At 68.9% G+C, this 115,343-nt stretch carries 87 protein-coding genes and 1 pseudogene (2 of these 88 only partly in view); 41 read left to right on the forward strand and 47 right to left on the reverse strand.

Annotated elements, in window-relative coordinates; genetic code table 11:
* On the forward strand, nt 1-278 hold the 3' portion of the coding sequence (locus ACQB60_RS10230) for a GNAT family N-acetyltransferase (RefSeq protein WP_496925529.1). The gene continues 214 nt to the left of window position 1, outside the view; 278 of the gene's 492 nt are visible here — the last part of the coding sequence; its start codon lies beyond the left edge, outside the window; its stop codon occupies nt 276-278.
* A gap of 128 nt (nt 279-406) precedes the next feature.
* Here ACQB60_RS10230 and ACQB60_RS10235 read toward each other — a convergent pair whose 3' ends face one another.
* The gene (locus ACQB60_RS10235) at nt 407-958 is read right to left on the reverse strand and encodes a hypothetical protein (RefSeq protein ID WP_496925530.1); all 552 of its coding nucleotides are present in this window, start codon (nt 956-958) and stop codon (nt 407-409) included.
* Between the two features lie 769 nt (nt 959-1,727).
* Between ACQB60_RS10235 and ACQB60_RS10240 the strand changes: the two genes are divergently transcribed.
* On the forward strand, nt 1,728-3,023 hold the full coding sequence (locus ACQB60_RS10240) for a bifunctional folylpolyglutamate synthase/dihydrofolate synthase (RefSeq protein ID WP_496925531.1): 1,296 nt from the start codon (nt 1,728-1,730) through the stop codon (nt 3,021-3,023).
* 225 nt (nt 3,024-3,248) lie between these two features.
* Here the strand turns inward: ACQB60_RS10240 and ACQB60_RS10245 are convergent, their stop codons facing one another.
* The gene (locus tag ACQB60_RS10245) at nt 3,249-3,410 is read right to left on the reverse strand and encodes a hypothetical protein (RefSeq protein ID WP_496925532.1); all 162 of its coding nucleotides are present in this window, start codon (nt 3,408-3,410) and stop codon (nt 3,249-3,251) included.
* Here ACQB60_RS10245 and ACQB60_RS10250 point away from each other — a divergent pair.
* From ACQB60_RS10250 to ACQB60_RS10305, 12 genes are all read left to right on the forward strand, one after another.
* Nucleotides 3,409-4,287, forward strand: a complete 879-nt coding sequence (locus ACQB60_RS10250; RefSeq protein ID WP_496925533.1) for a hypothetical protein — start codon at nt 3,409-3,411, stop codon at nt 4,285-4,287. The two genes, ACQB60_RS10245 and ACQB60_RS10250, sit on opposite strands and share 2 nt — an antisense overlap.
* 574 nt (nt 4,288-4,861) lie before the next feature.
* Nucleotides 4,862-5,176, forward strand: a complete 315-nt coding sequence (locus ACQB60_RS10255) for a pilin (RefSeq protein ID WP_496925534.1) — start codon at nt 4,862-4,864, stop codon at nt 5,174-5,176.
* 11 nt (nt 5,177-5,187) lie between these two features.
* Nucleotides 5,188-7,380, forward strand: coding sequence for a TrbL/VirB6 family protein (locus tag ACQB60_RS10260; RefSeq protein ID WP_496925535.1), 2,193 nt, complete (start codon nt 5,188-5,190; stop codon nt 7,378-7,380).
* 6 nt (nt 7,381-7,386) lie between these two features.
* Nucleotides 7,387-8,391: a PrgI family protein gene (locus tag ACQB60_RS10265; protein WP_496925536.1), complete on the forward strand. Its 1,005-nt coding sequence runs from the start codon at nt 7,387-7,389 to the stop codon at nt 8,389-8,391.
* Nucleotides 8,388-10,325, forward strand: a complete 1,938-nt coding sequence (locus ACQB60_RS10270; RefSeq protein WP_496925537.1) for a VirB4 family type IV secretion system protein — start codon at nt 8,388-8,390, stop codon at nt 10,323-10,325. Before ACQB60_RS10265 ends, ACQB60_RS10270 begins: the two co-directional genes overlap by 4 nt.
* The gene (locus ACQB60_RS10275; RefSeq protein ID WP_496925538.1) at nt 10,322-12,901 is read left to right on the forward strand and encodes a helicase HerA domain-containing protein; all 2,580 of its coding nucleotides are present in this window, start codon (nt 10,322-10,324) and stop codon (nt 12,899-12,901) included. Before ACQB60_RS10270 ends, ACQB60_RS10275 begins: the two co-directional genes overlap by 4 nt.
* Before the next feature lie 135 nt (nt 12,902-13,036).
* Nucleotides 13,037-14,035 (forward strand): replication-relaxation family protein, encoded by a 999-nt coding sequence (locus ACQB60_RS10280; protein WP_496925539.1) that lies wholly within the window; start codon nt 13,037-13,039, stop codon nt 14,033-14,035.
* A complete protein-coding gene (locus tag ACQB60_RS10285) occupies nt 14,032-14,988 on the forward strand; it encodes a C40 family peptidase (protein ID WP_496925540.1) in 957 nt (318 codons plus the stop codon). Before ACQB60_RS10280 ends, ACQB60_RS10285 begins: the two co-directional genes overlap by 4 nt.
* The gene (locus tag ACQB60_RS10290; RefSeq protein ID WP_496925541.1) at nt 14,985-15,947 is read left to right on the forward strand and encodes an extensin; all 963 of its coding nucleotides are present in this window, start codon (nt 14,985-14,987) and stop codon (nt 15,945-15,947) included. Before ACQB60_RS10285 ends, ACQB60_RS10290 begins: the two co-directional genes overlap by 4 nt.
* Before the next feature lie 377 nt (nt 15,948-16,324).
* The gene (locus ACQB60_RS10295; protein WP_496925542.1) at nt 16,325-17,020 is read left to right on the forward strand and encodes a helix-turn-helix domain-containing protein; all 696 of its coding nucleotides are present in this window, start codon (nt 16,325-16,327) and stop codon (nt 17,018-17,020) included.
* 226 nt (nt 17,021-17,246) lie between these two features.
* On the forward strand, nt 17,247-18,047 hold the full coding sequence (locus ACQB60_RS10300; protein ID WP_496925543.1) for a phosphotransferase: 801 nt from the start codon (nt 17,247-17,249) through the stop codon (nt 18,045-18,047).
* Nucleotides 18,048-18,146: 99 nt separating this feature from the next.
* The gene (locus tag ACQB60_RS10305) at nt 18,147-18,875 is read left to right on the forward strand and encodes a DUF2625 domain-containing protein (RefSeq protein WP_496925544.1); all 729 of its coding nucleotides are present in this window, start codon (nt 18,147-18,149) and stop codon (nt 18,873-18,875) included.
* A 43-nt stretch (nt 18,876-18,918) separates the two neighbouring features.
* Here the strand turns inward: ACQB60_RS10305 and ACQB60_RS10310 are convergent, their stop codons facing one another.
* The 3 genes from ACQB60_RS10310 to ACQB60_RS10320 all read right to left on the reverse strand — a co-directional run bounded on the left by ACQB60_RS10310 (nt 18,919) and on the right by ACQB60_RS10320 (nt 21,240).
* Nucleotides 18,919-19,413 (reverse strand): hypothetical protein, encoded by a 495-nt coding sequence (locus ACQB60_RS10310; protein WP_496925545.1) that lies wholly within the window; start codon nt 19,411-19,413, stop codon nt 18,919-18,921.
* A 172-nt stretch (nt 19,414-19,585) separates the two neighbouring features.
* On the reverse strand, nt 19,586-20,818 hold the full coding sequence (locus tag ACQB60_RS10315; protein ID WP_496925546.1) for an alkene reductase: 1,233 nt from the start codon (nt 20,816-20,818) through the stop codon (nt 19,586-19,588).
* Nucleotides 20,815-21,240, reverse strand: coding sequence for a RidA family protein (locus ACQB60_RS10320; RefSeq protein WP_496925547.1), 426 nt, complete (start codon nt 21,238-21,240; stop codon nt 20,815-20,817). The genes ACQB60_RS10315 and ACQB60_RS10320 overlap by 4 nt, the downstream gene beginning before the upstream one ends.
* Nucleotides 21,241-21,384: 144 nt before the next feature.
* Here ACQB60_RS10320 and ACQB60_RS10325 point away from each other — a divergent pair, with 144 nt between their 5' ends.
* Entirely contained in the window at nt 21,385-21,981 is a 597-nt protein-coding gene (locus ACQB60_RS10325) for a TetR/AcrR family transcriptional regulator (RefSeq protein WP_496925548.1), read from the forward strand.
* Between the two features lie 268 nt (nt 21,982-22,249).
* On the opposite strand, the gene ACQB60_RS10330 is transcribed toward ACQB60_RS10325, so the two are convergent.
* Nucleotides 22,250-22,666 carry a hypothetical protein gene (locus tag ACQB60_RS10330; RefSeq protein ID WP_496925549.1) on the reverse strand — a complete coding sequence of 139 codons (417 nt, stop codon included), beginning with the start codon at nt 22,664-22,666 and terminating at the stop codon, nt 22,250-22,252.
* Nucleotides 22,667-22,898: 232 nt separating this feature from the next.
* Here ACQB60_RS10330 and ACQB60_RS10335 point away from each other — a divergent pair, with 232 nt between their 5' ends.
* A complete protein-coding gene (locus ACQB60_RS10335) occupies nt 22,899-23,807 on the forward strand; it encodes a LysR family transcriptional regulator (protein WP_496925550.1) in 909 nt (302 codons plus the stop codon).
* Between the two features lie 66 nt (nt 23,808-23,873).
* On the opposite strand, the gene ACQB60_RS10340 is transcribed toward ACQB60_RS10335, so the two are convergent.
* Nucleotides 23,874-24,575, reverse strand: coding sequence for a DUF4232 domain-containing protein (locus ACQB60_RS10340; RefSeq protein ID WP_496925551.1), 702 nt, complete (start codon nt 24,573-24,575; stop codon nt 23,874-23,876).
* A 165-nt stretch (nt 24,576-24,740) separates the two neighbouring features.
* Nucleotides 24,741-25,556, reverse strand: a complete 816-nt coding sequence (locus tag ACQB60_RS10345) for an alpha/beta fold hydrolase (protein ID WP_496925552.1) — start codon at nt 25,554-25,556, stop codon at nt 24,741-24,743.
* A 155-nt stretch (nt 25,557-25,711) separates the two neighbouring features.
* Between ACQB60_RS10345 and ACQB60_RS10350 the strand changes: the two genes are divergently transcribed.
* Together ACQB60_RS10350 and ACQB60_RS10355 are read left to right on the forward strand one after the other, a co-directional pair.
* The gene (locus tag ACQB60_RS10350; protein ID WP_496925553.1) at nt 25,712-26,398 is read left to right on the forward strand and encodes a hypothetical protein; all 687 of its coding nucleotides are present in this window, start codon (nt 25,712-25,714) and stop codon (nt 26,396-26,398) included.
* Between the two features lie 74 nt (nt 26,399-26,472).
* The gene (locus tag ACQB60_RS10355) at nt 26,473-27,048 is read left to right on the forward strand and encodes a GNAT family N-acetyltransferase (RefSeq protein ID WP_496925665.1); all 576 of its coding nucleotides are present in this window, start codon (nt 26,473-26,475) and stop codon (nt 27,046-27,048) included.
* On the opposite strand, the gene ACQB60_RS10360 is transcribed toward ACQB60_RS10355, so the two are convergent.
* The gene (locus ACQB60_RS10360; RefSeq protein WP_496925554.1) at nt 27,017-27,376 is read right to left on the reverse strand and encodes a hypothetical protein; all 360 of its coding nucleotides are present in this window, start codon (nt 27,374-27,376) and stop codon (nt 27,017-27,019) included. The genes ACQB60_RS10355 and ACQB60_RS10360 overlap by 32 nt on opposite strands.
* A 262-nt stretch (nt 27,377-27,638) precedes the next feature.
* Here ACQB60_RS10360 and ACQB60_RS10365 point away from each other — a divergent pair, with 262 nt between their 5' ends.
* Nucleotides 27,639-27,968, forward strand: a complete 330-nt coding sequence (locus ACQB60_RS10365; protein WP_496925555.1) for a hypothetical protein — start codon at nt 27,639-27,641, stop codon at nt 27,966-27,968.
* A 60-nt stretch (nt 27,969-28,028) separates the two neighbouring features.
* On the opposite strand, the gene ACQB60_RS10370 is transcribed toward ACQB60_RS10365, so the two are convergent.
* From ACQB60_RS10370 to ACQB60_RS10410, 9 genes are all read right to left on the reverse strand, one after another.
* Nucleotides 28,029-29,879, reverse strand: coding sequence for a vWA domain-containing protein (locus ACQB60_RS10370; RefSeq protein WP_496925556.1), 1,851 nt, complete (start codon nt 29,877-29,879; stop codon nt 28,029-28,031).
* 116 nt (nt 29,880-29,995) lie between these two features.
* The gene (locus ACQB60_RS10375; RefSeq protein WP_496925666.1) at nt 29,996-31,063 is read right to left on the reverse strand and encodes an AAA family ATPase; all 1,068 of its coding nucleotides are present in this window, start codon (nt 31,061-31,063) and stop codon (nt 29,996-29,998) included.
* Between the two features lie 1,099 nt (nt 31,064-32,162).
* Complete coding sequence (locus tag ACQB60_RS10380) at nt 32,163-32,720, reverse strand: hypothetical protein (protein ID WP_496925557.1); 558 nt, start codon at nt 32,718-32,720, stop codon at nt 32,163-32,165.
* A gap of 424 nt (nt 32,721-33,144) precedes the next feature.
* The gene (locus ACQB60_RS10385) at nt 33,145-34,320 is read right to left on the reverse strand and encodes an SGNH/GDSL hydrolase family protein (RefSeq protein ID WP_496925667.1); all 1,176 of its coding nucleotides are present in this window, start codon (nt 34,318-34,320) and stop codon (nt 33,145-33,147) included.
* 233 nt (nt 34,321-34,553) lie between these two features.
* Complete coding sequence (locus ACQB60_RS10390; RefSeq protein ID WP_496925558.1) at nt 34,554-35,372, reverse strand: hypothetical protein; 819 nt, start codon at nt 35,370-35,372, stop codon at nt 34,554-34,556.
* Between the two features lie 140 nt (nt 35,373-35,512).
* Nucleotides 35,513-37,381, reverse strand: coding sequence for a DNA/RNA helicase domain-containing protein (locus ACQB60_RS10395; RefSeq protein WP_496925559.1), 1,869 nt, complete (start codon nt 37,379-37,381; stop codon nt 35,513-35,515).
* Nucleotides 37,382-37,633: 252 nt separating this feature from the next.
* Nucleotides 37,634-38,068, reverse strand: coding sequence for a peptidoglycan-binding domain-containing protein (locus tag ACQB60_RS10400; protein ID WP_496925560.1), 435 nt, complete (start codon nt 38,066-38,068; stop codon nt 37,634-37,636).
* A gap of 213 nt (nt 38,069-38,281) precedes the next feature.
* Nucleotides 38,282-39,010 carry a response regulator gene (locus ACQB60_RS10405; protein ID WP_496925561.1) on the reverse strand — a complete coding sequence of 243 codons (729 nt, stop codon included), beginning with the start codon at nt 39,008-39,010 and terminating at the stop codon, nt 38,282-38,284.
* Nucleotides 39,011-39,042: 32 nt separating this feature from the next.
* Nucleotides 39,043-40,275, reverse strand: coding sequence for a sensor histidine kinase (locus tag ACQB60_RS10410; protein ID WP_496925668.1), 1,233 nt, complete (start codon nt 40,273-40,275; stop codon nt 39,043-39,045).
* A 228-nt stretch (nt 40,276-40,503) separates the two neighbouring features.
* On the opposite strand from ACQB60_RS10410, the gene ACQB60_RS10415 reads away from it, so the two are divergent.
* The 7 genes from ACQB60_RS10415 to ACQB60_RS10445 all read left to right on the forward strand — a co-directional run bounded on the left by ACQB60_RS10415 (nt 40,504) and on the right by ACQB60_RS10445 (nt 44,505).
* Nucleotides 40,504-41,067 (forward strand): hypothetical protein, encoded by a 564-nt coding sequence (locus tag ACQB60_RS10415; RefSeq protein WP_496925562.1) that lies wholly within the window; start codon nt 40,504-40,506, stop codon nt 41,065-41,067.
* A complete protein-coding gene (locus tag ACQB60_RS10420) occupies nt 41,067-41,483 on the forward strand; it encodes a hypothetical protein (RefSeq protein WP_496925563.1) in 417 nt (138 codons plus the stop codon). The genes ACQB60_RS10415 and ACQB60_RS10420 overlap by 1 nt, the downstream gene beginning before the upstream one ends.
* Nucleotides 41,480-42,502: a penicillin-insensitive murein endopeptidase gene (locus ACQB60_RS10425; RefSeq protein ID WP_496925564.1), complete on the forward strand. Its 1,023-nt coding sequence runs from the start codon at nt 41,480-41,482 to the stop codon at nt 42,500-42,502. Before ACQB60_RS10420 ends, ACQB60_RS10425 begins: the two co-directional genes overlap by 4 nt.
* Nucleotides 42,503-42,611: 109 nt before the next feature.
* Nucleotides 42,612-43,004: a hypothetical protein gene (locus ACQB60_RS10430; RefSeq protein ID WP_496925565.1), complete on the forward strand. Its 393-nt coding sequence runs from the start codon at nt 42,612-42,614 to the stop codon at nt 43,002-43,004.
* Nucleotides 43,005-43,061: 57 nt separating this feature from the next.
* On the forward strand, nt 43,062-43,484 hold the full coding sequence (locus ACQB60_RS10435; RefSeq protein ID WP_496925566.1) for a hypothetical protein: 423 nt from the start codon (nt 43,062-43,064) through the stop codon (nt 43,482-43,484).
* 129 nt (nt 43,485-43,613) lie between these two features.
* Nucleotides 43,614-44,039 (forward strand): DUF2690 domain-containing protein, encoded by a 426-nt coding sequence (locus ACQB60_RS10440; RefSeq protein ID WP_496925567.1) that lies wholly within the window; start codon nt 43,614-43,616, stop codon nt 44,037-44,039.
* A 103-nt stretch (nt 44,040-44,142) separates the two neighbouring features.
* Entirely contained in the window at nt 44,143-44,505 is a 363-nt protein-coding gene (locus tag ACQB60_RS10445) for a peptidoglycan-binding domain-containing protein (protein ID WP_496925568.1), read from the forward strand.
* Between the two features lie 6 nt (nt 44,506-44,511).
* Here ACQB60_RS10445 and ACQB60_RS10450 read toward each other — a convergent pair whose 3' ends face one another.
* Together ACQB60_RS10450 and ACQB60_RS10455 are read right to left on the reverse strand one after the other, a co-directional pair.
* On the reverse strand, nt 44,512-45,294 hold the full coding sequence (locus ACQB60_RS10450; RefSeq protein WP_496925569.1) for a phytanoyl-CoA dioxygenase family protein: 783 nt from the start codon (nt 45,292-45,294) through the stop codon (nt 44,512-44,514).
* 113 nt (nt 45,295-45,407) lie between these two features.
* Nucleotides 45,408-46,322 (reverse strand): aminoglycoside phosphotransferase family protein, encoded by a 915-nt coding sequence (locus ACQB60_RS10455; RefSeq protein WP_496925570.1) that lies wholly within the window; start codon nt 46,320-46,322, stop codon nt 45,408-45,410.
* Nucleotides 46,323-46,874: 552 nt separating this feature from the next.
* Between ACQB60_RS10455 and ACQB60_RS10460 the strand changes: the two genes are divergently transcribed.
* Together ACQB60_RS10460 and ACQB60_RS10465 are read left to right on the forward strand one after the other, a co-directional pair.
* Nucleotides 46,875-48,092 carry a low temperature requirement protein A gene (locus tag ACQB60_RS10460; RefSeq protein ID WP_496925571.1) on the forward strand — a complete coding sequence of 406 codons (1,218 nt, stop codon included), beginning with the start codon at nt 46,875-46,877 and terminating at the stop codon, nt 48,090-48,092.
* Nucleotides 48,093-48,329: 237 nt separating this feature from the next.
* Nucleotides 48,330-48,935 (forward strand): hypothetical protein, encoded by a 606-nt coding sequence (locus tag ACQB60_RS10465; RefSeq protein ID WP_496925572.1) that lies wholly within the window; start codon nt 48,330-48,332, stop codon nt 48,933-48,935.
* 35 nt (nt 48,936-48,970) lie between these two features.
* On the opposite strand, the gene ACQB60_RS10470 is transcribed toward ACQB60_RS10465, so the two are convergent.
* The 9 genes from ACQB60_RS10470 to ACQB60_RS10510 form a co-directional block, all read right to left on the reverse strand.
* Nucleotides 48,971-49,909 carry a hypothetical protein gene (locus tag ACQB60_RS10470; protein ID WP_496925573.1) on the reverse strand — a complete coding sequence of 313 codons (939 nt, stop codon included), beginning with the start codon at nt 49,907-49,909 and terminating at the stop codon, nt 48,971-48,973.
* A 102-nt stretch (nt 49,910-50,011) separates the two neighbouring features.
* Nucleotides 50,012-53,077, reverse strand: a complete 3,066-nt coding sequence (locus ACQB60_RS10475) for an AfsR/SARP family transcriptional regulator (protein WP_496925574.1) — start codon at nt 53,075-53,077, stop codon at nt 50,012-50,014.
* Between the two features lie 129 nt (nt 53,078-53,206).
* A complete protein-coding gene (locus ACQB60_RS10480) occupies nt 53,207-53,659 on the reverse strand; it encodes a pilus assembly protein TadG-related protein (protein WP_496925575.1) in 453 nt (150 codons plus the stop codon).
* The gene (locus ACQB60_RS10485) at nt 53,656-54,036 is read right to left on the reverse strand and encodes a TadE/TadG family type IV pilus assembly protein (protein WP_496925576.1); all 381 of its coding nucleotides are present in this window, start codon (nt 54,034-54,036) and stop codon (nt 53,656-53,658) included. The genes ACQB60_RS10480 and ACQB60_RS10485 overlap by 4 nt, the downstream gene beginning before the upstream one ends.
* Nucleotides 54,037-54,095: 59 nt before the next feature.
* Nucleotides 54,096-54,572, reverse strand: a complete 477-nt coding sequence (locus ACQB60_RS10490) for a TadE/TadG family type IV pilus assembly protein (protein ID WP_496925577.1) — start codon at nt 54,570-54,572, stop codon at nt 54,096-54,098.
* Nucleotides 54,573-54,653: 81 nt separating this feature from the next.
* The gene (locus ACQB60_RS10495; RefSeq protein ID WP_496925578.1) at nt 54,654-54,848 is read right to left on the reverse strand and encodes a hypothetical protein; all 195 of its coding nucleotides are present in this window, start codon (nt 54,846-54,848) and stop codon (nt 54,654-54,656) included.
* A 107-nt stretch (nt 54,849-54,955) separates the two neighbouring features.
* Complete coding sequence (locus ACQB60_RS10500; protein WP_496925579.1) at nt 54,956-55,867, reverse strand: type II secretion system F family protein; 912 nt, start codon at nt 55,865-55,867, stop codon at nt 54,956-54,958.
* The gene (locus tag ACQB60_RS10505) at nt 55,864-56,688 is read right to left on the reverse strand and encodes a type II secretion system F family protein (RefSeq protein ID WP_496925580.1); all 825 of its coding nucleotides are present in this window, start codon (nt 56,686-56,688) and stop codon (nt 55,864-55,866) included. Before ACQB60_RS10505 ends, ACQB60_RS10500 begins: the two co-directional genes overlap by 4 nt.
* Before the next feature lie 244 nt (nt 56,689-56,932).
* Nucleotides 56,933-58,288, reverse strand: coding sequence for a TadA family conjugal transfer-associated ATPase (locus ACQB60_RS10510; RefSeq protein WP_496925581.1), 1,356 nt, complete (start codon nt 58,286-58,288; stop codon nt 56,933-56,935).
* 410 nt (nt 58,289-58,698) lie between these two features.
* On the opposite strand from ACQB60_RS10510, the gene ACQB60_RS10515 reads away from it, so the two are divergent.
* The gene (locus ACQB60_RS10515; protein WP_496925582.1) at nt 58,699-58,950 is read left to right on the forward strand and encodes a hypothetical protein; all 252 of its coding nucleotides are present in this window, start codon (nt 58,699-58,701) and stop codon (nt 58,948-58,950) included.
* A 221-nt stretch (nt 58,951-59,171) separates the two neighbouring features.
* Here the strand turns inward: ACQB60_RS10515 and ACQB60_RS10520 are convergent, their stop codons facing one another.
* From ACQB60_RS10520 to ACQB60_RS10550, 7 genes are all read right to left on the reverse strand, one after another.
* The gene (locus ACQB60_RS10520) at nt 59,172-59,738 is read right to left on the reverse strand and encodes an SAF domain-containing protein (RefSeq protein ID WP_496925583.1); all 567 of its coding nucleotides are present in this window, start codon (nt 59,736-59,738) and stop codon (nt 59,172-59,174) included.
* Between the two features lie 251 nt (nt 59,739-59,989).
* Nucleotides 59,990-60,472: a hypothetical protein gene (locus ACQB60_RS10525; RefSeq protein ID WP_496925584.1), complete on the reverse strand. Its 483-nt coding sequence runs from the start codon at nt 60,470-60,472 to the stop codon at nt 59,990-59,992.
* Nucleotides 60,473-60,846: 374 nt separating this feature from the next.
* Nucleotides 60,847-61,191: a hypothetical protein gene (locus tag ACQB60_RS10530; RefSeq protein WP_496925585.1), complete on the reverse strand. Its 345-nt coding sequence runs from the start codon at nt 61,189-61,191 to the stop codon at nt 60,847-60,849.
* Nucleotides 61,192-61,616: 425 nt separating this feature from the next.
* On the reverse strand, nt 61,617-62,099 hold the full coding sequence (locus ACQB60_RS10535) for an ATP-binding protein (protein WP_496925586.1): 483 nt from the start codon (nt 62,097-62,099) through the stop codon (nt 61,617-61,619).
* Nucleotides 62,100-62,425: 326 nt separating this feature from the next.
* Nucleotides 62,426-62,899 carry a DUF6879 family protein gene (locus ACQB60_RS10540; protein WP_496925587.1) on the reverse strand — a complete coding sequence of 158 codons (474 nt, stop codon included), beginning with the start codon at nt 62,897-62,899 and terminating at the stop codon, nt 62,426-62,428.
* Between the two features lie 64 nt (nt 62,900-62,963).
* On the reverse strand, nt 62,964-64,544 hold the full coding sequence (locus ACQB60_RS10545; RefSeq protein ID WP_496925588.1) for a lytic transglycosylase domain-containing protein: 1,581 nt from the start codon (nt 64,542-64,544) through the stop codon (nt 62,964-62,966).
* Between the two features lie 302 nt (nt 64,545-64,846).
* The gene (locus ACQB60_RS10550; protein WP_496925589.1) at nt 64,847-67,876 is read right to left on the reverse strand and encodes an FG-GAP-like repeat-containing protein; all 3,030 of its coding nucleotides are present in this window, start codon (nt 67,874-67,876) and stop codon (nt 64,847-64,849) included.
* Between the two features lie 812 nt (nt 67,877-68,688).
* On the opposite strand from ACQB60_RS10550, the gene ACQB60_RS10555 reads away from it, so the two are divergent.
* Nucleotides 68,689-74,709 carry an RHS repeat domain-containing protein gene (locus ACQB60_RS10555; RefSeq protein WP_496925590.1) on the forward strand — a complete coding sequence of 2,007 codons (6,021 nt, stop codon included), beginning with the start codon at nt 68,689-68,691 and terminating at the stop codon, nt 74,707-74,709.
* Nucleotides 74,710-75,462: 753 nt separating this feature from the next.
* A pseudogene (locus tag ACQB60_RS10560) lies at nt 75,463-76,218 on the forward strand (transposase family protein).
* 167 nt (nt 76,219-76,385) lie between these two features.
* Here the strand turns inward: ACQB60_RS10560 and ACQB60_RS10565 are convergent.
* The 3 genes from ACQB60_RS10565 to ACQB60_RS10575 form a co-directional block, all read right to left on the reverse strand.
* A complete protein-coding gene (locus ACQB60_RS10565; RefSeq protein ID WP_496925591.1) occupies nt 76,386-76,931 on the reverse strand; it encodes a class IV adenylate cyclase in 546 nt (181 codons plus the stop codon).
* 26 nt (nt 76,932-76,957) lie between these two features.
* Nucleotides 76,958-78,061 (reverse strand): radical SAM protein, encoded by a 1,104-nt coding sequence (locus ACQB60_RS10570; RefSeq protein ID WP_496925592.1) that lies wholly within the window; start codon nt 78,059-78,061, stop codon nt 76,958-76,960.
* Nucleotides 78,062-78,368: 307 nt separating this feature from the next.
* The gene (locus ACQB60_RS10575; protein ID WP_496925593.1) at nt 78,369-78,746 is read right to left on the reverse strand and encodes a hypothetical protein; all 378 of its coding nucleotides are present in this window, start codon (nt 78,744-78,746) and stop codon (nt 78,369-78,371) included.
* 264 nt (nt 78,747-79,010) lie between these two features.
* Here ACQB60_RS10575 and ACQB60_RS10580 point away from each other — a divergent pair, with 264 nt between their 5' ends.
* Complete coding sequence (locus ACQB60_RS10580; protein ID WP_496925594.1) at nt 79,011-80,288, forward strand: NsdA family TPR-like regulatory protein; 1,278 nt, start codon at nt 79,011-79,013, stop codon at nt 80,286-80,288.
* Here ACQB60_RS10580 and ACQB60_RS10585 read toward each other — a convergent pair.
* On the reverse strand, nt 80,269-80,928 hold the full coding sequence (locus ACQB60_RS10585; protein ID WP_496925669.1) for an HAD family hydrolase: 660 nt from the start codon (nt 80,926-80,928) through the stop codon (nt 80,269-80,271). The two genes, ACQB60_RS10580 and ACQB60_RS10585, sit on opposite strands and share 20 nt — an antisense overlap.
* 584 nt (nt 80,929-81,512) lie before the next feature.
* Here ACQB60_RS10585 and ACQB60_RS10590 point away from each other — a divergent pair.
* The 7 genes from ACQB60_RS10590 (at nt 81,513) to ACQB60_RS10620 (ending at nt 104,026) form a co-directional block, all read left to right on the forward strand.
* Entirely contained in the window at nt 81,513-83,339 is a 1,827-nt protein-coding gene (locus ACQB60_RS10590) for a GmrSD restriction endonuclease domain-containing protein (RefSeq protein WP_496925595.1), read from the forward strand.
* Complete coding sequence (locus tag ACQB60_RS10595) at nt 83,339-84,376, forward strand: CBS domain-containing protein (RefSeq protein WP_496925596.1); 1,038 nt, start codon at nt 83,339-83,341, stop codon at nt 84,374-84,376. Before ACQB60_RS10590 ends, ACQB60_RS10595 begins: the two co-directional genes overlap by 1 nt.
* 162 nt (nt 84,377-84,538) lie before the next feature.
* Nucleotides 84,539-85,732 carry a serine/threonine-protein kinase gene (locus tag ACQB60_RS10600; RefSeq protein WP_496925597.1) on the forward strand — a complete coding sequence of 398 codons (1,194 nt, stop codon included), beginning with the start codon at nt 84,539-84,541 and terminating at the stop codon, nt 85,730-85,732.
* 387 nt (nt 85,733-86,119) lie between these two features.
* Nucleotides 86,120-89,131 (forward strand): SNF2-related protein, encoded by a 3,012-nt coding sequence (locus ACQB60_RS10605; RefSeq protein ID WP_496925670.1) that lies wholly within the window; start codon nt 86,120-86,122, stop codon nt 89,129-89,131.
* Entirely contained in the window at nt 89,128-94,782 is a 5,655-nt protein-coding gene (locus tag ACQB60_RS10610) for a hypothetical protein (protein WP_496925598.1), read from the forward strand. Before ACQB60_RS10605 ends, ACQB60_RS10610 begins: the two co-directional genes overlap by 4 nt.
* The gene (locus ACQB60_RS10615) at nt 94,779-101,666 is read left to right on the forward strand and encodes a DEAD/DEAH box helicase (protein ID WP_496925599.1); all 6,888 of its coding nucleotides are present in this window, start codon (nt 94,779-94,781) and stop codon (nt 101,664-101,666) included. Before ACQB60_RS10610 ends, ACQB60_RS10615 begins: the two co-directional genes overlap by 4 nt.
* On the forward strand, nt 101,663-104,026 hold the full coding sequence (locus ACQB60_RS10620) for a UvrD-helicase domain-containing protein (protein ID WP_496925600.1): 2,364 nt from the start codon (nt 101,663-101,665) through the stop codon (nt 104,024-104,026). The genes ACQB60_RS10615 and ACQB60_RS10620 overlap by 4 nt, the downstream gene beginning before the upstream one ends.
* 825 nt (nt 104,027-104,851) lie before the next feature.
* Here ACQB60_RS10620 and ACQB60_RS10625 read toward each other — a convergent pair.
* The 6 genes from ACQB60_RS10625 to ACQB60_RS10650 form a co-directional block, all read right to left on the reverse strand.
* Complete coding sequence (locus tag ACQB60_RS10625) at nt 104,852-105,874, reverse strand: TIGR03842 family LLM class F420-dependent oxidoreductase (protein WP_496925601.1); 1,023 nt, start codon at nt 105,872-105,874, stop codon at nt 104,852-104,854.
* A gap of 108 nt (nt 105,875-105,982) precedes the next feature.
* Nucleotides 105,983-107,389: a dihydropyrimidinase gene (gene hydA, locus ACQB60_RS10630; protein WP_496925602.1), complete on the reverse strand. Its 1,407-nt coding sequence runs from the start codon at nt 107,387-107,389 to the stop codon at nt 105,983-105,985.
* A gap of 127 nt (nt 107,390-107,516) precedes the next feature.
* Nucleotides 107,517-108,815: an aspartate aminotransferase family protein gene (locus ACQB60_RS10635; RefSeq protein ID WP_496925603.1), complete on the reverse strand. Its 1,299-nt coding sequence runs from the start codon at nt 108,813-108,815 to the stop codon at nt 107,517-107,519.
* Nucleotides 108,812-109,654 (reverse strand): nitrilase-related carbon-nitrogen hydrolase, encoded by an 843-nt coding sequence (locus ACQB60_RS10640; protein WP_496925604.1) that lies wholly within the window; start codon nt 109,652-109,654, stop codon nt 108,812-108,814. Before ACQB60_RS10640 ends, ACQB60_RS10635 begins: the two co-directional genes overlap by 4 nt.
* A 241-nt stretch (nt 109,655-109,895) precedes the next feature.
* Nucleotides 109,896-111,467: a hypothetical protein gene (locus ACQB60_RS10645; protein ID WP_496925605.1), complete on the reverse strand. Its 1,572-nt coding sequence runs from the start codon at nt 111,465-111,467 to the stop codon at nt 109,896-109,898.
* A gap of 124 nt (nt 111,468-111,591) precedes the next feature.
* Entirely contained in the window at nt 111,592-111,843 is a 252-nt protein-coding gene (locus tag ACQB60_RS10650) for a helix-turn-helix domain-containing protein (protein ID WP_384828570.1), read from the reverse strand.
* Between the two features lie 109 nt (nt 111,844-111,952).
* On the opposite strand from ACQB60_RS10650, the gene map reads away from it, so the two are divergent.
* Nucleotides 111,953-112,720 (forward strand): type I methionyl aminopeptidase, encoded by a 768-nt coding sequence (map, locus tag ACQB60_RS10655; RefSeq protein WP_496925606.1) that lies wholly within the window; start codon nt 111,953-111,955, stop codon nt 112,718-112,720.
* A gap of 548 nt (nt 112,721-113,268) precedes the next feature.
* Here the strand turns inward: map and ACQB60_RS10660 are convergent.
* The gene (locus tag ACQB60_RS10660) at nt 113,269-113,844 is read right to left on the reverse strand and encodes a GrpB family protein (protein ID WP_496925607.1); all 576 of its coding nucleotides are present in this window, start codon (nt 113,842-113,844) and stop codon (nt 113,269-113,271) included.
* A gap of 69 nt (nt 113,845-113,913) precedes the next feature.
* Here ACQB60_RS10660 and ACQB60_RS10665 point away from each other — a divergent pair, with 69 nt between their 5' ends.
* Nucleotides 113,914-115,343, forward strand: the 5' portion of a protein-coding gene (locus ACQB60_RS10665) for a WD40 repeat domain-containing protein (protein WP_496925608.1). It continues 472 nt past the right edge of the window; the window shows 1,430 of its 1,902 coding nt (coding positions 1-1,430); it begins with the start codon at nt 113,914-113,916; its stop codon lies beyond the right edge, outside the window.

Raw genomic sequence — 115,343 nt, forward strand, 5'->3', positions numbered from 1 at the left:
GCTGCGCAGGGCTTCGACTACTGAGGGGCGATCGTGCGACCGCGGAGCTCAAGCGGATGTACGTGCGCCCCACTGGGCGGGGCGCAGGGTTGGGCCGGGGCCTCCTCCTCGCCGTCGAGGAGTCGGCCAAGAGGCTTGGTGCCGCACGGATCGTGTGTGAGACCAACACCCAACTGACCGAGGCTCGGGCTCTGTACACCCGGCACGGTTACGAGGAAACCGAGGCATACGAAGGGCACGGCAGGGCAGATCACTGGTACGCCAAGGTCCTCGATTGAGGGGCCGCTCCTGACGACGACCAGACGCAGGCGCCTCGGCCGTGTGAGCGCCACGTAGCCCGAGTGGGGGCTACGCAGAGCGCACCCCCCCGGGTCCGTCCGGCACGCTGCCGGGCATTGGCCGTGCGCTACGCGCCCACGCCGGAACACCCGGAATCTCCGGAGTCCGAATCTTCGGGGTCCGAATCTCCGGGGTCGGATTCGCCGATCCTCGGAACGGGTTTGAACGGACCAAACTGGGGCGGTTGCTTCTTGCGCAGATGGCGGTGCCAGCGCGCGACGCACCATCGGGCGAACACGAGGGGCAGGAACGAGAGCACTGTGGGGACCAGTGGCGGTAGCCAGGTCCATAGGGACATCGGCCACACCACACCGGCGACGATCGGTGCCACGACGGTCAGGCCCAGCAAGAGGGCGCCCCACACGTCGTCGACCCGCTTCCACCACGTACGGCTCTGCAGGTACGGCTCGAACAGCATCATCACGGCCAGTCCGAGCCCCACGGCCGGTGCGATCAGCCACGGGGACGCGGGCACGCCCCGGTTGCCAAAAAGCTCGCCGATGAAGGTGGCGGGGATGTACGCGAAGAGCAGGAAGGTGACGGTGCAGACGATGCCGCTGCCGACGGCGCCCAGCTCGTCATCCGAGTCCTGCGCCTGCGGCTCCGGGTTCCGCTTCATCGCAGCTGGGGTGCGAGATGCGATCCGTCGGTCGTCGCCCCCTGTAGTGCGGCGGTGGATATCGCCGTCCGTGTGGGTGTGGGTGTGATGCTTTCGTTTCCGCGGTCGGCGGCAGCCGCGGATCCGGCCAATCCCGTGCCGACGATCGCTGCGGCGACAAGTGCGGCAACGGTGGCGCTGAACTTCCGTCGGGGAGTGCTGTTTTGCACGCGCCGTGCTCCTTTGAACAAGCATTTCAGGTATGGCTCACCCTCACACCCCTGTGTGGCAAAGAGAGTTAATCACGCCTTGTGGTCGTCAGAGATTTCCCTGATCAGACCGTCAACGAGCCAGTGGAGAGCCACCTGCGAGCCACTTACGAGCCGTAGTCCTCGTCACCCTGCGACATGCAACCGAGCACCGTAGTCGGCACGACTCGCCGGGAGGCGCCCCAGCCGAACTCCGGGGTGGACACTCTCAGGGCAGACCAAGTCACCAACGCGGCGCAGTGTTTGGGGACCTCGCGGGCGACTGCTCCGGAATGAGAACAACCTGGCGCTGCCCGCCTCGTCCTCAATTCTGAAAGGGCATGACTTTCATGGAATCCGCGTTCACGATAGTGGGCAGCGGGGCGTCGCCAAGTGTCCGGAAAGGGCTGCTGAGAGCAGGGTTCCTCACTCACCGCTTCTGTCCCATCGCCCCCAGTGGCATGATCCGGCGGGTGGATTACCAGTGCTGCATAGACCTGCTCGCAAAGGTGCACGAGAACCTCTATGGGCTCCCTCGGGAGGTGCGACAGGCGAATGTCTCCCGGCTGCTGGAGGCGCTGGGGCGTCCTGAGCGGGGACTGCGCGGGATGCTGGTGGTCGGGACGAACGGCAAGGGGTCGACGTGCGCGTTCGCCGTGTCGGCGGTGGCCGCGACCGGCGCACAGGTGGGCAGTATGCCCAGCCCACATCTGCAGGAGCCCAGGGAGCGGATCCGGATCGACGGGGTTCCCGTCACGCGCGCCGAGTACGCAGCGGCGTTCTCCGATGTATGGCAGGCGATCGAGCGGCACAGTCTGCCCGTCCTGTCCCAAGGGATCTTCGCGACCACCGCGGCCGTGCACTTCCGACGGGCGGGTGTGGCGCTGGCAGTGGCCGAGGCGAGCATCGGTGGGAGCCGGGCGGCGGCTGCGGAACTCGGTCTGGACGTGAAGGTGGTCACCGGCATCGGGCTCGACCACACCCGGCTGCTCGGTAGTTCCCTGGCCCAGATCGCTCAGGCCAAGGTCGCGGCCGCGCAGGACGGGGACCATGTTGTTCTCGGCCGCCTGGTCCCCGAAGCAGCCACCGCCGCGGAGCAGGTCCTCAAGGAGCGGACGGGGCTGTCCGTGTGGCGCATGGGTCACGAGATCCGCTACACCGCTCGTACCATCGACCGCGATCGCGGTCGCGACGGCAACCCTGGCCCGGCGACGCTGGTCGATGTCTCCACTCCCCGCGCCGTGCACCGTGATCTGCCCTGCCCGCTGCCCGGCGCACATCAGCACCACAACCTCGCGGTCGCCATCGCCGCAGTGGACGCGCTGGCCGAACGCGGCCACATCCGCGAGCCGGACGGCGAACAGCTGCGCGCACGACTGGCAGCCACGCGCTGGCCCGGCCGCCTCGAACTCGTCCCCCACGCCCGCCTGGACGACTGGACGGGCCGCGTCCTCCTGGAAGGCGCCACCAATCCGCAAGGTGTCACGACCGTGGCCCCGGAGATCTTGCGCCAGGCCCGTGCCGACGGCCATCCGGGACGGACCGTGCTGGTCTTCGCGGCGATGGGCGACAAGGACGTCTCCGGCATGCTGGCCCCGCTCCCCTCCCACTGGCCCCTGGTCCTCACCCGCACCGACTCACACCAGGCCGCCGACCCCACCACCTTGCGCAGCCGGCTCTTACCCAGCCGCCAGGGCCCGTGCCTGACCGCCGACGACACCCCATCGGCGCTGCGCCGCGCCGCCGAACTCGCCGGGCCCGGCGGCCTGATCGTCGTCTTCGGTTCGCTGCGGCTCGTAGGCGAGTCCCGTACTGCGCTCGCTCTGCAGCCTGCGTGAGGAGGCTCTCTCGACGGATGTCTGTCCCGCAGCGGCTCGCTGACCAGCGGTGGCTCGCTGGTCGGCGCGGGAGCCGCCGCTCCTCGCGCTGAGATCAAGGTGCCGACTGAGCTGTCGAAGTGCCGACCGGGGTGCTCAGTCGCATGGTGGGCACCGGCACGACCGGAGCCCTTCTCGGACTCTCGGTGTGCGATATCGCATCCACCGCTGGGGCTGGAGCGCTGGTCAGCCAGGGTGAGCCAGCAGCGAGCCTTCGTACATGACGAGCCAGGGGACCGGCGGGAGCGCGGCGGTGACGCGCAGGCGGTCCGGGGATGACGCGGCGGGGTGACAGGAGTGGCGGCAGACGTTGTCCGCCGCTTCTCGTCTCGCAAGGAGTCGTGCCATGCGCCCCACTGTTCACCACGTTGACCGTCCCCACTCCCGCCCCCGTTCCCACCGCCTCCTCTGTACGGGCTCCGCCGCGTCCCGTACGCCGCTAGGGGCCCTGGAGGAGCGCTTCCTCGCGCTCGCGGCCGCCGCCGTTCCACTCACGTTGCCCGGCCACCTGGTGTGTGAGGACGCCGAGTTGGAGGTCCTGGCGGTCGATCAGGTCCGCACTCGGCTCGCCCATCCCGCCACCTCGCCGGAGCTTCGTCGGCGGACCTGGCGCGAGGTCGTCCGTCGCGCCCAGGAGCTCGGTGCGCCGTGGGACACGGTGGCTGTCGCGATGACGGTGCCGGTGCTGCGCCGGATGCTCGCCCGGCTGGCCCGCCCCGCGCACTTGGAGCGCGCCGAGGTGGAGCAGGAGGCGCTGGTGGCTGTTGCTGTCGCCCTGCGCACTGTGGATGTCAACTGCGCCGATGCGGGGCGGGAACTGTTCGCTGCGGCGGATCGGGCGGTGCACCGGCTGGCGTATGCGGCGCGTCGTCAGGCCGTACGGGAGGTTGGGCAAGAGGTCGGGCAGGAGGCCGTGCGGCTGGGACGGGTTGTGGTGGGGGCCGGGGTGGTTTCCGGGTGTGGTGGTGCGGGTGGGGGTGAGGGAGAAGGTGCTGAGGGTGGTGCGTCGGGGGATGAGTTCGCGGTGTTGGCGCGTGCTGTTCAGGCGCGGGTCGTGGATGTGGCGGAGGCGCGGTTGATCGCGCGTACGCGGCTTCAGGGTGAGCCGATGCGGTTGTTGGCGGAGGAGCGGGGGGTGAGTGTGCGGCAGCTGTACCGGCACCGTGCTGCTGCGGAGGGGCACTTGGCTGCCTATTTGAGGGAGCGGATGTCCTGCGGGGAGTGACATAGCCTGCAGGACCTGGGCGGACTTCGCTGCCCCGCCGTTCCCATGCCCCGCTGTCCTCCTGTCCTCCTGTCCCGCTGTCCCGCTGTCCCGCTGTCCCGCTGTCCACGGTCGCGCTGCCTGCGAGGAGATCGTTCGGCCGGGGATGTCATTTCCCGGGGACTGAATCTCTATTACGGGTGAGCGGCCACCGTCGGCCGCCGGGTGCACGCCACGCACCCGGCGCAGGTGGTCGCCAAGGAGGGTCCAACTTCCTTTGCTGCCTGGGCCCTCGCGTCCGGCGGGGTGAGCGCACCGTCTCGTGCTGACACCCCGAGGTCCTTGTTTCCGTCGCCGCTCCGTTCGAGGAGGAAGGCCCGGGGGCCAGGGATCGCGCTTGCCCCGCCGTCGCACCAGTTCCGCCCTGTGGGACGTGCCCCGTCATGCGGGCGCCTCTGCGGGCACCTCTCTTTCTCTCTGTCTCCGCTGTCCTGTCGTGCCCTGCCCTTAACCCGTCTCTGCTGGAGGTGCGTTCGCCGTGTTCGTCAGGCTCCGCCGACAGCATCGCCTGCTGGGCTTCCGAGTGAGCCGCTGGATGGCTCGGTTCGGCTTCACCGTCATCTGCGTCCTGTGGGCGCTGCTCGCGGATCCGCCGTGGGTGTGGGCGGTCGCGGACATCCCGACCGTGATCACGAATCTGACGAACTGGATCGTCGGTCTCCTCGCCGGGCTCGCCACGCTCTTCCTGACGTTCGGTGGGCTGCGCTACCTGATGGCCGGTGATGATCCGGGCGAAGTCGAGTCCGCGAAGCGGGCGTTGAAGGCGGCGGCCATCGGTTACGCGTTGGCGCTGATGGCTCCGGTGATCGTCACCGTGCTGGACGGACTCGTCGGCGCAGGGGGCGGGTGATGGTGATGGTGATGGGATCAGCGCGCGTCCGTGCCCGACACGTCCGTGCCCGACTGGCCCTCCCTCTGCTGCTGGGGGTCGTCAGTCTCGGCATCCTCGTATTCGTTTTCGCTCCTGCTTCGGTCGCCTTTGCCGCCCCAACCCAGTCCGCCGATGCCGCCGTTGCCCCGGCCACCCCGCCAGCAGACCCCGAGCCCCAGCCACGCCCACAGCCAGGTCCGCAGGCACCGCCCCCGGACGACGACACCCCGCACCCCGAGCCGACCCCGGGCCCCACCCCGGCACCGGACCGCCCCGGGGACGGCTCGCCGCAGCACCCGCACCCCTCCGAACCGTCGAAGCCGTCGAAGCCGGCCAAGCCCGCGAAGCCCGAGCCGGCCCCGGGCGAGACGCCCCCGGCCTGCGAAGTAGGGGGCTTCCCCTGCGACAAGGGCACCACCTGGGGGTTCGGCTCGCTGCTCGACATCCCCGGGCTGATCGTGAACGCCATCACCGCGTTCCTCGGCACACTCATCGAGCAGGCGATGAAACCGCTGCGGGAGCTCATCGCCGATACCCTGCTGGCCGCCCCGGACGTCACCCGGCACGCCGAGATCAAGCGCATGTGGTCCATGGCCATGACCCTCGCCGCCGGGATCTACGGGCTGTTCGTGACCGCGGGCGGCATCACGGTCATGGGATACGAGACGGTGCAGACCCGTTACGCCGTCAAGCAGATCGCCCCGCGCCTGCTCGTCGGGATCGCCGCGGCTGCCACCTCGCTGACCGTGATGGGCAAGGTGATCTCGCTGGGCAACGCCCTCGCCCACGCCATCATGGGCACCGATCTCTCGGACGCCGGGCAGGGGCTGGTCGAACGCGCCCTGCCCTTCGCCCTGTTCGGCCCGACCGGCATCGCCATCTACCTGCTGCTACTCGCCGTCGTGGAACTCGTACTGATCATCGCGGTGTTGATCGGGTTCATCGTGCGGGTTGCAGTGATGGCGCTGCTCGCTGTCCTGGCTCCGCTGGCGTTGGCCTGTCACGCCCACCCGCTCACCGATCCCGTCGCCCGGCTGTGGTGGCGGGGGCTCGCGGGCTGTCTGGTGATCCAGGTCGCGCAGTCGGCCGCGTTCATCCTGTCGCTGAAGCTGTTGTTCGCGCCCGAGGCCACGGCGCTCGGCATCCCGTACGGGGACAAGCTGGGAACGCTGCTGGCCGGACTGGCGCTGTTCTGGGTGCTGTTCAAGATTCCTGGCTGGACGTTGCAGGTCGTCTTCCGCTCCACGCCCATCCAGCCGCCGCATGCCCCGATGCCCGTGCGGATGCTGCGGCATCTCGCGCTGTACCAGCTCATGCAGCATGTCCTGCCTGCCGGGGCGGGCCGTCCGGGGGGCGGCTTCGGGCGCGGGCCCGGATTCGGGTTCGGGTTCGGGTTGGGTCGTCCGGCAGGGGGTGCGGGTGGTGGGGGCCGCGGAGGTAGTGGGGGCGGGCGTCGTCCCGGGCCGCGTAGAGGCGGTGGCGGTCGTGGTGGCGGGGGACAGTCTGGTCTCGGTGGTCGCGGTAGGCGTCCAGGGGCGGGGGGTGGTCCGCGCGGTCGGCCGCCGGTGGGCACGGGCAGTGGCACGGGCGGCTCTCCCCGAACGGGCCTACTCAGAGGCGGGGTTGGAGGGGGCGAAGCCCGTCCGGGGCCCTCAACTCACCCCTCCCCCGGCACTCCGTCCGCCGCACCTGCCAGAAGCCGTGCGGGTCGTACGGGCGGCATGCGCCCCACCCCGGCGGCAGCCGGTGCCCCGCCGCCTGCACCCACCGCACCCACCGCACCGCCCGCACGCCGGAGCGCTCCCACCGCCGGGGCACCCCGGACCCCGGCACCACCCCGCCGTCCCACGCCGCCCACCGGACAGAGCGGCCAACTACCCCTGCCCCTCCCCGTCTCCGTCCCACGCACCCAGGCCCGGCCTGCCAGCCCCGGGCCCGCCGCGCACAGGTCCCCGGCCCGCACCGAACCCACCCTCGCCCCTGCCCCGCCGTCGTCGCCCCGTGCCCCATCCGCCCCACCACCGCGCTCCCGCGCCCTCCCACCACCCCGCACAGGCCAACCTGCGCCACCACCCTCCCCAGCCACACCCACACACACCCGGATGCGCGTCGCCCCGAAGCCCCGCCCCCGCCCTCGTCCCCTCCCGCTGCGCCTCCCCCTCGAACCACCCCGAACTAGGTAGGCCCCCATGACCGGCCCCGAACCCGACACCGCCTACGCCACGCGCATCCCGGCCGACATCTCCCGTCCCGACCGCCTCCTGGGCCCCTTCACCGCCCGGCAGACCGCCCTTCTCACCATCGCCGCTCTGGTGTTGTACGGAGGGTGGTGGGCCGCCCGCCCCTTCGTGGCGCCGCTCGCCTACGCGGTGTTGGTGACCCCTCTCGCGGGTGCGGTGGCCGCGCTCGCGCTGGGCCGGCGTGAGGGCGTCGACCTGGATCGCTTCCTGCTCGCAGCTCTCATCCATTCCCGCACCCGGGGGCGCCGGGTGCACGCCCCGGAAGGAGTCCCGCCGCTGCCCTCTGTCGTCCCGGCGCACTGGGCGAAGGAGGCGGGGCCGCTCCCGGCGGCGATGCGGCTGCCGTGCACCGGCGTCACCCCTACCGGTGTGCTGGACCTGGGCCGTGCGGGCACGGCCGCTCTGGCCACCTGTTCCACGGTCAACTTCGAGCTGCGTTCGGCGGCCGAGCAGCAGGGGTTGACCGCGGCGTTCGCCCGCTGGCTCAACTCCCTGACCGGGCCGACCCAGTTGCTGGTGCGCTGCCACCGCGTCGATCTCGTTCCCCTCGCCGACAGGCTGCACCACGACGCCGCGGAGCTGCCGCACCCTGCCCTGGAGCAGGCCGCCCACGCGCACGCCGACTTCCTCACCCGCCTCGCGTCCACGGATACGCCGCTGGGTCGGCAGATCGTGCTGGTGGCCCGTGAGTCGAGCCCGTCCCACAGCTCAGGCCGCGTCCGCCGTACGCACCGCATCTCCCCATCCACACCGGGGCGGGCCCCTGCCACGGGGCGTTCCCTCCAGCGCATCCACGAGGCCGTCCGCGCCCTGGCCCCCGCCGAGATCACCGTCACGCCCCTGGACGCCGCGCAGAGCGCCGACCTCCTCACCGCGGCCTGCAACCCCGACACCCCAACCAACCCGCCCCACCCCACAGCGCTCCAGGACGTATCGGAGGGCACGGCCACATGACCCCACCCCTCTTCCGTCGCCCCGCTCCCCCCGCACCGACGCCCATCGACACCGCCCACCTCCTCCAGGTAACCGGTCCCGAGGCCCTCGACATCCACGCCCGCACCCTGGCCATCGGCGCCCACCTCGCCACCACGCTCGTGGTCACCGGCTACCCGGCCGAGGTGACCCCGGGCTGGCTCTCCCCGCTCCTGAACTTCCCCGGCCATCTCGACATCGCCCTGCACATCGAGCCGGTCCCCAACCCGGTGGCCGCCGCCGGGCTGAAGAAGCAGCGCGCCCGCCTTGAGTCCGGCCGCCGCACGGGCTTCGACAAGGGCCACCTCGACGACCCCGAGGTGGAGGCTGCCGCCGCGGACGCCGCCGAACTGGCGTACCGCATCGCTCGCGGTGAGGGAAAGCTGTTCCACACCGCGCTCTATCTGACCGTGCACGCCGGGGACGAGGACGCGCTGGCCGAGCAGGCGGCCGCCGTCCGCGCGATCGCCGAGTCCCTGCTCATGACCGTCGCGCCGACCACCTACCGGGCGCTGCCCGGCTGGCTGGCGACCCTTCCCCTCGGCATCGACACGCTCGCCATCCGCCGCACCTTCGACACCGCAGCGCTCGCCGCCTGCTTCCCCTTCACCAGCCCCGACCTGCCCACACCCGCGCTCACAACCACAGCCGCACCCACAGGCACAGGCAGTACGGCCACAGGCGTGCTCTACGGGCTCAACGCCATCTCCGGCGCCCCCGTCCTCTGGGACCGCTTCGCGCAGGACAACTACAACTCCATCACCCTCGCGCGCTCCGGCGCGGGCAAGTCGTACCTCACCAAACTGGAGCTGCTGCGGCTGCTGTTCACGGGGGCGACGGCCTCGGTGATCGACCCAGAGGACGAGTACGTCCGCCTCGCCGAAACCGTCGGGGGCACCGTCATCGCGCTCGGCGCCGACGACGTACGCCTCAATCCCTTTGACCTCCCGGCGGCCGCGACCACCGCCTCGGGGGACGACGCCCTGACCCGGCGGGTGCTGTTCCTGCACACCTTCCTCGCGGTGCTCCTGGGCAGCGGACTGACGGCGGCCGAGAAGGCCGTGCTGGACCAGGCGATCCTCGCCACCTACGCGCACGCCGGAATCACCGCGGACCCCCGCACCTGGCAGCGCACTCCTCCCACACTCGCCGACCTGGTCACCGTGCTGAGCGGGGAGGACGACAGCCGTACCGGAGCCGAGGACGGCATCCGTACGGGGACCGAGGACACCAGCCGTACGGGGATCGGGGAAGGCAGCAGCCGCACACGGCAGGACATGGCCGACCGCCTGACCCCGTTCACCACGGGCTCCCACGCCCGGCTCTTCAACGGCCCCAGCACCGCCGCCACCACCGGCTACCTGGTCGTCTTCGCCCTGCGCCAACTCCCCGACGAGGTGAAGGCCCCGGCCATGCTGCTGGCCCTGGACGCCATCTGGCGCCAGGTCACCCGTCGCGCGCACGCGGGCAAGCACCTGGTTGTCGTCGACGAGGCGTGGCTGCTGATGCAGGAGGACGCCGGGGCCCGGTTCCTGTTCCGCATGGCCAAGGCCGCCCGCAAGTATTGGACCGGTCTGGCGATGGTCACCCAGGACGCCGATGACGTCCTCGCCTCCCCGCTCGGCCGGGCGATCGTCTCCAACGCGGCCACCCAGACCCTGCTGCGCCAGGCCCCGCAGGCCATCGACACCATCGCCGAGAACTTCCATCTCTGCCACGGCGAACGGGAGTTCCTGCTGTCCGCGGCTCGCGGAGAGGCTCTCCTGCTGACCGGCGACCGCCGCCACAAGGTAGCCCTGACCAGCGTCGCCGCACCCGGCGAACACGAGGTGATCACCACGGACCCGGCCGAACTCGCCTCCCAGCAACCACCGCACCCCTACGCATCGGACGACGAAGAGGGGTGGCAGCTGTGACGGCACCCCCGCCACTCGCCTCAACCTCCGCCGCCCAACACCCAGGCTGGCTACTGGACTTCCTCACTCACCCCGACACCTTCGCCCACACCACCCTCCACCCCCTCCTCACCTGGTGCACCGCCTACGCCCCTATCCTGCTCCCCACCCTCCCCACAGCCATCGCCTGCGCCTACACCGCCCGCCGCCGCCTGCTCCACGTACGCCACCACCGCCTCACCATCGACGCGCACTGCGTGGAGATCCTCGCCCCGCCCACCGTCGACCCCAAGGGCGGTGAGGTCCTCTGGGCCCAACTCGCGGGACTGCTGCGCCCCTGGTGGCGCCGCGCGCTGACCGGCCAGCCCCACCTCGCCTTCGAGTACGCCTGGACCCATACCGGCCTGCGCATCCGCCTCTGGGTGCCCGGACCAGTGCCCCTCGGCCTCGTCCGCCGTGCGGTGGAGGCCGCCTGGCCCGGCGCCCAGACCCGCGTCACCGACCCCACCCCCCTCCTCCGGCCCAAGCACATCCTCAGCGCCGGACGGCTGCGCCCGGCCCGCCCTGACGCCCTGCCTCTGCGCAGCGACCACCCGGCCGACCCCCTGCGGGCCCTGCTGCAGGCCGCGACCGGCATGGCCGAGACGGAGTCGGCCTGCGTGCAGATCCTGGCCCGCCCCGCCACCGGCCGCGCCCTGCGCCGCACCCGCCGCCAGGCCCGTCACCTCAAGGCCGGCCACACTCCCGCCCGCCTGCCCGCCCTCACCGCGCTCCTGCTCCACCGCGCCCAGGCGACCCCCACCGGGAAACAGGATCCCGAACACGCCTTGGCCGTACGGCAGTCGGCGGCCAAGCTCTCCGGCCCGCAGTGGCAGTGCGTCCTCACCTACGCAGCCGCCCTCGCACCCGCACCCGCAGCGGCCGCTGTTCCCAGCACCGCCTCCACTCCCACCCCCAGCACCAGCACCAGCACCAGCACCAGCACCAGCACCGAACGCACCCCCGCCCCCGATCCCGCACAAGGCCGCACCCACACCCTCGCCACTGACACCGTACGAGGCCGCACCCTCCCCTCCGACGTCGTACGAGGCCGCGCCCATGCCCTGGCCTCCGCCTTCGGCCTGTACGCCGACCGCAACCACCTCACCCGCACCCGCCTGTGCCGCCCTCAACCCGCCCTGAACGAGCGCCGGTTCCCCGCACCGCCCGTGCGCCCCGCTCTGCTCTCGGTCCCCGAGCTCGCAGCCCTCGCCCACCTCCCCCACGACCCGGACGCCCCCGGCCTCCGCCGCGCCGGCGCCCGCTCCGTCCAGCCGCCCCCGGCCATCCCCCGGCCCGCACCCGGCAACGCCGTCAAACCCCTCGGCCGCTCCGACGCGGGCGCCCACCGCCCCGTCGGACTCGCTGCGTCCGACGCCCGTCATCACCTGCACGTCATGGGGGCGACCGGCTCCGGCAAGTCCACCCTCATCGCGAACCTCGTCCTCGACGACGTGCACAACCGCCGCGGGGTCATCGTCATCGACCCCAAGGGCGACCTCATCACCGACCTTCTCGACCGGCTCCCCGACACCTGCGCGGACCGTCTCGTCCTGATCGACCCCGACGACCCGCACCCGCCGCCCTGCCTCAACGTCATGGACGGCGCGGACATCGACGTCGTCGTCGACAACCTCACCGGCATCTTCCGCCGCATCTTCATGGCGTTCTGGGGGCCGCGCACCGACGACGTGATGCGTGCGGCCTGCCTGACGCTCCTCAAGCACCGGGAGCGCACGCACCACCTGGTCACCCTCGCCGACGTGCCGCGGCTCCTGGGCGAGTCCTCCTACCGGCTCCGTCTCGTCCCCGCGCTCAAGGACCCGGTCCTGCGCGGGTTCTGGGCCTGGTACGAGTCGATGTCGGAGCCGTCGCGCGCGGCCGTCATCGGCCCCGTCATGAACAAGTTGCGTGCCTTCCTGCTGCGCGACTTCGCGCGCCGTGCGATCGCCGCGGGGCCCTCGACCTTCGACCTCGGCCAGGTTCTGGACGGCGGCATCCTCCTGGCCCGCCTGCCCAAGGGGGCGCTCGGCGAGGAGACCGCCCGGCTGCTCGGCTCCTTCATCGTCGCGGGCGCCTGGCAGGCGACCACCGCCCGCGCCCGCATCTCCGAACACGCCCGTATCGACGCCACGTTGAGCATCGACGAGGCCCACAACTTCCTCACCCTCCCCTACCCCTTGGAGGACATGCTCGCCGAGGCCCGCGGCTACCGCCTCTCGATGCTCCTGGCCCACCAGAACCTCGCCCAGCTCCCCCGCGACCTGCGCGAGGGCATCTCCGGCAACGCCCGCAACAAGATCTTCTTCAACGCCTCCCCCGAAGACGCGACCGCCCTGGAACGCCACACCCTCCCCACCCTCACCGCACACGACCTCGCCCACCTCGGCCCCTACCAGGCAGCCGCTCATCTCCTCGCCCACGGCGCCGCGTCCACCGCTTTCACTCTCGCCACCTGCCCCCTGCCCCCACCGGTCCCCGGCCGCGCCCAGGACCTCCGCCTCCGCTCCACGGCCACAGCGAGCCGCCCCGCACCTCACCCCAGCACCCACCCCTGACGCCGCTGCCGGCCCTGAACGAAGACCTCCGCAACCTCAACCACGACGCGGCAGCCAGGTCGTTTCGGTCAGTTCGGTCGGGTCGGCCAGTCGGTCCCCTCAGCCCACTCGTACGCATCCGGTGGTGACCCCTTCATGTCCCAACTCCCCCGCCCCGCCCACGGACCCGGCTCCCACTACACCGCGCGCGCCGCCACCACCCGCCCCCGTCCGCTCCGGCGCCTGGACGTGGCCGCGCTCGCCCACCGCCTCACCGCCCGCGACCTGTGGCTGACCCGCATGCTCCACGAACACCGCGTCCTGACCACCCACCAGATCGCCCGCCTCGCCTACCCCTCACACCGCTCCACCCAACGCCGGCTGCGCGACCTCCACCAGTACGCCGTCCTCGACTCCTTCCGCCCCCTGACCACCACCGGCTCCACTCCCGAGCACTACACGATCGGCCCCGCGGGTGCCGCCCTCCTAGCCGCCTACGCGGGACTCACCCCCGCCGACCTGGGCTGGCGCCCCACCCACACGGGCCGTATCGCCTACTCGCCCTCACTCGGCCACGACGTGGGCGTCAACGAACTCATCACCCTCCTCGCCGCCCGCACCCGCACCCACCCCGCCGCCCACCTCCCCCTCTGGCTCTCCGAACGCTCCTGCGCTCGGCGCTGGGGCGACTTCATCCGCCCCGACGCCTACGCCCATTACCGCGAGGGCGCCCAACTCCTGCCGTTCTTCCTGGAGTACGAGACGGGAAGCCAGCCCATCACCCGCGTAGAGGCGAAACTCCCCCGCTACGCCGCTTTCATCACCTCCACCGGCACCCGCCCCGCCCTCCTCATCCACACCCGCACCCAGTCCCGCGACCAGACCCTGCGCCGCCGCATCACCACGGCTGTCCGCGAACTGAACCTCCAAGTGGCCACGTCCTCGGCCGACTTCACGACCACCCACCCCTGGGGCCCCTGGTGGACGCCCCTCGATCCCGGCGCCCACCGCACCACCCTGGCCCACCTCGCCACCGCCTGGCCCACGCTCACCCCGGCCGCGGGCCTGGACCCGACCGACGCCGACACCGCCCTCACCCTGCCCGTCCCACCCCTGCCACCGACCGCCACCACGCCGCCCGGCCCCACCTCGTGAGCTCCCTCGCGCTCAAGGCGGGCATAGGCGCGGGCTGCGCGATCCTCGCTCTCCCCTTCCTGGCGGCACTCACGGCAGCAGTCCTCCTCACCAGCCTCCTCCCCACCGGCACGGACGACACCGCAACAGCGGCGTCCCCCAGCGCGAAGGCCCTCGCCGACATCCCCCCGAAGATGCTCGCCCTCTACCGGCGCGCGGCCCCCGAGTGCCCCGGCCTGTCCTGGACGATCCTCGCCGCCATCGGCAAGGTCGAGACCGACCACGCCCGCCACCCCACGATGGTCTCCTCCGCAGGCGCGGTGGGCCCCATGCAGTTCCTCCCGTCCACCTTCAAGGCATACGCACGCCCGGTCCCGCCCGGCGGCAAGGCACCGCCCACCCCCTGGGACCCGGTCGACGCCGTCTTCGCCGCCGCCCGGCTGCTGTGCGCCAACGGCGCCCGTGGTGGCCGCGACCTGAGGCGCGCGATCTTCGCGTACAACCACGCGGACTGGTACGTGAACAAGGTCCTCAAAACCGCAGCCACATACGCCACGGCGGCCACGGCCCCCGCCCCAACAAGTGCGGCAGCCACAGCGGTTGCCTTCGCCCGGGCCCAACTCGGCACCCCCTACGTATGGGGCGGCGACGGCCCCGCCGAGGGCGGCTTCGACTGCTCGGGCCTCACCCGGGCCGCCTACCACGCCGCGCACATCACCATCCCCCGCACGGCCCAGGCCCAGTACGACGCAGGCCCCCACCTCCTCCGCACCACCCCACTCGCTCCCGGCGACCTCCTCTTCTTCGGCACCGCGCCCACCCACATCACCCACGTCGCGATCTACACCGGCCATCACCGCGCGATCGACGCACCCCACCCCGGAGCCGTCGTCCGCGAGGGTCCGGCAGGCACCAGCTCTCCCAACTACCAGGGCGCCACCCGCCCCGCGACTCCCACACGCGGCGCCCGGTGAACCGCCCACAACCGCTCGCCACCTCCAAGGCCGCCGCCACACCCAAGGTGATCGCCGCCCGCGAGGCCATCACCCTCCTCACGGCCATGACCCGGGTGCTGTGCGCGGTCGGCCTCCTCGCCCTGATCTTCACCACGGTCAACGTCACCCGCTTCGCCACCACCCACCAGGTCCCCCTCCCCATCGCGATCCTCCTGGACCCGATGCTCGCCATCGCGCTCGGCGGCGTCCTGTACGTCGACGCCCGCCTCGCCTCCTGGGGCCTGCACCCACCGATCTGGTCGACCGCGCTGCGCTGGTGCGCCGGATCGGTCGCGGCCCTGATGAACACCTGGGAATCGCTCTGGCCCGACGACCGGATCGGCTGGCCGCACCGGGCCGATCCGGCAGCGGTACTGCTCCACCTGACCCCGGCTCTGCTCCTGATCGCCCTCACCGAGACGATCGCCGCCTACCGCCGCACGGTCACAGAACTCCTCAACCAGATCGACGACCCGGATCCCCCGGATCCGACCACCTCGCCCGCGCCGCTCACACCGCTCACACCGCTCGGCGACCGATCGACGGACGACCACAGCAAACCGGGCCCAGCACCGACCGATCCACCCCACACCCCGCCACAACCAGGGGCATCCACCCCTCTACCCGCCTCCACCACCCTCTCCGACCCGCACACCGCCTCCAACGCAGCCCCGTCCGCGGCCCACACGGGCCGCGACACGCCCCCACTCCCGCCCCAGGCACCAGGACGGCCACCGCCCGCCGTCGACGCGACAGACGCCGCCCTATGGGCACGCGCCATCGCCCTCAACGACCACTCGCTCACCACCACCGGGAAACCCGCGACGATCTGGCGCCTGCGCACCGATCTCCACATCGGCCCACGCCGCGCCCGCCAGATCCACGACCACCTCCCCACCCACCGCCCCGACCCACCCCCGCACAACCCGATCGTCTGAGTCGCCCACCGATCGACCACCCCGAACCGACCGCTCAGACCCGCGCTCACCCCCGAGCTGCCCGTGCCGGACGAACCAGATCGACGTACGCCCCCTCGATCGGTCGGCGTGTACGCCGATCACGCCGACCGATCCACTCCGGGAGCACCCCGACAGCTTGACTTCCTCAAGGAGCAGAGCGTCCATGGTCGTGGCCAACCGCCCGAGCGAACCCCAAGCCCCGTGAACTCGCCCGCGCCACGGCCCCGTTCACTCGGGATACACCGCGCCGCGCACGCGCCCGGGAACACCCCGCAGCCCGCATCCAACGGGCTAGCACCCCGGCCGGGGACCTCAACTCACCCACCGCACCGCACCACCCGGAAACGAGGTCCCCCATGTCCAACGCCACAACCCCCACTACCCCCACGACCCCGACCCCTCCCGCCGACACTCCCTCGCCCCTGCGCCCTGTCCCCGAGCCCCAACCGCTCACCGGCCTGACCGGCACCCCCGCCGCCATCTACACCGCACTGCTCACCACGCCCGGCGTCACCGCCGCCGAACTCGCCCTCGCAGCGGGCCTGGGCCGCTCCACCACCGGCAAAGCCCTGGCCGCCCTCGAACAACACGGCCTGGCCATCCGCGAACCCGGCGGCCACAGGGGTGCCATCCGCACCCCCGACCACTGGCACCCCGCCCCCACCAGCCCCAGCCCGACCCCCAGGCCCAGCCCCAGCCCCACCGACAAGACGGGCGGCACCGAGGCCCAACCCTCCACGAACACGGCGCCGGACACCCCCACCGACGAGGCCGACCAGGCCACCACCCCACCGCCGCCCACGGTGATCGCGCTGCCCGTCAGGAAGCACCGCCTCGCCCCCGGAACACTCCGGAAGATGGTCAGCGACTACCTCCGGGCGCATCCCGGCGAGGCACTCACCGCCACGAAGATCAGCCGCGTGATCGAGAAGTCTTCGGGTGCTATCGCCAACGCCCTGGTGGTCCTCGTCAAGCAGGGCATCGCCGAGCAAGTCACCGCCCGGCCCCGCACGTTCCGACTGGCCGGGAGCGGAGTGAACGACAACAAGTAGGGCAACAGCCATCCCCCGGGCCGGGCGCACCGCATCAGCGGCGCGCCCGGCCACCGCCACGACGGTCGAGAGGGATGGCCCTGAGCCGGGGAGGCGTCGCCGCACGCCGGAAAGCATGCCGGGAATCGAGGTGCCGGTGCACGGCAAGACCGGCCACGAGCCCGACGGCCGTGCCACGACCGGGAATTCAGCTGCCCGAGCGGCCCGGCTGCGATAGAACCGGGCCATGGACGAACAGCGTTTGCCCGGCGGCAGGACGGTGGGAGCGGTACGGCGTGGTGACACGGTCCACCGGCCTGCGCAGCCGTGGACGCCGGCGGTCCACGCGGTGCTGCGTCATCTGGAGGCAGCGGGCATGGGCGGTGTGCCCCGGGTCCGGGGCATGGACAAGCGCCAAGAGCACGGGCAAGAGCAAGAGCATGAGGTCTTGACGCACCTCGACGGCGAGACCGTGGGCGAGGAACTCCCCTGGCCTGCCTGGGTGTATGCGCCGACCACGCTGGAGGCCGTGGCGAGGTGGGCCCGGCGGCTGCATGACGCGACGCAGTCCTTTGTCCCGCCGTCGGACGCGCGCTGGCTGGCCGGGCAGAGCTGGCGGCCCGGGCTCGTCATCGGGCACCACGACGCCGCTCCCTGGAACGCGGTGTGGCGTGACGGCAGCCTGGCGGGCTTCTTCGACTGGGACACCGCGGGACCCTCCACCCGTGAGTTCGACCTGGCCTTCATGGCGTTGACGTGGGTTCCGCTGCATGCGCGCAGCTTCGCCGAGCGAACCGGATTCACGGCGTACGAGGACCGTTCCCCGCGCCTGCATCGGTTTCTCGACGCCTACGGATACGAAGGCGACCGCTCGGCGTTCGCAACGGTGGTGGCCACACGGGCCCGTACCAACGCGAGCGTCATCCGCCGCATGGCCGCCGGCGGCGATCCCATCTACACGGCGCTGGAGCCGGTGGCCGTAGAACTGGACCAGGCCGCCCTCGAAGTCGAGGCCCTGCCCGCCTCCTTCTGGCACCCGTCCGGCTGAGAGAGCGCATCTCGATCGCTGAACGCCGAACGCCGAATCGAGGCCCGGCTGCCCCCCCCTGCGGAGTGAGCCTCAGGAGATAGCTGCGACGATGCAGGAATGCGCGAGATCAATGAGCTGACCAACGTCGACGATCCCGCCTGGCCGCTCCTCCTTCAGGAACTGTCCGGCAGCGACGTACCAGTTGAGGTGCTGCCCGCCGACGCCGGGAGAGGCCGCGCCACCCTGCTCCAACTACAGGTCTCCGCCCGATCGAACCTGGGCGGCACGGTGCTGAACTGCGGCGGTCTGCTCGTGGACAACGGGTGGCTCAGGATCTTCGGAAGCCCCGGTGACGCCGCACCGACAGTGCTGCGCAGCCTGGCCGAGGTCAACGCGATGCCCACGGCGTTCGCCCCGGGATGGAATCCAGGGGCGGGGCTCGTGCTCGCACACGATGTGCTGGGCGGGGTCTTCTCCCTCAATGGAGGCGACCCCCGCGAGGCCGGTCGGCCCGGCGAGCCGGGCGAGGTCCTCTACTTCGCACCCGACACCCTTCGCTGGGAGGCCCTGGGCGCCGGCCACTCGGCATGGCTGTCCTGGATTCTCTCCAGAGGACTCGAGGAGTTCTACGGAAACCTGCGCTGGAGCGGCTGGCGCAACGAGGTCTCCGCACTGACAGGCCGGCAGGGGCTCTCCTTCCACCCACCGTTGTGGTCGGCCGAGGCCCGCCAGGATCTGCAGGCGACCAGCCGTCGCGCCGTACCCATGGCAGAACTCCTGAGCCTGAGCCGCGACTCGTGCCTTCAACTCGACGGCGCCGACCCGGGATTCCTCGGAGCCGCGTGAACCGGCTCACTCAAGCGCCGTGGGCGCAACACGGGCGGATCGTTCAAGCAGAGGTCGCCGTCTCGGAGTTGCCTGCGGTCCGTTGCTCCGGCACGAGGCCGGACGACACGGCAAGCACGGCGGCGGCCAGCACGAAGCCGAGGGCGCCGGGGTTGACGTAGCCAGGGATGACATCAGCGGAGTAGGTGCCCTCGCCCGGGACATGGCAGTCAAGCCGCAACGGGATGTAGCTGCCCTCGTAGTGGTCGATGGAGGCGGCTCGCGTTGCCCCTACCGCGTCGTAACACGCATTGCGCTGCTCGGGCCCAACCATCACAGCAAGCTGCACGACGCCCCACGCGTACACGGCGGCTGCCGCACCGGCGGCGAGCGCGGCGAATCCGCGGAGGACGACCCTCATGCCCGAGTGCCTGATGCCCTGCCGGGCCAGGGTCGAGAAGCCGTACACGGCGAGGGTGGGCACGACGACGAGCGCGGCCAGGATGATCAGGATCAGGCCGAGAGGGCTATGCCCTTCGAAGGAATCGGACGCCGTCATCTCCCTGATTCTTCCATCTCCCCGACTCTTCCTAAGAGTTCCGCAGAGTTCCGCACGCAAGGTTCGCTGCCCGGAGCCGGAAGGCAGTGCAGCAGCGTAACCGGGCAATGGTCAGGGGGCGGACTCCCGGCGGAGCCCGCCCCCTGACCATTCGGCCCGGCACCCGGGCGACTTATGCGGCTGTCGGGGCCTTGGGGGCGTCCGTCGCGGCCGGGTAGTCGATGTACCCCTCCGCCCCTCCCCCGTACAAGTTCTCCGTCGGCGGCCCCGCGAGCGGGGTGCCGGTGGCAAGGCGGGCGGGCAGGTCCGGGTTCGTCATGAACAGGCGGCCGATGGCGATCACGTCCGCGTGCCCGTCCCGCACCAGCCGCGCCCCCGCGCCGGGGCTGCTCGGTGCCGGGCCGTTCGTGTTGGCGACGAGCGTTCCCGACCAGCGCGTCCGCAGGTCCGCGATGGCTCCGTAGGCGCCGTTCTCCAGTACGTGCAGATAGGCCAGGCCCAGCGGGTCCAGTGCGTCGACCAGCGCACGGTACGTGGTGCGTGCGTCGGCCTCGGCGAGCTGGTTCTCGGCGTTGTCCGGCGAGATGCGCAGGCCCACGCGGTCCGCGCCGACCTCGGTGACGACCGCCTCGACGACCTCGGTCGCGAACCGCAGTCGGGCGGTGACCGAGCCCCCGTACTCGTCCGTGCGCAGGTTGGTGTTGTCGGCGATGAACTGCTGGATGAGGTAGCCGTTCGCGCCGTGGATCTCCACGCCGTCGAAGCCCGCTTCGATCGCACGCCGGGCTGCGGACGCGAAGTCCCGTACTGTCTGGGCGATTTCACCGACCGTCAGCTCGCGCGGGGTCACGTGGTCGAGCAGCCCGTCCCGGGTGAAGATCTGCTTCCCCTCGATGGCGACGGCCGACGGGGCCACCGGCAGCTCGCCGTCCGGCAGTGTCAGTGGGTGGGTCATCCGGCCCACGTGCCACAGCTGGGCGAAGATGGTGCCGCCCTCGGCGTGCACCGCGTCCGTCACCTCGCGCCAGCCACGCGCCTGCGCGTCGGTCACCAGGCCCGGGATTCCGGGGCCGCCCTTGGCGAGCGCGTTGACGTACACGCCCTCCGTGATCAGCAGCCCGGCTCCGGCGCGCTGCCGGTAGTACGTCGGCGCGTGCGGGCTCGGCACCCCCGTCACGTCGTCGGCCCGGCCACGCGTCATCGGGGCCATCGCCACCCGGTTCGCCAGGTCAAGGCGGCCCGCCCGGTACGGCTCCAGCAACTCCCGCATTCCCACGCCCTCTTCCAGTTCTTCCAGCTCTTGCAGCTCTTGCAGCTCTTGCAGCTCTTGCAGCACTCTCGACGCCTTCGGCGCTTTCGGCATCTCCGCGTCCCGCGTCCCTCCCGTCACGGCCCCGGCGCTCATGCGGCGCTCCGGTCCAGCGCGATGACCTCGACCTCGATCTGCCAGTCGGGCTGGGCAAGTGAGACGACCTCGACGAGGGTGTCTGCGGGGTAGGGCTCGGCCAGGAACTCGCCGCGCAGCGTGATCACGTGCGGAAGGTTCGTCGCCATGTCCCGTACGAAGATGCCGACCTTGACCACGTCCGCGAAGGCCAGGCCGGCCGCCTCCAGCACCCGTCCGACGTTCCTGAACGCCTGCCGCCCCTGCGCCAGGAACCCGCCCTCGACGGTCGTCCCGTCCCCCTCGAAGCCCGCCTGCCCTGACACGTACACGAAGCCTCCGGCCCGGACGGCCTGCGATATCCGGTACGGCGCGTACCAGTCCGGCGTGGTCGCGATCTTCTCGACGCGTGCCACGGTGGTCGCGCTCTCGTTGCTGGACATGCCTCTCCCCTGTCTCGGCGGGGGCCGGCGTCAGCCCCCACACGGTGGCGTTACGAAACGTTCCGTAACGTCACCGGAAGCTAGATCATCCCGAGCACCCTGTCAAAACGAAACGTAACGTCACGCGAACGGTAGGGTGAGGCCATGACCCCCGACCCGAACAGTGAACGGCGCAGCGAGCGCGCCCGCCGGGCGATCCTCGACGCGGCGTTCGACCTGGTGCAACGCAAGGGCTTCGCGAAGGTGACCATCGAGGGCATCGCCGCCCAGGCCGGCGTGGGCAAGCCCACGATCTACCGTTGGTGGGGCTCCAAGGGCGCGGTGGTGCTGGAGGCGATGAACGAGGAACTCGGCGACGACTTCGCCTTCCCCGACACCGGTGACATCGCCGCCGACCTCACGACCCAGATCACCGCGGTGAGCCAGCGGCTGATCACCGGCAGGTTCAGCAAGGCATTCAAGGGCGTCATGGGCGAGGCCCAGAACGACCCCGCGCTGATGAAGGCGTTCCGCGAAACGGTCCTCGAACCCAGCATCGCGGAATGCCGGGCCCGCCTGGATTCCGCCGTCGCCGCCGGGCAGCTCCGCTCCGACGTGCCCACCGACGTGATGGTCGACCTCTTCTACGCACCGATCCACTACCGGCACTTCCTGGGCTTCGGCGACGACGCAGTCAGGCGCAGCGCCGATCTCGTCCAGGACGTCCTGCTCGGCCTGCGGCCCCGGCAGGACGCGAGGTGAACGACCGGCGCCCGTCCGCTCGTTGAGAATGCTGTCGGCCGATCCGGGTCTGGCTGCCGATCCGGGTCTGGCTGCTTCGCCCCGCGGCTGTGCGGCGGGGCGAAGTACCTTCAGGGGCTGGTGCGGGTACGGACCTGCGGGACGGCCAGGCGGCGGCGTCCTCTTCCTTCCCGCCGCCCGCCGTGACACCTCACTCGTCCGCGGCCTCGATCACCTCACGCCCGCTCTTCGCGGTTCCGGCCAGCAGTGATCAACGATCCCTCAGGGCTCAGCCGCGCACGGCGAGTACGCCGAGGACAGCGAGCGTGCCGAGATAGGGAACGGGGACGAGGAACGCCCCCAGCAGCCACGGCCGGATCCGGCGCCTTCTCGCAGCAGGCACCAGCACGTCAATCAAGAGGACCAGCACCAGCCCGAGCCCGCCGAGAGTGACTGCGCCCAGCCTTGCCCATCCCGCCCCTTCGATGACGTCACTGCCGCCGCAGTCGGTCTGCCCGAATCCCGAGCTGTCGAAGGCGCACGAGCGGTACTCGGTGAGCAGCAGCCGCGCCGAGTGCAACGGCACCAGGGCGGGCACTCCCAGGAGCAGGTTCACCCACACAGGCGCCAAGCGCCGCCACCAGGGCCGGAGTTCAGGTTCCGCGCCCTTCTCGTCGCTGAGCGAGACCTGCGCCACTTCCCCCATGGTGTGACCCTAGTACCCCCCGAACGGTGTGTGATCCGCCAGGGCAAGGTCGCGCAAGAAGCAGCGCAGGCGGACGAGTTGGCGGGCTGCGGCGCGCAGCGGGGCGGGCCGCCGGGGAGCGTAGGCAGCGGTCCACAAAGCGGGTACGTGATCCATGCCCAGCAGGATCCAGCGATCCGCTCCAGCCGGTCCAACAGATCGTTTCGCTGTCTGTCATCGATAGAGTCGATGGATGGAGATGCGCCAGCTCCGTCACTTCGTGGCGGTCGTCACCGAGGGCACGTTCACGGCCGCCGCCCGGTCGGAACTCATCGTGCAGTCAGCGCTCAGCACGTCCATCCGTAATCTGGAGCGCGAGTTGGGGGCGGTCTTGTTCGACCGCACCGGCCGTCGCGTGGTGCTCACGGAGGCTGGACGGGCGCTGCTGCCACAGGCCAGGTCACTGCTCGCGGGGGCCGACGCGGCGCGGGAGGCGGTGGCGGCGGTCTCGGGTCTGGCCACCGGGCGCGTGTCCATCGGGACGATCCAGACCCTCACCTGCGTGGACCTGCCCGCGGAGTTGGCGTTGTTCCACCAGCGTTGGCCGGGCATCCAGGTATCGGTGCGCGACGCCCCGGTCGATGATCTCTACGAGAGGTTGCGCGCCGGCGAACTGGACCTCGCCTACCTCGCCCCCGATGCCGCCGCGCTCCCCGACGGCTTGGTGGAATTCGCCTCCTGGCACGAGGAGTTGGTGCTCATCACGGCGCCCGGACACCGTCTCGCACGCGCGGGTCGCACCCTGATCCGGGATCTGGCGCAGGAGTCCTTCATCGACTTCCGCGCGGGGACGGGCCTGGAGACCGCGGTGCGCAGGCTGGCCGCGCACTGTGGGCTGGAGCGTCGCATCACGTGCGATGTGACGCAGATCGGCATGCTCGTGGCCCTGGTCCGGGCCGGCATCGGGGTCGCGTTCGTGCCCCGGCGCATCGGTGAGGACGCGGGACTGCCGTGCGTACGGATCCGTCAGCCCGAGCCCGGACGGACGGTCGTGCTCACGGGGCGCGGACCGAGCCCCCGCAACCCGGCGGCCACAGCCCTGATCCACCACCTCACGCGTTCCCAGAGCGGGAGCCCGCCGGACACTCGCCCCCTGCGCTGAGCACCTGCCGCGAACGGTCGTGCCAAGCGCAAGCGTCGCTGGCAGGGCTGCCCGCGTGCACCGCTCTTACTCGGTGGTGTGGGTGGGGTAGACCTGGACGTCGGTGTAGGCGCCCTTGATGGCGCCTGCGTTCTCGGGCCAGTTGAGGGTGACGGAGTGGGTCTCGTTGGGGGGCGTCACTTCGATGTTGGTGGGGGAGGCGAGGCTGTTGCCGCTGCTGTCGATGTCGTAGGCGAGGTTGAAGACAGCGGCGTCGCCGGGCTTGAGGGTGGTGACGCGGGGCTGGGCTTGGCCTCGCTCGATGGGGCTGGAGGTGTGGTCCTCGTCCTTGATGTCGACGCCCGCGAAGCCGGTGGCCGAGCAGGTGGCCGAACCCCGGTTGATCATGGTGATGTTGATGCGGCCGGAGGTCTCGTCGGGCGCGGCGTCGGCGGCGTCGATGGCCAGGTCGGCGGTCTTGCATAGGGGGAGCTTGCCGCCGCTCTTGCCCGCGCCGCTGGCGGCCGCACCGGCATCGGCGCCCTTGCCGGAACCCGCCTTCCCGTCGTCCGCCTGCGCCCCGCCGGAACCCGAGCCGCCCTCCGGCTTCGCACCGTCCTGCTGCTTCGACCCGCCGTCCGACTGCGCGCCGCCACCGGACGACGAGGACGAGGAAGAGCCCTTGTCGGCGGACGAACCCTGCGCGGTGTCGTCGCCGTTGCAGGCGGTCAGGGAGAGGGTGGCAGCGAGGCCGAGGGCGGCGAGCGCGGCGGTGCGGGTGAGCTTCATGGGTGTTCCCCCCGGAACTGGTGCGGTGCGGTTGGTCGTTGCGGTCGAAAGCATTTGTATCCCGCACCGAGTCACAGGAGATCGCCCGCGACGTCTTCGTTCTGTCACAGGCGAACTGACCTCAGTTCGCTCACCTCACCTCGCCTCACCTCAGCTCAGCTCAGCTCAGCTCTTGATGAACTCCAGGATGTCGGCGTTGATTTCCCCGTGGTGGCTGACATAAAGGCCGTGCCCCGCCGTCGGGTACTCCTTGTACGTGCATCCGGGCAGCAGCTCCGCCGTCTTCCTCCCCGTGACGTCCGCCGGGGCCGAGAAGTCCGCGCCACCGTGCAACACCAGCGCGGGCACTGCGATGGCCCGCACGGCGTCGCGGTTGTCGGTGTGGAAGACGGCGCGCTGGCACTGCAGCGTCGCCCATGCGGAGGCGGACAGGCACTGGTCGAGGGTGAGTTGGGCCTGGCCGGGGGACACCGGGTTGCCGAGGTGGGTGGCGAAGTACGCCTGTATCTGGCGGGACATCCACGTCGGCCGGTCGGCGCGGACATCGGCGGCCATCGCGTCGAAGGCGGCCTCCGGGATGCCCGCCGGGTTGTCGTCGGTCTGCTTGAGGAACGGCAGCACGGCAGCGAGAAGCACCACGCGGGCCACCCGCTCGGCGCCGTGCCGGTGCAGGTAGCGGGCGACTTCCGCGCCGCCGAGAGAGTGGCCGACGAGGGTGACGCCGGTCAGGTCCAGGTGCGTGAGCAGGGCGGCGAGGTCGTCGGCGGTGGAGTCCATGTCGTAGCCGGACGAGGGGCGGTCGGAACGGCCGTGGCCGCGGCGGTCGAAGGCTATGCAGCGGTAGCCGCGCTCGGCGAAATAGGGGATCTGGTACTCCCACATGTCCGCGTTCAGCATGGCGCCGGAGACGAAGACGATGGGCTCGCCCTGGCCATAGTCCTCGTAAGCGAGGCGGGTGCCGTCGTGGGTCTCGAAGAACATCGCGTTTCCTCCCGTTGGCTTGTGCAGATGAAGGTGCCAGGGTCGGAGCAGCGGGGCGATTACCTGCCAGGTAGTCGTGCTGGTTGTTCGGGGGCGCGCCATGGCTCATGTCCGGGTCAGCACGCAGTCGACGGGGCAGCGCGTCGTCCCACTCCATGGTTCCGTACGCCGAAGACAACACCCTGACCATCGACTGTTTCGATCCCTCCGGAGAGGACAGCGACGGGATCTCCGGCGGGACCGGAATCGACGACGTCACCAATGGGCTCATCGCGACGACCGACGACTTTGCGCACATCCACACAGGCATCGCCCGCGGCCACGTCGCGGTCGAGGCGGCCGTCTTCGATGCCCCGCCACCGCTGGTGACGGACGGCTGGGACGAGGTGGTCGACGTCCCGTTCACCTCCACCGACGGCAAGGCGTTCCTCTCCGCCAACGACGAGTCCCTCCCCCTCAACCTCGCCTCGTACGGCCCGGGAACCTACCGACTGCGCCTGCACGCAAAGGGACGCGACACCGGACGCCACACCGGCCCCGGCCACCGTCCACAAGGCCACCACCCGGCCGGCTGGGACCCGGGCCAGGACCCGGGCCCGTGGGACGACGTCGTGGTCACCGACTTCAAGTCCACGACCGGAGAGGCGTATCTCGACACCTGCCTCAACGGACCGGCCGCCGACGAGGAGAACTACACCCACAAGGGCCCCGGCAAGTACCGCGTACGCGTGCACGCCCGTCACCGGAGCGCCCATCCCGACGGAGTCCAGAACAATGACGCGGATCCCTTCGAGAGCTACCTGATCCAGATCTGGCCTGCACGCGGCAGGCCCAAGCGCTAGGTGTCAGGTGCCAGGTGTATCGAAAGTGCCTGGTGAGGATGACGGAGCGCCTATGCGTGATCCAGACTGATGTGATGGTCACGCTTGAGACTCCCCGTTTGATCCTGCGTCGCTGGCGCGAGGAAGACATCGCGCCCATGGCTGCCGTCAATGCCGACCCCGAGGTCATGCGGTGGATCCGTGACGGCAGTGTCCGTGACGAAGAGCAGACCCGTGCCGGGATCCAGGCGTGGGAGAGCGAATGGGAGTCAGAGGGCTTCGGTCTGTTCGCCGTGGAGATCCGGTCCACCGGCGAGCTGGCCGGGTTCACCGGCCTTGCGGTGCCCCACTTCCTGCCGGAGGTGCTCCCGGCGGTCGAGGTCGGCTGGCGGCTGGGCCGTTCCCACTGGGGGCAGGGCTTGGCCACCGAGGCCGCTGCGGCCGCCGTGCGGTTCGGGTTCGATGAGCGGGGGCTGGAGCGGATCGTCAGCATCGCTCAAGTGGGCAATGACGCCTCCGAGCGGATCATGACCAAACTGGGGATGCATCCGGTCCGTGAGACCGTCAGTCCCACCGGCGGTCGGCGGGTGCGGGTGTTCGAGATGTCGTCGGAGCAGTACGTCACAGGCCGGACGGCCGTCAGTCATCCAGGCGTTGAAGGATCTGTGTGAACTCGCCGTTCTCGATCAGACCGGCGAGGACCTGGGTCATGTTGCTGATTCCGGCATCGCGGACGATGAGCCCGTCCCAGCACCAGAAGTAACGGCCCGAGAGGGCTTCACCGCTGGCAGCCCATCGCTTCATGAGGGTCTCGACCTGGGCGAGGGTGATGATGGTCGCGCTCCACCGGGAGCCGTCCTTGAGGTCCACGAAGACGTCGACGTTGTCCACGGACTCCAAGTCCTCGTCGGCATCCGGAAGGAATGCGGCCTGGAAGTTCTCCGTGTGGACGCGATACCAAGGTCCGTCCCAGGTGCCCGACGCCGTGCTGTGGTTCATCGGGCGAGTGTGCCGGACCGATTCGCCCTCCTCAAACACTTTGTTCCGGCACGCTTCCGGCGTGAACATCGATCTCGTGCCCGATGACCTGTGGGATCGGATAGCCCCGCCGATTCCGGCCCGGCAGCCGCGGCGGCACCGGTTTCCCGGACGGAGGCCGGTCTACGACTGAACTGCGCCAGCTGGGATCATGCATGTCCTGCACAAGGCGTGTCCTGGGCCAACATCCCGGGAATCCAGGAATCCAGGAAAGGACGTGACGATGGCATTGGTGAAGAAGGGGTCTCGCCGCATTACGGTCGACGGTGCCTCCTACCGCTGGAGGGTCCGCGGTAGGCCGACCTACGGCCAGGCCCTGGTGTGGTCCCCGCTCACCTACGCGGTCGAGCTCACGGACTCACCCGGCAGCGTCCTGGTGGTCACCACCAACCAGCCTCATCCGAGCAACTGGCTGATCGAGTCGGCGAGTTCGATTGTTCCTTCCGTGGTCGCCGACAGCATCCGCACCGCACGCATCAACGGCTGGGTCCCCGAGAAGCCCGGCTCTCCCTTCCACCTGGACCGGTCGGACGGCTTCGTCCAATCCGACTGACTCACCGCACGCGAGCCGAGGGCCTCACCGGCTCGTGGCCGGGGCGGCGCGCAGGCGGGGTCAGGGACGGGTTGCGGCGAGGGCTGCGGTGGCGGCCTTGGCGATCACGGGCGCGGCCTGGGTGGGGTCCTTGAGGCGGATCACGGTGGTGCCCGGCAGCGGGAAGGTGAGGGCGGTGAACGCGAGCCACAGCACCGGACATCCCGCCGTGCGGAGGGACTGGATGCGGTCGGCGGCGGTACGGGCCTGGCGGGCGGGCAGGCAGCCGTCGGAGGCGATCACCAACAGGCGCCCCGCGCCAGGGGTGTTGAGGGCGAGGCCACCGGTCAGGGCGTCGATGGCCTCGGTGAGGGCCTCGTAGTTGCCGCGCGCCGTGAAGGTGGCGACCTGGGTGGGCGCGCGGTGGGGTGTGGTGATGGCGGTGACGGCCTCGTCGAAGGCGACGGTGGCGCTGGCCGAGTCGGGGTCGGTCAGGGCGGTGGCCCGCGAAAGGATCCAGGCGGCCGAGGCGATCGGGCCTGTGGCCTCGTACATGGATCCGGAGACGTCGACGGCGATGCCTACGCGGAGGGGCGGGTTGGGTACGGCGCGGTGGGTGGTGCGGGTGAAGGGGGTGGCGGTCTGGGTGGCTCCGGCTGCGAGTTGGGCGTCGCGGGCCAGTGCTTGGCGCATGTTGAGGCGCCCGGGCGGCACGGGCGAGGCGGTGCGCGTCGCGGCGGATTCACGATAGGCGGCCGCCTTGAGTGCGCGGGCGAGTTGTCCGGCCGCCGTCTTCTCAGCCCGGGTGGGCGGGCGCTTCCCGGTGATCGGGGTGCGGGCCCGGCCTCGCCCGCCGACGGCATACGGGCGGGCGCCGGGCGCGAAGACCTGGTCGGCGGTCTTGTGCGCGCGCCGTACCGCTGCCCGTTCCGTCTCTCGTGCGGCGCGGGCCGCGGCGGTATGTTCGCGGGCTCGCCGTTCGGCTGCTTCTTGCTCGGTGACTGACGAGGTGACTTCGTCGAGTGCGGCGGCCAGGTGTCCGGCCGTTACTGCCGGGGCCATGCCGCCCGTGCCGTGTCGGTCACTTACTTCGCTGCTGAACTTCCCGCAGGCCAGGGCAGGTTCAGGCTGCTCGGGACTCACGTCCAGGGTGGTGCACCATGCGCGGGCGTGGTCCAGCATGGTCTGCTGGTCGTCGTCGGCGGTGGTGTGGGCGGCCTGCCAGATCCGTGTGAGGCGGTCGAGGGTGTCGGTGCCGAGTACGCCCTCGACGACGTCGCTCAGCGGGGCGGTTTCCGCCGCGTCCAGGATCCCGGCGTCCCGGCGGGCCAGGATCAGCGCGGCCGCGATGCCTGCCTGCCAGGCGCCGGTGGGGGCATCGGCATCGGCATCCGCTGTGATGGTGTCGAAGACGATCTCGCGTACGCACGAGCGCAGATAGCGGCGGTCGGCGGGGCGGCGCGCCAGGTGGGCGTATTCGGCGCGGGATTCCTCCAGCACCTGGGCTGCCTCGTCCAGCGCGGTGCCGCGCAGTTCGGGCGGGATGTTCCAGTGGGTGTGGGCGGCGTGTGCGGCCTCGTGGGTGAAAGCGCCCCAGGCCACCGGGTAGTTCTCCTCGTCTCCCGCCTTGGCCGGGTCGATGGCCGAGGGGTGGTGGGGCCGGAACAGGCGGCGCTGGATCTCCAGTTGGGCCAGTGCGGGGAAGAAGGCGGCGGGGGCGCCGGAGCGGGTGGAGGTCTCGCAGGTGACCACGATGTCGTCGCGGTCGGCGAGCTCGGGCAGGCGGGCGGCCAGGGCGGCGGCGATCCGGGCCCAGTGCGCCTCGTGGCGTCCGGGCGGGCCTTGCCAGAGCGGGGCTCCGTCGTCCTCCCAGCGGGCCAGGTCTCGTTCGTCGTCGGGTGCGGTCGGCAGTACGTGGGGGCAGGCGCGCATGGCAGTTCGTTCCCTTCACGGGGGTAGGGCAGTTGAGGGGCGGTGGCGGGGAGGCGAGTGCGGGTGCGGGCCCAGGGCGCGAAGGCGGGGAGGCGGGGGCGCCCCGGGCCGTGGCCTCAGAGTTGGCGACCGAGGGCCAGGGCGCTGACGTTCAGGCCGGTCGCGCTGGTGACGATCTCGGCGACGGTGTCCCGGTCTTCCAGGGGCGCGATGCCGACGAGGTTGGCGAAGGCCGCCTCCGCTCCGAGGACGTCGGAGATCTTCTGGAAGGCGATCAGTTCGCGGAGTTGGGGTGCCCAGCCGACCTCACCAGACTGCTGGCGGGTGGCGAGGTTGCGGGCGATCCGCACCGCCGACCGGTTGATCTTCAAGGCGGCGGCCAGGTCGTAGTCGGAGCCCACCTGGATCTGCATGCTGAACCGCGAGGCCAACGCTTCGGTGAGGACCGCGCCATGGACGCCGGGGTTGTGTCCGGCGATCACGTAGAAGCCGTCCTCGGCGGTGATGACCTCGCCCTTGTGGGCCTTGACCTGGATCTGACGGCGGCCGTCCATCGCGGGATACAGAGCGGCCAGCACCTTGGGGGAGATCAGGGTGGCGTCGTCCAGGAGCAGGGCCCGCCCTTCGCGCATGGCGGTCACCAGCGGCCCGTAGATGAACTCGTAGCCCCCGCCGTCCCGTTGGGTGTACTCCCCCACCAGATCCGAGGTCATCGTGTCCCCGTCCCCGGCCACGGTGATCAGGTCCGGGAAGGCCGCCTCGATCAGCGAGGTCTTGCCCGTGCCCGGCGGCCCGTACAGCAACACCGCCACGTTCGCCTCGCGCAGGCGCCGCAGCGCCTCCACGTCCGGCAGGCTCGCGAGTGATCGGGGGTGGTAGAGCTGGCCGTTGGGGCGGGTGATCGGGCCGGGGCGACGGCCGCCCGCCGCTCCGGCAGGGGCAGCGGCAGTTGGCTTGTCGACCGCTGCCCCCACGGCCTTCGGGGCTTTCGTGGTCTTCGTGGCCACGCCCGGCGGATCATCCGGCGGTGCGGCACGCGGCGCGGGTACGGGGGCGCAGGCCGCGGCCTTGGTGGACGGGGTCGCCCGGTACATACGGGGCTTGGAACCGAGCCGCTCCGCCTCGCCCCGCTCGACGAGGGTCTGGCACGCGTTGCCGACCGCCCCGCCCGAATGCCCCAGCATCTTGGCGAGTTCGCTGACGCTGTAGCTGCGGCTCTCGTTCGCGGCCAGGATCGCCGCGACCCAGGCCCGCAGCTCCCCGGGGCGGGCTTTCCCGCTCACGGGATCCGAGGCCACTGGCAGCGGTGCGGTGGCCGAGTGCTTTGGCGAGACCGGGGCGGGAGTTGAAGTGGGGGTCGAGGAGTGTGCGGGACCGGTCATCGCGCGGGCCTTTCGGGCAGGGGGCATCGATGCGGCGGGTCAATGCCGGGGAGGAAGGCGGGGGTTGGTGCAGCGTGTTGGTAGTGCCCGTGGCTCACCATCCCGGTGAGGGTCCCGGGGCATGGCGCATCGCGTCACGGACGAAAGGGGATTCTCACTGACCTGATCAACCCCGAATTTTCAGGGCTTTCAGATTTCCCGACCTTTCCGGGAACAATTCAAATATAGCTCGACCTGCACCACGACTGAAGCCGTATTCTGGCTTGATAATGCTGGAGTTCTCGTAAATCCACGACGGAAATTCAGGGGAATGCGCGGGGCTACGACGCAAGGCGTCGCGGCGCACGCCGCGCACGACGGATTCGCAGGAACGCGGCCGGGCAGCGGCCCACCGATTCGAGTGCACGCACGAACATCCACCCGGCCCGTCGCGCCCTGTTGGCCCGTCCGCCGTCCTTCAGTCGCAGGGCCGTTCGGGATCGGGTAAGGGGACGGAGAGAGATGAGAGGGGGAGGGAGGGGGGATAGACAGGAATGCGAGAGCCACCGGACAGTGCCCCGGCACCGCGAGGCAGCGGTGCGGATCGCACGGAGGGCCGGGCGCGGGTGTCAGTAGATCGGGTTGCTTTGCTGTACCGATATACAGTCGCCCTCGCCCATCGATGGCCCGCTGAGCAAGTGACCTGCGATTTCGCTGCGGTGGGGGTGTCGCATCCAAGGACGTACCCCGGTACGACGGGGGATTCGACGCCCGATACGACGGGGCAACCGCCACCCGAGCCACCAGGAAGGTCACCCCGGAACCCGGGGTACGGAACCGCCTGCCTTCGACGCCATACCGAGAGCTCTTCCGCACCACGCCGGAACCATCCCGGTAGCGCTGCACCTCTGCTCACAGAGTCTCAGTACGGTGCCATCACCAAGTCGCCGATCACCCGCAGCCCGACTTGTGCCGCAAGCCACGGCGCGCGTTCGGCCTCAACTTGCTTGACGTGGACGAACACCGTGTAGTCGGCCGCTGACTCCTGCAGGTCGAGGTCGCGGGCATGCGCGCACAGGGTGACGAACGCTCCGCGGGTGCCTCCCACCCCCATACCTATCTCCGGAGCCTCGGGCCAGGCATTGAAGTCCCACCGCACCGTCGCCGGGCTGTCGCCCACCGCTTTGAGGAACGGCTCCACGGTCTCCGGTGCCCCGGCCCAGCGGCGTAGCCAGATCGGCAAGTAGGCCGATGGCTCATCCCCCGCGTCTGAGGCGCCGTCCCTCTCCCCTTCCGCCCACCACTCGGCATCCGGCAGCACAGCCAGCACCTCCGACAAAGCGTGAGGCGAGGAGATCCGCGCATCGAAATCGACTTCCAGATCCGCCAGGTCGGCGAGCCCCAACAGCCTCTCAACGATGCGCAAACCCTCCGAGAGGTCCGCCGTTCTCAAGATGGGCTGCGCGTAGGAGTTGGACACGACGGACAGTGTGTCACTGCAGTTCATTCACCAGCTGCACTCGCAAGTGCACGCGATCACAACGTGGCCGCGAGTAGCTGTGGCACCAGAACCCGTCTCCGCGCTGGCTGGACTAGCAGTAGACAGGAAAGCACCGGTCAGCGCGGCCGTGAGTAAACCGACCGCACCTAACTTACGTAAGAACGCCATGAGTTGAACTCCCTAGCCTGCGTTGCAGTCACTGCACGCTCTGGTAGAGGCATCCGAAGCCGTCCACGTTCCGTCGCCCGGACGCCTGCCCCTCAGAGGGCGCCGCGCACGATCGCATTAGCGGCACGTGCTGAGACGACGGGACTCTGTTCACCGACGCCCTGGGAGTGGAGTTCGTCGCGATGCCCACTGCGCACCCCTCCCGGACGCACGCTCCGGCCGAGGCCCTGGTCCGTCACAGGCCCTGGCCCGTCGGCTGCGTATGCGAGCGTGCACGGAACGGGCCCTCCTCGGCGAAGGCGTGGGCTGCGAAGCGCTCGCCCATCCGTCGGTACGCAGCTGCAGAGGGGTGCAGCCCGTCGGGAAGGTCGTCCACATCGGCCGGGCCGAGCAGTTCGCGTCCGTCGAGGTGGTGCAGGTGAGGATCGTGTGCTTGCCGGACCTCCACGATTCTTGCCAGCTCGTCACGGACGACCTGCAGCGACAACGCCCCACGGGCCAGGTCGGCCGAGTCGCCCAGCGCTGTGATCCTCCCGTCCTGGCCCACCGCGATCGGGCCGGGATGCGCGTCGAGTGCCGGGCAGCTCACCGGGGAGATCACCAGCAGCGGGGTGTCCGGGTGCCCGTCCCGGATCGTGTCCAGGAATCCGTGCACCGCCGGGCCGAACGTCCGCAGTCGGAAGGTGGCCAGGGCCACGATGTTGACGCCTGTCTTGAGGCTGATCAGGTCGGCGGGCATGTCACGGATCGTCCGGGCGACATAAGGGTCCAGCATGTCGTTGCCCGGCTGGCTGAGGTTGGTCACCTCCACGCCCCCGAGCGTCGCCGCCACCACGGGCCAGGTGCCGGTGGGGCCGTCGGCTTCGAGACAGTGGCTGATGGAGCTTCCGTGGTGCACCCACAGGGGCCGACCTTCGGGCAGGGGCGCCAGGACCTCACCGTCGGCGCGGAGCGCCACCAGTTCCGTGGGGGTCTGCTGCGGCAGCCACAGCTCGACGTTCTTCATGCCGGTCGGCAGCCCGGCGAATCGTGCCGTTCCCGGCTTTCCCGGTATCAGTCGCTGCGCGGCCCCGGGGCCTGCCATCCGCATCACATGCCCCAACGGTGCGCGTCGGCGCCCGACAAGAGCACCGTTCACCGTGAGTTCCAACATCCCGGTCGGCCGAGGCTGAGGGTCACTGTCGAGCTGCCCCGTGCAGGTGAGGACCTCGAATTCGAGCACCTGCGCATCGGTGCGGAACGCCAGCCGCACGCCCGAGGGCATCACCGTTCCCCCGTAGACCGACGGGTCCTGGTACTGCTCCTTGGTCCACGCCGGCAGTCGGCGCGGCATCACCCCCGTCGGCGTCCGCTCCAGGTCCAGCGCGCCCCGTATCTCCACCGGCCCGCCCACTAACGGATATTCCTGCATTGCCACTTGTGACCGCTCCTCAGCTCTGGCCCGTCCGGCAGGTAGGTGCTCAGCCGGAGCCATCGGGCCTCCCCCAGAACCTAGGGCCTGGCCCTGTCTGCCCACCCCGTCGGGTCCGACCCACCCGGCCCGCACTGCTGACGCGCATCGGAAGACCTGGCCTGATCCGACGCGCATGGTCAGACAGCCAGCCCTGGGACACGGGAGACGCCGTACATACAGCGCCCCGGAGGTCACTGGGCCTCGCGGACCTCTTTTACGATCTGACGCTCCGAGACCGCTCCCGACGGAGCGGCTATGCGGAAAGGCTTGTCGAAGTCACTGAACGACTCATCGAGGTCTTTGGCCGGGTACGTGACCCGCAGCAGGAAGGGAGTGCCCTCGGCGGCGATGTGGAAATCGAGAGGCCCCCCTTCACGCTCGTACGTGATCCTGATGGTGGGCTGCCCACGCATTGCCCCCGACCTCTGAGTTGGGGTTGCCTCGGCAAGTTCGTCCAGGGAAGGCATCCGTTCCTTCAGCCACTTCCGCTGCGTCTTCGACTCGCACATCTGACGCATGAGCTTGAAGGCGGTGGCGTTGCGCTTCACCCAACGGTCTGCCATCACTTCCGCTCGCGTCGGGTCCTGCTTCGCCGCGGGTGCCATCTGGAGTGCTCCCTTGCTGCCTCGCGAGTAGAACGCGGAAGCGGTGATGACGAAGTCGAGGGAGTCCCTGCCCTTCCGGGCGTGTGCCTCGCATTCCGCTCTGCCACCATGCACTGTGCTGCGCAGGACAGTTGTTCCTTCAGTCCTCATTCGCCGAGTGGCACTCACATGGTCCTGGTCGAGCGTCACGTCGATGGCCTTGTTGATGAGTCTGGCTGCCTGGGCACCGCGCGACCCACCGCTGCCCGCCGACGCAGACCCGCTGGCTTCCGGCCTCTTCGGATTCCCTGCCTTGCTGCTCCCCTCGCTGTCGTCGGCGCCGACACCGCATCCGCCGAGCGCAATGAACGCGACGGCAGCCGCCGCGGTGGCCTTCAAAGGTCTTCGGACACGCCTGTCCGACATGGCGGTGATGCTAGACATCCAGTTCCCCCCTGGGAGCACGGCACGTAGTGGACCCATATTCCACCTTGCGTGATGCTTCATGTTCGTGGGGTGCCGACGGCGCGCAAGCCAGTCGAGGACGAGACGGTGTTTCAGGGCCGCTACCGATCCCCCACGAGCGACCGCAGCATGTCCCGCGTCTCCTTGTCGCTGGAGAAGAGGACCGTGCCCTGCATCCCCCGGGTGAGCAGCACCTTGTACGTGTTGCGGATCAAGTGCGCGAACTCGTCTTCGGGCGCGCGGGCCACGACGGTGTCCTTGCTCTCCTTCTTGTTGGCGACCCATACGCCGTCACGCCACACCAGGTCGGGGCCGAAGATGACGCCGTTCCAGTCGTACTCGAAGCCCTGGGCGGTGTAGATGCAGCCGACCTGGGAAAACCCGGCCGCGTCGGTGGCCCACAGGTTCTTGGACGGGTAGCCGCCGATCGACCGGTCCCCTTGGACGTTCCAGGGGCGTTCCCAGTCCCATTCAGGAAGTTTGACGTCATTGACGAGCCCGACGAAGTTCTTGTGGTCGTCGACGACGGGTTCGCTCCACCCCCAGCAGAAGCCGGCCGTCATCCGGGACTGGTAGCCGGCCTCCTGATGGGAGCGCAGGATCGCCTCCAACTCCTGCGGCGTCTCGGCCACTTGGAGCTTGAAGTTGTCGTCGCCCTCCCATGGGGCGGGGCCACCGGGTGCGAGGCCGAGCAGGCGCAGCACCCACTCCTCGTACGCGCGGCTGCCGCCGCACCGGAACTGGCCGTCGAGGTTGACGTGCCGCACGGTGAGTCCCTTGGTCTTGGCGGCGGCGTCGATCTCGTCGACCGTGCCCATCTCACCGGGCCGTACGACCTGGTGCTCGTCCAGGAGGAAGACGGGGACGCGGGCGGCGTCGAGGAGTTCCTCGATCTGGCGGCGGTTGCTGCGCTTGTTGCGGGGTGTGAAGCGGTGGTTGGACGACTCGCGGATGCGGTGGGCCTCGTCGCAGAGCAGCACGTCGAAGCCGTTCTTCTCGACGTGGGTGAAGTTGTTGAAGTACCGGAACAGCTTCTGGATGCGAGAGGTGCCCCGCCCGGCGACCTTCTGCAACGTCGTGGTGAAGGACTTGGAGCCGGTGGCGTGCACCGCTGTGATGTTGCCGCGGTACAGCTCGCCGAGGAGTTCCAGCGCGATGACGCTCTTGCCGGAACCCGGGCCGCCGGTGACGACGATGACTTCCTTGAAGTCCGACTGCTTCGCCTTGCGTACCGCGCGCATGACCAGGGAGTAGGCGACCTGCTGGTCGTTGAGGAGGTTGAACTGTCCGCGTTCCTTGATCTCCTCCGCGGCAACGGCCATGAGCTGCTTGCTCGGCGCGATGGCCTCCGGGTGCAGCGCGTCGGCCGCCTCCGCACCGGAGACGGGGGCGAGACGCTCGCTGAGGTACTTCTGGAACTTGCCCTTGCTCGACCCGGTGAACAGCTGCCCGTATGTGTCCGAGGCGAGGTCGAAGAGGTGCTCGACCTCGAAGTCGGTGGCGTTGTGGAGGTAGGCGGCGCCGCCGATGCGGTGTTCGTGTCCGTGCAGCGACTTGGTGAAGTCGGCGATGTGGTCGCAGTAGCGCCGCACCTGCGCGACGGGGTGGAGCCGGGCGACATTGCCCATGCCCTTGACGGTCACCAGGTCCTCGGCGTCCGGCACAAGGTTCGCCTCGGTCCATTGCTTCAACTCGACGACGACGTACGAGGGTTCACCGGTCGTCGGGTGCGCGCCGGCCAGCAAGGCGTCCACGCGGTAGCTCGACAGCGGCACCGGATATTCGACGAGCACCTCGACGTCGCCGAGTCCCGCGTCGATGAGGGTATTGGCGAGAGCGGGAAGACTGTTCCGCCAGGCCCGCTGTTCGCTCACGCCCGCCTCATACCCGTAGGCGGAACGGAATTGCGTGGCGACATTGTCGACCAGAGTGTTGGCGACAGCTTCCTTTACGAGTGCGCGAGCCGACATGCGCAGCAACGACACGAGGATCCCCAGGCAGCACGAAGAGACGTGTGCGGGTGGGGGCGTGTCTGCGTACGTGGTGCAGAAGCCCGGCGGGCCGCGAGAACTGCAGTCACTCTATCGGGTGGCCTGTGGGGATGGTGGTGACGAGGCCGCCGGGCACCGCTGTCGGACGGGATCAACGGGCCCGGGTCACCGACGCCCGGGCCCTCGCCGATCCCATGAGCCCATGGGGCCCTGGGGCCACGGCGCTGCCGATCAGAAGGTTGCGCAGGCAGCGCCCCTGGGCCCCGTCACGAGCCACGAGAAGACCTTCCGTGTCTTCGGTCCATAGAGGCCGTCGGCGGGCGAAATGCGATGGTTCTGCTGCAGCTTGGCGACCGCATTCTTGGTGCCACCGCCGTAGATGCCGTCGATGGGGCCAGGGTTTATGGAGCCGCAGCGTTTGATGGAGTACTGGAGCGCCTTGACCGCGGAGCTGCGGTTTCCCGGGCCCAGTTGACAGTTCAGGGAGCCATTCGACGCCGCGGCCACGGGGCCCGAGAAGTCCTGGGACCACTTCTTCACGGTCTTCGTGCAGATGGGGGTGGCGGCGTGGGCTTGGCCGGCCGTGACGGTCATCAGGCTGGATGCGAGAAGGAGCGAGCCGCATCCGGCAACGGCTAAGCGACGGGCGCCGGTGAGAATGGACATGCGTGTGCCTCCATGAGGGTCGTGGCGCAGTGGACGAAGCGGAGCTCCAACGCCCAGCCGAGCCCGGAGCCTCCGGTGCCGGTGGTCAGTCGGCGTCGAAGTACCCATGCAACGTATGGGTGTTCCTTGCTCTGTCGCGTCAACCGTGGGATTGAAGTGAGGTCTCAACCCAGGGGTTCAGCCGGGGTAAACCATCGCTGTACGACACGCGGCCTAGTTGGATGCGGCGGCGAGTGGCCGCACCAGGCCCGATTCGTAGGCGAGGACCACTGCCTGAGCGCGGCTGCGCAGTTCCAGTTTCGTCATCGTGTGGTGGAGGTGGGTCTTGACCGTCGCCTCGCTCACGACGAGCTCAGAGGCGATCTCGTCGTTGGCCAGTCCCCTTCCCACCAGCCGCAGGACCTCTGTTTCGCGCATCGTGAGCTGCTCCAGGGCCCCGGGCCGAGCGGCGGGCGCCCCTGAGCGCGATGCGAACGCCTCGATGAGGCGGCGGGTGACAGATGGGGCGAACAGCAGGTCGCCCGAGGCGATGGCCGAGACGGCGGAGACGAGGCGCTCCGGGGGCGTGTCCTTGAGGAGGAATCCGGAGGATCCGGCCCGCAGCGCTGCGAAGACGTACTCATCAGTGTCGAAGGTCGTCAGAATGACGATCCGGGGTGACGGGGCGGACGGAGTGGACTGGGCCAACGGGGTCGACGGGGTAGACGGAGTCGGCGGATTGGTCTGACGAGCCAGGATGCGCTCGGCCGCCGTGATGCCGTCCATCCCGGGCATTCGGATGTCCATCAGGATGACGTCGGGACGGTGTTCCAACGCGGTCGCCACTGCCGTCTCCCCGTCCGCGGCCTCCAGGACGGACGTGAAGCACGGGTCTGTTCGCAGGATTGCCGCGATCCCCGCTCGGATCAGATCTTGGTCGTCGACAACGAGAACTACGGTCATAGCCGGGTGCTCCCCCTGAGTTTCCACCGCGGTCAAGCGTTCTTCGTCACCTGCCGTACGGCGGTGGTCGGAAGGGAGAGCAGGACCTCGAATCCCCCTTCACGCCGAGCACCGGCAGACAACGTACCGCCACAGATCCTGGCTCGTTCCCTCATCCCGATCAAGCCATGTCCGGACCCTTCGGGAGAAATGGCCGATTCCGCTGTGCCGGAGCCGTCGTCGCACACGGTGATGCGCAGCTCGTCGGGAAGGTAGGTGACGGTGACCACCACCCGTGCCCCGCGCGCGTGCTTCAGCGCGTTCGTCAGAGCCTCCTGGACAACGCGGTAGGCGCAGAGCTCCAGCCCTTGTGACAGCTGGTAGGGCTCACCATTGGTGTGGAGTTCGACGTCGACACCAGCCGCCCCGACCCGGGCGGTCAGGCCGCCGAGTCCGTTCAGCGCGGGTGTCGGGGCCGGTGGCGGTGCGTAGTCGTCGTCATCGAGGTCGACGCGGAGGACGGAGAGCATCCTCCGCAGATCGCTGAGGGCATCGCGGCCTGCGTCCGCGATGTTGTCCAATGCCTCCCGCGCGGTGTCGGGGGCGGACGTGAAGACGTATCTACCGAGGCCGGCCTGGACGGTGATGACCGACATGTGGTGGGCGACCACATCATGCAGCTCTCTGGCGATACGTATGCGCTCGTCCACCACCGCGCGCCGCGCGTGTTCCTCCCGCTCATGCTTCAACTGCTGGGCAAGTCGCCTGAGTTCATGATTGCGATCGGCGAGTGTGCGCTGGGTGCGGCCGAGGAAGAGCGCGATGAGAGGGATCAGCGCAGCTTGTCCGACGGCCATGAGCAGCGGGAGGCGGCCTGCCAGGCCGCTGTGGAGGATCGCAGCGAAGGTCAGCAGCGAGCCTGCCGCGCAGAACCGCAGATCGCGCCTGGCCGCGAGGCTCACGAGGCCGACCATGGGGGCGAACCAGTTCACCGTCGGCTGGTATCCGAGGCCCAGATAGAGGGAGTACGCCGCGCAGGTGGCTGCCAGGACAACCAGGGGCGCGGCCCTGCGCCACACGATGGGGGCCGCCACCAGGCAGGTGAGCAGCACCGCCCATACGTCGAAGGGCTCCCATCCCGCCGGGTGGTACTGAAGCCCGGCGACGCAGCCACCGGCCGCAATAGCGAGGGCGATCACGACATCGAGTGCCCGTTGCCGTCGACCGACCGGCCACGCGCCAAGCACCGACCATCTCTTCACGACCACCCCAGCGGCCTTCTGCATGCCCACTGCTCGACGTTAGGGCGCGAGGTGAAGCGGTGTCGTCAACCCTCAGGTTGAGAGATCACTTCAACCGCTGGTGCGACCGGAGTCGCCTGTGTGAAGCGGCAGTTGCACCCAGATCTCCAACTGGCCGTTGAAGACGCCCTCCGAGCCTCGCACCTAGCCTCCTTGCTGTCCGGGCGGCCGGTCGAGCCAGCGTCGAGCCAGCGCCGCCTCGTCCTCCTCAACATGGAAGGGACGACCATGCAGATGCAGTTGAAGAAGACGTACGCGGCCCTGGGAACGCTCATGCTGAGCGCCGGGCTTGCCGCGGTGCCGACCGTCGCCTCGGCACAGGATTCCGCCGACTCCGGCCGTGCCGGCGGCCGGGATACGGTCGCGGTGGCGAAGCTCAGCCACGGGCAGGCGGCCGCCCGATTCCGCAGCGCCGGGATCAAGTGGAGGTCCAGCGGCGGCTGTTCGGACCGGGGACGCGCCAACTGCACGTCCTTCACCCAGCTCAACCTGGCCACCGCACGGGGCGCCATCACTCTGAAGAGCTCCTCGCGCTGCGCGCTGACCATCACTGGGGGCACCGAGACCGGACACGCGAGCGGCCGGTACAGCCACTGGAACGGCTACAAGCTCGACTTCAGCCCGACCAGCTGCCTCACCAACCACATCAAGCGGAACTTCACCCGCATCGCCGACCGGGGTGACGGCGCCAAGCAGTGGAGGGCGGGCTCCGGCAACATCTACGCCCGCGAGAGCAACCACTGGGATGTCACCTTCTACAACTGCGGTGGCTGCTGATGTCCGCCTTCCGCCGACGCGCGACGACGTTCGCCGCGGTCGGGGCGGGCGTCCTGGTCCTGGTGGGCGCGAGCGCCACCGCCGCGCAGTCGAGCACGATCTCCACGAAGGCGAGCGCGACCGCCAGGCAGGCGAGTCCGAGGGTCTCGGCCGGTTGCACCTACCCGTACGCGTGCCTCTACATGGGCGAGACCGAGACCGGCCGCTACAAGGACATCACCAGAGGCTGGCAGACCCTCAGGGCGAGCAGGGGCGCGGAGTACATCGTGAACACGCGCAGGGACGACGGCGTGCGCCTCCACTTCACCAACGGACAGACCAAATGCATCAAGCCGTTGGCCAACGCGGTGCACCTGACGCCCTACGGAACCGTCGACAAGCTCCAGATCACGGACTCGCCGCGGTGCGCCACGTGACCCGACGCGGCCGGATATCCGTGGCGGCTTCTGCGGTGTCCGCCATCGCGCTGATCACCTCTCTGGCGACCGTCAGCGACGCCTCCGCCCACGACCGCCATAGCCGCTATGAGAGCTACGACCGCGCCTTCTACCCCACCCAGTCGTCGGGCAACCGGGGTACGGACGTGGCCGCCCTCCAGCATCTCCTGACCGCAGGGGGTCAACAGGCTCCCGCCGACGGCGCGTTCGGGCCTTCTACCACGACAGCGGTCAAGCGGTTCCAGTCCTCCCACGGCCTCCCCGCCGACGGCATCGCCGGCCCCGCCACCTGGGCGGCGCTAGCGGTCACCGTCAAGCAGGGGTCGTCCGGACCCGCCGTACGCGCGTTGCAGTCCGAACTCAACGCCAAGATGGCCGCCGGGTTGCCGGTCGACGGGGTCTTCGGGGCGGGCACCGTGAGCGCCGTGAAGCGGTTCCAGACCAAGGCCGGCATCGCGCCGGACGGCATCGTCGGCCCGGCCACCTGGAAGAACCTGCTCTGGCACTACGAGCCGGTCGCCTTCGGCCCCAACAACCTGTGCGACCAGGACCCGGACGGCAACACGGCCGCCAACTGGGGCACCGCCGCGGCCGTGGCCCAACTGGAGGTGGCCGCACGGAAGTTCAAGGAGGCGGGCCGGGGCAAGGTGCCCGTCGGTGACCTGGGGTGGGAGCTCGGGGGTGACATTCCCGGGCACGCGAGCCACGAGCAGGGCCTGGACGCCGACATCTGGCCCGTCCGGAAGGACAACGCCCAGTGCACCGCGGGGCGCATCACCTGGCGGTCGCCCGCCTACGACCGGGCAGCCACCCGGGACCTGGTCAAGGAGATCCGCCGCGCCGCTCCCGGTCACGTCAAGACCGTCTACTTCAACGATCCGCAGCTCATCTCCGAGGGCCTCACGGCCTCGTACCCCAATCACGACAACCACCTGCACGTCCGCTACTGCGAGGCGGTGCATCCGAACCCGGACCCGGACGCGGACTACCGCTGCTGAGCGCACAGCTCCCATAGGCCACCGCACCGCCTGCGGACGGGAGCCGGAACTACTCCTCCCCCCTTGGACGGGAGCACTCTTCGACCCCTGGACGGGAGCACTTCTCGACATGACCGCGATCCGCAAGCTCTGCACGGCTCTGCTCGTCCTGGCCGGCGCCGCGAGCGGCCTGTCCGTCACCACCGCTCCGGCCGCCGCGTCCGCGTCCGCCCAGCACGGCTGCGCCTGGCCGAACGTCTGCTTCTACAAGACGGACGCCGACTGGCGCCGACAGAGCCCGACCGCGACGTACAAGGACATGACCCCCAAGTTCCAGCCACTGGGGTCCCGTAGCCGGGGCTCCGACTGGATCCACAACTCGCGTAACGACGATCGGGCCCTCGTCCGGTACACGTTCGGCGGCTCGAAGGGCCAGCTGTGCCTGGAGCCGCACCAGAACGTCAGCCTCAGCGACCACACGACGGTGACCTCCATCAAGATCGAGGACTCCGCGAGGTGTTGACGCCCCATCGCTCATCACCTGCCCGCCTCAGTTCAGAACGAAAGGCAGCGAACCCGCATGATCACACGCACCAAGGCAGCCCTCCTCGGTACGGGGATGGCCACCGCTCTGAGCCTGCTGGCCCTCACCCCCGCACCGGCCACCGCGGCCACCTCGGCAGCCGCGTCCGCGTCCGCCCAGCACGGCTGCGCCTGGCCGAACGTCTGCTTCTACAAGACCAAGGCGGACTACAACCGCGGCCGCGTGGCCGCTTCGTACAAGGACATCACCAGCCGGTTCCAGACTCTTGGCCCGCAGAGCCGCGGCGCCGACGTCATCTACAACACCCGCAAGGACGACCGGGTCGTGCTGCGTCTTCTGAACCACGGGCAGTCATACGTCGCCTGCATGAAGCCCAAGGAGGTCGACGAGTTCGGCCCAGGGCTCACTGTCATCGGAGTCATGATCCAGGACAAGTCGAACTGTCCTCCCACGCCCTGACCGGCCACGGCCGACTGCAACGACCCGCCCTGCCACGGCCTGACCTGCCACGCGGAGGGCCGCCCCCACGGGCGGCCCTTCGCGAACAGCTGCGCCACCACCCCGCTTCGAGAGGAATGAGGAATCCCGATGAAGAAGCAGATGAAGAAACACACGGCGGCCCTGCTGGGCACCGGAGCACTCCTCGCCGGTGGACTGATGACCGCGACGCCCGCGTCGGCGGCGTCCCCCGCCGCCAGCTGCCACGGCGCGTCGTGCAACGGCCGCAACCCCGCCACCACGACCTGTCAGAACGACGCGCGCACCGTGGCGGTCGGAACGGGCCCGCGCAAAGCGATGGAGCTGCGCTACAGCCCGTCCTGCCGCGCCGCCTGGGGCCGCTTCCGCCTGAACGCCCCCGCGGGATCGAAGATCGAGATCAAGAACAACCAGGGCAAGAAGTACACCACCCGCGGCAGTGGCCGGTTCTACAGCGTCATGGTCAATGACAAGGACGTCAAAGCCTGGGCCTGCGGCTACTGGCAAGGCCAGACGGATTGCACGAAGGCGTACTGACGCGCCCCTCTGACGTAACAGGGTCCCTCTGGCGTACTGACGCCGCCTCCCTGCCCCAACCAACCAACCACCCACCCACCCACCCACCCACCGAGGAGTCTCCATGTCCAGAGGAACCTACCTGCGAGGAACCCGCCTGCTCTGCGCCGTCGCCATGGGCACCGTCCTGCTCACCGGGGCGCCGGTGGCCGCAGCCACGGCATCGGCCCCTGACACACAGGCTGCCGGCTGCGCCACGTCGCGCCCCTTCCTGTCGGCAGGCGACCGCGGCACCTGCGTCAGCTATCTGCAGCGCAAGCTCAACGACCGGGGTCACTACGGGCTCACGGTGGACGGCGCCTTTGGCAGGGCCACCACGCACGCTGTGAAGAGCTTCCAGTACGCCTGCGGTTTCCGGGGCCACGAGGTTGACGGCCTCGTGGGCCCCCGCACCTGGGCCGGACTGATCGACAAGTCCTGCCTCTGACCGCGCTCAGAGACCGGGGGTGTCCTGTCCCAGCCCCCGGCGGATCGCGATCTCCACGGGTGAGTACGCGCCGTCGGCCCGCTCCAGTTCGTACGGTCCGGTCGGCATCAGCGGCGGCTGGGCCATGAAGCGCGGCCGCGCCCCATGGTGCGGTTGCGCCGCGTGCACCAGGAACGGATGGCACAGGAAGACGTCGCCCGGGGACCCGGTGGCGAGAGCGACCGGACGGTGGTCGGACGCCGCCACCAGGTCGGGCGCGAGGTCCAGCCCGCTGGCCCCGTCCTCCCCGTACTTCTCAAGCACCTTCGGCACGTCGAGGTGGGAGCCGACCCGGATCCGGGTCGGTGCGTCGTCCGCACCGACCTCGCTGAACAGGAACAGCATCAACAACGCCCGCCCCCTCGATCGCAGATTGGTGAAATACCAGCTCTCGCCCTCCGGCAGATAGCTCCCCTCGATGTGCCAGCCCGCGTCGTCCGGCTCCTCCTCGTGCGGGAAGCGCAGCGGGAACGTGCCCAGCGAGTAGCGCGGCTCCCAGCGTCCCGCGCCGACGAGCAGGTCGTACGCGCGGTGCAGGGCCGGGGAGTTGGGCGCGGCGGCGAACGGCCCCTGCCCCATGCCGGGCACCCAGTGCACGGGCTGCGTCCACGTCGCCGGATCGTCCGGGTCACAGCCCGTCTCGCGCCATAGCAGCCGGGTGCAGTCCGCGGCCACGCGCGGCGCGACGGCGCCCTCCAGCTTCACGAAGCCGTCGCGGAGGAACCGGGATACCAAGGTCGTGTCATCCATGCCCCCAGCGTGCGGCGCCACCGCCCCCGATCGCCCGATATTCCCCGCACCACATTTGTCGGGTGTCCACCGAGCCGCCGCTTCGTTCCCTCTGGAAGAACCCCAGGCGTGCGTCAATCGCCCCCCAGAACACGATCCTTCAGAACACGATCAAGTGCCGCCCGGCCTACAGGTCCCCAGTGCGGCTTGCCGCCGGGAAGGCCCCGATCCCCGTTCTGCCCCATGAGCATCAGGAAGAGGCACTTCATGGCGGCCAGCCCGCGGGCACGCCGGATCGCCGCGTCGTCTGCACGCGCGTACGTGTCGAAGAAGCGCGAGGCCGTGCCCTCGGGCAGCAGCACCCACGCGGCGGCGAGGTCCCAGGCCGGGTCACCGGCGAACAGGTCACCGAAGTCGACGATGCCCGCGAGCGTCCCGCCGGAGACGACGACGTTCGCGGGATGGAGGTCACCGTGCACCCACACCGCCGGGCCCTCCCACGCGGGGGCCGCAACAGCGTCGTCCCAGACGGACCGGACACCGTCGACAGCGATGCCGTCGAGGGCAACGGCCGCGAGGAAGCCCTCGAAGCCGTCCGTGCAGTTCCGGGGATGGGCACCGCGGTCCGTAGGAATCGGCGCCTCGGCGGGCGCGGGCACATGGAGCGCCCGGAGGAAGCCCGCCAGGGTGTCGGCCGCGTGGTCGCCGCGGCTGATCACACCGTGGTCCAGCGGCTCGCCGGGAACCCACGTCATCACGGTCCAGTGCTTGGGGAAGCGCTCGGACGGTTCGCCGAACCGCACCGGGCTCGGCACAGGCAGCGGCAGCCGCGGGGCCAGCACGGGCAGCCACCGCCGCTCCTTGAGCTGCAGCTCCGGGGTGCGGTCCATGCGCTGCATACGCACGACCAACTCGTCCCCGAGGCGCCACATTTGATTGCCCCAGCCGCCCGCCACCTCGCGGATGGCCAGCCCTGCAAGGTCTGGATGCTGCTCGTGCAACAGGTCACGGACCAGGTCCGCGGTGATCTCGATCTCGGCGTCGGTCATGCGAAGCCACAGTAGTGACGCGAGAGGCGGGAGGCGGGAGGCGGAGCGGCCTCAGGGTTCATAGAGGTGGTCCGTGCACATCTTGGTGCCGCTGACGTGGCTCACTCAGGCGTCGGCGTCCAATCCGAGGGTGGTGACTCGACGAGGTCGAGCTCCTCATCCACATAGATCTCCCCGCCGGCCCGAGGGAAAGCGACCAGGAGTTCACCAGTGGAGATACGGGCGAGGACCTCCCCCACCGGGTCTTCCGGGTGATCGGTCTCCTCTCGCGGCATGACCAGGTCCCCCTCGACGAAACGTCGCCGGGGACCGGAGGAACTCGTCGGTCGCTCTTTGCCAGACATGAATCGCGCCCCTTGTGGTCGACGTACACACATCGTGCGCTTCGCCGGCCCGCATCCGCCTCTGACCGCTGGAGGGAAGACTCGCTGTGGTGGCCATGTGCACCTCTCCAGTGCGGCGCGAGCGCTCACAGCCGTCGCACCGGAAATGATGCTGCCCATGAATGATCCCCAGCACGGCACACGTGGGCTCTCGCTACGGCTGGTCCCGATGACCGGACGTGATCCGGAGGAACACGGCCGGGTCTCCTCCCCTCTGGAACTGCTCTTCGACCTGACCTTCGTCGTCGCGGTCGGCACCGCGGCGTCCCAGTTCGCCGAGATGGTCGCCGCAGGGCATGCCGGGCAGGCGGTCACCGCCTTCGTGCTGGCGATGTTCGCGATCAGCGTCGCCTGGATCAGCTTCAGCTGGTTCGCCTCCGCCTTCGCCACCGACGACTGGCTCTACCGCGCCCTGACGATGCTGCAGATGATCGGCGTCGTCGTCTTCTCGCTCGGCCTCCCGGCGATGTTCCACTCCGTCGAGGAGGGCGGGCACCTCGAACTGCGGGCCATGGTCATCGGGTACGTCGTGATGCGGATCGCGATGGTGCTCCAGTGGCGGCGCGCCGCCCGCGAGTCCCCGCCGTTCCACGACGTCGGCATGGCCAACATCCGCTGGACGGTGATCGCCCAGGCCGGCTGGATCGTAGTGGCCTTCACCCACTGGCCGATCGCCGCCGTCTTCGTGGCGTTCGGCGTCCTCGGCGCCCTGGAGCTCGTCCTGCCGGTGCTCACCCAGGGCTCCGCGGACGGTACGCCCTGGCACCCGCACCATGTCGCCGAGCGGTACGGCCTGTTCGCGATCATCACGCTCGGAGAGGGCGTGGTCGGCACGGTCGCCTCCTCCGGCGACCTCCTGGGCGGCGGGGACGGCACGCACTGGACCTGGAACGCGATTGCCGTCGTCGTCGCCGGCGTGGGCCTGACCTTCGGCATGTGGTGGGTGTACTTCGCGACGCCGTTCGGCGACATCCTGGTCCACCGCCGCAGCCGCGGGTACCTCTTCGGCTACGGCCACATCCCGCTGTTCATCGGCGTCGCCGGGGCCGGGGCGGGCCTGCACGTGGCGGGCCTGTACATGGAACACCACGCGAAGATCTCCGGCACGGCCGTCGTCCTCGCCCTGGCCCTGCCCGTCGGCCTCTACCTCCTGATGGTCTACCTGCTCCACACTCTGCTGGTCTCCGCAGGCGACCGCTTCCACCTGCTCCTGATCTCCCTCACCGTCGCAGTGCTCCTTGCCGCGGTGCTGCTGGCCGTGGCCGGTGTGTCCGTTGCGGTGTGCTTGCTCGTGGTCATGCTCGCGCCGTTCGTCACCGTGCTCGGTTACGAGACGATCGGCCATCGCCATCAGCAGCAGATGCTGGACCGGCTCAGTACTCAGTAGGCGGTAGGCCGTACGCAACGGACGGTAGCCACTGGGCAGTAGCTCGTCCGTCGACAGCGGAGTTCGCCGGTACGGACGGCGCGCTCCGTTCGGTTCACCTGGAGGCGACAGGAGCTCTGATGGTGGGCTCTGACTCGATGTGGAGTTCAGTGAGGTTCCGCTCGACGCCTCCCCTGCGGTCGGCGCACCAGGCGGAAGCCCATCGCATGGTGGAAACACACCTCTTAGCCTGCTCGCATGGGATTGGACATGACGTTGCTGGCCGTCGACTGGGGGCGGCTGCAGGAGATACCACCCCGGGAGCGCAAGACACGACTGCTGGAGTTGGACTTTCCCGACGACGAGGGCAGCGGGAACTTCGACCGGGGACTCGTCTGGCCCGTTGAGGCGGGTACACACTGGTGCGCCGAGTACGAGTTCTGCACAGGGCTGGGTTCATACAAACCGCACTTCTGGGCGGGTGAAGCCTGGGACGACACCCGCGAGTTCACCGCCCCCGTCTTGCGTGCCGCCTTCGACGAGTTCCTCGACGGTCTGATCTGGCATGACCTCGATTCGGAGAACCTCGATGTCGAAGGCGACCTGTTCCCGCCTTGGGACGGGAACGAGGCGGTCTCTCTGTTGGTTCTGTGCACACCGCAGCAGGTTGCCGTCCCGGCCCGCTCCTGGTCACGGGCCGTGCCTCACTTGGAAGAGCTCCGCGAACCGTTCGCCCTCCACGCCGCCGGACGGTCCAACTGGATGGAGACCTTCGACGCCTTCGCCTCTCTGCTGCGCAACTGGGGCGACGTGATGGGCGAGGCCCAGCAGCGCGGCTGGGGGTTGGTCGGCTTGCCGTACTGAGCCGCATCAACGGAACAGCGCACCCTTTACGTTGGTCAGTTGAGGTTGCCCTCCATGCCACTGTAGATCTCCGTGGCCTCGCAGAAGGCGAGCCCAAGGTGTTCGGCTACGCCCATCGCCTCATCGATCTTCTGCAGGTCGAGTGCGTCGCATTTCAACACGTCGCGGTGACGCGCCAGATGAACGCGAGCGCCAGGCACTGCGCCCGCGGCCACCAACCCGCCGACGGTGTAGTTGCTCACGATGGTGGCAGGCGGCTCCGCCCACTCCAGGTCGGCAAATTCCTCACGCAACAACCCGGTGAGCACTGTCGGCACAGTAAAGCCTTCCGCGCTGACTTCGACGTCCCGGCACAATTGGGTGGGCCAGGTGTAGCCCCTGGACATCCATCCCGGCAACAGGGCAGCGGCGAACTCCACCATGCAGTACGGCACTTCACGGGTCAGGAGACCGGCCGCGTCGAACTCCCTCCCATCCCCGGAACGCCGGACAATACGCTCCCCGGACCGAAGAGCGATCGCTGCTCCGCGCAGCATGCGCAGCGGCGTGGCGAATGCATCGGCGATCACTGTGTCAGCGGGCAGCTGCCCGCTCTCATCGGGCCGGATCTGCCTGGGCAGGGTCGGGTCGAGACGGCAGAGCATCTCCCTGGCGAGGGCATCGACGCCGTCGCCGGAGGCGGCGAGGTAGCGCTGCATGTCCTCGGCGATCTGATCTGGTGCATCGGCGACGATGAAGAACGGCCTTCCCCACACGTGCAGATGCGCATCGAACAGAAGCCCCTCGTTGTCGAGGGCGTAGTCCTGAGCACCCAGCGCCCACGCCTTGGCACGGAAACGCGTCTTACGTATCTCAACTGCCCGGGCAATCAGGTCGTCGATGCCGTGATCGTCCCCCTGACCGGCGAGATAGGGCAGCAGCCGGTTCTCGATGAGGGGGAGGTCAATGGGGTGGAAGCTCGTGTCGAAACCCATGGTCCGCGACCCTATCGGGCAGCACTGACATGCCTGAACAGTGGCTTGCTGTGCTGACTTGGCCCTACCGTGCGAGCGTGCGCTACTCAACGAGGGCCTGGTTCAGGACGAGTACCCCGACTTCGTTCGGGCGGGTCGACCTACGGACCTCTCACCCGATGGACACCCCTGGTCCCCTTTGAGGGGTGGTCTCTGGCGTCCCCCGGAAAGGGCCCTGGTTGCGGGCTCTGGCTCGAGGCCGAGTTCGGTGAGGTGCCGTTCGAGGCGGCTGTAGGTGTGCCGGGCGGCTTCGTGGCGGCCTGCGGCCTGGTAGAGGCGGATGGTGTGTTGGGCTAGGCGTTCGTGGTCGGGGTGGATGGTGCTCAGTTGTTCCAGGAGTGTGAGGACGGCGTCCCGTTCGTGTGGCTGGGCGTCGGCGCGCTCGGTCTGGCGGGCCAGGCGGAGGGCGGCGTCGCTGGCCTTCATGGCGAGGTGTTCGCGGATCGCGTCGGCCCATAGGTAGTCGCTTCCTTGAGCGAAGGGGCCTCGGTAGTGGGCCAGGGCGGCTTGTACTGCGGAGAAGGTGTCCCGCTGTGCGTCCTTCTTTCCGGAGACGGGAGTGGGGAAGGCTTCTTTCAGGCTGGTGCTGAAGTCGGCGAGGTCGGTTTCCACGAGTTCGGGGTGGAGTTTGTGGAGTTCTCCCTGGAGGAGGACGAATTCCTGGGCGGTGATTCCGGTGGCGGAGCGGAGGGCGCGGCGTACGGCGCGGCGCAGGTTCTTGAGGGCGTTCTGGTCGGTGCCGGGTTCGAGGTGGAGTTTGTCGGCGATGTCGGAGGCGAGGAGTCCGGTGGGGTGGGCGGCCAGGAGGGCGAGGAATTCGTGGACCTCGCTTCGTAGGTTGGTGCCGATGGGGTCTTGGTGGCCGCGGGCGTAGAGGGTGATGGGGCCGAGGACGTGGAGGCGTACGGGCTTGGTCTGCTGTGTCGTCCTCGGTGTGTCGAGTGTGTACGGGTGGGGCGGGGGTGAGGGGAGGGCGGGGGTGTCGTCGTCCTGCTCGGGTTGAGGCTGGGGTTGGGGCGGGGGCTGGGGTTCTGGGTGTTTGGCGGGAGGTGGGGTGTGGGGGTTCGTGGCGGCGGGAGGTGTGGGGGTCGGTGGTGGCGTGTGGTGCGGGGTGGGTCGGGGGTGTGGGCGGGGGTGCTGGCCGTGGGCGGTGAGGAGTACGTCGGTTACGTCGCGTCCGGCCTCGGGTGTGAGGTTGAACAGCCTTAGAGGGGTGGGGTGTTGGGGATGCCAACTGTGTGCGTCGGGGTGGGTGGTGGTGCCGCCGAGGGCGATGTGCCAGGTGGTGGCGCCGGGTAGTGGTGTGTGGAGGGCGAGGATGATCAGGGTCGCTGGGTGGCTTCGGGCGGCGAGGGCTTGGAGTTGTCCTGTGTGCGTGGCGTCCGGTGTGGTGAGGAGGAGCAGGGTGCCTGGGGTGGTGGGGTGCGCGGGGGCGGTTGTTGGTGGTCCGGGGAGTGTGTGGGGAGCGAGGGTGCTCTCTTGTTCGTCGCGGGTGCGGGCGTGGGTGATGAGGTGTTGTTCGGCGGCTTGGATGGCGTGGGCGGTGTCGGTGGTCTGCGTCAGGGCCGTGAACTGATGGGGCAGTCCTGGCAGTAGGTGTTCGGTGAGCGCTTCGGGGGCGATGGCCGTGACGCGCGCGGTGTCGGGGCGTTGGCGTTCGGATGCGGTGAGAATGCCGATGAGTAGGGCGCGGGCTGCGTCTTCGGCGCCGGGGCCGGTCCAGGTGCAGCCGCCTGGGAGGGCGAGTTCGTCGAGTGGGACTTCGGTGCCGTCTCGTTCGCCGATGGTGACCGTGTCGGTGGTGTGGGGTGGTCGGGGTGGGGTGCGGTGGGTGATGAGGGCGTCGGGGTCGTGTGGGAGGCGGGGGCGTGTGGCGGCGTGGGCGGCTTGGGCTGCCTTGTCGACCAGCGGGCTGAGGGTGGGGGGTGGTGTCTGCTGGTGCGGGTCGTGTTGTCGGTTGCTGTGCCAGTACCAGTAGCGGCGGGCGGCCAGGAGGCCGGCGGCTGCGGTGATGCCGATCAGGCCGGCCTCGCCGAGGCCGATGGAGGCTGAGCCTCGGCGGGTGTCGTGTGTCTGGGAGCTGGGCTTGTCCTTGGCTGTGGGCCGTGTGGGGGTGCGGTCACGTCCGTGGTGGTGGTCGGTGCCGGTGTCCTCGGTGTCCCGGGGGTCGTCGGTGTTCTGGTTGGGGGTTGGCCGCGTGGGGGGCGTTTCGGTGGGTGGCGCCTTTGGGGTGGTGGGTGTGGACGGTGTTGCGTCTGGGGCGGGTTCAGGCGCGGGTGGGATGAGCTTGGGTGGGATGGGGGTCGGGCGAGCCGGGGGCGTGGGGGCGGCGGGGATGGTGAGGTGCCAGCCGGGCCTGATCAGGTCCGGGTCGGTGAGGCGGGTCCCGTCGTCTTGGATGCGGTCCTTGTTGAGCGCGTAGATCCGCGGCCACTTCAGCGCGTCACCCAGGTGCTGTTGCGCAATGTCCCACAGGGTGTCGCCTTCGGTGACCGTGTAGTCGATGTGCCGGACGTCCACCGCCGGGGCGTCGGGGTCGTCACGCTCGTCTCCCGGTAGGGCGGTTGCGATTCCCGGACGGGCCGCTTCGGCTACTGCGGCCGCCGTGGCCTCGGCGGAGGAGATGGAGGTACGAGAGTCCGTGGGGAAGTGCGGTGCCGTGTGAGTGAAAGGTGGCTGCGACTCGCCTACGGCGAGGGGCTGTTGGGCGCTGGCCACTGTCGGCCGCCATAGGCCGATCAGGGCGACTACGAGGGTGCCGATACACAGGGCTGCCAGTGAGCCCTTCACCGTCAGGGTCGCCAGGTGCTCGTCGTGTGTGTGGCGGTCGCGCAGCAGTTGCGGCAGGTGGCTGGCGTACCAGAGCGTCTCGCGGATGACGGTGCCGGTGAAGGCCGCCCAGCACGCCCAGCCGACCACGGCGAGCAAGTCGATCATCAAGGGATCGCTGACCGGCTGCGCGAGCCTCTCCCCCAACTCGCCGAGGGAGGTGATGTGTTCGGGCCAGGGGATGCCGGTGGCCTGCCAGAGCACGTAGGGCAGTCCGGCCAGCAGGGCGAGCGTGAGGGCCAGGGTGGCGCTTGCGGTGAGGGCCGCGGTCAGGCGCTGGCGCAGCTGGGGAGGGTGCATCGTTCGACGCCTTCGTTCTCTTCGCCCGGTGACCTGGATGCCTGGAGGTGCCTGGTGGCCTGGAGGTGCCCCGGCGCCCCGGTGGCCTGGAGGTGGGGAGGGGCAGGGAATGGGGGACGGGGCACGGCTTTAGGTGGTGGTGCGTTCGGCGTGCGCGGTGGCGCCCGCGTGCACGGTGAGGGTGCGCAGGCCGACCAGCTGGAGGATCTGGGTGCGCTGGTGGTGGGTGACGTGGACGGTCACCACGTCCTTCTTCACCGAGGCGTTCCCGGTGGTGTCCTTGGTGGAGGCGATGTGGGCGCGGGCTGCGGCTGCGGCCTTGTCGCGTACGAGGCGGACGTCGCCGCCGCGTCTCAGGCTTTCGACATCGAGTTGCTGGGCGCCGCTGCGGGCGGCTTCCTGTGCGACGTCGAGCGCTTGCGCCTTGGCGGCCAGGGCGAGCCCGCCGTCGACGACGATCCCGGCGAAGAGCCAGAGTGCGGCGAAGACGCCCACGACGAATGCCGTGACCTGCCCGCTGTCGCCTCCCGTGCCCAACTGGGCATGCACTGCGCCCAGTTGGCTTCGCACTCGTTGCTTCATGGCGTGCTCCGGTAGGTGTCGACCACTGAGTAGGCGGTCTCGTCGAGCGTCATATGGCCTGGCATCCGGCTCATGGTGAGGTCGCTGAGGTCTGCGGTGCAGGAGAGATGGGCCGTCACGGTGGCGCCCGGTGCGAGGCCGCCCGTGGTGAGGCGGACGTGTGGCTGCGTACAGGCTGATCCGGCCTCGCGCAGGGCTGCGCCCGCCGCCTGCTGGGCCTGGGCGTGGGCTTCCTTGTCCGTACGTGCGAGGGAGGCGGCGCGGGCGGCCTGGTGGGCGGCATCTGCCACGATCAGTCGGGCGTCGGCGAGGCGTCCCAGTGCCACCACGACCAGGAGGACGAGGACGAGAAGCGGCGTGACCAGTACCAGCTCCACTGCCGCCGACCCCCGCTCCCTATCGCTTGGCGAACGGTGGCGTGCGGGCCGAGGTCGGCTCATGTCCGGCCTCCCGATCCCGATCCCGTTCCCGATCCCGTTCTCGATCCGGCTCCGGCTCCGGCTCCGGCTCCGGCTCCGGCTCCGGCAGGTTCGGTGACCCTCTCGACCGGCCCCGAGGCGGCGGCAGAGGCATGCAGGACAAGACCGGGCACGGGCAGTACGCGCGTCACTGTTCCCTCCACGTGCACCGTGGCCTGGTTGGCTGTGCGCTGGACGGTCACGGACGGGTTGGTCAGCACCCGGCTGCCCAGGGCGGCGAGGCTGCGCCGCCCTTGCGCCTGCCCGGCGCCGACGCTGCCGTGTTCGACGCGGGTGGCGGCCAGGGCGCGCTCGGCGCCGTACTGGGCGATGTGCCTCGCGTGCCAGGCGAGCGCGAACTGCACGATGAGGAGCGCCATCAGGAGCAGCGCCGGGACAACCAGCACGAGCTGCGTGGCGGCTGCTCCACGATCGCAGCGCGACAGCAGCAGCAACCGCGACAGGGGACGCCGCGCAGGAGGCAGCCTGCCGGGCCCACTCGACCTACAGGGCCTGAGGACGGACGCGGTCACGGTTCAGCCCATGTCGATGCCGTTGGCCTTGGCCGTGACCTTGGCGACGATGATGCCGATCACGGCCAGGGCAAGGACCGTCAGCAGAGCGGTGACGATGATGGTCTCGGTGGTGTAGCCCGCGTCCGATCGGGCTTGCCTGCGCGCTTCGGCCAGGCGGGCGCGCACCAGGCGGTTCAGAGTGTCGAGGTGGAACATGGCGGTGCTCTTTCCGTGAGTCTCCGTGCGATGTCTCAGTCGGGTGGGGCTGGTGCGGTGAGGTCGGTGGTGCGGTGGGGTGAAGTCGTAGGCGTCGAGCGTCGGGGTCAGCTCATGGACATGACGCTGGCGAGGGCCGGATAGCCGATCAGCAGCAGGAACGCGGCGAATAGACCGACGACCGGCAGCGACATCCGCTCGGTCGCCGCCTGCGCCGCTCCGTCCGCTTCCGAGATACGGCGGCGTCGCATGGCCCGCGCCTTCGCCGTGAGCGAGCTTCGGATCTTGGCACCTTCACTGCCCGCGAGGCCGAGCGTCGAGGCGAGCTCGGTCAGGTCGATGACGGCCAACTGCCTTCCCAGGTCAGCAAGGTGGGGCCAGGGGCTGGTGCGGGTGAGCTGGGCGACGTTCAGGGCGTGCCGCAGCTTGGCCGCCGCCCACCCCTGGGGCGCGGCGACGGCCTGGCCCAGGGCCTGCTGGATGCCCGCGCCGCCGGCGAGGGCGATGACGGTCAGGTCCAGGACGAGGCTGAGGGTGTGGCGCATTTCGCTGCGCCGACGCGTGGCCTGCGCCCGTAGGGACAGGTCAGGGGCGAAGAACAGCACCACAGCCAGGGCGAGCGAGCCGGCCAGCGGCACCCACCAGCCACTGGCGACACCGGCACCCAGGCGCAGCACCACCACTGCCAGCCAGGGGGCGAGGAGCCCGGCGGTGGCGCAGACCGCCTTGCCCGCGAGGTGCTGATCCTCGTCCACGTCGCACACGGCCAGGTCCGCGCGCAGGGCCGGGGTGGGAAGGCCAAGTGCGCGCAGCAGCGGCACGGCGCGCCTGCCCAGCCGGGTGGCCCACTCCGCTTCATCACCCCCGCGTCCTCCACGAGTGGGACGCGAATCGGCGCTCTGAGCAGGGGTGTTGAGGGCGGTGAGGACGTCGGCGAGGGCGGTACGGGGCGGGCGGAGCCCGTAGACGAGCGCACTGGCTCCGGCTCCGAACAGCGCCCCGAGCAGCATGACGATCATCGTGAACCTCCCGGTGTACGTGCCGGTCCGGCGCCCTCCGCGTCATGGCCAGCAACTGCACTAGCAGCGGCGGCGGTGGCGGTGGGGTCGATGAGGCGGACGGGTTCGTCGATGCGGCCGATCACCGTCAGGTATCCGAAGCTCGCAATGAAGAGGACTCCGACCACGGCGAGCACGGCCTGTCCGGTCAGCGAGTCGAAGGGCGCGAGGTAGGGGCGGTTGAAGACCACCAGGCCGAGCACCATGCCGAGGGTGACGGTCACCGTGACCCGCACCCCGGTACGTACGCTCGCCCGCCCGGCATCGACACGCTGACGCATGGCTACCTGCTCACGCACCGAGTCCGCCAACTCCCCGAGCAGCGGGGCGAGTTTGCTGGCCTGCTGCTCAGCCGCCATCACAAGGGCGGCCACCACTACGTCGGCGAGCGGGTCATCGACCTCCTCGGCGAACGTGCGCAGCGCGGGTGGCAGCGGATTGCCGGCTCGGACCGTCGCAGCGAGCTCCCGCATCTCGTCCCCGAGGGCGGTCGGGGCGATGTCTGCGGTCGCCAGGATCGCCTGTTCGAGACCGGCTGCCGCGGACAAGGTGTCGCGCAGCATCTCTGTCCAGGTCGCCAGTGCCTCCATACGTTGGGTACGCCGCGCTGCCGCCCGGTCCGGACCGAGTAGCCCAGGCAGGGTGAGGACGGCGACGGACGTCAAGACTGCCGCCACCGGCCAGCCTGTCAGCGCGCCCGCGACGGCCCCGACGACCACCGCGCCGACCACACGCCGCGTCGTCCACTCGGCGGGCAGCCGCGCCACAGCCCACCGCCCCACTGACCGCCCCGCTCCTCACTCAGCGCGCGCCGACGCACGCCGTAGCCGATGGCCACCGAGCCGAGCCCGAACACCGCCCCGCAGGCCACCGCCGTGGCTGTCCACGCGCCGGAGCCCACGAGCCCGCCCACAAGCCCACTGGCCGCCCCGCTCGTAACCCCGCTGGCCAGCCCGTCAGTCAGCTCTCCCGCCAGCCCAACCGCCGCCCCCACCACCGACCCATCCGTCACGACTCCGCTGGCGCTCATGACGCAGCTCCCCACCACTGCGAGGCGGCATGACGGGCATCGAGCCCGACCGCCACCAGGTCATCCAGGGTCTGGGCTCGCAGCGGCGTGGCAGGCACAGCCCGTTCCTCCGGACCGGGTCGGTAGACCTCATTCGAAACAATCTGCGCCCCATCCGCGTCGACGACCTCACGCACCGAGTCGATCACCCGCCGCCCGCCCGCATCCCACCCCAAATGCACGACGAAATGCACCGCGGAGGCCACCATCAGGTTCGTAGCCTCCAGCGTCAGCCTCTCCGGAGACTGAGCCGCGTACGAGGCGAGCTTGGTGAACACCCCGCGCGAGGTGGAGGCGTGAATGGTGGACAGCGAGCCGTCATTGCCCTGCGACATGGCATTGCACATCGGGATGACCTCGGCCCCACGGATCTCCCCGACGATCACCCGGTCCGGCGACATCCGCAGCCCCCAGCGCACCAACTCCGCCTGATCGATGCCTCCTTGGCCCTCGATGTTCGGCTCGCGAGCCTGCAAGGCCACCACATTCGGATGCGCCACCTGATCCGTATCCAGGCCGAGCTCAAAGGTGTCCTCGATGGTCACGAGCCGCTCGTGGGACGGGATCTCATGCGCGAACGCACGCAGCACCGTGGTCTTACCGACATTCGTGCCACCCCCGATGACGATGTTCTTCCGCGCCCGCACCAGGGCCCGCAGAAAGTCCGCCATCGCCTCGTCGCACACCCCCAGCCGCACCAGCTCACTCATCGAGGCCGCCGGAAACCGGTGACGCCGAATGGTCAGCGACACCCGCCCGCACACCGCCATCACGGCGAACAACCGCGACCCGTCGGGCAGTTGCAGATTCAGCCGAGGAACCCCCCGGTCGAACCGCCGCTCCTCTCCACCCGCCCGCGCCGCGAGATTGCGGACCAGCTCCACCAGCTCCGCGTCCGAGGCGGCCACCGCCCCCTCCCGGTGCCAGGCCCCGGCCGCGTCTTTGACCCACACCACGTCACACCCGTTGACGCAGATGTTCTCCAGCGTCGTATCGGCCAGCAGCCGCTCAAGTCCCCCCGTCCCGAACAGCGCGTCCTCGACCGCCCGAGCGATCCGCTCCTCGACGACGGCCTCGATGACCGCCCGTCCCTCCCCCAGCGCCCGCAGCCGCTGCGCCCCGAACTCCTCGCCCAGCAACCGCCGCACTGTCTCCCGCCGCGCCCCCTCCCCCTCCACCGGCAGCCCAGCGGCCTCCCGCTCCCCCGCATACGCAGCAAGGCGAGCCGCCACCCGCTGCCGTACGACGTCCGCGAACTCCCGCTCCCAGCCGGCAGCCACTGCACCGGACGGGGGCATCACCTGCTCGCTCATGACAGGCCCCCTTCGGCTCCGCGCACCGGCACGAGACGGACCTCACCAAGGTCGAAGGCCGACACCGAATCTCCCTCGGCGACAGGCTCGCGCCGACCACCCTCCGCATCTCCAACCCCACGCCCAACCCCTGCTCCGCCCTCCGGCGACGACGTCGTCCAGGCCATCCACCGGGCAAGAGTCCGAACCGCTCCCATCAGCGGCGACGGCCGGAACCCACTGGTACGCAGCCCACCCCCCGCCTGAGAACTGTTCATCGCGGCCACGCACTTGGCGTCCCAAGGCAGGAAGAACACAGGACCGACACCGATGCTCGTCGCGATCTCATCCGCCGGATACGGACACGGCCCCACCACAACAAGAGCCATACGCCCAGCAAACCCACCGACGCCCAAGCCACACGCGGACACATGGGTCAGCGGCTCCGCCCCACCCCGCGCCACGAGCACCACACGATCGGCCACCTCCAGCAGCGGCTCGACCTCCTCACTGAGCCGCCCCACATCCAGGACAACGGTCCCCCGATCCCGACCATCCCCCACGAGCACCCGCCGCCCGCCCTCGCCGACCAGCAACCGCACAGCCTGGCGACACGGCCCACGCCCCGGAACCGAGGCCACCGCCCGTACGCCAAAAGGAAGTTCACTCACGGCCCCCAATAGAGACCCCGGCATCGGCTGCCCAGCAGCAGCCGCAACATCCAACAGCGATGGCGAAGTCGGCAGCCCAAACCGGATCATGAGGTCCCCACCCGAGGCATCGGCCTCCACCACCACCGGCCGCACCCCACCATCAGCGTCCGACGGCCAGGCGGCAGCGGCAGCCAGCGCTGCCGTCGTCACCCCCGGCGCACCCGAGATCGACCCGACCACGACCAGCCGTCTCATGGCGCCTCACGCCCTTCAGCAGGCAGCACCACGACACGCGGCCGCTCCAGCTGTGCCGCTCGACGTGCCGCCCCGGTCTCCACCAGGACCGTCACCACCCGCGGCCCACCCGCAGACTCGGCATGGCGCACCCCGGTCACGGTCCCCGTCACAGCCGAGACAACCGGCTCCTCCTTCGCCTCCTTGCCGGCGACGGCGTCACCCCCATCCGGTCCCGGCAGCACCGCGACCCGCTCCCCCTGAGCAAGCTCCGGCGGCGCACCTCCCACCTCCACGGCGAGCGCCACCTGCGAGAATCCGGCCGCCGGAAAGCTGGCACGCGTCCCCACCTGCCCCCGCGCCAGCAACGCTCCGGCCACCAACGGCACCCGCGCCCGCCGCCCCACCACCGCACCCCGCTCCTTGAACGGCACCACCCCCACATCCGCAGCCACCTCCACCACGCGCAGGTCCCCCGGCTTCACCACTCGCCCGACCGGCACGTCACGGGCCACGACCAGCACCTGCTCCCGCTGTCCCACCGACTGCGCGATGAGAGTGAAAGCAACGGCTGACACCACCACGGCACCCACCCCGGCCCACACCCACCCCAGCCGACGCCGCCGCCCACCCGTAACGGCAGGCCGCTGCTCCGGCCCCGCCCGACGCGCCCCCGGCACTGCCAGCCGACCGCTCGGCCGGGCCGAAGAAGACATGGAGGTACCCACAACTCACCTCACGATCAAGAGATTTCCGACGTGCACCAGCCCGACCGACCGCCCGCCCGGACGATCCGCGCCGCGCCCCCCCCCAGCGCTCCAGCTACTCCAGGCCGTCAGCGCGCAACGACGGCCTGCACTTCATCCACCACAAGCTGCCGCTGCGCATCCATCACAAGCCCCGGCACCACGCCACCCTGCCCAGCCCCGTGCCACTCAACGTCCCAGGTCACCCGCACCGAGACAGTAAAGGCATCATCCGGCTCCGCCACAGACGCCCGCCGATAGGTATAACCACAGTCAGGCGACGACGACTTGGCGCTGTACTTCTTCGAGTACAGCGTCCCAGGACCCCTACACACCACACGCCCACCCTCCCCCATCGACCACACAGCCCTCCTCGGCCGAGCAGTCGCAGTGACCTTGACGTCCTCCACAGCCGCCGTAACCGACACCGGCTCCCAGCCCTTACGCTCCACCCACAACCACGTAGGCACATGAACCACCTGCACCAGATCCTCATCCGGACTCGTCCGAATCACCGGCTCCGGCAACTCCAGCCGCTTGACGGCTTTTTGGACCACGACCTCCACCGGCACCTGCCCTCCCCCACCCGGCTTCGGCATCAGCGCCCGGGGCAACGGAAGGGTGACAAGGGGCTTGATCCCCAACGACCCGATCCCCCCAACGCTCCATCCAGTCGCGCCCACCGTGAACCAGGACGTGGAGCTGCCTCGCCCTCCACCGCGACCAGGCTTCGCCGGGGCCGAGCCACCCTGAGATACCGGCTGTCTCCCGCCTGAGCCACCTGATCCACCATGGACGCTCTTGACTTCGGCAACACACCGCGGAGCGGAGCAACCGAGCTTCACGCTGTTGCCAAGTCCCCCGTCAGCCAGAGCAGGTGACGCCAGAGGTACGCAGGCTGCTCCGATCGAGGCGCAAAGGAGCAACCGAGCCCAGCCGCTTCGCGTCAGCATGTGCCCACCTCATCGACGTACAGCTTTTCGACGACCCAGCGCCCGTGCTGATGACGCACTGTCGCGTCCACCCGGTGATGCCCACCAGGGACGTTGTTCTTGAGAGCGCCATCCTTGGTGTACTGAAGCCACCGCGAGTCATCAACGCAGTCGAGGATCACCACTTCGTTGACCGTTCGCTTCGTCACTGTGGGTTCGAAGGACGGCTTCCCCTGGACCACGACGCCCTGCTTCTTATTCGCCTGGACCGTGTGACGCAGCAAACCGAGCGCACCCTCGCCCGCATGATCATCAAGTCGGGGGTCTTTCGGATCGGAGTCCCGAGATACCGCCACCATGTCGCGCCACATAGCGCGATACACACCGAGGGCATCCGACTGCCGCTCATTCGGCGCGCGGGACTCCTCCCTCTGGGCAGACCTCTTGGGCTGCGGATCAGCATGTGACGAGCCGTCGCCGCACCCCCCTATAGCCAGACCGACGAGCGCAACACCCACCCCCGCGACGACCGCTCGGGTTCTCAATAGCGATCTCACCATCCCCGCCACCCCTCCCCCTCAAGACCCGGAAGATCACTCTTAGTGACCACCTGGAAGTGGAGTTACCCTCCGCCATCGCAAACAATCCTGGGGGAGGGCCCAATTCCGTTCTGCTCACGTCCTGTTACGAGACGATCCTCCGTGTTCACCACGCGCCACAGAAGAAGGCGCTGGGTGTCACCCAAATGGGCGACACCCAGCGCACCGCGCCCCTCAGAGGGCGCTCAGACCCCGTAGATCACTGCCCAAGCAGTCTTTGAACCATCGCACCGTCGCGCCTTGAACCCCCAGGCACCACAGGTGAGTTGATCTACAACTTGCAGCCCTCGCCCACCTTCGGACAACACCTTCAGCAATGCCGTCGACCCACCTCCTCGCGCCTCTGGTGGGGGCTCGAAGAGATCCACAGCTGGGTGGACCACCACGTCGGGGATTTGCGGATCACCGTCCACGACCTCACAAATCAACACGCTCTCCGTGCGACGAAGCCGCAGCTCGTACGGACCTGGCGCGTGCTCGACCGCATTAGTGATCAACTCGCTGGCCACGATCAAAGAGTCACTGATCACTTCGTCATTGCACCCGAGTTGGTCCAGCGCACAGCGCAGAGCCTTTCGGGCGCGAGGCACCGTGTCCGGCGTGCTCTGGGTCCACATCCACAGAACCTGGACACAGTCTGCTGTCGCGCGCGACGTCGTCATGCTCATCGCTGCCCTCCTTGCCCCGCGTGACGGCCTCGTCGTACAAGGCGCTGACGGGCACTGCCGGGACGCGCGCAAGGATGCATCTCGCCCCGAGCAAAGGGGCTTGAATCGCGAGCGGGGGCCAGCAGGAGGGCAGTGTGGTCGTGGAACGGGGTCAGCATGAAGACCTCCGGGCGGATCGCGGTTGGAACGCGACCACCACACCGTGGTGCTCGTGAAGAGCGGAAGCCGCTGGCCAGAAGGGCTTCGTCGTCATCCCAAATAGCGTGCCTCGGCGCGCAGTTCACTGAGCCGGGCGCCGAGGATCTGCCGGGCCTCCTGGAAGTCACTCACACACTGGAACGTACCCGCTGCTGAAAGTCGCTGGTAGGCGTGGCGTAGTGCCATGCGGCATCGCGAGCCTGGCAGGCGGTGAGGACATCGGCAGGGTCCTCGGTGACATACACACCGAGGGTGACATCGTCCTCATCGAACGCGAAGCGGACGAGGGTCTTGGAGTCGAACAGCCAGAAGTCGTAGTCAGCCAGCCGAAGGGCCTGAGCCTCCGAGCGGGTGAGGTTGCGGATGTCCTCGCCCGCAGCCACGTTGCCCAGGCCGCTGGCGAGGAGGAACTCCTGTCCCTGCGTGACTGGTTCATCGACGAGACGAACCCGCTCGAACCGCTTGCCCTGCTCGGTCTGGGCGCGGATCACCCATCGAGCTGTAGAACAACGGGCCCGCACAACGCGTCGGTCCCACCCTGGGGGTGTCGCCCGAGTGCGTGTCGCCCGTTGGCAACATGCAGCTCGGCACGGACCCTGCATAACTCCCCGGGCGACCGCGCCTCCGCGATCACCACCCACTACGCCGACTCCCCCTGCATCGGACTCAACGAATTCTGAGAGGGACGTCGAGTGTGGCGCCGCCAGGTGCTGTCAGGCGCAGGAGGTAACCGCCGGGTGTCATCCCGGCTTGGAGGGTCGGTATCCGGGTCCGGCCGTCGGTATCGGTCGCACTCAAGGTACGGCTGCGCTCAGGTTGCCCCTTCTGGTCGGTGAAGTGCGGCCCAGTTGCAGTGGGTTGACACTCTTCGGTCAGAACAGTTGCGGTGAGCACCACGCCAGGCAGTGCCGCTTGGCGGCGGGTGGCGCGGATGGTGAGCTCGCGGGCGAGCTCCGTACCGGCCTCCGCTTCGACGGGTGTGTCGTCGAGGAGGGTGAGCTGGTCGGCCTCTCGGACAGTGACCGTCGCCATGAATTTCACTTTGGCTGAGGGGTGTTCGGTGACGGCGGCATGCAGGGTGAAGGTGCCGGGCTGTCCGCCGGCGCTGATGCGTGGTGCGGCCGCGATGCCGTCCCGGTCGGTGGTGACGGTGACCTGGCGGGTGCCGTCGGGGAAGCGGGCTTGGGTGGTGCCGGAGATGGTGTAGCGGACCTTTATGCCGGTGGCGGGGGTGTTGTCCTTGCGGCGGACGATGGTCCTGGCGAGTTCGGGGAAGTCCTCCTCTGCGGTTGCCGTGAGCTCGGTCGGCCCCAGGGCCGTCAGGCGGTCCACCGGCGCGGGGCGTGTGGGCGTCGTGGGCTTGGGTTTAGGCTTGGGTTTGGGTTTGGCAGCGGGCTTGTGGGGCGTCGTGGGCTGCGGTTTCCGCGGGCCGAGCGTCGGCGCGGAACCGCGTGAAGTCGGCTTTCCAGCCGTGGCGTTGGGACCAGCGCGATGGCCCTCTGCGCGGTGGCCACGGTCGCTCTCCTTGGGCACCCTCTGCGTCTCACCGGAGCCGTTGCTCGCTTCAGCACGGGTGGGACGTGGCGCGTGCTGCTGGTACTGGCGCATCCAGGCCAGGACCGTATTCACGTACTGGCGTGAGTTGTTGTAGCTGAGGACGGCTCGATCCAGGTCCGCGGCCGCAGAAAGGTCGCGGTCGCCGGTGCACAGGTACAGGCCGGCGGTAAGGGCCGCGTCGTGGATGTTGTTGGGGTCGCGTTTGCCGTCGGCGTTACCGTCCGCGCCCCAGGTCTTCCAGGTGGAAGGGATGAACTGCAGCGGGCCCACTGCCCGGTCGAACTCGCCGTCGCCGTCCCACTGGCCGCCATCCGTGTCGCGGATGAGCGCGAAGTCCTTGCCGTCCAGGCGAGGTCCGAGGATGGGGCGCTTCGTGGTGCCGTCGGAGGCGAAGCCGTAGCCCTGGGCGTGTACGGATTCGACGCGGCCGATCCCGGCGAGGAGTTCCCAGGGCAGGTGGCAGGAGGGCTGGGTGGTGTCGAGGATGCCGGCCGCGTTCTTGTACGCGTCGAGAGCGACGGCCGGGATGCCGGTCGAGGCGTCGGGAGCGGAGCCGGCTTCCGGCCCGCCGCCGGTGCCGGATTGACCGTTGAGTGGGGGCAGTTCAGTGACGTACGGGCGGTGGGGGCCCGCCTGGTCCGATGCGTCTCCGGAGGGTGTCTCGTCGGCGTCGGCTGTCGGGGCCGTCACGGCGCCGGTGGCCGAGGCAAGGGTGGCGGCCAGGATGAGGGCACAGGCTGTGGGGCGCCAGGTGCGGGTGAGGCGGTGGCCACCCCGGCGGGGGCGGGAGCTGGGGCGACGGTGACGGGGGCGGTGGTGCACAGGGTAAGTCCAGAGTCGTGGTGGTGCGTAGGCGCGCGAGGTGGAATCCGGGATACGGGATACAGGGAGGGCGTGGCGGCGCGCTGTGCGCGAGGAGGTGGGGAGGCCCTCTACTGGCCGGGCCTCCCCACCTGTCACGCGCAGTTGCGCGTCCTACTGGCCGGCGGGCGTCAGCCGAGCGCCGCCATCTTGTCCCAGCCGCCAGTGCCGATCGTGACCGGAGCCCCGAGTCCACCGGCCGTCAGGCGCGGGTAGAAGTGCAGTCCCTGGCTGGTGTTGTTCGTGGTGGCCCACAGGTCGGGGACGCCGTCGTTGTCGGCGTCGGTGGCCGAGGTGAGCAGGGGGCGGGCGGCGGGGGTGAAGCCGGTGGCCGTCAGCTTGCGTGTCCCGGAGCCGAGCCCTTCACCGGCCGGGCCGGTGCCTTCGTAGGTGAACAGTTCGCCGGTGCTGCGCTTGCGGGCGAGCAGGTCGACGTGGTCGTTCTTGGTGACGTCGCCGGGGGCGGCGAGGTCGTAGCCGGACCAGCCGCCGTCGCCGATGAGGACGGGTTCGGCGTATTCGTCGAGGTAGCCCGTGGCGTGGCCGTAGTAGAGCCAGAGGTGGTTGCCTTCCTTGACCAGCAGGTCGGGGAAGGAGGGCAGGTCCCATTCGTCGATCTTGCCGTTGCCGTCCAGGTCGGTGGGGCCGTCGACGTCGCCGATGGCCAGGATCTGGTCGGCGTTCTTGAAGTGGTCGTTGGCAGGGTCGTACAGGCTCAGGTCGCGGCGTCCGTCGCCGCACGCGGAGCCGTTCGCCTCTTCGCCGTAGCTGGTGCAGGCGTAGCCGAAGCCGTTGTTGGGGTGGATGTGCAGCTGTCGGCTGCCCTTGGCGCCGGTGGTGGTGATGAGGTCTTCGTAGCCGTCCTCGGTCCAGTCGCCGCGTCGGGTGATCAGGGAGCCGGTGAAGTCCTGGGTGCTGGCGTCGCTGGTGGTGCCGATGCGGCCGTTGCCCTGGCCCGCGTACATGCGCAGCTGTCCGGTGTTGTGGAGGGCGAGCAGGTCGGGGTTGCCGTCGCCGTTGAGGTCGCCGGGCTCGTCGGTCTTGCCGGTGGGATTGGCGTAGAAGAGGTAGGTGCGGGTGTCGGACTTGTTGTTCGCCTTGTCCAGGGAGCGGGCGAAGACGCGCTGCGGTCCGGTCGAGGGCGGGGTGAGCTTGACCTTCGTACTGCCGCCTGCGGAGGGGGCGTTGACGGAGCGGACCTTGGGGTCCCAGTCGGTCCAGTATTCGTACTTGGCGACGTCCTTGATGCCCGCGGAGGACAGCGTGAAGGTTCCCTCGGTGCGGGCCGGTGAGGTGTTCTCGGGCCAGCCGTCCTGGCCGTCGGGGAACTGGGTGGAGGTGATGCCGGGCGGGTTGCTGGGCCGGTTCGGGTCGAAGGCGAAGCGGCAGCCGGGGGCTCCGCTGGTGGGGTTCCAGTCGGAGTTGGCCTTGCCGTCGCGGGCCTGGACCTTCCACGAGTAGTTGCCGTTCGCGGCGCCCAGGTGCTTGGCCAGCAGGCTCTTGGACACGGTGGTGCGGGCGATGCCGCCGGAGCTGACCTTGACGTCCCGGTCGACGACGATGCCGGGGCTGGTGTCGTGCTTGCCGGTGGGCCAGAGGTGGAAGCGTGCGGTGACGCTGCCGCCGTCGGGGTCGGAGACCTTCGCGGTCAGCTGCACGTCGGTGTTGCCCACCGTGACGTAAGTGCCCTTGTCGCCACAGGAGTTGTTGACGCGGGTGCTGGGCACCGTGTCCAGGCTCGACGGCTTGTTCGGCACTGAGTTGTACTCGGTGGACAGCACCGCGGTGGAGGCGTCGAACTTCTTCCACGCGTGCACGTCGCTCTCGCTGGCGCGCAGGCCGAAGGCGACTTTGGTCCACTTCTTGGCCGCGGCGTCCGCGGTGGCGCCCTTGACGTTGAACTCCAGGTTGCCGGCCGGGCACGAGGACGACCAACCCTTGGCGGCGGTGACGGTGGCGTACTTCGTCCACCAACTCGGCTGCTTGTTCCATGTGGTGGCCGAGGAGATAGCGCCGGTCAGCCATGCCTCGACAGGCTTCTTGGTGCAGGACCAGGAGTGCGTGTTCTTGATGCGCAGGGTGGACTTGGTGATCTGCTTGCCGTGCAGCTTGCGCGGGTCGAACTGGACGAAGGAACGCCAGGTGCCGCTGGTCTCCGACTCGTGGCCGACCCGGGCGACCTTGGAGGAGTGGTTCCAGTACGAGGTGCTGGGGTGCTTCTTGCTGACCGCGGTCCAGCCCAGGCGGGGGCTGGAGACGGTCGGGTCGATGTATACGGGGAAGACGGTGTCCGGATCGGACAGGACCTTCTGGTCCGGCGTCACGACCAGTTCGTCGCTGGATGCCTTGAGGGGCATACGGGTGGTGGTGGCGCCGTAGCGGGGCTCGAAGACGTCCTCGTTGCGGGTGGCGGGCTTGTCGCCCTGCTCGTCCAGGAGGGCGGCGACGTCCTTGGGCTTGGCGCTCTTCGCGTTCGTGGCGGCGGACAGCTGCGTGTCGGGCACACCGGCCGAGTCCCACATCTCGGGCGCCGGTGCGGTGAACACCTCCTGTCCGGCGGGGTTCACCGCGGTGAGGTTGCCGGTCGGGTCGGTGCTGACGCTCACCCCGTCGGCGTCGAGACCGTAACGGACCTTCTTGAGAAGGGGGTTGTCAGCGGCCTCGCGGGTCTTGACCACGAGCAGTTGCTGATAGCCGTCCACGCCCGCCTGCATGCGCAGGTCGATGCCGGGTGCCACCTCCGGGTAGACGGCCGTGTCGCCTTCCAGTCGAGGGGTGGGCAGCTTGCCCGGCCAATCGACGGTCAGGGAACGGTTGTTGCGGGTGATCGTCACCAGCGGTGCGTCGCCGCCGGAGGAGAATTCCAGGCCGACGTCGACGGCCTTGGGCCGGACCGCGCCGTCCTGCAGGCGCAGGGTGGTGTCGACGTCGACCAGAGAATTGTCCTGCTTCACGCGGACAGGCGCCGCCGCCGTCTCTTCCGTGAAGGTGCCGTCAGGGTTCGCGTAGACGGTGTCGAACTGGGTGCGGTGCGAGAGCACTTCGACCCGTTCACCTGTCCGTGCGGCCTTGCGTGATGCGGCCGCCTCCGGGTCCGCGTCGGTTGCCTGCCTCGCCTGCTCCTGGCCGGTTCGCTCGGGCTCCGCGGAGGCTTGCGACACGGTCAGCACCGGGATGGCGAGGGCCGTGGCCAGCGCGCAGACCAACGATATACGAGGCAACGTACGCCGGGAGTTTCGGGGTTGACGGCCCGTTTTCAACAGGGGTCCCTTCACAGAATTTCGACCAGGGCGTGATTCCTGGGATCAGCACAGCGGAACGTACCCCACACCCGTACACCCGTCACATCCCATTCCGCGCACTGTGGTTCGGATGCTAAAAGTGACTTTGGTCCTTGGCGCTCAGGGCTTTGGTCACTTCCTGGCAGTCGAAAGTCCTCACAGATAAGAACTCCCTAAGAATTGGTCAAGAACCTAGGTAAAGCCTGTGTAATGTCGGCGCGGTTCATTTGCTTACGCCTTGGGGAGAGGTCTGCGCCGTGTCACGTACTGCTGTCCGTGGGGAAGTTGACGAGCCACCAGGCACGTCCTCGACATCCAGGCCCTCAAGACGGGCATGGTGGCGCCGGGGTGCGGTACGGACGGTCACGTCGTTTACCGCCGCAACTCTGTTGGTGGGACTGGTTTCTGCCGAAGCGTTGGCTTTCTCGCCGCTGGCGCTGCCGGATCTGCAGAAGACTCCGCCGGTGCCGGTCTCGAAGGTGGGCGGCACAGCCAAGGCGATGGCGCCAGGGGCCGCCAAGGACGACACGGCGGGCAAGGAATGGAAGTCCATCCCTGAAGCTGTTTGGCCCAAGCCTGGTAATGCCAAGGCAAACATGACTGGCAAGAGTGCAGTCAGCGTGAAGGCCGGTGCGCTTCCGGTTGGCATCTCGCAGACCCCCGCAGCACGCGGCACTCAGAATGCAGAGTCCGTGGCGGGCGAGGTCGGTGTCGAGGTCCTGGACCGAAAGGCCGCTGAACGAGCCGGAATCGACGGCCTGATCCTGGCCGTCGATTCCACCGGCGGCGACGCCCAATTGTCCGTCGACTACGGCGCGTTCCGTAATGCCATCGGCGGCGACTGGTCCTCCCGCCTGACCCTTGCGGAGCTTCCCGAGTGCGCCCTGTCTGAGACCGGCAAAGACAAGAACAAGGACGGGCACAAGGGCAAGGGTGACTGCACACCGACCCCGATCAAGGCAGTCGACAACGACGACGACAAGTCCCAGCTGACGGCCAGGGTGGCCCTTGAGGGCGACTCCGCCTCGGAGACGCCCAAGGAATCGGACGAGGACTCGGGCAAGAAGGACGAGCCGTCGCAGAAGCAGTCGGCGCCGGCACAGCCGACGCCCAAGCAGTCGGCACCCAAGTCCCTCAAGGCCGCCCGCACCCTCTTCGCCGTAACCTCGAAGCCGTCAGGCTCCAGCGGCGACTACAAAGCAACATCTCTCTCCCCGTCAGGCAACTGGCAGGCCGGCGACTCCTCCGGCGCCTTCACCTGGACTTACGACCTCGAAACCCCGAACGCCGCAGGCGACTTGGGCCCGGAGCTGTCGCTGGCCTACTCCTCGACCGCCGTGGACGGACGCACCGCGGCGACCAATAACCAGGCCAACAACGTCGGTGACGGCTTCACCCTGGAGCCCGGCTTCATCGAGCGCCGCTACAAGGCATGCAGCGCCGACATGACGGGCGGCACGAACAAGGCCAAGAACGGCGACCTGTGCTGGGGCGGCGACAACGCCGTCCTCTCCCTCGGCGGCTCGACCAACGAGCTGGTGAAGGACGACAAGACCGGCGCCTGGAAGCTCAAGCAGGACGACGGCAGCAAGGTCGAGCACCTGAAGGACGCTTCCCTCGGCAACGGCGACAATGACGGCGAGTACTGGAAGGTCACCGACACCGCGGGCGTGCAGTATTTCTTCGGCCGCCACAAGCTGCCCGGCTACGCCGACGGCAAGGAGACCACCGGTTCGACCTGGACGGTCCCGGTGTTCGGCAACCACTCCGGCGAGCCCTGCCACAAGGCCGACTTCGCCTCCTCGTGGTGCCAGCAGGCATGGCGCTGGAACCTCGACTACGTGGTGAACCCACACGGCGACGCGATGGCCTACTACTGGTCCAAGGAACAGAACCACTACGGCCGCAACGTCCAGCTCTCCACCGGCAAGTCGACGGCGACCCCGTACACGCGCGGCGGCTACCTCAAGCGCATCGAGTACGGGCTGCGCTCCAACAACCTCTACACCGGCACCCCCGCGGCGAAAGTCACCTTCAGCGCGGCGGAGCGGTGTGTGAAGTCCGGCTCGTTCGACTGCGCGACCGACAAGTTCACCGCCGCCAACGCCAAGCACTGGCCGGACGTGCCGTTCGACCAGTACTGCGCGCCCGGTACGGAGTGCAAGAACCGCTACAGCCCCTCGTTCTGGTCACGCAAGCGCATCGCGTCGATCACCAGCGAGGTCCGCGTCGGAAGCTCGTACCAGAAGGTCGACACCTGGGCCTTCGACCACAGTTTCCCCTCCACCGGCGATGGTTCTTCCCCCGCCCTGTGGCTGAAGTCGATCAAGCGGACCGGCTACACGGGCGGCACGGCGACGGCGCTGCCGCCGATCACGTTCATCGGCAAGCAGCTGGCCAACCGTGTGGACGCGACCGGGGACGGCATCCCGCCGCTGATCCGCTACCGGGTGCAGGCGATCCACAACGAGATGGGCGGCACCATCGCGGCCACCTACAGCGCCCCCGAGTGCACCCGCAGCAGCCTCCCGTCGGACACCGGCAACACCAAGCGCTGCTACCCGGTGTACTGGTCCTCACCGGACTCCCCCGGCGACGACTACAAGCCGGTCAAGGACTGGTTCCACACCTACGCCGTCACCCAGGTCCGCGAGGAGGACAAGGTCGGCGGCGCCATCGCGAAGCAGACCGACTACACGTACACCGGCGGCGTCGCCTGGGCCAAGAGCGATGACGCCTTCACCGAGGCCAAGTACCGCACCCACTCCGACTTCCGCGGCTACGCCCGCGTGAAGACGTCGGTCGGCACGGGCACAGACGGAGCCAAGCAGGTCAGCGAGGCCCGCTACTTCCGCGGCATCCCCGGCGCGAAGGTCGCCGACAGCGAGGGCAACGAGGTCGACGACCACCCCGCCTTCGCGGGCATGGCCCGCGACGAGGCCACCCTCAACGACAGCAAGATCATTGAGGCGTCCGCGTCGACCCCGTGGAGGTCGGCAGCCACGGCCACCCACAAGCGCGGCAACGGCCTGCCGGACCTTGAGGCGTTCCACGTCCAGGAGGCCAGGATCGAAGCCGGACGCACCCAGGTCGGCACGTCCTGGCAGCGCACCAAGACCGAGCGGACCTTCGACTCCTACGGCATGCTCACCCGCGAGTCCGACCTGGGTGACACCGCCAAGTCCGGCGACGAGACCTGCACGTTCACCAACTACGCCCGCAACACGGCCAAGAACATGCTGGAGTTCACCTCCGCGGCCAAGACCGTGGCCAAGGCGTGCGGCACCGACCCCAAGCTCCCCGACGACCTGATCTCCGACACGCGCACCTACTTCGACAACAAGGCCCTGGGAGCCGCCCCGGACAAGGGCGACGTCACCCGGGTCGACGAGCAGAACGCCGCCGGCACCGGATTCGTCACGACGGAGCGGAACAAGGTCGACCAGCACGGCCGCGTCACCGAAACCCTCGACGCAGCCGACCAGAAGACCACCACCGCCTACACCCCCACCACCCTGTACGCGACGACCAAGCAGGTCACCACCAACCCGCTCGGCCACACCGAGACCGCGGAGAACGACCCGGGCCGCGCCGCCCCGGTGGCATCGGTCGACGCGAACGGCAAGCGCACCGACGCCGTCCTGGACGGCCTCGGCCGCACCGTGAAGGTGTGGGAGCCGGGCTGGCCCAAGAAGGACCACGCCGACTCCCCCAGCCGCCAGTTCGCCTACACGGTGACCAAGACCGCCCCGAACGTCACGGAGACCAAGACGCTCCAGCGCAACGGCGGCTACCGCACCGACTACGCGATCGCCGACGGCCTCGGCCGCGAACGCGAGTCGCAGGCTCCCGCGGCGACCGGCCAGGGCCGGATCATCACCGAGAAGCTGTACGACTCCCGCGGCCTGGAGTGGAAGTCGTACGACGGCTACTACGCCAACGGCGACGCCTCCGGCGAACTGGTGACGGGCGACGACACCAAAACACCGAAGGCGACCCGCACCACCTACGACGGCGCGGGCCGACCCACGGTGCAGATCAAGGAGAAGTACGGGGACGAGGTCTCGCGCACGACGACTCAGTACGGCGGCGACCGGGTGACGGTGATCCCGCCCAAGGGCGACACCGCCACGACAACGGTCACCGACGTACGCGACCAGACCACGGAACTGATCCAGTACACGAACGCGGACCGCACCAAGTCCCAGTCGACGAAGTACACGTACACGCCGTCGGGCAAGCAGAAGACGGTCACCGACCCGACCGGCGCGAAGTGGACGTACCACTACGACCACCGCGACCGCGCGACCAAGGTGGAGGACCCGGACAAGGGCCCCTACACGACGGCCTACGACAACCTCGACCGCCCGACGACCGTCACCGACGCCGCCGGCAAGGCCCTGACGACGAGCTACGACGCACTGGGCCGCAAAACAACCCTCAAGCAGGGCGGCACGACCCGTGCCACCTGGACCTACGACACCTTGGCGAAGGGCCAGTTGACGAAGTCGGTCCGCCACGAGGGCGGCCAGGACTACACCAACGAGATCACAGCCCTCAACGACCGCTACCAGCCGACAGGCACCAAGGTCACCGTCCCCGCCCGCGAGGGCGCCCTGGCCGGCACGTACGCCTTCACCTCCGGCTACAACGCGCAGACCGGCCTGCAGGACTGGCTCCGCCAACCGGCCCTGCCCGGCCAGATATCCGAGAACCTCACCTACCGCTACGGCCCCCAGGACCAGCTGGTAGGCGCCGGCACCACAGCCTCGGTCCTCATAAACAACCGCACATACGACCCGTTCGGCCACGTCCTGCGCACCGAGTACGGCCGCAAGGGCCAGAAGGTGTGGCAGACGAACGAGTACGACGAGCACACGGGCAACGTGGCCCGCACCACCACCGACCGCGAAACCGGCCCGTCGCGCATCGACGACATCCACTACGCCTTCGACCTCGCGGGCAACATCACCCGCCTCAACACCATCTCCGGCCAGGACGAGGAGCGCTCGACCGACACCCAGTGCTTCACCACTGACGCACTGCGCCGCATCACCAACGCCTGGACGTCGACGGACAGTTGCAAGGCCAGGCCAGACGCAGACGGCGGCACCGGCGGCGAAAAGCCCAAGGTCGGCGGCCCGGACGCCTACTGGCACTCCTACACCTACGACGCCATCGGCAACCGCCAGACCGAGACCCAGCACAAGGTCGAAGGCAGCGTGCTGACGGCCAACGACCTCACCCGCACCTACAAGTACGGCCAGAACGGCGCGACCAAGCGCCAGCTGACCGGCATAGAAACGGAGGAGACAGACGCAAAGACCAAGAACACGACCAAGACGACTGACTCCTACGCGTACGACAAGACCGGCAACACGACCAAGCGCACCGTCGGGGGCACCGCCCAGGACATGACCTGGGACGACGAGGGCCACCTGGAGACGGCGACCAAGTCGGGCCAGAAGACGGAATACGTCTACGACGCGGACGGCAATCGCCTGCTGGCCAAGACACCGGCACGCAACACGCTCTACCTGCCGGGCGGTAACGAACTGACCGCCGAGGCGAACGGCACAAAGTCATCGACCCGCTACTACGAGGCGGGCGGAGAAACAGTCGCGGTCAAGGCGAGCAACCAGACGAGCATCCTCCTCAACGACCACACCGGCACCGCCACGGCAGCCGTCCTCCTGGCCGCAGGCCAGGCGGTGACCCGCCGCAAGATGAACATCTTCGGCGCACCGCGCGGCGATCGGGACGTCAACTGGCCCGGCAACCGTGGCTTCGTCGGCGGCACGATCGACAACACCGGACTCACCCACCTCGGGGCCCGCGAATACGACCCCGCACTCGGCAGGTTCATCTCGGTCGACCCCCTCATCGACACGGCCGATCCACAGCAGATGCACGGCTACACCTACGGCAACAACAACCCGCTCATCCATGCCGATCCCGACGGCAAGTTCTTCGGCAGCTTGTTCAAGCAAGTCCAGAAGGGGATCAAGCGGGTGGTCAAGTGGGTGAATGCGGGAGTCAAGCGCTATAACCGCTGGTACCGCAGGCTCGAGCCCTACCAGAAGTCCCAGGTCCAGATCGCGAACGCTTCCCGGGGGGTCAGCAATCGGTGGTTCGCCGGTATCGAAAAGGGCAGGGCCAAAGCCAAGGCTGACGCAGCCGCTCGCGTTGCTCAGAAGAAGCGCGACGCGGAGCGCAAGCGACGCGACAGCATCCTCGGCGGGCTGAAGTCCACCTGGAACAAGGGCGTAAACAAGACGAAGAAGGGGTTGAACTACGTGATGAGCTACTCCAACACGTCGGGGGCTTGCGTCAGCGTGGGCGGAACAGTCGCCTTTGGCTACGAGCTTTCAGGATGCTTTGTCAGAACAAAGCGACCCGACGGGAAGAATGACTACGGCTTCAGCGGAACCGTTGAGCAACAGGTAGGCCCCGGCATCGGAGTTGGGGCCACCGGCGGCCTCATGTTCAGCAATGCCGACGACTTCGATCAAATCCGAGGCGAGTCTGCAGGGGTAGGCGGGACCGCAGGATACGGACTCGGGGTCAATGGCAGTCATCGTGGAACGTTTGGGACCCGAAACAGTAGAGGTGATATTGTTCATAGCTTCACGGGGGGGTTCGGGCCAGCCGCCGGTATTGAGGGCAACTTCGGATCAGGGAAGACGGGGGTCCATAAGTTGTTCACGTGGTAAATGAGAGGCTGAGTGTGGTGGCGCCGACTCGAATCTACCTTCACCGGCGCCACCACCCAACCACTGTAAGTACCTATTTCCGAGGTGTTCTCGATTAACGCTATATGGGGTCTCGCCGTTGCAATCGTTGGACTTCTCCTTGTGACGGACTATCGCAATTTCGCTATCCGTTTCTACGACCTACTGGCGAAAGCTACACTGGGTGGACCTCCAGATCCTCGGTACTTCACTCCCACAACCGTGCGTTTCATCGGTGGCGTTCTCGGGTTTGGAGGACTTTGCGTCTTTGTGGTGCGGGTCGTTGACGCCTTGGCTGGCTGAGGGCGGCATTAGCGTCACACAAATGCGAAGAAATGGATTTTCCTTACATGGAGTTAGGTGTCGGCAGATCCTGCCGATGTGTCCGAAATGAGCGTGGGAGGGGTGATCTTCTATGCGGTAATGCTCGCCATCGGATTCCCTCTCACATCCAATATCGCCGATCTGGCCGATCGAGTTTACGCGCTCCTTTCGGGAGTGCTTCCCGGTCCCGTAGACAGAGCATCACCGAGATCCCTTCGGTTTGCTGGCGGCATGCTAACGATCGTCTCCCTCATCGGCCTGGTTGTTGAGATTCGAATGGGACTCGCCTGACATGGAGCCTCTTCCAACCTCGCGGCGAGGTCCGCCAGTTGGTCTGGCCCTGCAACATGACGAAGCTCCTGGTAGACGGTGTCACGACCAAGATCCACCGTGGCCCACCAGGAGCTTCGCTTGCTTGTCTATCCGTCGGCGATCGATCTGTCCACCCGCACCCTGCGGTACCTGACCTGGCAACTCGCCTCTCGCAGACGGGAGATAGGGACACGGTGGAGACGGCTGACCGCAGGCCGCCAGGCCCTGCTCGCTCTGGCGCACCTGCGGTGTGGTGACACCTACGCCCAACTCGCCGCCGGGTTCGGCATCGGGATCGCGACCGCCTTCCGCTACATACGCGAGGCCGTCAACGTGCTGTCCTTGCTCGCCCCGTCCCTGGCCGAGGCGATGCGCACGATCCGGGAGAAGGCGTTCGTCATCCTCGACGGCACGCTGCTTCCGATCGACCGCATCGCCGCCGACACCCCGTACTACTCCGGGAAACACAAGCGGCACGGTATGAACCTCCAGGTCCTCACCGACCCGTTCGGACGGCTGCTGTGGGCCTCTCCCGCCCTGCCCGGATCCACACACGACCTGACTGCCGCCAGGCAGCACGGGATCATCGAAGCCCTCACCTAAGCAGGGCTCAAATGCTGGGCGGACAAGGCGTATCAAGGAGCCGGCGGACCCGTCCGGGTACCGTTTCGGGGCCGCCGCCTCAAGAGATGGAAGCGCCGCCACAACACCACCCACGCCAAGATCCGCTGTGTCGGCGAGCAGGCCATGGCCACTCTGAAGGGCTGGCGCCTCCTGCGGAAGCTTCGCTGCAGCACCAACCGAATCACCGACGTCGTGAAGGCTGTCCTCGTCCTTCACCTCGCATCAGCGTGAGATTGGAAGACGCTCACTAGGCCGCTTCCTTCCGCCACCCGGAAGGCACGGTTGAAGACCCAGGCAACCTCGTCCGCCACCACATCATGATCGCCGCGCGAAGCGCCACAGGCGGACACGCCCTCCGCTCGCCCCCAACCAAGGAGGGAGGGCGAGCACTGAGCCCGTCAGGCGAACAGCAGCGTGGGCTCGGCAAGGATGTCCCTGCCGAGTTCACTCTTGTAGATCAGGTCGACGCTGCCGAACCGGGCCTGCGTGTAGTCCAGGCCGAGTTCGTCAACAGCCTTACGTACGGCCTCCTCGGAACCTGCTTCCACCTCCAGAAACGTGGGCAGGCCGGGCCACGTGTCGAAGTCGTAGGTGACGTCTCCGAGTTGCCACTCCTCGCGGTAGTTCTGCTGGTAGCGCACCTGGCGTAGGCCCAGCGCTCCGAGGAGTTCCGCGGTACGTTCCAGGTCGCTGACCTCGATCTCGATTTCAGTGGTGCCGTTGATGTGGGTGGCGTCGGAGACTTGCTTGAGGGTCAGGGTGGTCTTGCCGCCTTCGTCGCGGAGCCGCAGCCACTGTTCGCCCTGGACGGCGTCGTTTTCGAAGATGAGGCGGGTGAACATGGTCTTGTCGAAGGTCCGCTCGGCTCCCGCCGTCCGTAGCTGGTCACGGACGGCGTCCACGTCGATCTGAAGGAACTTCGCTTCGTATTCGTGCTGGGCCAACGGTCTCTCGCTCTCGATGAATTGTCCTACGCGGTCAGGTCGTGGAGTTCGTACAGGTCGTGCTCACGCGCCTTCCTGATCTCGGCGCATATCTCGCTGCCCACGAACTCTTCCACGGGCAGGCAGAGGTCCATGCGTTGTATGCACACGCCCACGTGGAAGGTGCCGCTCGGGTCTCGGTACAACCGGACGCCGTAGTAGCCCTCTTGACAGTCGGTGTCGTTGTTGAAGCGGCAGCCGACGCAGGTCTCGGGAAGCCGGAATGGGCGTATGTGCTTGACGGTCAGCCGCCGGCCGTTGGGCAGTCGATAGGTGACGCGGAATCCGGAGGTTCCGGCTGTCAGCCGGATCTCGTCGGGTTGGGCGCCGAGCTCGTGCAAGAGCTGGTCGACCGCGCCGAGGGACTCGCTCCCGTCGGCGAGTGAGGTCAGGATGCGTACGGACAGCTGCGGCGCGTGCCTGCCGAGCAGCCGGTGGACGCGGCGGATGTGCGTGTGGTCGGGGATGACGATGTTCGCCCTTGCTCCAAGGCCGAGTTCGGCAGCGAGTTCTATCGACTTCTCGAGTGCTTCGATTTTGCGTACGGCCCGTTGGCGTGAGCAGAAGCGACTGCTCTGGACTTGTGCGAGCTCGTCAGGGGTGGTGCCGAAGATCGAGAAGTTCACGTGGTCGAGTCCTGCCTGTGCGCAGGCGGGCAGGGTCCGCGCGCCGTTCTCACCGTTGGAGGTGACGCTAACGCTGTAGCCGGTGGCTCTCGCAAGGGTGACGATCTGCGGCAGGCGGGGGTGGAGGGTCGGCTCGCCGCCGGTGAGGTGGACTTCGTCGAGTCCGAGGGCGTCGCGAAGCTGAGCAAGGGACGTTCGGAAGGACTCGTCGGGGAGGACTGGGGCGCTGGTGAAGCGCGCCCCGTTCGTGGCGAGGTAGATCGACGTGCGGCCGGAGCGGCCACTGGGAGCGAAGGGTGCCATCTGGCGTCCGTGGTTGTCCGCGCTGACGGGAGTGCCCTCGTTATGGCAGAAGGTGCATGTCATGCCGCATGCGTCGATGACTTTCACGCGCAGGGTTCGGTCACTTGAGACGTGTACGGGTACGTCGCTGCTGATCTGCCGTAAGGCGGGGTGCTGGAGCATGAGCCGGTACTCCTTCGATGCGGGAGTGGTTCATGGCGCGGGAGTGGGGTGAACTGGCTATGGCCAGGCGATGCCGATCGGGGGGCCGAGAAGCAGGTCGGGGGGCTGCGGCGTCCCGGTCACTCATGGAGGTGATCTCCGTGGTCCTGCGCGTGGTGGCCGAGACCACTTGCGACGATCAGTGAGCCGAGGGTCCAGACGCCCCCGAGAGGGACTCCACGGACGGCACGCCTGCCAGGCGGGGTGGAGGCCAGAGCACCCACGCCCACTGTCTGGGGTCGGGCTGAGCAAGGGCTCGTATGAAGGATCACGTCCTCTCTGTGAGAGGTGCCCGGGGAGTGGCCATGGCGTCCTGGACTGCCGCCCGGAGGGCGACGGTGTCGGTGATCAGTTCGCCGTCCGCGGGACAGATCCGCCAGTGCGGGCCGGGGCCGCGTACGCGGCGTGCCGGGGGAACAACAAGGTGCTGGTTCAGGCCGAGGGGCCGGGTACCCGGGATGTCCCAGACCGCCGCGGCACCGGTCGGCACGAACCAATAGAGCGCGGGTTCGTTCGGGTCCTCAATGACGGCACCACTGCGGGTGCCGAGCACCTCAAGAGCGCGTACGCCGATGTGGCGCGGGACGCGGACGACATCCCAACAGACACCTACGGCCTGGAGTTTGTATCCGCCCGCGGTGTCCATCGAGGGCGGCGCGGGCGGAACCGGATTCTCATGTGACTGTGAGCGTGATGGGGACCGTGGCATGACGGACGGGCTCCTAGCCGGGCAGCGAGGCGGAACTTGGGAGCAACCATCGTCTCGATCCTCCAAGCCCTCTTCTAGGACTTCTAGCGGTCACCAAGAGGACATCAACAGGGCTTCAAGCCCCACCTGTTGATGAGATCCGGCCCTAAATGGGACCTCGCATGGCACCCTCAATCACAGAGCCCGTTCACGGAGGTGCCCATGCCCCGTCCCATAGGCAACACCCGCCTCAAGGCCGCCCGCGTCGCGGCCGGATACAACTCTCAACAAGCCCTGGCCGACGCCATCACTCAAGCGGCACCCCAACTCGGCATTCGCGGACTGGCTGTTGGCGTTCGCCAGATCCGCCGCTGGGAGTCCGCCAACCCTCCCTGGCCTCAGCCCGACATCCGCCGTGTCCTCACCCACCTCCTCGGCCAGGACTCCGAAGACCTCGGCTTCACCGCCCCCTGGGACACGGGCCACGCCCCGAACCCCCCGAGCACTTCGGCAGCCTCGAACGCCCCCGCGCTGCCCCGCATGCGCCACACCACCGTCCCTGTCCAGGCCGTAGCGGTCACCCAACCAGCCACAGTCAGCGCCGACTTCGAGACCGTGACCCGCTCACACCGCAACCTGTACTGGTCTGTAGCCCCGGCCACCCTGCACCCGGCCGTCCTCGAACACACACGCCTCGGCTGCGCGCTACTCCCCGAGCTCGCCCCTACTGCCCGCCTGCGCCTGGCCTCGGCCCTCGCCGAGTCATATCTGCTGGCCGGGCGCATCGAGTTCTTCGACTTGTGCGAGCCCGAGCAGGCCGGCAACACCCTGCTACGAGCACTGCAAGCGGCAGGTGAAGCGGACGACCCCCTCAAGGGCGCCGCCGTACTCGCCCACGCCGCTTTCATCCCCGGCTGGGCCGGTGACCGCGACGCGGCGGCGGAGCGCATGATCGCGGCCCGTACCTACGCCCGCCGTGCGCCTGCCTCGGCCGAGTTCTGGGCCTGGCTCGACGCCGTCGAAGCCGAGTGCGAGACCCGCTGCGGCAACACCCGCATCGCCCTGCACCTCATCGGCCACGCCGAAGACATCCTCGCCGCAGGCTCCGAACACCCCACGCCCGCCTGGATGGACTGGTTCAGCCCCACCCGCCTCGCCGCCTTCAAGGGCAACACCCACCTCAAGGCCGGCCACCTCCCCCAGGCCCGCGAAACCCTCCAGCAGGTCCTCGCGGACCTGCCGCCCGAGTCCGACAAGCAACGCACCGTCGTCCTGGGCGACCTGGGCGCCGTCGAGGTCGCCGACGGCAACCCGCAACAGGCATGCGCCTACGCCGGCCAGGCCCTCGACCAGCTCGCCCGCACCTGGTACGCGACCGGCATGGACCGCGTACGCGAGGTCCGCCGCACCCTCGCCCCCTGGCAGAACGAGGAGTGCGTGCGCGACCTCGACGACCGCCTCTACGACTGGGGCACCACGGTCAGCGCTCTCCAGCGTTGAACTTCGCGACTCTCTCCGGCAGTTCGACCAGCGAGTCGATCCGCATCGTGGTGATCGCGTCCGCGTCCGGATCGTGCTGCTGGATGGTGCCCCACGGCCCGCGCCGGATCAACGCCGTCAGCAGACCGGCCCGCACCGCGGGCCGGATGTCGTTGTCGAGCCGGTCACCCACGTACAGGATCTCCCCCGCCTCGGCAGGCGTCGCCTCGATGACGTGCTCAAAGAACGCCACATCCGGCTTCGACGCACCCCAGTCATCACTCGTCGCGATCATGTCGGCGGGTAGATCGAGACTGCGGAGCAGTCCGCCGGCGCGCACGGTCTGGTTCCCGGCGATCCCCACCCACAGCCCCTCCCGACGCAACGCCTCCAGCGCCGGGCGCGCATCCGGATACAGGTCGCCCTCACCGAACCACTCGGGCTTGCCCGCCTGGGCCCGCTTCTCCCGCTCCTCGGTCAGGTCGAAGCCCGGCTGGAACTCCTGGAATGTCTCGCGATAGTCCCGCCCCTGCGCGATGACCGCTCCGAACATGGCCGCAAAGGTGTGGCGGGGAACTCCCAGCCAGTCCGCCCACGTCCCGTACTCCCGGGTCTCGTCGACCAGGCACTCACCGACATCGAACACCACAGCGCGAATCATGAGCGGCACAGTAGAGCACAAGAAGGTCGGAGAGCCCGAGGAGATCTCACCCTCAGGCTCCCCGACCGCTTCCGATCCGAGAGGCCGAAGTGTTGCCTACTGCCGCACCTCTCAGGCCGACAAGACATATCGAAGTGTCAAGTCCCGGGTTCTGTGGAGAGTGATCTCCACAGAACCCGGGACGGTTTAGCCGGGCCCGCCTGAATGGTCCCCACATCGAACATCTGTAACGCTTCGCCAACTTCGAACGCATTAGTCGGAGGCTTACGTGATCTCGATGCCTGGCTGACGGGGCCCCTCTCCGTAGGGAAGAACACTGCATGCCGTGCACTCCGACTCGGGACGGGACTACGGAATAGCCTGACCGCCTCCAGTCGTTGAATCGGCGTAGCGGGTCCAGGAATCGGTCGATCTCGGCAAATTCCGGCGACTGAGGTCCGCGCCGGGTCGCGGCCGCGTAGAAGCCAAGTACACAGAGATTCAGCCAACCTGGGATGCATGTGTCACTTCGTGATTGACGTGTACGCGAGCGACTTGGTCAAATGCTCGGATAGTTGCGGTCGCGAGGGTGAGGTACGGGGTACGTGGCAGGGCTGGACAGCGCGAATCTGAAGACACTCCTCGGCGACATCGCCTCGGGAAGGCTCCAACTCCCGGACTTTCAGCGGGATTGGAAGTGGGACGATGACCGGATCAGGGCCATCATCGCCACGGTGACGCTCGACTACCCGCTGGGCGTCACGATGACATTGGAGACCGGCGGTGAGTCTCCCTTCCGCGCCCGGCCGCTCACCGGCTCGCACGCCGGTGCCGACCGGGAACCGAGCCTCCTGCTCCTGGACGGCCAGCAGCGCCTGACGTCGCTCTTCCAAGCCCTGTACGTCGCCGACAGTCCGGTGCTCACAGTGAATTCCCGGAACCGGCCAGTACGTCGCTGGTATTACGTGGACATTGCGAAGGCGACCGGTTCGCCGTCCGACCGGGACGAAGCAATCGTGTCGGTGCCCGAGGACCGAATGCTGCGCCGGGACTTCGGGCGCACGGTCGTACACGACCTCACAGACACCGCAGGTGAGTGCGAGGCTGGGCTCTTCCCGCTGCGTATAGTCTTCGACACCCAACAGGTCAACGCCTGGCGGCGGGTGTACGAACGAGTCGACGAGGAACGGAACTTCGACCTGTGGTCGCAGTTCGAGGACAAGGTGCTCCACCCGGTCCGGTCGTTCCAGGTGCCGATGATCAACCTGTCGTCCTCAACGTCCATGGATGCTGTGTGCGCTGTCTTCGAGCGGGTCAACACGGGTGGTGTGCCGCTCAACGTCTTCGAGTTGCTGACCGCCACGTATGCGGGAAATCGCGCATACACCAGCCGCGCGGGCACCTACTACGACCTGCCCTCCACGTGGCGCTCGATCAAGGAGCACGTGGCGGAGCGGTACCCAGTCCTCGGCCGCCTCGACGTGGAACTGGACGACGGCCTGAGCAACAGTGACTTCCTGCAGTCCGTCGCCCTGGTGCGTACGTGGAACCTAAAACAGAAGGACGCGAGCGTCGGTGTCTCCTGCAAGCGCCGCGATCTTCTGGAACTTCCGCTGGACGACTTCGAGGAACTCGCTCCGGGCTTGAAGGACGCCTTCGAGTGGGTCGGCAGCTTTCTGTTCTCCCAATGCATCGTCCACGCGGCGGACCTGCCATATCGCACGCAGGTGGTGCCCCTGGCGGCAGTCCGGGCAATCCTCGGCGAGGAGCTCGACACTCCGGCCGCCATCCAGAAGATCGAGCAGTGGTACTGGTGTGGGGTCCTCGGTGAGATGTACGGCGGCTCGACCGAGACGCGTTTCACCCGCGATGTCGAGCAGTTGATTGCGTGGATCCGCGATGATGCCGAGGTACCCGACACCGTCGCGGACGCCTACTTCTTCCCTGAGCGGCTACTCACGCTCAAGACGCGCAACAGTGCTGCGTACAAAGGGATATTCGCGCTGCTGATCCGGCAGGGTGCGGTGGACTGGCACTACACCGAGGGCCCGATGCCGCCTGGTCGGCTCGTGGAGTACGGCGTCGACGTCCATCAGGTCTTCCCGAAGAGCTGGGTGCGCAGGGATCTCGACGAGCAGTACCCGGCCAGTTCCATCGTCAACAAGACTCCGCTCTCGCTCCGTTCCGCCCAGGCGCTCAACGGCGCACCCTCCGCGTACCTCGAACCCCTCGCGGCAGCGGCGGACATGCGTCCAGAGTGGTTCGACGACGTGATCGCCACTCACCTCATCAACCCGAAGACGCTGCGTGCCGGCGACTACGTCGCGTTCTTCGAGGCGCGGTCCGCCTCGCTGGAGGAACTCGTCTACCAGGCGATGGGCAAGCGCACCACGGTCGTGCGCGGTGCTGCGGGCGAGGAGAGTGAGTACTGATGCGCAGGCCGCCGCAGCAGGAGCTCATCGCTCTCAAGGGCACAGAACTGGCCCTGCCAGACCTGCTCGCGCTCTTCGACATACGGGTACGGCAGCCCGTCGCCATCCGGGAGATACGGACCGCACTCGCCGCCGTCGGGCTGACCACGCTGCCGGAGTTCTCCACCTGTGAGCATCGCGGCCGGGTGCGGTTCGTGGAGTTCGCGGCAGCTGTCGTCGACCCGCAGGAGGGCCTCGACGTTCCTGCCGACCCGTTGCCGCCGGGTGCGCTGCCGCAACGGCTGCTTCTCGGTGACCTGCCGTCCGCGGTGGGCGGGGTGACCAGTGTGCCGCCGGAGGCCCAGTTGAACTCGGCCACGTATCTCATGCGTAACCACGGCTTCGATCAGATCCCTGTGGTCAGCAACATGACCGAGCTCCACGGCATCGTCACCTGGAAATCGATCGCCCTCATGTATGAGAACGGCGAGGCGGCGACGCTGGCGAACGCCATGCAACGTGAGTCGCTGCCGGTGTTCGACAGCCGGGAAGATCTGTTCAGTTGCCTGGCGACGCTCATCGAGCAGGGATACGTGCTGGTGCGCGGTCAGGACGGCAGGATCTGCGGGATCGTCACGTACCGCGAGATCGTGCGAAGGTTCCAGAACACCGCCCGTCCGTTCTTCCTCCTCGGGGAGATCGAGTCACTGCTGCGACGCTGGCTGGGGAGCGCGCTCGACTCCGAGGCGATCGAGGCCGTGCAGGCGACCAATCGTCGGCCGGATGACCGGACGGGGAAGGTCGAGGACCTGATGTTCGGGGACTACGTCCTCCTCCTGGACGGCAACCAGCGCAGGACGGGCCTCGCCGAGCGGGCCAACACGAACTGGCAGGCCCTCGGCCGGCCGAACCTCGACCGCGACCAGTTCGTCCACCACCTCGTGCGGGTGAAGGACATCAGGAACCGCATCGCGCACTTCGACGATGCGCCGCTGCCGCTGGAGGACATGCGCGAGCTGACGGCCTTCGCCCGCCAGCTGCGGGACTGCGTGCGCTAACGCGCACAACATGGTCCGCCTCCCGTGCAGGCGACGGATTCAAGCACGTCAAGGGACAGAAGTCCCGCTTGGCTCCGCGGCTGCGGCGATAGGGTGGAACCTTGGTGCAATTGAGGCGTGGCCGCCCTACGACGCGGGCCGCGGGAGGGTGACGCGTAACACATGACTGAGGTGCCCGCACAGATCGGCCGGTACACGGTCGAGCGTGAGCTGGGCGCGGGGGGAATGGGGCAGGTCTACCTGGCCTACTCGCCCGGTGGTGACCCGGTCGCGGTGAAGGTGATCAGGAACGACCGTCTCGACCAGGCCACGCGGGCGCGCTTCGAGAAGGAGGCGCTGATCGCCCGGACCGTCATCGGTACGAATCGGGTGGCGCGCTTCCTGGACGCGGACCCCTACGCCGACCAACCGTGGATGGCCGTCGAGTACGTGCCGGGACTGACGGTGCAGGAGCAGGTCGAGGGCGCCGGATCCCTCCCGGCGCCGCTGGTCGCCAGCCTCGGCGCGCTGCTGGCCGAGGGACTGGAGGCGGTACACGCCGTCGACCTGGTGCATCGCGACCTCAAACCGCAGAACGTGATGCTGGGCGAGTACGGCCCCATCCTGATCGACTTCGGGCTCGGCGCGTTCATGGACGCGGGCAAGGACACGCTCACCCAGGACGGCATGATCGTCGGCACCGTGCGCTGCATGCCTCCGGAGCAGGCACTCGGGCGCTCGCGGGTGAAAGCACCGGCCGACGTGTACGGCCTGGGCACCGTCCTGCTGTACGCGGCGACCGGCCACTACCCCTACGAGGGCAACGGCTGGCCCGCGATCGTCGCCCAGGTGACGGACGAAACCTGCCCGCCGGACCTGTCGGGCCTGCCCGAGGCCCTGAACCCGCTGATCACGGCGATGCTCGCGCATGCTCCAGCAGACCGTCCTTCCCTCACCGAGGCCGCTGATCAGTGTGTGGCCCTGATGAAGAGTGCCGGGTTCTCGCCGGCCGAGGCGCGGCACGCCCTGATCGACGTCTCCACGGCGACCGGCAGAGTGCGTCGGCGCGAGAGGCGCGGACCCTCGCCCTTGGTATGGGACCGCATGCTGACGCAATGCGGCGATGCGCCGGACGTCCACACCCAGGTCGTGGACGAAGACGGAGTCGACAGCCCACTGGATCGCCCGACTCACCTGGACTCGGCAGTGAGGGATGAGGAGATGTCCCGGCCCGCCCCGGCCGGGTCCGTCGTCCAGCAGGTAACCGAGCCACCGACACCGACAGAGCCACCCCGTACTACCCCTGGCCGTCGGCCGGCCTCACAGCGCGTGGCCGAGGAACTGCGGGCCCGGTACGCGATGCAGTCGGCTTTGTAAGACGGCCGGGGCAGGCTGCCAGGTTCGGTGGCACAGGTCCTGGTGCGGCGAGAGACATGGCCGGACCACGGTCCGCGGCTTGCGAGAATTGTCCGGAAGAAACGGTGGAGCAGTATGCGCGACAACCACAGCGCAGAGGCTGGAAGAGTGGAGCGGTTCGTGAGCGGAACGACGGACATCGAAGGCGAGGTCATCGGCCAGGGCAGCTTCGATTCCGGGCTTCGCGAGCAAACCCCACCGGAGGCGACCGACAACGGGGCGGGCCCGCACGGGGCTCATGGTGCGAACCGCTCGGAGCGCCCCCGATTCGCCGCCGGTTCCCAGGTCCTGGTGCGCGATGAGCAATGGCTGGTCAAGAACGTCCTGCCCACGCGGTACGACGGCTGGATGGTCGAAGTGACCGGGGTCTCCTCGCTGGTGCGCGGCACGGACGCGGTCTTCTACGAGCGGCTCGACCAGATCGATCCGCTGGACCCGGACAAGACTCGCCTGGTCGCCGACTCCTCGCCGAACCATCGCAAGGCGCGCCTGTACCTGGAGGCCGTCATCCGCAAGACGGCGCTGCCGCAGACCCAGCACGGGCTCGCGCTCGCCGAGAACTTCCTCATGGACCAGCAGACCCACCAGCTTCGCCCCGCCCAGCTGGCACTGTCCATGGAGAACCCCCTGCCGCGCATCCTCATCGCCGACGTGGTGGGCCTCGGTAAGACCCTAGAGATCGGCATCCTCCTTGCGGAGCTGATCCGCAGGGGACGCGGTGAACGCATCCTCGTGGTGACTCCGGCGCACGTCCTCGAACAGTTCCAGCGCGAGTTGTGGACCCGCTTCTCCATCCCCCTCGTCCGTCTCGACTCCACCGGCATCCAGCGCATCCAGCAGGACATTCCGGCCGGCCGGAACCCGTTCGCCTATTTCAAGCGGGCGATCATCTCCGTGGACACCCTCAAGAGCGACGTCTACGCCCACCATCTGGAGAACACCGACTGGGACGCCGTCGTCATCGACGAGTCCCACAACCTGGTCAACCGCGGCACCAAGAACAACGCGCTGGCCCGCCTCCTCGCCCGCCGCACCGACGCCCTCGTCCTCGCCTCGGCCACCCCGCACAACGGCGACGGTGAGTCCTTCGCCGAGCTCGTCGGCATGCTCGACGAGGCGGCGATCGCCGATCCGACGTCGTACGACGTGAAGGACCTCGGACACCTGTACATCCGACGCACCAAGACCGACCCCGAGGTACGCGACTCCCTCAAGGGCGCCTGGGCGGACCGCGGACCGTCCCAGCCGGTGATCGCCAAGGCCACGGCCGCGGAGCAGGCCGTCCTGGAGGAGCTGGCAGCACGTTGGATCCCGCGTGATGCGGCCGCCTCGTCCGTGTGCGTGGACTCGATGGTCGCCTACAACCTGCTCAAGGCGTTCCTCTCCTCGTACAAGGCGCTGCAGGAATCCATCGAGACCCGCACCAAGACACTCAGCAAACCGCTGAAGGGTCGCAAGGGGCAGGACCCGGCCCAGTTGGAAGCCGCGCGGAGGATCGAGCAGGCGGCGATCGTCGACCTGGAGCGCCTCGCGGCCAACCTGGGCGACGACGATTCGTCCAAGCTCGACGCCCTCGTCGAAACCCTAAGAGACATCGGTGTCGGCCCCGGCTCGGACACCCGCATCGTGGTCTTCTCCGAACGCGTCCCCACGCTGAAGTGGCTGGCCGAGACCGTGCCGGCCCGCCTCGGTTTCCGGGCGACGCAGAAGCTGGACGAGGGTGAGAGGGACGCGAAGCCCTGGAAGGCGTACGGCGGTGTCGTCGAGGTGATGCACGGCGATGCGACCGGTGAGGACGAGCAGAAGCGGATCGTCGAGGAGTTCGGCCTGCGCACCGTGCCGGTCCGGCTGCTGTTCACCGGCGATGTGGCCTCCGAGGGCGTCAACCTGCACCAGGAGTGCCATCAGCTGATCCACTATGACCTGCCGTGGTCGCTGATCCGCATCGAACAGCGCAACGGACGTATCGACCGATACGGGCAGAAGACGAAACCGCAGTTCCGGGCGCTGGTGCTCACCAGCGACCTGGAGTGGCGTACCGACCCGCAAACCGGCGAACCCCTGCCCCTCGACGACCGGCTCGTCGGTGCCAAACTCCTGGCCCGTGAGGAGGAGGCCCACCGCATCGCGGGCACGGCGGAGGCCGTCACCGGGATCTACCGGTCGAAGGAGGAAGAGGACCGGCTCACCCGTGACCTCATCGCCGGCCGCACCGTCGAGGAGTCGATCACGCGGTCGGCGGCAGGCGGCGGTGTCAAGGGCATGCTGGCGCGGGCCATGGGCAACGTAGGAGCGAAGAAGCCGACCGACGACGTGCCGCGCGCCGTCGTGCCCACCCTGTTCGGAGCGCCAGGCGCTTCGGGCGGCTCGGCCGCGACCGCCGCCTACTTCGACGAGGCGCTCCGCCAGGTCTGCGCCCCGATCAGCCCGGACATCGCGCTCAAGCTGCGCCGTGAGAAGGACGGCACGATCGCCTTCCAGCCGCCCTCGGACCTTCTCTACCGGCTGAAGGCACTACCCAAGTCGTACCTGATGGAGCAACAGATCCTGCCCACCGCGAACAAGGAGGGGCGCATCCGCCTCACCTTCGACAAGGGCCTGGCCGCCAAGCGTCTCGACGTGGCCCGCAAGGACTCCAACAGCCAGTGGCCCAACGTCAGTTACGTCTCCGACGTGCACCCCGTCCTGGACTGGATCACCGACAAGGCGCTCGCCGCGCTGCGCCACGACGAGGCGTTCGTGCTCGCCTTCGACCCGGATCTCGACAAGGCGGCCGACCTGGATCCCCAGCTGCCGTCCGCGCTCCACGGTCCCCTGTACTTCGTCCAGGGCATCTACTCGAACAAGGAGGGCCGCCCCACCGTCGTCGAGTGGATGGCCGTCACCGGACTGCCCGACACGCCGCGAGTCCACCGGATCAACGACGCGTTCCTGGCCGCCTGCGGGGTCGGCCCCGCTATGCCCGGCCGCGCCACGCCGGTGAACCTCCTGCGCCTGCAGTCCCTGGTGCCGAACGCGGTCGCCGAGGCACGCAAGTTCCTGGAGAGCCAGGAGAGCGCGTACGCGCAGGAGATCGATGCCGTGCTCGCGCCGTACGAGAAGAAGGTCACCGAGTGGCGGCAGGCGGCGCTGTTCACGGCAGCGGCCCGCCGTTCGCACAAGGCCAGGCAGGATGTCGACCTCCGGGCGAGCAGGCGTCGGACGTTGATCCGCTCACTGCGTACCTCAGGGGCTCCGCTGCTGCGGCTGCTCGCCGTACTCGAACCGCTCTCCGCCACCCCCACGCTGTCGCCGACCGACGAACTCGCTGAAACCGCCGCAACCGCCCCGTCCGACGCCGGAGAGACGACCGCCCGATGAGCACCGACTTCGACTCCTTCTCCAACCGCGGCGAGTACTTGTCCGCGCACTACTTCGCCGAGCAGCTCGCCGACGGACTGAAGAAGGGCGTCTTCGCTGCCTGGGCGGATCGCGAGAGCGACGAGAACGACACGCGTTCCACCCCGCGGGTCGCCCTGCGCGGCCTGCGCTCCGTCTACCTCGACGAGAAGTACCGCGGCTTCTTCGCCGAGGCGGCCAAGGCTGACGCCGAGGACGACGAGTACCCCGACAAGGAGGGCTTCGAGGAGCGCCTGAACACCTATCAGGACGAGGAGTGGCGCGAGCGCGTCACGGACTGGCACCAGCGGGTCCTCGCCGCCCTCGGCTATCCCATGGTGGGAGAGGCAGCGGCGGGCCCGTGTGAGCTGACCGTTCACCGGGCAGGCCGTGACCACACCGTCCAGGTCGCCTGGCACGGCGACGGCATCGTCGCCCTCGACTGCGGCTGGTCCGCGAAGAACGACATCGCCCTGGACGCTGACGCGTACGGCCGTCTCCTGTACCCGCTGCGCACGGTCGGCAGCGGCGAGACGTACGAGTCGGGGCACGCGCTCGCCACCTGGCTGTTCCAGAGCAAGCTGGGTGGCGAAGACGGCAGCGCGCCCCGCTTCGTGCTCCTGCTGTGCGGCGGCGTGATCGTCCTCGCCGACCGACATGCCTGGGGCGAGGGCCGCTATCTGGCCGCCAGCCTCGACGCCGCCCTGGAGCGCTACGACCGTAAGCAGTACGGCGAACTCGCCACGATCGCGGGCCTGTTCAGCCACGACTCGCTCGCCCCGGCCGAGGACGGCAAGGGCCCCGCCATCGACGCTCTGGTCAAGGCTTCCCGCGACAACGCGGTCGGCGTCTCCGGTGAACTGCGCCAGGGCCTGCAGAAGTCCGTCGAGATCATCGCCAACGAGGTCCTGGCCCGCCTGGAGGAGACCGGCCTGCAGCCAAGTGAGGTGGAGCAGCCCGGCGATCCTTTCGCCCGCCAGCTCACCCGTGAGGCGCTGCGCTACCTCTACCGCATCCTGTTCCTGCTGTACGCCGAAGCCCGCCCCGAACTGGGCATCCTCCCCGCCGACGACGGCACGTACGAGGCCGGATACTCGGTAGCCCGCCTGCGTGAACTCGTCGAGCGCGACGCACAGTTGACGGACGAGACGGCCCGCGGTGGCTTCCACCTGCACGCCTCCCTCGACGTCCTGTTCAACAAGGTCAACCACGGCCACCGCCAGTACGGCACCGAGGAGTGGGACGAGCGCCCCGGCGACGACGCGGAAACGCGCAAGAAAAAGGCGAAGCAGCGAAGTGAGGGACGCGGCCTGCGCTTCGAACCCCTGCGCAGCGAACTCTTCGAACCGGCGTCGGTGAAGCTGATCGGGCGGGGCACGCCCGACCCGCGCCGTGACGAGGAGGGTGACGAGGGCCCGGCCTGGCTCGATCTTCGTCTGCGGAATGCGGCGCTGCACGAGGTGCTGCGCCTGCTCACCATGAAGAAGGCCAAGCGGCGCGGCGAGCGCGGCGGCTTCATCTCGTACCGCAACCTCGGCATCAACCAACTCGGCGCGGTCTACGAGGGCCTGATGTCGTACACCGGCATCATCGCCGATGAGGAGCTGTGCGAGGTCGCCAAGGGTGGCGACCCGGAGAAGGGGTCCTGGCTGATCCCCTCGCACCGGCTCAAGGAGTACCCGGAGAGCACCTGGGTCGAGTACGACGAGCGGGACCGTGAGGAGAAGGGTCTGCGCGGGCCGAAGAAGTACCCGGCTGGGACGTTCGTCTACCGCCTGGCGGGCCGTGACCGCGAGACGTCGGCTTCGTACTACACGCCCGAGTCGCTGACCCAGGTCACCGTCGAACTCGCCCTCAAGCACCGCCTCGATCAGGAGAAGGACACCGCCGGAGCGGTCGTCAAGACGCGCGCGTCCGAACTGCTGAAGTACCGCATCTGCGAGCCGGCGCTGGGCTCGGGAGCCTTCCTCAACGAGGCGATCAACCAGGTCGCCGAGGAGTACCTGCGGCGCAGGCAGGACGAGTTGGGCGTCTCGATCCCAACGGCCCAGGCGCTGACGGAGAAGCAGAAGGTCAAGGCATACATCGCGCTGCACAACGCCTACGGCGTCGACCTCAACCGTACGGGCGTCGAGCTCGCCGAGGTGTCGATGTGGCTCAACACCATGCACCCGGGCATGCGGGCACCGTGGTTCGGGCTGCACCTGCGGCGCGGCAACTCGCTGATCGGCGGGCGGCGTTCGGTGTACGCGGCGCAGGACGTGGCGCCGTGGAAGGGCAAGGCGCTGTGGGCGGTCAACAAAGACACCCTCGCCCCGACGAAGCTTCCCTTCCGACGCAACGACGCGGGCGGGGAGTGGCAGGAACTGCCGGACGGGGCAGTGCACCAGTTCCTGCTGCCGACGCCCGGATGGGCCGCGGTCACGGGCGCGAGCGGGGACGCGAAGAAGCTGCTCGGGCGATTGGCTGGTGATGGCGTTGAACAGCTCAAGGAGTGGAAGAAGAGCATCCTCGCCAAGCCGAAGCGGGCCTGGACTAAGGAGGGGGTGCCGAGCCGCAAGGGGGCGGGCGGCAGCGAACCCGTCTCCCAGTACACGCGACTGCGGGACGCCGCGCGGCGCGTGGAGTTCCTGTGGTCGCTCGTCGTCAAGCGCATGGAACTGTCGGAGCGGGAGATCGCCCGGACCATCGATGTGTGGGGAGCGGATCCAGCGGGGCCCGACGGGGAGGAGTTCGCGTTCCTGCGCAAGGAGACGCCGGGCTCTGGAGGGTCGGGCGGCGGCGCTGCTGCGCGGCTGTCGAAGGAACAGGTCTACAAGGACCTCTTCGAGGCCATCGACACCCCGTACTGGCGCCTGAAGAACGTCATGGACGCATGGTGTGCACTGTGGTTCTGGCCGACGGGCGAGGCGGGACTGCTGGACGGCACGGATGGCGAGTATGCGGCACCGTTGAGCAGCGCTGATGCGGTGGAAGGACTCAGCACGCTGCTGGGGACGACCACTGGTCAGCAGCCGGACCTTGCGGTGGCTGCTACCGGAAGCGATGCCGAGCCCGGCGAGTCGGGTGGGGACAACGACGGCGGCCTGTTCGACCCGACCGGGTACGTCGACGAGCAGCGCGCCCGCGAGAAGGCGGCGAACACGGCGAAGCGCCAGGCTGGCAAGGAGAGGAAGGTCGCGAAGGAGAAGGAAGCGGAGCTGCGGGCCGCACACCGTCGCGTCATCCCTCTGCGGGACCTCGACGACTGGATCGACTTCCTTGAAGCCATGCTCGGGACCACGTCGCTGGACAAGGCGGACTTGCTGAGTGAGTTCGACAACCTGGACGCGCTTCAGGACTTCGAGAAGAAGCTGCCGCGTCTGATGGGCATGGACCTGGGCAACCCGGAGGACAGGTTCCCCTGGATGCGCGTCGTACGGGACATCGCGGATGAACAGGGCTTCCTACACTGGGAGTTGGACTTCGCGCTCGCCTTCGCCGAGGGCGGGGGCTTTGACCTTCAGGTGGGGAATCCGCCGTGGGTGCGGCCTCAGTGGAAGGAGAACCCCGTTCTCGCAGAATCTGACCCGTGGTTCATGCTGACGCAGAAACCACAGGCTGCCGAGAAGGCGCGTCGACGGACGGCTGAACTGGCCAGGCCACAGGTGATGGCATATGCGCTGCACGAGGTGACATCGACCGCCACACTGGCCGACTACCTGGCTGCAGAACAGGTGTATCCGCTGATCGCCGGCAGCCAGCCGGATCTGTACCGCGCCTTCATGTGTCAGGTGTGGGCCCACGCCTCGGCTTCGGGGGCAGCTGGACTCGTGCACCCGGACTCCCACTTCACGGGTGATAAGGAAGGAGCGCTGCGAGCGGCCGCCTATCGCCGACTCCGCGTGCACGGTGACTTCTTCAACCCTGGGCACCGGTTCTTCCCGAAGCCCGTTGGCGAGTCGACACACTTCGGTATCCATGTCTACGCATCCGCTGGAGAGATCGATTTTCAACATCTGTCGTGGCTGGTCTCCGCGGATGCACTTCGCCTCTCGGCTCAGCATGAAGGTTCTGGCGACACCCCCGGCATCCGTCGCCAAGGTGGCCCCTACGATGAGCGCCCCCATCGCGACAGGATCATTCACGTAAACGTCGACACGCTGCGCGTGTGGCGACGCCTTCTCGCCGAAGAACAGACGCCTGTCGAGCAGACTCGACTGCTGTTCCCCGTCAGCATGGGCGAGGCATCGGCCATCGCCGCGCTCGCCGACTACCCCGTGCGGCTGGGCGCCTTCGCTCCGCAGATCACGCGCGGCTATGACGAGAGCGGCGCGAAGAAGGACAACCTGATCGACTACAACCGCGTCGACCCCGAGACCGGCGAAGAATACCGGCCTACACAGTGGGAGCAGGTCATCCTCAAGGGCCCTCAGCTCGGTGTGGCCACGCCTGCGTTCAAGCGGCACGACGCCAACAGCAACGATCCATATGGCGTCGAATTGACCGACCTCCCTGACACCTTCGTACCCGACACCGCATACGTGACGGCTGACGGGCGATCAGAGGCTTACCTTTCGGCTCAAGACCGATGGCTGGACTACGCCGAGTTGGAGCGGCTGAGGGCGTCGGACGACGAGATCCGGGCCGTGCGGAGTGAGCTGGCCAAGCAGTTGGAGTGCCTGCCAGCGGAGATCGAATACGAGACGGTGAACCGGGTTTTCGTGGCGCGGGCGACGAAGCCGTATACGGAGTTCTACCGGATGGCGTGGCGCGAGATGATTGCCCCCGACACTGAGCGGAGCCTCTATCCGGCTCTTATCCCAACGGGTGCAGCCCACATCCATGCCGTGCGGTCCGCCGCGAACCTGAGCAACCGGAGTACTGCGCTGCTGGCTGGTCTATGGTCAGGATTGCCAGTTGACTACCTGCTGCGCACTGCTGGGGTAGGTCACTTGGACGTCGCTCAGGCTAAGCGTCTACCTGCGGCACACGACGATCACCCCCTAGCCCCCGCCCTCCTCCTCCGCACTCTCCGCCTCAACTGCCTCACCTCCGCCTACGCCGACCTCTGGCAGGAGTTGTACGACACGACCTGGCCAGCATACGAGCCCTGGGCTCTCAACTGGCCAAGCATGAACACGGGTCTGCACGACGTAGCCCCGACCTGGCAGCGCAACACACCTCTCCGCAGCGAGTACGCCCGCCGCGCCGCCCTCGTTGAGATCGATGCCCTGGTCGCCGTCTGGCTCGGTATGGATGCCGACGCACTGATCGCCGCCTACCGAGGCCGCTTCCCTGTGCTTCAGAAGTACGAGGCAGCAAGCTGGTTCGACGCCGAGGGATGGAAACTGGCGAGCAACGCCCGCACCATCGGGCAGCGCCAGACCAAGGAAACCTGGGGCCAGTTCGAGGCGTACATGGCCGACCCAGCTTTCAAGGCCCACCAGGAAGACCCCGAGAACAACCCCGCCCCCGTCACCCCCGTCCCCGACGGCTACACCGCACCCTTCTACAAAGCCGACCGCGAGACCGAAATGCGCGAGGCACACGCCTACTTCCAGAAGCGGCTCGACGATGCCGTAGCCGCCGGTAAGTGGGACCCTGCCAAGCAAGCCACGCCGGGGGCGATGCAGGAGGTGCCCACGCCGTGAGGCCCACGCTCGAAGCCGAAGGGCTCAAGAAGAGCCTGCTGCAGTACCTGTCCACCACGTACGCGCTCACGGACGAGGGCGCGCGGCAGGCGCTGCACCGGTTCCTCGGGGACGACACCGCGGGCATGTTCCGGGGTCCGTTCCTGCGTATCCGCACGCCGTTCGTGACCGCGCAGCCAAACTCCTGGGAGCCGTACCTGGATTGGCGGCGTAGTGACGGGTGGACGCCGTATGCGCACCAAGCCGTCGCCTTCGAGCGGCTGTCCACGGTCAAGGGCCGCACGCCGCGCCCCACGCTGGTCACCACCGGCACCGGATCGGGTAAGACGGAGTCGTTCCTGTACCCGGTCCTGGACCACTGCGCCCGCGAGCGGGCCGCCGGGCGCGCCGGCGTCAAGGCGGTCTTCCTGTACCCGATGAACGCGCTCGCCACCGACCAGGCTCAGCGCATCAACACGCTGCTCACCGATTTCGCCGCCGACCTCGGCCAGGTGCGGGCGGGTCTGTACATCGGGGAGCGGGCCGCCACCCGCTACGGGCGGGTGTTCACCGACCGGTCCGACATGCAGGTGACGCCCCCGGACATCCTGATCACGAACTACAAGATGCTGGACCTGCTGCTCCAGCGGGCCGACGACGCCCCGCTGTGGGCGGATGCCGACATCCGTTACGTCGTCGTCGACGAGTTCCACACGTACGACGGCGCCCAGGGCACTGACGTGGCGATGCTGCTCCGTCGACTTGCCTCGGCCGTCGGTGCGTCGCGGAAGGGCCGTCCGCTCGGGTCGATCTGCCCGGTTGCCACCTCCGCCACCCTCGCCTCCGCGTCGGACGCCGACGGAGTGCAACAGCTCCTTGACGTCGCGACCCAAGTGTTCGGCACCGAGTTCGGCCCCGATGCGATCGTCGGTGAACAGCGCCTGTCCGTCGACCAGTTCATTCCGCGTGCTGCCTTCGATCCTCTCGCGCCGATCCCCACGCCCGACGAGCTGGCCGCGCTGCCCGATCCGACGCTCGGTGAGGCGGAGTTCATCGCGCTGGTCGAGGCGGTCACCGGCGGCCTGTACACGGATCCGTACGAGCTCGGGCGGGTGCTGAGGCGGCATCCGCTGACCTCGGCCGTGCTGCACGCCCTGGACGGGCAGGTGCGTTCCGTGCCCGAGGTGCTCGACCTCATGTGGCGCAGTGGGGCGCAGAGTTGGGGCCGTACCATCACTCTTCGCCCGGAAGTCGCGGCGACGGCTCTCGCCCGTTTTGTGGCGCTGCTGTCGGTGGCGCGCGATCCGGAGTCGGCTCCCGAGAAGCCGCGGCCCTTCGTGCAGGTCGAGGTGCACCAGTGGGCCCGCTCCGTCTCGCGCGTCGTACGGGGCGTACTGCCTTGGCCGAAGGCCGAGTTCCAGTGGGACGTGGCCGGTGCTCCGGAGACTTCGGAGGGCGCGGCCGTGCGCACCGCCCCCGTGACGACGGCGACTGCCGGGCAGGCCGCGAACCTGTTCCTGCCCGGCGTGTACTGCCGCGACTGTGGCCGTTCCGGCTGGGCGGTGTTCACCCCGGAGTCCGACGACCTGGACGTCGAGGTCGACACGCGCAAGATCCGGCGTGCTTCGGTCAGTCAGGACAAGATGCGGGTACGCAACCTCGTCGCGGCCACTGACGGCGAGGCGTTGGAGGGCTCGGGTGCCGCACCCATGGAGGGTGCGGGACGGGCTGCCGGGCGTGCTGACGCGAACGCGCTGAATGTGGCGGGGGCCGGTCAACTGCGGGTCCTTGACGGCCCGCAGCGCAAGTTGCGGCTGCCCGACCCGGTGGCGGACTACGACCCCGAGACCGGCAGTCCGCGCCTGGCCGGTTCGGATTCGGCGTTCGTCCTGGTGTATCTGGGAGAGACCGCGACCACCGCTGCCGAGGAGGACTGGTGCCCGGCGTGCGGCTCGCGTAACGCGATCCGCTTCCTCGGTACTGGCGCCGCCGCCCTGGCCGCCGCGTCGGTCACCCAGCTGTTCACCGGCGGGGAACTCGACCCGGACCAGGGCGAGACGAAGACGCTGATGTTCAACGACTCGGTGCAGGACGCCGCGCACCGGTCCGGGTTTGTAGCGAGCCGCTCGTACACGTTCTCCTTGCGTGCGCTCTTCAAGGGGCATCTGTCGGAGGATGCTCCGACCGCCCTGAACGACCTGATCGCCGACGTGGTGGCCGCGACCACCGACCGCACGACGCTCGCCGCCGTCGTCCCCACCGACCTGCACGACTTCAAGGGCGTCAAGCGGCTGCTGTCCGGCAAGGGCCGGGGTGGGGACCGCAAGACATGGGAGCTGATCGGGGAGCGGTTCGCGTTCGAGGCGCTGATGGAGTTCGGGTTCCGGTCCCGCAACGGCCGCACCCTCGAACTCACCCGCACCGCCGCGGCCCAGGTACGTATCCCCGACGTGGCGGATGCCGTCGCGCTCGTACGGGACGCGCATACCGCTCCGTACGGCAAGGGCGGCCAGCTGCCCGTCCCCGACGCGCTGGACGACGACCGGTACCTCGGCTTCCTGCGGATCTTCCTGGAGCGGCTGCGTACCCGTGGCGCTATCGGTCATCGGTGGCTGGACGCGTACCTGAAGGAGGCAGGGACCAGCCGCTACTTCATCTGGGGCAAGCGACCCGCCGGTATGCGGGCTTTCCCCAAGGGCATCGCGGCCCCCGTGTTCCTGCTGAGCACGCCGAAGGCCAGGAGCGAGTTCGACTTCGCGACGGGGCGGCTGTCCTGGTACGAGCGGTGGGCCCAGCGCAGCCTCGGGCTGCCGCGCGAGCAGGCCGCCGAGTTCTGGTCCCGGCTGTTGCCGGAGCTGGTCAACGCCGGGCTGCTGGCCGTGCGCACCCCGCAGGACGGTTCCCTGCGGATCTACGGGCTCAAGCCGGGCGCCATCGACGTACAGCTTCTGAAGGACTCTGACGTCAATGAGGCGTTCGTCCGCTGTCCCTCCTGTTTCTGGGAGCAGACGGTGCATCCTGACCTGCTGGCACAGTGGGACGGGCAGAAGTGCCCTGCGTATCGCTGCCGCACAGGGCGTCTGGTCGCCGGGAACCGCCCGGAGGGACTCGGCCGTCACCAGCGCGACCGCGACTACCGAGACGACTACTACCGCAGGCTCTATCGCAAGGCTGGCACCTACCAGGTGATCACCGCCGAGCACACCGGCATGCTCACCCGGCCCGAACGCGAGCGGGTCGAGGCGGCGTTCAGGGATGGCAGCGGGTTCAAGGACCCCAACGTGCTGTCCTGCACGCCCACGCTGGAGATGGGCATCGACATCGGCGACCTGTCGGCCGTCGTGCTCGCCGCGCTGCCGCGCCGCGCCGCCAACTACGCCCAGCAGGTCGGCCGCGCGGGACGCCGCACCGGCAACGCATTCCTGCTCACCATTCCCGACCGCAGCCGCCGCGATCTGTACTACCTCGACCAGCCGCACGAGATGATCGCCGGGCAGATCGTGCCGCCGGGCAGTCATCTGTCGGCCGTCGAGATCCTGCGCCGCCAGTACCTCGCCCATCTCCTGGACCTGGCCGCGCAGGGCCGGTTGAGGCGGGCCGACGGGCGGCCGCTCGCCGCGATTCCCCGTGAGGCGCCCGCCCTGTTCGGCCCCTCCGGCTACCTTGCCGATCTCGTCGACGCCGCGCTCGCGGGCGCCGGCGAACTTGTCGAGACGTTCCTCGGTCTGTTCCCGACAGGAGTCAGCCCGCAAGCCGCCGACGACCTGCGCGCGTACGCGCGTCGTGGACTGCGCGGCGCCGTGGAGGAGGCGGGCCGGCAGTGGAAGCGGAGCGAGGAAGAGCTAAGGCACCGGCTGAAGTTCATCAACGAGGCCATCGGCGAACTCCACGAAAACGACGACGAACAGCGCACCCGCAAGGCCGAACTCGAAGCCGAACACCGGGCCGTCGGCAAACGCCTGGCCAAGCGCGGGCGCACCACCGCCCAGCAGGCCCTGTGCGACCTGGGCCTGCTGCCTAACTACGCCCTCATCGACACCGTCACCACCCTGGCCGCCACCCTGTACTGGCCCGACGGCACCGACCCGAAGACCGGCCGCGAACGCTTCGACTCCAAGCTGCGCACCTACGACCGGCCGCGCCGCTACGCCCTCTCCGAACTCGCACCCGGCAACACCTTCTACGTCAACGGCTACAAGCACCAGATCACCGGCATCGAGATCGGCAGCTCCACCCGGCCCGACTGGACGCCGTGGCGTTTTTGCCGGGAGTGCGGATACGTCCGTACCGAGAACGCCATCGAGGACCGTTCCCCGTGCCCGCGCTGCCACAGCACCGCGATCGCTGACGACGGCTCCTGCCTGCACCAGGTCATCGAACCCACCGTCGTCACCTCCCGCGACAAGCGGGACGACGCCCGCATCGGCGACGACAAGGACGACCGCGAGCAGCGCTTCTACAGCGTCATCGACGCCGTCGACATCCCGCAGGAAGCCATCGAGCCCGGGGCGTCCTGGCGGCACATCCGCGAGACCTTCGGTATCGACTACACCCGGCACGCCACCATCAGGAAGATCAACGTCGGGCCGCTGCGCTTCGACGCGCGCGCCGAGGACGAGTTCGCCGGACACGACGTCCGCCTCGCCCCCTTCCATGTGTGCACCGCGTGCGGCGCGGCCACCGCCGACGGCAAGCCGGTCTTCGACCACGACACCGACGCCCTCGACACCTCCGCCGTGCGTCGGCCGGAGGTCAAACACCACCAGCCGTGGTGCCCACTGCGGCGCGGTAAGAAGGGCAAGGACGCCCCCCGGCAGGAACCCGTCCTCCTCGCCCACCAGCTCACCACCGAGGCCCTGCGGATCCTGCTCCCCGCCGCGACGGTCCTCGTCGACGAGAAGCTGCGTTCATTTCAGGCCGCGCTGCGGCTCGGCGTCGACCGGCACTTCGGCGGCGACCCCGCGCACCTGGACACCACCCTCGCCACGATGCCCGACAAGCCGACCGGCGAGCGACGCCACTTCCTCGTCCTCTACGACCGGCTTCCCGGCGGCACCGGCTACCTCGACCGGCTCACCAAGCCCAGCGCCTTCCGCGACACCCTTGCTGCGGCACGCGACGTCCTGGTCGACTGCCTCTGCAAGGACGAGGGGCGACGCGCCTGCCACCGCTGTCTGCACCGCTACGCAGGAGAGCGCCATCAGGACGACGTGTCGCGCCGCGACGCCCTGGAGATCATCAACAGCCTCCTGGGCCCCGTCGACGAGAACGGCCGCCCGCTGACCGACGACGACGGCAACATCATCGACCACTGGCAGACCGCCCAGGTGGCCACGACCGACGCCATCGGCCTGGACCGGCAGGTCGAGTCCGACCTGGAGGCCCGCTTCCTCGATGCCCTGCGCGCGTGGAGCACCGGGCAGGACGACGCCTCACTGGAGGAGAGCGGCGCCCACAGCGGCCACCTCCGCTTCACGGGGGCCGCCGGCTGGCGCCTGACCCCCCAGCGCGACGAGGAGTTCACCCGCACCGACTTCACCTTCGAGCGCACCGACGGCAGGCCGCAGAAGGTGCACGTCTTCCTCGACGGCCACCGCTATCACGCCACCCGCACCCACAACCGCATCGCCGCCGACTGCGCCAAGCGCGACGAGCTGCGGGCCGGCGGAGCTGTCGTCTTCCAGATCACCTGGGACGACCTCGACCTCTTCGAGAAGGGCGAACGCGCCACGGCCCTCCCGGTATGGCCGCCGTACCGGCGTACCGGTCAGGACACCGCCAAGGACTGGTACGAGGAACTCGGCGGCGATCGCACCGAGTTGGCCGACGCCATCTTCACCAGCCCGATGGAAACCCTTCTGTGCTACCTGCGCGATCCCTCCCGGGCCCGGTGGGGGCGGCGGGCCGGGGCGCTGGTCGGCGGGCTGCTCAGCGCTCCCGAACCCCTGGCACAGGGCGTCGACCGCGCACAGGCACGCGAGACCCTGCGCAGCGCGCTGCACTCGCTTGCGAAGGGGAGCAGCCCCAGGGCCGGCGCCGAACCCGCCGCAGGGGACGGGGAGATCCTCGTCCTGCACGCGACCGACGAGCACGGTCTGCCGCTTCTGTTCACGGTCGATCCCACCCACGTCGCACCGGATGGCGGTGCCTCGGTCGGCTGGGGCGCCATCGCCGTACTGGACGACCACGACAGCGACCAGCTCGGCACCGCCGAGCACAAACTCCGCTGGCGCTCCTGGCTCTACTGGTCCAACCTCTTGCAGTTCCTCGCCTTCACCGGCGGCGACGGTGTGCAAATGGCTACCAGCCGCGCCGCCGACTTCGCCGTGGAAGTCCTCCATGTCGGAGGCGGAGTCGGCGAGTTGGAAACGCTCGTCGCCCGACTGCACCCCGAGAAGTCCGCGGCAGACACGGGGAACGCGAACCGGCCCGCTCCCTCGGAGAATGCGGAGACCGGGCAGCCATCCTCCGCCCCGGCCGCACCCTCCCCTCTGGAGCAGGAGGTCGCAGGACTGCTGCGCGACGCGATCTGGGACGAGGAGATCATCGAACTCCTCGAAGAGGACGAGCCCGACTCTGATCTGACCCGGCTCGCCAAGACACTCGCCGCACGCGGCAAGAAGGCACCCGCCTTCGGCTACGAACTCGGCGACCGCGGCTGGCAGGCCGACTTCGCCTGGACCGACTCCGGCGTCAAGGTCGCGGTGGTCGTGAACCCCGACGGCACCGTCGGGGTTCACGACACCCCGGGCGACGAGGACGCTCAGGACAGCGAAGAACGCCAAAAACGCGACGCCGCGTACGTCGCCGACGGCTGGACCCTGCGCACGGCGACCGACTGGCTCGACCATCTCGACACACTGCTCACCCTCCTCCCCGACACGGAAGGCCCGGCCCACCGATGACCGCACGGCTCAGCCTGTACGACAAGGCCGAACACGAGCTGTACAAGCTCGACCGCCAGGTCAAGGGCAAGTTCTACGACTTCTGCCACCGCTTCCGTCAGAACCCCGACCACCCGGGCCTCGACCTCAAGCCCCTCAAGGGCGACGGCCGCGTCTACCGCGCCAAGATCGACCAGTCCTACCGGGCGCTCCTCGCCAAGGTCGGCATCGATGGGGACGGCTACGAGAAGTGGCTCGTCGTCGCCGTTCGCCACCGCAAGCACGTCTACGAGGAACTCTCCGTCGCGATCAACCGGATCACCGGCGAGATCGAGTTCGTCGACCTCGCGGTGGTCGGCCAGAGCGTTCTCCAGCGCGCCGGGATGACCCTCACCCCGGCCGACGAAGAGGAGACCGAGGCTGAGACCGGCGACACGACGCAAGACTCAACGTCCCAGATTCCACCGGGAATCGACGTAGCCGAACCGGCGGATCAGGCTACCGGCACCACCGAGCCGCTCCTCTCTGGGTTCACCGAGGACGATCTCGTCGGCCTGGGTGTCGCGGAGCAGCTCAGCAAGCTTGCCCTCGCTGTCACCGAGAGCGGCGAACTCGACGCCCTCGTCTCCGGCGCCCCCCTGCTGACAAAGGACATCCTCTACGGCCTAGCCGCCGGCATGACCGTCGACGAGGTCCGCAAGGAGATCACCGCACCTGTCGACGTCGAACTCGCCGAGGACGCGCGCGAGGACCTGGGCGCGGCCCTGGCTCGCACCACCGTCACAACCATCGACGACGATCTCAAGGACATCCTCGAAGAGGGCGACTTCCGCGCCTGGAAGGTCTTCCTCCACCCTGCTCAGGCCAAGCTCGTCCACCGCCGCTACAGCGGTCCGGCCCGCGTCTCCGGCGGCCCCGGCACCGGCAAGACCATCGTCGCCCTGCACCGTGTCAAGCACCTGGTCGAGCAGCTCCCGCCGGGACACACCAAGCCGATCCTGCTGACCACGTTCACCAAGAACCTCACCACCGATCTGCGTGCCCGTCTCGCCTCGCTGATCGGCCCAGAACTTCTCGCACGGGTCGACATCACCCACATCGACCAGCTCGCCGCCCGGGTCCTCAACGAGAACACCCTCTCCGGCGCTGGAAAGCAGCGCGTCTACGACAGCGTCGCCTTGGGCACCCTCCGTCAGATCCTCGCCGAACTCAACGAGAGGCGCTGGGACGCCGAGTTCCTCTACGAGGAGTGGGAGCAGGTGATCCTGGGCCAGTCCCTCGGCACCCGTAAGGCGTACTTCGACGCCCGCCGCGCCGGCCGGGGGCGCGCCGTCAGCCGCCCTGAACGCGCCCAGATCTGGAAGATCCTGGAGCAGTTCACCACCCGGCTCGACAAGGAGGGCCGCGAGACCTGGGGCCAGGCCGCCGAACGCGCCGCCCGTTTCGAAATGCAGCGCGCCTCCAAGATCAAGGACCGCAAGGAACACAAGGACGCCGTGGGCGGCAAGGACCTCATCCACCGCGACGACAGCTCCGGCATGTACTACCTCGGCCACCGCTACCGTCACGTCGTAGTCGACGAGGCCCAGGACCTGCGTCCCGCACACTGGAAAATGCTCCGCGCCATGGTGGACCCCGACCTCGAAGACGACATGTTCATCGCGGGCGACACCCATCAGCGCATTTACAACCAGCAGGTCACTCTCGGCACAGTCGGCGTCCACATCCGCGGCCGCTCCTCCCGGCTCACCCTCAGCTATCGCACCACCCGTGAGATCCTCGACCAGGCCATGACGGTGGTGAACCCCAAGAGCGCCCAGATCACCTTCGACGACCTCGACGACGGCACCGACAACCTCAACGGCTACCGCTCCGTGCTGCGCGGCCCGGCCCCAGAACTCGTCCCCTGCGACTCCTGGGACGACGAACTCACCCGGCTCGCCACCGTGTTGCGCACCTGGCGCGACGAACTCACCACCGGCGCCGCCGACGGAAAGCCCCGCGACCCCCGCGGCAACATCGCGGTCTGCGTGGCCGACCACGACTCCGTCAGCCAGGTCATGTACTACCTGGTCACCCAAGGCGGCCTCACCGTAGCCGAACTGACCAAGGACGGTGTCAAGGGCGACGGCGACATCCACGTCGGCACTATGCACCGCTTCAAGGGCCTCGAATACCAGAGACTCGCCATCGTCGGCGCCCGTGAGGGCGTCATCCCACGTGCCTCCCTCGTCCAGCGCTACCGTGACACGGACCCACAGCGCCTCGCGCGCGAGGAGCGCAAGGCGCGGTCTCTCCTCTTCGTGGCAGCGACCAGGGCCCGGGACACCCTGCGCATCAGCTGGTACGGGAAGCCGAGTCCGTATCTGCCGATCGAGTAGGTCGCGGTGGATGCCCGGGGTGCTGCCCGGCGCAGCGCGCCGATGACCGCCAAGAACCTCCAGCATGTCCGGAAAAGCCGATGGGCATGGTACGAAACGATTGCGACCTATTGTTATCTTTTTCGGAGGTTCCGAGAGCGGGTGGCCACTGCCCGTCGACAGCCTACAGCTCGACACGTTTGATATGCCCGAGCCGCAGAGGACCAGCCAGTTCACACTCGGCGGACACATCCGCCCGCTATGACTCACGTCGGCAGCACGCTCGGCAACGGCCCGACTGCCCCGTACTGGAAGAAGCCACTGGTCACGCCCCGTTCCCATCCACATCGCACTCCGCCGATGGCTCCTCAGAGCCCTCGCCAACTCGCTACGGATCACATCGAACGCGCCCCCTACCCGCAGGCCGCCGACGATTCCACCGGCACTACCCGCCCCGCCCCTTCACCCGCACCGTCGCACAAACCCGCAGATTATCCGCGCCAGCGCCGCCCCCACGACCAGCCATTTCCTGCGGCTGCCGCCGAGGACTCAAACCTGCGGCCCTCCCATGGTGGCCCTGCCGATGCCTGCCAGACGGCCTTCTGGACCGTCGCCGACCGAGCCACAGCGACTGAGGCGGTCCAGACCCGGCGGGGCCAGCACCCTCAAGTCCGTCAAGCACCCCCGGAAAACTCCAAGATCAACACACACTCAATGCGCGACCACCCGGGAACTTCCGGGAACCCCAGCTCAGCGGAGCACACCCCCAAAACGCCGAACGACCCCTCCCCGGGAGAAACCCCTGGTCAGGGCCGTAAAGCAGACGAGTCGGACTGTGCGCCAGGATCACGCCCCCAGGGCCGGGATCACCTCGGCCCCATACCCGTCGATCACCGCTTCCCGGGCATCGTGCATAGCGTACAGCGCGAACTGATCCACCCCCAGCTCCTCCAACTCCCGCAGCTTCGCGACATGTTGCTCGACCGTGCCGATCACACAGAACCGATCCACGATGTCATCCGGCACGAACGCGGTGTCCGGGTTCCCCGCCCGCCCGTGATGGGCATAGTCGTACCCCTCCCGCGCCTTGATGTACTCAGTCAGCGCCTCCGGTACAAGCCCCGAGTGCTCCCCGTACTTCGCCACCAGGTCGGCGACATGGTTGCCGACCATGCCCCCGAACCACCGGCACTCATCCCGCGCATGAGCCAGCGCAGCAGCCGAGTCGTCCTCCGTCAGATACGCAGGCGCAGCCACACAGATCGTCACGTCACCCGGGTCCCGCCCCGCCGCGGCCGCCGCATCCCGCACCGCCTTGACCATCCACTCCGTCAGGAACGGATCAGCCAGCTGCAGGATGAACCCGTCGGCCTCCTCCCCCGCCATCTTCAACGCCTTCGGCCCGTACGCCGCCATCCACACCGGGAGTTCAGCCCCCGGCTTGATCCAGGGGAACTTCACCGGCGTACCGCCCCCCGGGTCCGCCTCCTCCCCCGACCCCAGCGCCCGGATGACCTTCATGGCCTCGCTGATCTTCGCCAGCGTGTTGGGCTTCCGCCCGGCCACCCGCATCGCGGAGTCGCCGCGCCCGATCCCGCACACGGTCCGGTTGCCGAACATGTCGTTCAGGGTCGCGAACGTCGACGCCGTCACCTCCCACGTCCGCGTCCCCGGATTCGTGACCATCGGCCCGACGATCATCCGTTCCGTCTGCGCCAGGATCTGGCTGTAGATGACGAACGGCTCCTGCCACAGCACCGAGGAGTCGAAGGTCCAGCCGTATCGGAAGCCCGCCCGTTCCGCGCGCTTCATCAGACTGATCACCTGTGATGCCGGCGGGTCCGTCTGCAGTACGAGTCCGAAGTCCATGCCCACGTTGTCCGTCCTTCCGCCTTGCGCCCCCGTTGACCGATGTGCCAAGCCCCCGCTGTCCCCCGTTAACCGACTAGCCGACGTACCGGCTAACCGACGTACTGGCTAACCGACGTACTGAGTCGTGCCGCGCGCCACATACGCCCCGTGCCCGGCCCGCCCCTTGAACTCCCGCCCCTCAATGACGACTTCACCCCGCGACAGCACCGTCTCCACCTGCCCGGTGACCCGCTTCCCCTCGTACGCCGAGTAGTCGACGTTCATGTGGTGCGTGGCCGCCGACATCACCTGTTCCACCGCCGGGTCGTACACCACCACGTCCGCGTCCGCGCCCGGCGCGATCGTCCCCTTCTTCCCGTACAGGCCGAACATCCGGGCCGGTGACGCGCACGCGATCTCGATCCAGCGCCGCCGCGAGATGTGACCGTCCACCACCGCCTGGTGCAGCAGGTCCATACGGTTCTCCACCCCCGGCAGACCGTTCGGGATCTTCGAGAAGTCCCCGCGCCCCAGCTCCTTCTGACCCACGAAACAGAAGGGACAGTGATCCGTCGACACCACCTGGAGGTCGTTCGTCCGCAGCCCTCGCCACAGCGCCGCCTGATGCTCCCTCGGCCGCAGCGGCGTCGAGCACACGTACTTCGAGCCCTCGAAGTCCGGCTCCGCCAGGTTGTCCGTCGACAGGAACAGGTACTGCGGGCACGTCTCACCGAACACCGGCAACCCGGCATCCCGCGCCCGCGCCAGCTCCTCCACCGCCTCCTCCGCCGACACATGCACGACGTACAGGGGTGCGCCCGCGACCCGCGCCAGCTGGATCGCCCGGTGCGTGGCCTCCGCCTCCAGGAGCACCTTGCGGACCTCGCCGTGGTAGCGCGGGTCCGTCTCCCCCCTCGCCAGCGCCTGTTCCACCAGTACGTCGATCGCGATGCCGTTCTCGGCGTGCATCATGATCAGGCCGCCGTTCGTCGACGAACGCTGCATCGCCCGCAGGATCTTGCCGTCGTCGCTGTAGAAGACGCCCGGGTACGCCATGAACAGCTTGAACGACGTGATCCCTTCCTCCACCAGCAGGTCCATCTCCTTGAGCGACGACTCGTTCACGTCGGAGAGGATCATGTGGAAGCCGTAGTCGATCGCGCACTTGCCGTCCGCCTTCGCGTACCAGGCGTCCAGGCCCGCCCGCAGCGACTGGCCGACCGTCTGGACCGCGAAGTCCACGATCGTCGTCGTGCCACCCCAGGCCGCCGCCTGCGTTCCCGTCTCGAACGTGTCCGACGCGAACGTCCCGCCGAACGGCAGCTCCATGTGCGTGTGCGCGTCGACCCCGCCCGGGATCACGTACTTGTCGGTCGCGTCGATCACACGGCCCGCCGTCCAGGACTCGGCAGCCGTACTCCCCTGCGCCGCCAGCGCGGCGATGCGGCCGTCCTCGACCAGTACGTCCGCGTGGATCTCCTCCGCGGCGGTGATGACGAGACCGCCGCTGATCAGGGTGCGGTTGTTGCTCATGGTGGTGCGCTCCCTTTCCTACGACCGACTTCTACGCATCGCATGACGGCGCCTGCGCTCGTACGTACGACTCGACTCGGCTTGAGTCCGGCTTGAGTCCGGCTTGAGTCGACTCGGCTCTACTCGACTACACGCTCCGCAGCGCCCCTTCGAGGATCGAAGCCCCCTCCTCCGCCTCCGCCACCGTCAGCGAAAGCGGCGGCGCGATCCGCAGCACGCTCGTGTCGTGGCCGCCGCCCTTGCCGATGAGGAGGCCCCTTTCCCGTGCCGCCTCCAGGACAGCCCCGGCCGCCCGCGGGTCCGCCTCGCCCGTCTCGGGGTTGATGAGCTCGATGCCCAGCATCAGGCCACGGCCCCGCACCTCCCGTACGACGGGAAGCTGAGCGCAGATCGCCCGCAGACGCTCGATCAGCAGGCCGCCGACCCGCCGGGCATTGCCCTGGAGGTCGTGCTCCAAGAGATACGTGAGATTCGCCAGGCCCGCGGCCATCGTCACCGGCGAACCGCCGAACGTCGAGATCGAGTTGGAGTCGAGCGAGTTCATGACCTCCGCTCGCGCCACCACACCTCCGATCGACATCCCATTTCCGATGCCCTTGGCGAAGGTCAGGATGTCGGGCGGGCCGCTCGCTCCGTGAGCCTGCCAGCCCCAGAAGTTGTCGCCGGTGCGGCCCCAGCCCGTCTGGACCTCGTCCGAGATCCACAAGATGCCGTGTTCGTCGAGGACTTCGCGGAACGCGGCGTACAGGCCGTCCGGTGGGGACGTGAATCCGCCTACGCCCTGGATGGGTTCGGCGATCAGCGCCGCCACTCCGCCGCGCGCCTGGCCGAGCATGTCCCGCAGGTCCGCGACGCACGCCGAGATGAACTCGCCGTCGCCCAGGCCCGCGTACGGGCCGCGGCCGCGCACACCCCCGTGCACGTAAAGGGTTTGGAGCCCCGTCAGGCTTGTCGGGGACCATGACTGGTTGCCCGTGATGCCGACCGCCGTGAACGAGCGGCCGTGGTAGCTGTTGCGCATCGCCAGGATCTGGTTGGAGCGGCGGTGTGCGGTCGCGAGGAGCAGGGCCGTGTCGTTGGCCTCGGTGCCCGAGGTCGTGAAGAAGACGCGGGCGTCGGGGATGCCCGACAACTGGGCTACTCGCTCCGCCAGTTCGATCATCGGGCGGTTCAGGTAGAGCGTCGAGGAGTGGATGATGCGGCCTGCCTGCTCGCTCACCGCCTTGGTCACTTCGGGCAGCGCGTGGGCCGTCATCGTCGTCAGGATGCCGCCGAAGAAGTCGAGGTAGCGGTTCCCGTCGGCGTCCCAGACGTGGCGGCCCTCGCCGTGGGTGAGTTCGAGGGGGCGGTCGTAGTAGAGCGCGAGCCAGTCGGGGAGCACCGTCTTGTGGCGGCCCAGCAAGTCCTTGCCAGCGGCTGTGTTCACGGCTGCACCAGTCCTTCGTACGCGTCTGGGCGGCGGTCGCGGTAGAACGCCCACTGTTGGCGTACTTCCTCGATCAGGCCCAAGTCGAGGTCCCTGACGAGGAGTTCCTCCGACTTGTCGTCGGCCACCTCACCGACGAACTGGCCGCGCGGGTCCACGAAGTACGACGTGCCGTAGAAGTCGTTGTCGCCGTACTCCTCGACGCCGACGCGGTTGATCGCGGCCACGAAGTACTCGTTCGCCACGGCCGCTGCCGGCTGCTCCAGCTGCCAGAGGTACGCGGACAGGCCGCGGGAGGTCGCGGAGGGGTTGTAAACGATCTGCGCGCCGTTCAGGCCCAACTGCCGCCAGCCCTCCGGGAAGTGGCGGTCGTAGCAGATGTAGACGCCGACCTTGCCGACCGCCGTGTCGAAGACCGGCCAGCCCGCGTTGCCCGGCTTGAAGTAGTACTTCTCCCAGAAGCCCTTGACCTGCGGGATGTGGTGCTTGCGGTACTTGCCGAGGTAGCTGCCGTCGGCGTCGATCACGGCCGCGGTGTTGTAGTAGAAGCCGGACTGTTCGACCTCGAAGACGGGGACGACAATCACCATGCCGGTCTCGCGCGCGAGTTCGCGCATACGGGTCACCGTCGGGCCGTCCGGCACGGGCTCGGCCCAGCGGTAGTGCTCGGGCTCCTGCACCTGGCAGAAGTACGGGGCGTTGAAGACCTCTTGGAAACCGATGATCTTCGCGCCCTGCCGGGCCGCCTCGCGGGCGTGTTCCTCATGTTTGGCGATCATGGATTCGGTGTCGCCGGTCCAGGTCGCCTGGACCAGTGCGGCGCGTACGACGTTGGCCATGAGCTCCGCTCCTATATCTGCCCTTGAGGGGACGTCAGAGAGCCTCTACGCCCGTAGACTTGGTGCGTAGACAGATGAACGTATGCCTCAGCGAGGGCCTTGCCAAGACCATCGCCGTGAACCAGCCGAGTCGATCATGTTTCGCACTCGGGCGGGTCAGAAGAGGACGTTCTCGATCAGGCGGGCGTGGCATGTGGATCACGCGGTTGGTGCTGTCGCGCGGCGCGCAGCCTGGCACACGTCAGGTGTTGAAACCCGCCACGCGCAGCGCGTGCACCAGGTCCCAGTGGTGCTCGTCCGACACCCCTTGCGCGGTCTCGAGAAGGACCGGAATCAGACGGTACGGATCGGTGTGCGCACACGCCGCCACCTCCTCCGGCGCCCGCACGCGCACATACGCGTCCAGCAGCGCCCGCGCCTCCCTCCCGCGCCCCGCGTCGTCGAGCGCGAGCACGGCCTCGGCGATGTCCGAGGCGGGCCGGGCAACGCCCTGCCGCAGCAGCTTCCGGCAGTCCTCGGCCCGCCCCGACCCGGCGAGCGCGTCGGCCACGGCCACGAGCCGGTCGGGCGGCAGCGAGGCGGCCTCCCAGAGCAGGGTCGCCCAGTCGGCGCCGAGGCCCGCGCGGTGCAGCTCGACCGCGAACAGGGGCAGCCGGGCGGCGGGCCAGGCCGCCGCCTCGACGAGCACGCCGTGCGCCTCGCCGCTGCGGCCCTCGCCGCGGAGGCGGATGAGTGCGGCGACGGCTTCGGCTACGGCGTCGGGGGATGTGAGGTGCTGGGCCGCCGCGTCGGGACCCTGCGGGTCCACGGGTACGGGGTGCTCACCGGGGCCGGTGCCGGGACCTGGACCGATGCCGGATCCGGGAAAACCTCCGCCCGCTCCCCTGCCCCCGTCGTCGTCGCTGTGTGCGAACCGGGCACCGCGCGGTGAGCGCGCCCCTGCGGGCTGCGGGGCACTCTCCGACGGTACGGAGACGGGGTCGGGGCCAGTGTCCTGGCCGCCGCCGAACCCGCCCAGGCCGGCGAACCGGGCACCGCCGCGACCCCGCTTGCGCGGGCGGGCTTCAGGCACGGGTTCCGGGCCAGGACCTGGTCCTGGTCCTGGCCCAGGGCCAGGGCCAGGGCCAGAGGCCGGGTGATCATCCGCGGGCTCGCGGGGCTCGGGGACGCGCTCGCGTACCGATGAGCCAGTGTCGGTCTCCGGAGGGTCCTGTCCTCCCTCAACGCCGTGCTCCACATCCACATGCACGGCGAAGGTCGGATGCCCGCCCCACTCCCCTCCCCGCCCCCCGTCCCGCTCCCGCTCCCGCTCCTCCAGCCTCTCGATCCGCTCCCGCAGCTCATCGCAGCGCGCGCTGGCCCGCTCGTGGTCGTCCCGCACCCAGGCCAGGTCGAGGTTGAGCCGGTCGGTCTCGTCGGCGGTGGCGGCGGACGCGAGGGAACTGGTCAGTTCCTGCTGGCGTTCGACGGCGTACCGCTGCTCCTGGAGCATCAAATCGAGCCGCTCGCCGAGGAGTTGGCGGGCTCCGGGCCGGGAGTCGTAGGCCGTGAGCGAGGCGCGGTGCAGCTCGCGCGCGAGGCCGGTCTCGCGTTCGGCCTCGGGTATGCCGCGGTCGGCGGCTAGGTCATGGAGGAGCGCCTGCACGACGTCCCAAGGAGGCACCTCCGCCCCCTCCAGGCAGGCCCGCATCCCGTCAGGGTCGCGCTGCCAGAACACGCCGCACCAGCCGGCGCCTTGGTCGAGTCGCGCCAGCAGATCCCGTAGATAACGTGCGAACTCCCCTACGTGATCCGGGAGTTGTCCCACTGCCATGTTGAGCCGCCCACCCCGTGCGGAGACTGGAGTCTTCCGGTCCGGAAGATAACACCAGTCGTGTTACGGGACGACTACACGCAGTTTTCCGGTGCCGGCAGGAGCAGGCTACGCGCCCCCACCCTCACACCGGTACCAGTGCGCACCGACTCATTACTTCATCGAGGGAGAGGCCGAGGGCGCCGGCGATCGCCGCGACGGTGAAGAAGGCGGGCGTCGGGGCCCGCCCGGTCTCGATCTTCCGCAGCGTCTCGGCGGAGAGCCCGGCGGTGGCGGCGATCTCCACCATGCTGCGCTCACCGCGGGCCGCGCGCAGCAGCTGCCCGAGCCGCTCGCCGCGTTCGCGCTCTTCGGGGGTCAGGGGGGTCCGCACCATGCACCCATTCTAATACCGGTCCCCGCACTGCCCCTAGAGATCCGCCTCCACCCTCCAAGGCGCACCCCCAGCGGCCGCACCCCATTCAAATACCGGTATAGTTATTGGCATGGTGGAACTCAAGACAGACACATCGATCGAGGCGATGCGCGCGGCGGGCCGCGTCGTGGCCCAGGCGCTCACGGCGGTACGGGAGGCGGCGGGCGTCGGCGTCTCCCTCCTCGACCTGGACGAGGTCGCTCACGCGGTCCTGCGCGAGGCGGGCGCCACATCCCCCTTCCTCGGCTACCGCCCCTCCTTCGCCCCCACGGCTTTCCCCGCAGTCCTCTGCGCGTCCGTGAACGACGCGATCGTGCACGGCATCCCGACCGACTACAGGCTCCGCGACGGCGACCTCCTCTCCGCCGACTTCGGCGCCCTCCTCAACGGCTGGGCGGGCGACTCGGCGATCAGCTTCACGGTCGGCACGCCGCGCCCGGAGGACGTCCACCTCATCGAGACCTCGGAGCGAGCCCTCGCCGCCGGGATCGAGGCGGCGGTCGTCGGCAACCGCATCGGCGACATCGCCCACGCCATCGGCACGGTCTGCCGCGACGCCGGATACGGCATTCCGCAGGACTTCGGCGGCCACGGCATCGGCCGCCACATGCACGAGGACCCGGGCGTCCCGAACGAGGGCCGCCCCGGCCGCGGCATGCCCCTGCGTCACGGGATGGTCATCGCCATCGAGCCGATGCTCATCTCCGGCGGCATCGACGACTACCACGCGGCCCCTGACGGCTGGACCCTCCGCACGAACGACGGCAGCCGGGCGGCGCACTCGGAGCACACGGTGGCGATCACGGAGGAGGGGCCGCGGATTCTGACGGCGCTGTGAAGGCTTGCCGTCTGAACGGGAGGGCGCGGAGTATCAGCTCATGCTCATGCGGCGAGGTGCCCTGGACGACGTCCCATGGTTTGAGCTCTTTCCTCACCTCTCGGGCGCTGAGGCCGGGTCTCTGCAGCAAGCAGCCCGCGTCGTCGATACGGCTCGTCCCGACGACAGGACGGAGTGGGGAGGCGAATGGGAATGGGAGTGGGCACCGGATCACGTGCCCTTCCCAGGACCCCAGCCATGGGTGCACGTAATCCTCGGACTGGATGTCATCGCGCATGCAGACAAGGGCGACCAGCTGGAGTTCCTGCTCCAGGTGGTGTGGACGGTCTCGGGGCAACTGGCGGTTGAGGCAGCGGTGAACGTGGCCTGCTGGTGCGACACCGATCACGCGACGCACGACGTCGACTCCGTCCGCCTGCTTGTGGGTGCGGGCACTTCACTCCCGCAGGCGTTCCAAGCAGGCGCGGAGCGGTTCACCGCATGGCTGGCCGATCCTCGCGACGCAGACCACTGGCGCGACCGAGCGGCGCTGCCCGCCCGCACGGGACTCACCTCTTCTCCCACACGGGAACCGAAGGCAGGCCGAGCCGTGCGCGGGCGCGATCGGTGAGTTCCTGCACCAGTGCCGTCTTGGCCCGGGCGTACTCACCCGCTCCGATCCCCACTCCCGCCCCCGCACCCTTACCCGCGCCGACGATGGCCCGCTTGAGCTGCGCGTACCGCAGCGCCTCCTCGGGGTGGGCGCGCAGGTAGTCGCGGAGGATTCGCTGGTTCCGGGTGGGCCAGCTCTCCAGGGTCACCACGTGCAGGATGTGGCTGCGGACGCCGTTGTCCGCGCGGACGAACAGCAGCCGATCCGTCATCCCGTTCTCGTGCGGATGAAAGCCGAGAGCGGCGAGCGCCGCCTGGTGGCGTGGCACGAGCGCGAGGTCGACGACGGCGGCCATCAGGTCGATGACGGGCTTGGCCGCCAGTCCCGGGACGGCGGTCGAGCCGATGTGCTCGATCTCCGCGAACAGCTCAGGTGCCGCGGCGCCGAGGGCATCGATCGCTGCAGCGGCCTGCCGGGGCCAGTCGGGGTCGTAATCGGCAATGCGGATGCCGCGGGACGGGGACGCTGACACACCATCAAGCTGACCACACTGTGACACTCCCGGGACACCACCGGCTTCGCGCATTCGTACGATGCCGGGGTGACACACGAGATCATCGACTACGGACAGTTCGCGGACCGGCTGAGGCGTCAGGAGGGGCGCCCGCGCTGGGAGTTGCTGGCGGAGGTCCAGCGCGAGTGGGGCTTCGAGGATCCGGGCGGCGAGCCCGGGCACTCGCGCTGGGGCGGGGAGAACCAGAAGCACGGCATCGACTGGGAGTTGCCGATACCCGTCGCGCTCAACGAGTGGTGGGACTCGCCGCTCAACTCCTTCGCCTTCAACCCCCGTCTGTACTGGGTCCACACGCAGTGGCCGCCGAAGATCTCCGACCTCGAGGTCGACCCCGACGGCGCCGTCGCCGTCTCCGACGTCGCCGCGGGCAACGCCCTCATCGGCCCCGACGACGACACCCGCGTCTGTGTCTTCATGTCCGAGTACCACTACGCCCACGAGTGGGGCTACTTGGCCGCCGAGGCCGAGCACCCCGACCCGAAGGTGCTCGTCAGCCTCAACGGCGAGTGGGTGGTCCAGAGCCGTTCGCTCTCCGAGTTCCTGATGCAGCTCGCCTTCGAGCGGATGCCCGCGTACTACGGCTACTCGCTGCGCGTCGGCCGCGACACCGTCGAGGCCGACCCGGAGATCGTGCGGCGCCTTGAGTCCTCGTACACGGATCTCGGTCTCCTCCCCTGGCAGGAGATGCACACGGACGCCCTGTCGTACGGCGCTCCGGACGCCGTCATACGTCACGGGCGCGGCCGGGGCGCCGACCGCCCCATCGTCATCAACGCCCGCACCCGCGAGGCCCTCACCGACGTCGCCCGGACCCTGGGCCTGGAGTGGAACGACAAGGACGTCAAGGGCCCGTCCGAGGTCCCGCGTCCGTTGGAGAACCTCAACCCGGCCGCGCTCCCGGAAGGCGAGCGGGACCCGCGCGGCCGCTGGGCGGTCGTCGCTCGCAGCTACCCCCAGCCGACCGCCGTCCCCGGCGCCGCGGCCGCGCTCGTCGAACCCCCGGCAACCGTAAGGTCGGTGGCCGCCGACGAGGGAGCCCTCACCCTCGCCGCCGGTGACACGGAGGGCGTCGTCCACGTCCGCGAGACCGACGACGAAGACCCCGAGACCATCAGCCTCACCCTCCACCGCGCGCCAGTAACGGCCGTCACCTGCGTGCGACTTGAAAGCGGCAAGCGGTGGGTGTTCAGTGGCGACGCGAACGGCGTGATCCGCTTCTGGCCCACGCGCCGCAAGCCGCTGCGCGCACCCCTGGACCGCAGGAGTACGCCGTTGACGGCGCTCGCCTCGGCGGTGCTCCCGACGGGCCCCGCCCTGGCCGCCCTGTGGCAGGACGGGCTTCTCCGCATCCGGGACATGGCGACCGACGACGTCGCCAACCTCCGCCTCGGCACGGGCATCAGGTTCCTCGGTCTCGACCCGGACGGCACACTCCACACCACCGACGCCGAGGGCAC

Origin of the sequence: Streptomyces odontotermitis (assembly GCF_050510915.1) — a bacterium.
Taxonomy (GTDB): Bacteria; Actinomycetota; Actinomycetes; order Streptomycetales; family Streptomycetaceae; genus Streptomyces.

What these genes read in the sequence shown, in the direction of transcription:
- ACQB60_RS10235 (WP_496925530.1), bottom strand. Translation starts at nt 958, where the DNA reads ATGAAGCGGAACCCGGAGCCGCAGGCGCAGGACTCGGATGACGAGCTG.
- ACQB60_RS10250 (WP_496925533.1), top strand. Translation starts at nt 3,409, where the DNA reads ATGCGCCCCACTGTTCACCACGTTGACCGTCCCCACTCCCGCCCCCGT.
- ACQB60_RS10245 (WP_496925532.1), bottom strand. Translation starts at nt 3,410, where the DNA reads ATGGCACGACTCCTTGCGAGACGAGAAGCGGCGGACAACGTCTGCCGC.
- ACQB60_RS10255 (WP_496925534.1), top strand. Translation starts at nt 4,862, where the DNA reads ATGGCTCGGTTCGGCTTCACCGTCATCTGCGTCCTGTGGGCGCTGCTC.
- ACQB60_RS10260 (WP_496925535.1), top strand. Translation starts at nt 5,188, where the DNA reads ATGGGATCAGCGCGCGTCCGTGCCCGACACGTCCGTGCCCGACTGGCC.
- ACQB60_RS10265 (WP_496925536.1), top strand. Translation starts at nt 7,387, where the DNA reads ATGACCGGCCCCGAACCCGACACCGCCTACGCCACGCGCATCCCGGCC.
- ACQB60_RS10270 (WP_496925537.1), top strand. Translation starts at nt 8,388, where the DNA reads ATGACCCCACCCCTCTTCCGTCGCCCCGCTCCCCCCGCACCGACGCCC.
- ACQB60_RS10280 (WP_496925539.1), top strand. Translation starts at nt 13,037, where the DNA reads ATGTCCCAACTCCCCCGCCCCGCCCACGGACCCGGCTCCCACTACACC.
- ACQB60_RS10295 (WP_496925542.1), top strand. Translation starts at nt 16,325, where the DNA reads ATGTCCAACGCCACAACCCCCACTACCCCCACGACCCCGACCCCTCCC.
- ACQB60_RS10300 (WP_496925543.1), top strand. Translation starts at nt 17,247, where the DNA reads ATGGACGAACAGCGTTTGCCCGGCGGCAGGACGGTGGGAGCGGTACGG.
- ACQB60_RS10305 (WP_496925544.1), top strand. Translation starts at nt 18,147, where the DNA reads ATGCGCGAGATCAATGAGCTGACCAACGTCGACGATCCCGCCTGGCCG.
- ACQB60_RS10310 (WP_496925545.1), bottom strand. Translation starts at nt 19,413, where the DNA reads ATGACGGCGTCCGATTCCTTCGAAGGGCATAGCCCTCTCGGCCTGATC.
- ACQB60_RS10315 (WP_496925546.1), bottom strand. Translation starts at nt 20,818, where the DNA reads ATGAGCGCCGGGGCCGTGACGGGAGGGACGCGGGACGCGGAGATGCCG.
- ACQB60_RS10320 (WP_496925547.1), bottom strand. Translation starts at nt 21,240, where the DNA reads ATGTCCAGCAACGAGAGCGCGACCACCGTGGCACGCGTCGAGAAGATC.
- ACQB60_RS10325 (WP_496925548.1), top strand. Translation starts at nt 21,385, where the DNA reads ATGACCCCCGACCCGAACAGTGAACGGCGCAGCGAGCGCGCCCGCCGG.
- ACQB60_RS10330 (WP_496925549.1), bottom strand. Translation starts at nt 22,666, where the DNA reads ATGGGGGAAGTGGCGCAGGTCTCGCTCAGCGACGAGAAGGGCGCGGAA.
- ACQB60_RS10335 (WP_496925550.1), top strand. Translation starts at nt 22,899, where the DNA reads ATGGAGATGCGCCAGCTCCGTCACTTCGTGGCGGTCGTCACCGAGGGC.
- ACQB60_RS10340 (WP_496925551.1), bottom strand. Translation starts at nt 24,575, where the DNA reads ATGAAGCTCACCCGCACCGCCGCGCTCGCCGCCCTCGGCCTCGCTGCC.
- ACQB60_RS10345 (WP_496925552.1), bottom strand. Translation starts at nt 25,556, where the DNA reads ATGTTCTTCGAGACCCACGACGGCACCCGCCTCGCTTACGAGGACTAT.
- ACQB60_RS10350 (WP_496925553.1), top strand. Translation starts at nt 25,712, where the DNA reads ATGGTTCCGTACGCCGAAGACAACACCCTGACCATCGACTGTTTCGAT.
- ACQB60_RS10355 (WP_496925665.1), top strand. Translation starts at nt 26,473, where the DNA reads ATGGTCACGCTTGAGACTCCCCGTTTGATCCTGCGTCGCTGGCGCGAG.
- ACQB60_RS10360 (WP_496925554.1), bottom strand. Translation starts at nt 27,376, where the DNA reads ATGAACCACAGCACGGCGTCGGGCACCTGGGACGGACCTTGGTATCGC.
- ACQB60_RS10365 (WP_496925555.1), top strand. Translation starts at nt 27,639, where the DNA reads ATGGCATTGGTGAAGAAGGGGTCTCGCCGCATTACGGTCGACGGTGCC.
- ACQB60_RS10370 (WP_496925556.1), bottom strand. Translation starts at nt 29,879, where the DNA reads ATGCGCGCCTGCCCCCACGTACTGCCGACCGCACCCGACGACGAACGA.
- ACQB60_RS10375 (WP_496925666.1), bottom strand. Translation starts at nt 31,063, where the DNA reads ATGCTGGGGCATTCGGGCGGGGCGGTCGGCAACGCGTGCCAGACCCTC.
- ACQB60_RS10385 (WP_496925667.1), bottom strand. Translation starts at nt 34,320, where the DNA reads ATGCAGGAATATCCGTTAGTGGGCGGGCCGGTGGAGATACGGGGCGCG.
- ACQB60_RS10390 (WP_496925558.1), bottom strand. Translation starts at nt 35,372, where the DNA reads ATGTCGGACAGGCGTGTCCGAAGACCTTTGAAGGCCACCGCGGCGGCT.
- ACQB60_RS10395 (WP_496925559.1), bottom strand. Translation starts at nt 37,381, where the DNA reads ATGTCGGCTCGCGCACTCGTAAAGGAAGCTGTCGCCAACACTCTGGTC.
- ACQB60_RS10400 (WP_496925560.1), bottom strand. Translation starts at nt 38,068, where the DNA reads ATGTCCATTCTCACCGGCGCCCGTCGCTTAGCCGTTGCCGGATGCGGC.
- ACQB60_RS10405 (WP_496925561.1), bottom strand. Translation starts at nt 39,010, where the DNA reads ATGACCGTAGTTCTCGTTGTCGACGACCAAGATCTGATCCGAGCGGGG.
- ACQB60_RS10410 (WP_496925668.1), bottom strand. Translation starts at nt 40,275, where the DNA reads ATGCAGAAGGCCGCTGGGGTGGTCGTGAAGAGATGGTCGGTGCTTGGC.
- ACQB60_RS10415 (WP_496925562.1), top strand. Translation starts at nt 40,504, where the DNA reads ATGGAAGGGACGACCATGCAGATGCAGTTGAAGAAGACGTACGCGGCC.
- ACQB60_RS10420 (WP_496925563.1), top strand. Translation starts at nt 41,067, where the DNA reads ATGTCCGCCTTCCGCCGACGCGCGACGACGTTCGCCGCGGTCGGGGCG.
- ACQB60_RS10430 (WP_496925565.1), top strand. Translation starts at nt 42,612, where the DNA reads ATGACCGCGATCCGCAAGCTCTGCACGGCTCTGCTCGTCCTGGCCGGC.
- ACQB60_RS10435 (WP_496925566.1), top strand. Translation starts at nt 43,062, where the DNA reads ATGATCACACGCACCAAGGCAGCCCTCCTCGGTACGGGGATGGCCACC.
- ACQB60_RS10440 (WP_496925567.1), top strand. Translation starts at nt 43,614, where the DNA reads ATGAAGAAGCAGATGAAGAAACACACGGCGGCCCTGCTGGGCACCGGA.
- ACQB60_RS10445 (WP_496925568.1), top strand. Translation starts at nt 44,143, where the DNA reads ATGTCCAGAGGAACCTACCTGCGAGGAACCCGCCTGCTCTGCGCCGTC.
- ACQB60_RS10450 (WP_496925569.1), bottom strand. Translation starts at nt 45,294, where the DNA reads ATGGATGACACGACCTTGGTATCCCGGTTCCTCCGCGACGGCTTCGTG.
- ACQB60_RS10455 (WP_496925570.1), bottom strand. Translation starts at nt 46,322, where the DNA reads ATGACCGACGCCGAGATCGAGATCACCGCGGACCTGGTCCGTGACCTG.
- ACQB60_RS10460 (WP_496925571.1), top strand. Translation starts at nt 46,875, where the DNA reads ATGACCGGACGTGATCCGGAGGAACACGGCCGGGTCTCCTCCCCTCTG.
- ACQB60_RS10465 (WP_496925572.1), top strand. Translation starts at nt 48,330, where the DNA reads ATGGGATTGGACATGACGTTGCTGGCCGTCGACTGGGGGCGGCTGCAG.
- ACQB60_RS10470 (WP_496925573.1), bottom strand. Translation starts at nt 49,909, where the DNA reads ATGGGTTTCGACACGAGCTTCCACCCCATTGACCTCCCCCTCATCGAG.
- ACQB60_RS10475 (WP_496925574.1), bottom strand. Translation starts at nt 53,077, where the DNA reads ATGCACCCTCCCCAGCTGCGCCAGCGCCTGACCGCGGCCCTCACCGCA.
- ACQB60_RS10480 (WP_496925575.1), bottom strand. Translation starts at nt 53,659, where the DNA reads ATGAAGCAACGAGTGCGAAGCCAACTGGGCGCAGTGCATGCCCAGTTG.
- ACQB60_RS10495 (WP_496925578.1), bottom strand. Translation starts at nt 54,848, where the DNA reads ATGTTCCACCTCGACACTCTGAACCGCCTGGTGCGCGCCCGCCTGGCC.
- ACQB60_RS10500 (WP_496925579.1), bottom strand. Translation starts at nt 55,867, where the DNA reads ATGATCGTCATGCTGCTCGGGGCGCTGTTCGGAGCCGGAGCCAGTGCG.
- ACQB60_RS10510 (WP_496925581.1), bottom strand. Translation starts at nt 58,288, where the DNA reads ATGAGCGAGCAGGTGATGCCCCCGTCCGGTGCAGTGGCTGCCGGCTGG.
- ACQB60_RS10515 (WP_496925582.1), top strand. Translation starts at nt 58,699, where the DNA reads ATGGGTCAGCGGCTCCGCCCCACCCCGCGCCACGAGCACCACACGATC.
- ACQB60_RS10530 (WP_496925585.1), bottom strand. Translation starts at nt 61,191, where the DNA reads ATGGTGGCGGTATCTCGGGACTCCGATCCGAAAGACCCCCGACTTGAT.
- ACQB60_RS10535 (WP_496925586.1), bottom strand. Translation starts at nt 62,099, where the DNA reads ATGAGCATGACGACGTCGCGCGCGACAGCAGACTGTGTCCAGGTTCTG.
- ACQB60_RS10540 (WP_496925587.1), bottom strand. Translation starts at nt 62,899, where the DNA reads ATGCAGGGTCCGTGCCGAGCTGCATGTTGCCAACGGGCGACACGCACT.
- ACQB60_RS10570 (WP_496925592.1), bottom strand. Translation starts at nt 78,061, where the DNA reads ATGCTCCAGCACCCCGCCTTACGGCAGATCAGCAGCGACGTACCCGTA.
- ACQB60_RS10575 (WP_496925593.1), bottom strand. Translation starts at nt 78,746, where the DNA reads ATGGACACCGCGGGCGGATACAAACTCCAGGCCGTAGGTGTCTGTTGG.
- ACQB60_RS10580 (WP_496925594.1), top strand. Translation starts at nt 79,011, where the DNA reads ATGCCCCGTCCCATAGGCAACACCCGCCTCAAGGCCGCCCGCGTCGCG.
- ACQB60_RS10585 (WP_496925669.1), bottom strand. Translation starts at nt 80,928, where the DNA reads ATGATTCGCGCTGTGGTGTTCGATGTCGGTGAGTGCCTGGTCGACGAG.
- ACQB60_RS10595 (WP_496925596.1), top strand. Translation starts at nt 83,339, where the DNA reads ATGCGCAGGCCGCCGCAGCAGGAGCTCATCGCTCTCAAGGGCACAGAA.
- ACQB60_RS10600 (WP_496925597.1), top strand. Translation starts at nt 84,539, where the DNA reads ATGACTGAGGTGCCCGCACAGATCGGCCGGTACACGGTCGAGCGTGAG.
- ACQB60_RS10605 (WP_496925670.1), top strand. Translation starts at nt 86,120, where the DNA reads ATGGTCGAAGTGACCGGGGTCTCCTCGCTGGTGCGCGGCACGGACGCG.
- ACQB60_RS10610 (WP_496925598.1), top strand. Translation starts at nt 89,128, where the DNA reads ATGAGCACCGACTTCGACTCCTTCTCCAACCGCGGCGAGTACTTGTCC.
- ACQB60_RS10620 (WP_496925600.1), top strand. Translation starts at nt 101,663, where the DNA reads ATGACCGCACGGCTCAGCCTGTACGACAAGGCCGAACACGAGCTGTAC.
- ACQB60_RS10625 (WP_496925601.1), bottom strand. Translation starts at nt 105,874, where the DNA reads ATGGACTTCGGACTCGTACTGCAGACGGACCCGCCGGCATCACAGGTG.
- hydA (WP_496925602.1), bottom strand. Translation starts at nt 107,389, where the DNA reads ATGAGCAACAACCGCACCCTGATCAGCGGCGGTCTCGTCATCACCGCC.
- ACQB60_RS10640 (WP_496925604.1), bottom strand. Translation starts at nt 109,654, where the DNA reads ATGGCCAACGTCGTACGCGCCGCACTGGTCCAGGCGACCTGGACCGGC.
- ACQB60_RS10645 (WP_496925605.1), bottom strand. Translation starts at nt 111,467, where the DNA reads ATGGCAGTGGGACAACTCCCGGATCACGTAGGGGAGTTCGCACGTTAT.
- ACQB60_RS10650 (WP_384828570.1), bottom strand. Translation starts at nt 111,843, where the DNA reads ATGGTGCGGACCCCCCTGACCCCCGAAGAGCGCGAACGCGGCGAGCGG.
- map (WP_496925606.1), top strand. Translation starts at nt 111,953, where the DNA reads ATGGTGGAACTCAAGACAGACACATCGATCGAGGCGATGCGCGCGGCG.